Origin of the sequence: Saccharothrix sp. S26 (assembly GCF_021390395.1) — a bacterium.
Classification (GTDB): domain Bacteria; phylum Actinomycetota; class Actinomycetes; order Mycobacteriales; family Pseudonocardiaceae; genus Actinosynnema.
The window spans coordinates 1-95,711 of sequence record NZ_JAJUWT010000031.1 but is presented as its reverse complement, the minus strand read 5'-3'; the positions used below and the strand labels follow the sequence as shown (position 1 = coordinate 95,711).

Genomic DNA, 95,711 nt, shown 5'->3' with positions numbered 1-95,711 from the left:
GCCACCCGGTGCCGGGAACCAGGCACCCCCGCCCCCGCCACCCCCGCCCGGCTTCGGCAACCAGGCACCGCCGCCCCCGCCGGGATTCGGCGCCCCGCCGCCACCCCCACCGCCCGGGTTCAGCGCCCCTCCGCCGCCCCCGCCGGGGTTCGTCGGGCTGGCGCCACCGCCGCCCGGGATGCCCCCGGCCCAGGCGTCCGCGCCCTCCGCACCGGCAGGCCCGTTCTCGGCCGGGCGCGACAACGCCCTGAAGAACGGCATCAAGCACCGCCTCCCGGCCCAGATCACGCCCGTGACGATGGACATCGCGGACGTCCAGGTCGACATCGGCCAGGTCCAGGCGGGCTTCGACGCGCTCTTCGACACGTTGAACGCCAACCACGGCGTCACCAAGAAGCCCATCGTGACGCCCGACCTGATCGTGCAGTTCGACCAGCACTCCTTCGCCAAGCACTTCGCCGTCCAGCAGGAACTCGACGGGGTGCTCAAGGGCCAGTCCGACGTCACCGCCGACCAGCTCGGCCAACAGGGCATCGACAACCCGCAACGGGTCCGCGACGAGATCCTCTCGCCCGACTTCATGCACCGCCTCGCCGGCCACGACCCGGCCACCGTCGCGCGCCTGGAAGCCCTGCTCGACCAGGTCGTCCGGGCCAAGGTCGGCCCGAACGGCAACGTCGGCCCGGCACGCGAGGCGCTGGTGGAGAGCACCCTCACCAACCCGGCCCGCTCCATCAACGGCCACGTGCTGCTCAACAACGACCACCTCGGCGGCCTCACCACCGACCCGTCGCGCAAGTCCGACGCCATCAGGCACCTGCTCGTCCACGAGTTCATGCACCTGAACTCCGTGGGCAGCGACGTCACGTTCGCCCACCGGGACGGGCAGGGAGGTGTCTACAAGAAGGACGTCAACCCCGACGAGGCCATGACCGAGATGTTGGCCCGCAACATCACCGACGTCCTGGCCGAGCGCGACGGCAGGCCACCGCAGTACAACCAGTTCCCGGACGGCAACAACCGCTACGAGGGCAACGTCGTCGACCTGAACAAGGAGTTCGACAAGACCAGCAAGTGGGTGAAGTTCGACGCCGAGGGCACGTTCCAGACCATGCTGGACGAGTACTTCGGCGGCGCGCGGCCCGACAGCTCGGGAGGGACGCGGTCCGCGCCACCCGACGGCACGATCACCACGCCGAGCGCCGACGTCGTCCCGCCGCCGAGCCCGAGCACCACCAGGAGCGTCGCGGCCGACGAGTCCTGGCGCCACAGCACCGCGACGACGGCGGACTGGTCCGCGCCCAAGGACCCGCGACCGGCGGCGCAGTGGGATTCCGTGCGGGACAAGGCACCCGTGCGCACGGTCGACACCGAGGTCGCCGACGTGCAGCGGTCCAGCACGCCGGGCAAGGTCGACTCCCTGACCGGTCTGATCCGCCACGACGTGCGCCGCATGGAGGTCGCGCCGGGCGTCTGGGTCAAGGAGTACACGCTCAAGGTCCACCTCAACCCCGGCGACGGCGTCACGCAGTCCGATGTGGACGCCGTGCAGCGCAAGACCACCGAGGGCGTCGACCGGTTGTTGAACCAGGGCTACCGGCTGCCCTCCGGCGACCAGTTCCACGCCAGGGTGGAGTTCGTCACCGACCCCGCGCAGGCGCACACCACGGTCGACGTCACGTCGGCCAAGGACGCCGACCAGCTCAACTGGGGCACGCAGACCTCGTCCAACGTGCTCGCCCACGAGGTGGCGCACTACTTCGGCCTGCCCGACGAGTACAAGGACGCACCCGGTCCGAGCGCCCGCATCTTCAACAGCGACGGCAAACCGCTGCCGCCCGGACACACCCAGTCCAACCTCGTGGTGAACGACGACGGCCTGATGGGGGCCGGTGTGCACGCCGACCCGTCGATCAAGCCGCGGCACCTGTGGCAGATCGAGCGCACCACCGACAGCCAGGTCGTGGTGCCCGACGCCGACCACGCCACCCTGCACGACCCGGACTCGCCCACCCAGACCCCGCCGCCCAGGCCGCCCGAGTTCGGCACCCAGCCCGACACCCAGCCCAGCGCGCAGCCCGACACCCGGGCCGACGCACGCCCCGACGTCCGCCCGGTGGGCCCGCCCGCACCACCACCCCCGCCCCCGCCACCGGGGGCGACCTTCACGCAGCAGACCCCCGCGCCACCGCCGCCGCCCCCACCCCCGGGCACGACGACCGCACCCGCGACACCGGGCACCACGACCGGACCGGCCGCACCCCCGCCGCCACCCGGCGCGCCCCCGGTGCAGACGACCGCGCCCGCCGCGCCGGCGGGCCGGTTCTCCGACGTCCGGGACAACGCCCTGAAGGACGGCGTCCTCGACCGACTGCCGGCCGAGATCCCGTCCGCGCCGCTGACGATCGCGGGCGTCCAGGTCGACATCGGCCAGGTCCGGGCGGGCTTCGACGCGCTGTTCGGCACGCTGAACGCCGACCACGGCGTCACCACCACGCCGAACGTGAACCCCGACCTGGTCGTCCAACTCGACCAGCAGACGTTCGCCAAGCACTTCGCGCTCCAACAGGAGCTGGACACGGCACTGGAGTCAGCACCCGACGCGCAGAGCGCCGACCTGCGCGGCACCCGCGACGAAATCCTCGCCGGCGACTTCCTGCGCCGCCTCGACAACAACGACGCCGACACCATCGCGCGCCTGGACGCCCTCCTGGACCAGGCCGTCCGCGCGAAGGTCGGCCCCAACGGCGACGTCAACGCGGCCCGCGACGCGCTGATCGAAAGCACCCTCACCAACCCGGCACGCGCCATCAACGGGCACGTCCTGCTCAACACCGACCACCTCGACGGCCTCACCACCGACCCCGCACGCAAGTCCGACGCCATCCGCCACCTGCTCACCCACGAGTTCATGCACGTGCACTCGGTGGGCAGCCACCAGACCTTCGCCCACCGGGACGGGCAGGGCGGCGTCTACAGCCGCAACGTCAACCCCGACGAGGCCGTGACCGAGCTGCTGGCCCGCCGGATCACCGACGCGCTGGCCGAACGCGACGGCCGGCCCCCGCAGTACAACCAGTTCCCCGACGGCCGCGTCCGCTACCAGACCAACATCGACTCGCTCAACCGCGAGTTCAACCGGACGCCGACCAAGTGGAACAACTTCGACCCGGCGAGCTCGTTCCAGACCATGCTGGACGACTACTTCACCGGCCCGCCCCCGTCGACCAGCCCGTCCACGCGCCCCGCGCCGCCGCAGCCGACCGGCACCGCGCCGATCCCGATGGTCGACCTGCCCACCCCGGCGACCACCGACGCGACGACCGACCCGAACGCCACCGACGCGACCACCGACGCCCCCACGACGACCACCGACACGACGACGAACCCGGGCCCGAACACCACCACCCCCGCACCCGCACCCGCCCCGGCACCGGCACCGGCACCGAACCCCGCACCCGCGCCCGGTCCGAGGCCCGTGCTGGCGTCGCGGAACCTGCCGGACTTCTTCCAGCAGGGCAAGGCGCTCGGCACGATCGCGCCCACCGACGTGCGCGGCGCGCAGCACGTCACGAGCGTCATGACCGGCATCACGCCGGACGACGCCGCCGTCATCGAAAGCGCGCTGGAGAACGACTTCGAGTCGTTCCTCGGCCACGGCCGCGACTTCCAGGTCAAGATCGACGGCACCTGGTACGAGGCCAACGTCCGCGCCACGATGCTGCCCCCGGCCGACGCCGCCGCGGTCACCAGCACGCCGTCCACCACGACCAAAGTGGACATGACGGCCCAGTCCGGCACGACCACGGGCACCGCCACCACCCTCGCCACCGCCAACGACGTCGGCCTCGCGGCGGCGGCGAGCGCGGGCGTCGGGCCGTACGGTTCGCTGGCCGGCAAGGCGCAGCTGGCCACGCCCGCCACCACGCTGAACACGTCCTCCGGCACGGTGGACCAGCGGATCATCCGCGGCGGCGAGAGCTCGACCACCGTCGACGTCCCTGTCTCCTTCGAGGTCCGGCTGACCGCCGCCAACGGCACCGCCCGCCCGCCCCAGGCGGTCAACGGCGGCGTCACCCTCGCCGTGCCGAACGACCTGGGCACGATCGCCGACTCCGGCAACGCCCGACCGGCCGTGCCGCTGCCCGCGGGTTGGGGCGACAAGCTGGAGCACCCGACGCCCGAAGCGGTCACCGACTTCGACGCGCAGGCGGCGTTCACCGCCGTGGCCGCGAAGATGCACCCGTCGATCACCAAGATCGGCGCGCCCGGCCGCACCGCCTTGCGCGACTTCCTCAACCCCACCACGGTCCGCGACAACCTGGGCGCGATGCTCGGCGGCTGGGTGACCTCGCCGGACCTGATCAGCCCGCACGGCAGCAAGGCCAACGCCGTGCAGATGAAGGCGACCCTGCTGACCGCCGAACTCGTCGGCACCACCGACGCCGCCCAGCTGCGGCTGCACGAGTCCCAGGCCACCGGCAGCTCGGTCACCGCCACCACCAAGACCGGCTTCGACGCCACCGCCGGCGTCGGCGGCGGTGCGGGCCTGCCGAACGTGATCGGCGGCGGTGCGGGCGTCACCGGCGGCTACTCGACCCGCACCGCGGAGTCTTCGAACGCGGGCACCACTTCCAGCACCCGCACCGGCATCCAGCTCAAGGGCGACACCGGCCTCTACAAGGTGACCGCGAACGTGCACATCCGCACGCCCAACGGCGCGGACGTCGTCATGCCGGTCACCACCTACCTGCGGGTCGGCCTGCCCGAGGCCGCGTCGGTGAACCTGCCCGTGCCGCCGGGCGGTCCGGCCGGGTTGACCAGGCCCACCACCACCCCCAAGTTCCTGCCCCCCTACCTGGCCGCGGACTTGGCGGCGGGCAACGTCAAGGTCGGCGAGTTCGGCCCGGGCGCGCAGGTGCAGTCGCAGGTCCAGGCCACGTTGCGGGACCTGCCCGGCTTCAAGAAGTTCCTGCCGGGCTGGAACGACGCCACCACGGGCCCGCGCAAGGGCCAGTCCCTGGCCGACGTCGCGGAGGCCATGGCCAACCAGCGCAAGCTCGACGCGGAGCTGTCGCCGACCGCGCTGAAGACCAAGATGGACAGCCTGCTCGGCCCCGGCGTGCAGGTGCAGCTCAAGAAGCGCGGCCTGAGCACCAACGACTACGTCAACATCACCGTGCGCGCCCGACCGGTCGGCACGACCCACCTCGGCCAGGCCGACGCGCGCAACGTGCGCGGCTCGGCGAACACCGCGCCGAAGCTGGACAGCACCACCGCCACGCAGAAGTCGGTCAACATCGGCATCGAGGGCAAGGCGGTGTTCCCGGTCAAGACGGGTGCCGCCTCGCTCACCCCGACGCCGCAGTTCGGCGCGAAGTACACCTACGCGTGGGGCGCGAAGAACACCGGCGGGCCCACGGTGACCAGCACCGGGCTCAACGTCGGCAGCCCGGACGCCCAGGTGTTCCAGCAGGACCTGGAGTTCTACGTCGAGGTCACCACGTTCAGCCGCAACCGGGCGTGGGTCAAGCGGGTGACGCCGGGCTCGCCGTTCCTGGAGGTGCCCGAGCCGAAGGTCGTCGCCCGGACCGGCGGCCCCAACCCGCCCGGCGTGGTGAGCCTGGACCGGATCGCGGGCCCGGTGCACCTGTGGGTCGCGGACAGCTCCTCGCTGGACCACGACCCGTCCGGCTTCCGACCCGGTGACCCGGTCGCGACCAGGCTGGACACCCCGCCGACGATCAAGGACCTGCTCAACCCGCCCGTGCCGCGGCCCGCCGCGCCGAACTTCCTGCACGTCGAGGCGGTGGTCAACACCGAGGCGGTGCGCGACCAGGCCATCGAGGCGCTCAACCGGGCCGCGAAGGGCGACTCGTCGCTGACCGTGCCCGGCACCGAGGCGCGCAACCAGATCGACAAGCTGTTCAGCCCGGAGAGCATCAAGGCCAACCTGCGCAAGCTGACCGAGACCGGCATGCAGGAGACCGGCCTCAAGTACGGCCGACGGGTCACCGACCGCTCCGGCGCGATCGGCATGGCGATCGAGCTGGGCAACCCGAAGCTGGTGTCGATCTCCGACAACACCGGCACCGAGAACGCGAGCACCGGCGGCTACAAGGCCGGTGACGCGAAGACCAGCAGCCACACCGTCGACTTCACCGCCGGCGTGAACGTGCCGGTCAAGCCGAACGTGACACCGCCGCCCGCGGGCCAGCCCAAGCCCGCGTCCGGCTCGGGCGGTGTGGCCGTGGCGGGCAAGTACACGCCGTACTCGTCGTCGAAGACCAGCGCGACCGAGGTCAGCGGCAGCGTCGACCGCAACTTCGTCACCCCCAACAACGCGCGGACCGTGCTGATCCAGCTCGACGCGGACGTCACCGTGGTCGGCGAGAGCCGGTCGGGCAACGCCGTGTACGGCGGCACGCCCCGCGTGGAGGGCGCGAAGGTCACCCTGCCCGGCGGCGTGTTCGTGCGGGTCAGCGAGGACGTGGCGCGCGAGCTGGGCGTGCTGCCCAAGGTGCAGCCGAAGACGCCGCCGCCCGCGTTCGGCACGATGGCCCCGCCCGCCACCCTCACCCCGGACCACCCCAGTTCGCTCGGCCTGAGCACGCTGGACACCGCGCCGGACCTGTCCGGCCTGGTCTCGGGCCTGATCAAGGACGTCAACGCGGAGACGGGCGGCCGGTTCAAGAGCGACCTGGTGCCGGACTCGGTGCTCAAGGACTCGATGAACAACTTCCAGCGGCTGGTCGACTTCACCTCGCCGACGAGCGCCAAGGCGATGATCGACAGCGCGCTGGACGGCGGCGTGCCGTTGCTGCTGCACCACCCCGGCACGTTCGGCAAGGACACCTACCAGGTCACGCTCAAGGCGCGGATCACGGACACGCCGCGGTTCGAGGGCGTCGTGAACGACGGCGTCGACATGGAGCACACCATCGCCGGGGCCCGGAAGGTGACCGGCGGGCAGGGCAGGGCCACCGGCTGGGGCGTCGGCCTGAAGTCGCCGGGCCTGGCCCAGCCGGGCAGCGCGAACCCCAACGTCAGCGGCGGCGTGGGCGTCATCGCCGCGGCCAACGTCGGGCAGCAGCACAGCAGCACGATCACCAAGGCGACGACGGAGCAGTTCGGCCACCTGCGCGCGGGTGGCGGCCCGGCGGCGAAGTACACCGTGCCCATCGAGTTCGAGCTGGTGGTGGAGAAGGGCGACCAGGTCGTCGCCCGGGCCACCGGCCGACCGCAGGACATCGGCGTGCGGCTGCACGGTGACAACCAGAAGGTGTCCACGCCGTCCGCCACCCCGCCGGCGGGCTACTCGGCGACCACGACCGCGCGGCCCGCCGCGCAGGGCACGCCGGAGGCCGCGGCGGCCTGGCAGCGCGCCGGGTCGCCGGCGACGCTGCCCGCGAAGGCGTCGGTGGAGAACCTGCGCGGCGCGCGCGACCTGCGTGCCGCGGCGGTCCAGGCGCTGACCGCGGCGGGCGCGAACAAGGGCATCACCGGCAAGGGCACCGGCCCGCTGAACACGCTGCTGGCCACGCTCAGCTCGGAGAACCTCCAGCCGAGCCTGCCGGGGATGCTCGACGGCCCGCTGGACGTGCCGGGCCTGCACGAGGCGGCTCTCGCGTTCGGGCAGCACGCCGACGTGAAGGTGTACGCGAAGCTGGTCAACCCGCGGCTGGGCGGGCTGAGCGACGGCGTGAACCTGGAGAACCCGAAGTCGTCGGTCACCACGACCTCCGGGGAGGCCAAGCACAGCGAGACCGGCGACGTGTCGGCGGGCTGGGCGACCGGCAGCGCCTCGGTCGAGCGCGGCCAGGATCCCAAGGACACGGCCGGTTTCACCACGGGCGGCGTCGAGACCCGGCACGCCGCCGAGGACGCCGAGGCGCTGTCCGGCGGCGCGACGAACAACAAGGTCAACAACCTCAAGCCGCAGGGCCGCACCGGGCTGGTCGACTTCGACGTGGAGTACCGCGTGGTCGCCACGATCGGCGGCAAGACCGGTGTGGTGGACCTGCGGGTGCCGGGCTCGGCGTCGGTGCGGATGCCGTCGCCGGAGGCCGAGGTGGTGCTGGGCCGTGACCTGGGCGTCGAGCTGCACGACGCGCAGACCGCGGTCAAGGACACCGCGAAGGCGTGGCGCGACGCGGAGCTGGAGGTGGACCGCGCCCGGCACGACGCGCAGGCCGTGATCAACCGGGTGGCCGCCGAGGTCGCCCTGCTCCAGCGGGACCTGACCGAGTCGCAGACGCGGCACAACACGGCCATCGGCGACCAGCTCGCGCAGGCGGGCCGGGTGCCCGACCTGGAGCGGGCCGTCCGGGACGCGCGGACCGCGCGGGACGACGCGAGCACCGAGGTGGGGACGCTGCGGGCGCGGGTCGCGACCCTGGATGCCGCCCACCAGGCCGCACGGGACGCCCTGGGCGACGCCGACGCCGACGTGCGGGCGACCGCGCGTGACCTGGCGACGGCGAACGCGCAGGTCGAGGCGGCCCAGGCCAGGCTGGACGAGGCGCAGGCCGCGCTGGACCTGGCCCAGCACGACCTCGACCAGCACCTCGACGCGCTGCCCGGGAACACCTCGATCGCCGACGACCCGACGGCCAAGGGCCTGGTCGGCGCGGTGGACGACGCCCGCGCCACGCGTGACGCCCGTGAGGCCGAGGTCGACACGGCGGTCGGCGTCGCGAACGACGCGCGGGCCGCGAACGCCGAGGCCGTCGGGAAGCAGGCCGACGCGCGGGGGAAGGCGGACGAGGCCGGGCGCGCCGCCGGTCAGGCTCGCAGCGACCTCGGCGTGGCCGAGGGCCACCTCGACACCGCCCAGGGCGACCTGGAGACCGCCGACACCGCGCTGGGCGGCGGCCGTGAAGCCGCTCGACGCGCGGAGGACGCCCGCCAGGCCGCGCAGCAGGAGCACCAGCGGGTCGAGCAGGCCATCGCGGACCTGGAAGCCCAGATCACCGCCGCCGAGGTCGAGCTGGAGAACCGCCGCGCCACGGCCGACGAGCGCCAACGCGCCTGGTGGAACGCCCGCACGGTGGTCGACCAGCGGATCGCCGACTTCAACCGCCCGACGCCGCCCCCACCCGGCGACCACCCACCGACCGACCCCGGCACCACCACCTCGACGGCCGACGCTTCCACCTCGAACGGCACCCAACCCGGCCCAAGCACGCGACCGGCACCACCACTCCCACCACCGGCCGACACCGACACCACCCCGGCACCCGCACCGCCCACCGTGCCGGCACCCGCGTCCCCGCTGCCGACGGCACCGGCCACCACGCCGACCGCCGCACCCACCCCGCCGACGCCCGACCCGCGCGCGACGGTCGGCGCACCGTCCACTCCGAACACTCACCTCGCGTCGCCACCCCCGACCCCCGTGCCCGCGCCGGTGCCTCCCCACCTCGTCAACGAGGCCCTGAAGCACCTCCACTTCACCGCGAACGACCTGCTGCCCTCCGCGCCACCACCCGCGCCCGGCGGCCTGTACGCGGCGGTCGCACAGGTCGTCAACGTCCCACCGGCGCACCTGCGACACGAAGTGGTGAACTCCGCCACCGCCATCCCCGAGCAGGTGGCCGACTTCACCGCGTCCCACCCGATGCGCAAGACCCACCTGTACGGCGCGCTGGTGGAGAACCTGAACTGGTCGCTCCAGGACCCGGCGGAGAACGCCCGGGCGGGCAACGCCCGCGACCTCGCCGGACGGCTCATCGCCACCCGCCTGGGGGTGAACCTGGTCATCCACCTGCCCGGCGTGCCCCAACCGCTGCGGCTGCCGCCGTTCACCGGTCCGGTCCAGCCGGAGGTGCACGTCGACCTGGCCGTGGTGCGCGGGGTGGCCACCTACCGGGCGCGCTGACCTGCGGCGTGGTCCCCAGTGGACGGTGCCGATCACCTGTCGGGGTGATCGGCACCGCACAGCCGGAGATCCCCGACGGTGAGGGGAATCGATCCAGTGACCAGGTGGTGTCTCGTCGCTCACAGACGGGTCGGGCTGTTGGGTCGGGTGGCTCGAGCGGGTCTAGCATCCGAGGGTCAAGGTCCGCGTACGCACGTACCGGAGACCAGTCCACCACTGACGCTGGAGGCCGTTGCGCATGGCCGGCACCACCGCACCCGAGCGGGCGGGCACCTCTAAAGGGGGCGGAACGCTCTACCGCGGCGACCTGGGGATGTGGTCCTGGGTCGCCCACCGCATCACCGGTGTGTTGACGTTCTTCTTCCTGTTCGCGCACGTCCTGGACACCGCGCTGGTGCGGGTGTCGCCGGACGCGTACGACAAGGTCATCGAGACCTACAAGAACCCGGTCGTCAACCTGTTCGAGGTCGGCCTGGTCGGCGCGGTCCTCTACCACGCGCTCAACGGCATCCGCGTGATGCTCGTCGACTTCTGGGAGAAGGGCGCGCGCTACCAGAAGCAGATGCTGTGGGCGGTGCTCGTCGTCTGGGTGCTGGTGATGATCCCCGGCACCTACTACATGCTGGTCCGCACGGTTACCGACCTGCTCGGTGGGGGTCACTGATCATGAGCGAATCCCTGACCCTGGACAAGCCGCGCTCCCCGCGCCGCCCCGCCGCCCGCCGCAGCAACTTCGAGCTCTACAGCTGGCTGTTCATGCGCATCTCGGGCGTCGCGCTGGTCGTGCTGGTGCTCGGGCACCTGTTCATCATGAACATCCTCGACGGCGGCGTGCACCGCATCAACTTCGGTTTCGTCGCGGGCCGGTGGGCCTCGCCGTTCTGGCAGTTCTGGGACCTGGCGATGCTGTGGCTGGCCCAGATCCACGGCGGCAACGGCCTGCGCACCGTGATCAACGACTACGCCCGCAAGGACGCGACCCGGTTCTGGCTCAAGGTGCTGCTGTACGTCTCGATGGTGCTGATCATCGCCCTCGGCACGTACGTGATCTTCACCTTCGACCCGAACATCACCGACTGACCCGCTGCGGGGAGTGCTCACAGCCATGCAGTTCCACAAGTACGACGTCGTCATCATCGGCGCGGGTGGCGCCGGGATGCGCGCGGCGATCGAGTCCGGCCAGCGCGCGCGCACGGCGGTGCTCACCAAGCTCTACCCCACGCGTTCCCACACGGGCGCGGCCCAGGGCGGCATGTGCGCCGCGCTGGCGAACGTGGAGGAGGACAACTGGGAGTGGCACACCTTCGACACGATCAAGGGCGGTGACTACCTGGTCGACCAGGACGCCGCCGAGATCATGGCGAAGGAGGCCATCGACGCGGTCCTCGACCTGGAGAAGATGGGCCTGCCGTTCAACCGCACGCCCGAGGGCAAGATCGACCAGCGGCGGTTCGGCGGCCACACCCGCAACCACGGCGAGGCGGCCGTGCGCCGGGCGTGCTACGCGGCCGACCGCACCGGCCACATGATCCTGCAGACGCTGTACCAGAACTGCGTCAAGCACGGCATCGAGTTCTTCAACGAGTTCTACGTGCTCGACATCTGCCTGACCGAGACCGCCGACGGCCCGGTGTGCACCGGCGCGGTGGCCTACGAGCTGGCGACCGGCGAGATCCACGTGTTCCAGGCCAAGTCCGTGGTGTTCGCCACCGGCGGCTTCGGCAAGGTCTTCAAGACCACGTCCAACGCGCACACGCTGACCGGCGACGGCATGGGCATCGTGTTCCGCAAGGGCCTGCCGCTGGAGGACATGGAGTTCTACCAGTTCCACCCGACCGGTCTCGCGGGCCTGGGCATCCTGCTCACCGAGGGCGCGCGCGGCGAGGGCGCGATCCTGCGCAACGCCTCCGGCGAGCGGTTCATGGAGCGCTACGCGCCCACCATCAAGGACCTCGCGCCGCGTGACATCGTCGCCCGGTCCATGGCGCTGGAGGTGCTGGAAGGCCGCGGCGCGGGCCCGAACAAGGACTACGTGCTCCTCGACTGCACCCACCTGGGCGCGGAGGTGCTGGAGACCAAGCTGCCCGACATCACCGAGTTCGCCCGCACCTACCTCGCGGTCGACCCGGTGAAGGAGCCGGTGCCGGTCTACCCGACCGCGCACTACGCGATGGGTGGCATCCCGACCAACGTGCACGGTGAGGTGCTGCGGGACAACGACAACGTCGTGCCCGGCCTGTACGCCGCCGGCGAGTGCGCGTGCGTGTCCGTCCACGGTGCGAACCGGCTCGGCACGAACTCGTTGCTGGACATCAACGTCTTCGGCCGCCGCGCGGGCATCGCCGCCGCCGAGTACGCGTTGTCGCACGACCACGTCGACCTGCCGGAGAACCCCGCCGCGGCCGTCGAGGCGCAGGTGGCGCTGGTGCTGTCCGAGCACGGCCAGGAGCGCGTGGCCGACATCCGCACCGAGCTGCAGGCCACGATGGACGCCAACGCGTCGGTGTACCGCACCGAGGACACGCTCAAGCAGGCGCTGCACGACGTGCAGGCGTTGAAGGAGCGGTACTCGCGGATCACCGTGCAGGACAAGGGGAAGCGGTTCAACACCGACCTCCTAGAGGCGGTCGAGCTGGGCTTCCTCCTGGAGCTGGCCGAGGTTCTCGTCGTGGGCGCGTTGGCGCGCAAGGAGTCCCGCGGCGGTCACGCGCGCGAGGACTACCCCAACCGCGACGACACGAACTTCATGCGCCACAGCATGTACTACAAGCAGGGCGACGGCTTGCTGGCCGACATCCGGCTCGACTACAAGCCCGTGACGTTCACCCGGTACCAGCCGATGGAGCGCAAGTACTGATGACCGCTACCGCTGAAGTGTCCACCGGCTCGCGCGGGAACCAGCCCCCCGTGCCGGACGGCGCGATCACCGTCACCCTGAAGGTGCGCCGGTTCAACCCGGAGTTCGACGACGAGCCGCGCTGGGACTCGTTCGAGATCCCGGCCCTGCCGTCGGACCGGGTGCTGAACCTGCTGCACTACGTGAAGTGGTACATCGACGGGACGCTGACGTTCCGCCGGTCGTGCGCCCACGGCATCTGCGGCTCGGACGCCATGCGCATCAACGGCGTGAACCGGCTGGCGTGCAAGGTGCTGCTGAAGGACCTGCTGGCGTCCGGTGGCAAGCCGACCACGATCACCATCGAGCCCATCAAGGGCCTGCCGGTCCACAAGGACCTGCTGGTCGACATGGAGCCGTTCTTCGAGGCGTTCAAGGCGGTCAAGCCGTACCTCATCACGTACGGCAACGAGCCGACGCGCGAGCGGATCCAGTCCATCGCCGACCGCGAGCGGTTCGACGACACCACCAAGTGCATCCTGTGCGCCGCGTGCACCACGTCGTGCCCGGTGTACTGGACCGAGGGCTCCTACTTCGGCCCGGCGGCGATCGTGAACGCCCACCGGTTCATCTTCGACAGCCGTGACGAGGGTGCCGAGGAGCGGCTGGACATCCTGAACGACGTGGACGGCGTGTGGCGCTGCCGCACGACCTTCAACTGCACCGACGCCTGCCCGCGCGGCATCCAGGTGACCAAGGCGATCCAGGAAGTCAAGCGCGCCCTCCTCTTCAAGCGCGTCTAACCCCCCGCGAGAGTCCTACGTTCAAGACGCGAGAGTCCTACGTTCAGAACCCCCGAGTTCAACGCTCAGAGCAGTGCCGTTCGTCGTGAGCGTTGAATTCGGGGGTCTTGAACGTAGGACTCTCGCGGTGTGAGCGTAGGACTCTCGCGGGGTCAGGGTTGTTGGCGGGCGGCGCGGGCGGCTTTGGCGCGGCGGTTGCGCAGGTACATCAGCAGGCCCAGGACCAGGCCCAGGCCGGCCACGGCGGTGATCGGGCCGCCCACGTTGCCGAACGCCGTCTGCATGGCCGACGGCTCGGAGGCCTGCGGCGTGGTGTTGGCGACCTCGCCCACACCCGCGCTGGTCGGCGTCGGCTTCGGCTCGGTGGTCTTCTTCTTCGCCTGCGGCGCGCCCTCGACCAGCCGGCCGACCGGGTTGCTCGCCGCGGCCGGTTCCAGGGCGAAGCCGTAGTCGAGCAGGCGGGCGGCCTGGTCGGTCATCCGGGTCGGCTGCTGCTGGCCCCTCAGCAGCACGACGACGAGCCGCTTGCCGTTGCGCTCGGCCGCGCCGACGTAGGTGTGCTGCGCGTCGTCGGTGAACCCCGACTTGCCGCCCAACGCCCCCTCGTACGTGGCCAGCAGCCGGTTGTCGTTGACCACCGGCACGGTCCCGTTGCCGTTGGCCGCCGGGAAGTCGATCCGCTGCTTCATCACGGCCTTGACGAAGTCCGGGTACTTCATCGCCTCACGGAAGATCAACGCCACGTCGTAGGCCGACGTCGACGTGCCCGGCGCGTCCAGCCCGGACGGCGTCACGGCCCGCGTGTCCAGCGCGCCCAGCTCGGCGGCCAGCGCGTTCATCTTCCGGATCGCGGACGGCACGCCGCCCAGCCGGCGCGCCAGCGCGTGCGCCACGTCGTTGCCCGACGCCATCACCAGCGCCTGGAGCATCTGCTCGACGGTGTACTCGCCCCCGTTGCGCAGCCCGACGCACGTGCACTCCTGCGCCAGGTCTTCGGGCGTCGCCACCACCGTGGCGTTGGGCGGGAGCTCCTTGGCCACGACCATCGCCAGCAGCACCTTGATCACCGACGCGGGCCGCTGCCTGCCGTGCGGGTCGAGGGCCGCGAGCACCGCGCCGCTGCCCAGGTCGGCCAGCAGCCAGCTCTGGGCGGTGATGCCGTCCGGCGGCACGGGCGCGTTCGGCGGCAGCACGAGGCCGCACTCACCGAGGCGCTGTCCCCCGATCGGGCTCTCGGGTACTTCGATCGGCGGAGGGGGCTTCTCACCCGGCGCCACCTGTTCGGACGTGTCGACCGGCGGGGGCGGCGACACCTTGTTCTCGCAGGCCGGCTGGGCCGCCGCGAGCGGTGCGGCCACGATCGACGCGCCGGCCATCAGCGCGCAAGCAGCCAGGACCAGGGCAACGGGCCGTCGGAACGCGGAGGAACGCACCCGACCAGGCTAGCCACCCCGGATGAGTGACCTGCACCCGCCACGTCCGATACTGCTCTGGTGAAGCTCTCCCGCGGCATGTCCGTCTTCCTGCTTGCCTTCGGGGTGTGGTCCTGGGTGATCTGGCCGACCTTCCTGCGCAACATCTGGAAGGACCCCCGCTCGTGGGACGGCGGCCCGACCGCGTTCTTCACCGTCCACCTGCTGCTCGTGGTCGTGTCGCTCACGTTCGGCACGATCATCGGCGTGTTGGGCGTGCGCGGGCTGCGTGCGGCCGGGCGCGCCGAGTCCGACTGACAACCCACCACACCTGGAGGCTCCGCCGTGGAGTTCGTGCGCCTACTGCTGGTGTTCCTGCACCTGCTCGGCATGGGCATGCTGATCGCGATGTTCTTCGTCCAGCGCCGGGCGGGCTCGGACGCCCCGCTGAACAAGGGCTGGCTGCACGGTGCCGCGTTGCAGCTGCTCACCGGTGTGGCGCTGATGGGCCTCGCACCGCTGACCGACCAGGACTACAACGACATCAAGATCGGCGTGAAGCTGCTGGTCCTGGTCGTGATCGCGGCCCTGGTGGCGGTCAACCTGAAGAAGAGGCCCGCCGCCTGGCTCGCGCCGGTCCTGGGCGGCCTGGTCGTGCTGAACGTCGGCATCGCCGTCTTCTGGACCTGAGCCGTCACCGACGTCGGAACAGCGCGCCCAGCAGCAGTCCCGCGCCGACCAGGCCCACGGCGGCGCGGGGGCTGGGGCCCTGGCGCACCTCCACCACCGGCCGGATCACGGCGGGTGGCGGCGGGGTGGGTGGGTCGCGCAGCAGGTTCTCCCGCGCGGTGGCCGTCCAGGCGGTGATGAACAGCAGCGACTGGGCCACCAGGTTGGCGAAGAACAGCACACCGATGATCGGGCCGAACGCCGCGCCGGCCGGTGACGACGTGACGGTGCTCAGGTAGAGCGTCCCGCCCTGCTTGAGCACCTCGAACACGATCGCCGCGGCGGCCGCGCCCTTGGCCGCGCTGCGCAGGCTGAACGGCTTGCGCGGCAGCTTGGCCAGCACCCACAGGAACACCAGCCAGTTCGCCACCAGGCCCAGCACGATCGTGCCGATCTTGAGCATCGCCTCGGCCCAGCCGACGCCGTCCAGCCCGACCCACCGCAGCACCAGCTCCGCCAGCCCGCTGCCCGCCGCGGTCAGGCCGAACGACACCACCAGCGCCGCACCCAGGCTGACCAGCGCCAGGAAGTCCTTCAACACCGTCTTGAAGAACGGCAGGTCCTGCTTGGCGTGGCCCCACTGCGCGGTCAACGCGTCACGCAGGTTGCTCATCCACCCCAGGCCGGAGTAGGCGGCGGTGAGCAGGCCGAGCACGCCGACCGTGCCCTTGGACTTGATGGCCTCCTGCACCACCTCGTTGATGGTGTCGCCCAACGCGCCCGGCACGGCCTCGGTGATGGACGTCCGCAGCTCGCCCAGCAGCTCGGGCTGCGAGGCCAGCACGAAACCGGCCACGGCGAAGCCGATCATCAACATGGGCACCAGCGACAGCACGCTGAAGTACGTCACCGCCGCCGCGTAGTGCGCCCCGTACTGCTCGCTGTACCGCTGGGCCGCGCGGAACAGGTGATCCAGCCACGGCCGTTCCCGGCGCACCCGATCGAGCTTCGACTCGGCCCCAGCGTCTTCCGCCACACGGAAAAGCTAGTCCGTGCGCCGATCACCCGCCAATCGGCAGGAAACCGATCCGGTCGTAGGTCCGCGCCAACGTCTTCGCCGCCACCTCGCGCGCCCGTTCCGCGCCCCGCGCCAGCACCTTGTCCAGCTCGGCGGAGTCGTCGAGGTACTCGGCCACCCGCGCCCGCACCGGGGTCACGAACTCGGTGAACACCTCGCCGAGGTCCTTCTTGAGGTCGCCGTAGCCCTTGCCGTCGTAGTCGGCGACCAGAGAGTCGACCGAACGCCCGGTCAACGCCGAGTAGATCACCAGCAGGTTGCTCACGCCGGCCTTGTGCTCCGGGTCGTACACGATCTCGCGGCCGGTGTCGGTGACCGCCGAGCGGATCTTCTTGGCCGACCGCTTCGGGTCCTCCAGCAGCTCCACCACGCCCGCCGGCACGGACTTCGACATCTTCGACGTCGGGTCCTGCAGGTCGTAGATCTTCGCGGTGTCCTTGACGATGTAGGGCTCGGGCAGCCGGAACGTCTTGCCGTAGCGGGTGTTGAACCGCTGCGCCAGGTCGCGGGTCAGCTCCAGGTGCTGCCGCTGGTCCTCGCCGACGGGCACGTAGTGCGCCTGGTACAGCAGGATGTCCGCGGCCTGCAGGATCGGGTAGGTGAACAGGCCGACGCCGACACCCGCCTCCTGCCGCGCCGACTTGTCCTTGAACTGGGTCATCCGGCTGGCCTCGCCGAAACCGGTCAGGCACTGGAGGACCCAGCCGAGCTGGGCGTGCTCGGGCACGTGCGACTGCACGAACAGCGTGGACCGGTCGGGGTCGACGCCCAGCGCCAGCAGCTGCGCGGCGGAGACCCGGGTGTTGTGCCGCAGCACCTTGGGGTCCTGCTCGACGGTGATCGCGTGCAGGTCGGCGATGAAGTAGAACGCGTCGTGCGCGTCCTGCAACGCGACCCACTGCCGCAGCGCGCCCAGGTAGTTGCCCAGGTGGAAGGAACCGGCGGTCGACTGGATGCCCGACAGCACGCGGGGGCGGCTCACCGGAGCCGGGTTCTCGGCAGACGGGGCCGCGGCCTGGCCTGCGGCGTTCCCCGTGGAGTTTTCGACGACCACGCCGACGATTCTCCCAGGCCGGTCAGACCCCGGTGGTGGCGGGCCGCACCTCGGCCGCGCCGTCGCCGCCCGCGCTCACCTGGGGGACGACGAGCTGGTTGGCCGCCGTGCGCACCACCGCGGTCCGGCGGCGGCGGACCAGGCCGAACACCAGGCCGATCGCGCCGAGTGCCACCGCGACGATGCCGACCGGCGCCTCCAAGGAGACCGGGGCCGCCACCGCACCGTCGGCAGCCTCCGCCACACCCGCGACGACCAGGGAAGACGTCGCGCCCAGCACCAGACCCAGGACCGCACCGCGACCGCGCACCGCCCAGCCTCCTCACCAACACCGTGCCACTCCACGGAGGAGTGAACCTTGTTGACGGCCGGCCGCGAACCTACCGAAGCTGTTGGGCTGCGATGTTCGGTTCGGGTAAACACGGCCGGCGGCAGACTAACCACAGCCGCCCTCACCCCTGCCCGCAGGGGGCTACCTCACCGCGCCCACTGGGCCATATGTCGTAGTGCGCTGCCGGGCCGGGCGACCCGCCAGCGCGGCCGTGGCGCGCAGCTGCTCGGCCGTGCGGGCGGAGCCGTGCTCGGAGCCCGCCATGCGGCTGATCGTCTCCTCCATCAGGGTGCCGCCAAGGTCGTTGGCGCCGCCGCGGAGCACCTCGGCGGTGCCCTCGTCGCCCAGCTTGACCCACGAGCACTGGATGTTGTCCACGCGGCCGTGCAGGGCGAGCCGGGCGAACGCGTGCACGGCCCGGTTGTCGCGCCGCGTGGGGCCGGGACGCGCCACGCCGGCCAGGTAGATGGGCGCGTTGCGGTGCACGAACGGCAGGCCGACGAACTCGGTGAGCCCGCCCGTGCGGTCCTGCAACGCCGCCAGCGCCCGGAAGTGGCCGAGCCAGTGGCCGGGGTGGTCCACGTGGCCGTACATCATCGTGGACGACGAGCGGATGCCCACCTCGTGCGCGGTGGCGACCACGTCCAGCCAGGTCGCGGCGGGCAGCTTGCCCTTGGTCAGCACCCAGCGCACGTCGTCGTCGAGGATCTCGGCGGCGGTTCCCGGGATGGTGTCCAGGCCCGCGTCGCGCAGCTCGGTCAGCCACTCGCGCACGCTCACGCCCGCCTTGGCCGCCGCGCTGACGACCTCCATCGGGCTGAACGCGTGCACGTGCATCCCCGGCACCCTGGCCTTGATCGCGCGCACGACGTCGGCGTAGTAGGTGACCGGCAGCTTCGGGTCGATGCCGCCCTGCATGCAGACCTCGGTGGCCCCCGCGTCCCACGCCTCCTGGGCGCGGTCGGCGACCTCGGCCACGGACAGCCGGAACGCGTCGGCGTCGCGCTCGCGCTGGGCGAACGCGCAGAACCGGCAGCCGACGTAGCAGACGTTCGAGAAGTTGATGTTGCGGTTGACCACGTAGGTGACGTCGTCGCCGACCACCTCGGCGCGCAGCTCGTCGGCGAGCCGCGCCATGGTCTCCAGCGCCGCGCCGTCGGCCGTCAGCAGCGCCATGGCCGCGTCCGTGTCGTCCAGGAGCTTCTCGGGGCTGTCGGCGGCCAACCTCAGGGCCCGCGCGGTGTCCTCGGGCAGCCGTTCGAGGGCCTTGGGGACGCTCAACGACGCCCAGTCGCCGTAGACGCTGTCGAAGTCGCCCCGGCGGTCCTCGGTGCGACCCTCGGTGTCGATGGCGGTGTTCAGGTCGGCACGGCCGTAGGTGTCGAGGCCGCCGTCGGGCTCCTGCCACTCGCGGCCGACGACCGGGGCGTCCGGCTCGGCCAGCCCGTCCGGGCGCGCCAGCGCGGTCACGTGCGCGGTGAGGCGGGTGTCGATCCACTGCCCGGCGGGCGCGGTCACGTACCGCGGGTACACGGCGAGGCGCTCGGCCAGCTCGAACCCGGCCGCGCGGGTGTGCTCGGCCAGCACGTCGACCTGCGGCCACGGCCGCTCGGGGTTGACGTGGTCCGGCGTCACGGGTGACACGCCGCCCCAGTCGTCGATGCCGGCGCGCAGCATCAGCCCGAACTCGCCGCCGACCAGGTTCGGCGGGGCCTGCACGCTCGTGGACGACGGCATGACCAGCCGCGCCACCGCGATCGTGGCGGCCAGCTCGTGCAGGTCGGCGTCGGGCATGCCGCGCATCGCGGTGTCCGGCTTGGCCCGGAAGTTCTGGATGATCACTTCCTGGACGTGCCCGTACTGGCGCGCGACGCCGCGCATGGTCAGCAGGGACTCGGCGCGCTCGGTGATCGTCTCGCCGATGCCGATCAGCACGCCGGTGGTGAACGGCACGTTCACCCGGCCCGCGTCGGTGAGCACCCGCAGCCGGACCGCGGGCTCCTTGTCCGGGCTGCCGTAGTGCGGCCCGCCCTTCTCGCTCCACAACCGCTCGGCCGTGGTCTCCAGCATCATCCCCATGCTGGCCGCGACCGGCCGCAGCCGCTGCAGCTCCTCCCAGCTCAGCACGCCGGGGTTGAGGTGCGGCAGCAGGCCGGTCTCCTCCAGCACGGCGATCGCGCTGGCCCGCACGTAGTCCAGCGTGGACGAGTAGCCGCGCGCCTCCAGCCACTCGCGCGCCTGCGGCCACCGCTCCTCGGGCCGGTCGCCGAGCGTGAAGAGCGCTTCCTTGCAGCCCTGGGCGGCGGCCCGGCGGGCGATGTCGAGCACCTCGTCGCGCTCCAGGAACGCGGCGGGCAGCTTGTGCGGGACCGTGGCGAACGTGCAGTAGTGGCAGCGGTCCCGGCACAGGCGGGTCAGCGGGATGAAGGCGTTGCGGCTGTAGGTGACGACACCCGGCCGCCCCTCCGCCAGCAGGTGGGCGTCGCGGACCCGGCCGGCGGCGTCCAGCAGCGCGTCGAGGTCGTCACCGCGGGCGTGCAGCAGCACGGCCGCCTCGGTGAGGTCGAGCACCGCGCCGTCGGCGGCACGGCGCAACGCGCGGCGCATCGCCGACGCGCTGGGCGTCGGTTCCGGCGGGGTGATCGAGATGTCCACGGGCACGACAACGACATTAGGTGTGGAAAATTCCTGATCACGCGCAGTGTGACGTCCGACACGAAGCGCAGCCGGATGCCGGTGGGCGTCAGCGGACCGGCGCCCTCCCGGCGACGAGCAGCTCGGTGTTGCGGTCGGTCGGCGCGCCGACGGCGTCCGGGTTCGCGTGCGGGTCGTTGAACGCGAACTCGCGGGCCAGCGACGCCAGGCCGCGCGGGGAGGAGTCGTCGTAGTCGACCTGGTACGGCGCGTCGCCCTCGACCAGGGTCGTGAACAACGACAACGTGCCGTCGCCGTTGTCGGCGAGCTCGATGATCCTGGCGTGCTGCGGGTGGTCGACGTGCGCGGCCGTGTTGATCTCCCAGAACGCCCGTTCGCCCGTGCCGTGCGGCACGATCCGGTTCTCGTGGGTGTGGCCGTTGACCCAGGCCACCACGTTGGGGAACCGGCCGAGCAGGTCCACCAGCGCCTTGCCGTCCAGCCGCGGGTCGAGCGGGCGGCGGCGGTCGGGCAGGACGTTGCCCATCGTCCAGCTCGTGTGGTGGCTGAACAGGATGAACAGCTCGTCGGTGACGTCCTGGCGGTGCGGGAAGCCGAACGCGTCGTAGTAGCGGGAGCTGCCTCGCCGCAGCGTGCGCTCCAGCCACAGGTACTGGTGCAGGCCGATCGAGCCGTCGGCGAAGCCCGCGGTGGTCGTGGTGTCGAGGCTGACGCCGGTGACGCCGGGCGCGATCGGGAACGTGTAGAAGACGTCCACGCCGTCGGCGTTGTCCTCGGTGAAGCCGTGGCCGTGCGGGCCGGGCCCGGTGTGGCGCGGGTCGAGGTGGGCCTGGACGAACTCGGCCGTGGTGAACGGGCGGCGGCGGGCGTCCGGGGTGACCGTGCGGACCAGCCCGCCCTCGGCGACGACGGCCGCCGCGTCCAGCACGTGCGCGGGGTCGGTCATGGCGCGGGCGAGGCGGGCGGCTTGCGCGTCCGAGAAGCCCATGACCTTGCGGTTCGAGGTGTAGAGGCCGTCGATCAGCTGCAGGCCGTCGGGCAGGGAGCCGACCACGCTGTCGTCGTGGTTGCCGAACGTGCAGTACCAGGGGATGGCCAGGCCGGGGCTGTCGAACGGGCGGATGGCGGCGTCGAGCAGGCCGGGCAGGTGCGGGAAGCCCTTGGCCTTGTAGTCGTCCAGGAGGGTGGAGCCGGGGTTCCAGTAGGTCTTCACGCCGGAGTCCTGCACGCCCTCGTAGCGGGTGGGGTCGCCGGTGTTGGCCGTGATCCGGCCGCCGTTGAGGACGGTGAGGAACCAGTCCAGCTCGACGAGCTCGTGGTTGTCGGTGTTGTCGCCCGTGGTGACCATGAAGTCGACCGGGCGGTTGGTGAACGGCCCGGTGCGGATGGCGTTGACCTTGCGGACCAGCGCGGTGGACGTGTGCTGGGCCAGCGTCTCGTGCGCGCGGAACGCGCCGGCGCCGAGCAGCGGGTGGGTGTACTCGAAGCGGGCCGGGCTCTGCGCGTCGACCATGTGCATGTCGGTGAACTGGACGAAGCAGGCGAGCGGCGTGCGCCGATCCGCCCGTCCCGCGCCGGGCGGGGCGAGGTCGGACCGCACCACCAGCGGCCACCCCGGCCCGGCCTGCAACCTCCGGTAGCCCGTGCCGACCGCCGTCGCCGCCTCGTCCAACGTCGTGCCCGTGGTGGCCGCCCAGGCGGGCCCGCCCCACAACAGCCCGACGCCCGCCGCACCCGTCGCCTGGAAGAAACGCCGCCGGCTGATCCCCATCGAACGCCCCCTGTCTCGGTTAGTGAAAACTTCTCACGAACCGTGGAGCGGGTCACGAACCCGGGACGAAGTGCGGCCGAACGAGCGAAGTCGATCGTCGGGTGGATCGGTTCCGTTGCGGCGCAGAGCTTTCAGCCGCCGCGGACGACCGTGACCGGCGCGTGGCCGGACCAACCCCGAAGTCAGGCCCTCGGCCAGTCGAAGCTCACGGTCACCGGCGCGTGGTCGGACCAGCGCTCGGCATAGGTGGCCGCGCGCTCGACCACAGCGGACGTGGCCGCAGCCGCGATGCCCTCCGTGGCGACGTGCAGGTCGATGCGCCAGCCGGAGTCGTTGTCGAACGCCTTGCCGCGGTAGGACCACCAGGTGTACGGGCCCGTCACGTCCGGGTGCAGGGAGCGGACCACGTCGACGTAGCCCGCCTCGCCGAAGACGCGGTCCAGCCAGGCGCGCTCCTCCGGCAGGAAGCCCGACGACTTCTGGTTGGTCTTCCACGCCTTGAGGTCTTCCGGCCGGTGGGCGATGTTCCAGTCGCCGCAGACCAGGACCTCGCGCCCGTCGGCGGCGGCCTTCTCGCGCAGCTCCACCAGGTACGGCAGGAACGCGGCCATGAACCGGTCCTTCTCGTCCTGCCTCGGCGTGCCGACGTCACCGCTGGGCAGGTACAGCGACGCCACGACCACGTCGGCCAGCTCCACCTCGACGTAACGCCCCGAGTGCTCGAACTCGGCCACCCCGAACCCGATCCGCACGGCCCGCGGCGCCTCGCGCGTCAGCACCGCGACCCCGTTGCGCCCCTTGACCTCCGAGTACGCGTGGGCCACGTGCCAACCTCGCGGCGAACGCACCTCGTCCGGCAGCTGACCCGGCTCGGCCCGCACCTCCTGCAGGCACACGACATCGGCCGACGTGGCGGCCAGCCACTCCAGGTAGCCCTTCTTCGCGGCGGCGCGCAACCCGTTGACGTTGATCGTGGAGACAGTCAGCACCGCGGCAGCCTAACGGCGATCCGCCACGGCCCAGCCGTACGGGTACTCGGCCCCGCAGCCCGTGCACGACGCCGACAACCCCAGCATCAGCACCAGCGGGCTGCTGCCGCCCGGCGACGGCACCCCCGCCACCTCGTGCCCGTCCACCACCGCGCGCAGACCCGGCCACTCCGGCTCGCACGCGCAGGTCACCACGTCACGCCGGAACGACCGCCACTTGAAGAACACCCGTCCATCACATCACGTGCAGCCGCTGTCCGAGGTGGGTGCCACGAACTCGTTCTTCACCCAACGCCCGTCGGTCAGCAGCCGGAAGCCGTTCTCGACCCTCGGCTCCGCCCGCACCACCGCGTCACGCGGCATGGTCGCCACGATCGGCTGGGTGTCGGCGGGCCCGGAGCGCACGTTGAGGATGTCCGCGATCACCGTCACCTTGCACTCGCGGGCGGCGACCTCCTCCACCCCGAGCTTCTTGCCGTCGTTGGCGACGTACATCAACCCGGCCGCCGCGAGCACACCCACGACGACCATGCCGCGCACCGGAATCCCGAACATCACGCCTCCCGACACCTCTGCCGAAGTGCAGATATAGCGCGTGCGGGGTGGCCGTGGACCGGCCGCGGGCACTTTCCACCCCACCGGGGAACCGGACGGGTGACACCACTACGGAAACGGATCAGGGGACCGCCCGGAGGCAGTCCCCTGATCGCGCGAGCCGAAGGGCAGGCGTCAGCCGGCCATCTTCTTCTGCAGGTTCTCGTCCAGCGTGCCGAGGAAGTCCTCGGTGGTCAGCCACTCCTGGTCCTTGCTCACCAGCACGGCCAGGTCCTTGGTCATCCGACCGCTCTCGACGGTCTCCACGATGACCTGCTCCAGCGTCTCCGCGAAGCCGGTCACCTCCGGCGTGCCGTCCAGCTTGCCGCGGTGCTTCAGGCCACCGGTCCACGCGAAGATCGACGCGATCGGGTTGGTGGACGTCGGCTTGCCCGCCTGGTGCTGGCGGTAGTGCCGGGTCACGGTGCCGTGCGCGGCCTCGGCCTCGACGGTCTTGCCGTCCGGCGTCATCAGCACCGAGGTCATCAGGCCCAACGAGCCGAAGCCCTGCGCGACCGTGTCGGACTGCACGTCACCGTCGTAGTTCTTGCACGCCCAGACGTAGCCGCCCTCCCACTTCATCGCGGCGGCCACCATGTCGTCGATCAGGCGGTGCTCGTAGGTCAGGCCCGCCGCGTCGAACTGCGCCTTGAACTCCTCCTCGAACACCCGCTGGAAGATGTCCTTGAACGCACCGTCGTACGCCTTGAGGATGGTGTTCTTGGTCGACATGTACACCGGGTAGTTCCGCTGCAAGCCGTACGAGAACGAGGCCCGCGCGAAGTCCTCGATGGACTTGTTGAAGTTGTACATGCCCATGGCGACGCCGCCGTCGGGGCCGTAGTTGGCCACCACGTGCTGGATCGGCTCGGAGCCGTCCTCGGGCGTGAACGTGATGGTCAGCTCACCCGCGCCGGGGACCTTGAAGTTGGTCGCCTTGTACTGGTCGCCGTGGGCGTGGCGGCCGATGATGATCGGCTTGGTCCAGCCCGGCACCAGCCGCGGGATGTTGGAGATGATGATCGGCTCGCGGAACACCACGCCGCCGAGGATGTTGCGGATCGTGCCGTTGGGCGAGACCCACATCTTCTTCAGGCCGAACTCCTCCACCCGCGCCTCGTCGGGCGTGATGGTGGCGCACTTGACGCCGACGCCGTGCTTCTTGATGGCGTGCGCGGCGTCGATCGTGACCTGGTCGTCGGTCGCGTCCCGGTACTCGATCCCCAGGTCGTAGTACTCGAGGTTGACGTCCAGGTACGGGTGGATCAGCTTGTCCTTGATGAACTGCCAGATGATCCGCGTCATCTCGTCGCCGTCGAGTTCGACGACGGTCCCCTGAACCTTGATCTTGCCCATACTCCGGGCGCTCCTCTCGCGACAATGCAAGCAAGACAAGCGTACTGCTATGTCGGGTCGCTTGCCTCCACCAGGGCGGAAAAAGGGAACGGCGTCACATCCGCGCCGACACCGCGGGCCGCCGGTGGCACATGGGTTCTCGGGTCCAATACAACCAGCACCGCCGTCGGCCCGCCGCACCGGGAGGCACACCGCGACACTCGAACACGCGTTCGCGGATTGCGCCCTGCTCCCCCACCCGTCCGGCTAACCTCGGACCCGTACGAGTGATCAAGGGGGCAGCGTTGTCGACGGGTCCGACCCACGCCATGAGCGGTCTGCTGGCCTGGGCGGCGGTGACCGCGATAGCCGAGAACCACCCCATCGGCCAGCTCACGCCGCAGAGCTGGGCGGTCGGCGCGGTGCTCGCCACCGGCGCCGCGCTGCTGCCCGACCTCGACCACCCGTCCTCGACGATCTCGCGCACGTTCGGCCCGGTCAGCGCGGGTGCGTCGGCCCTGATCAACACGGTGAGCTCGTTCGTCTACCGCACCACGCGCACCCGCAAGGACTCCAACCGCGACGGCGGGCACCGCGGCCTGACGCACACGCTGGCGTTCGCGCTGGCCGCCGCCGTCGGCACGACCGCGGTGGTGCAGCAGTCGCAGAAGTGGGCGCTGCCCGCGCTGATGTTCGTGTTCGCGGGCCTGGCCGTGCGCGGGATCATGAACGACTGGTGCCCGCAGAAGGACGCCCTGCTCATCACCGGCGCCTCGGCCGCCATCACGGTCGCGTGCGTGGCCTGGACGGCGCAGACGCCGGCCAGCGCGGCGGCGTGCGGGGTGGCCGTGGGGGTGGGCTGCGTGGCCCACTACCTGGGTGACGCGATCACCGAGCAGGGCTGCCCGATCCTGTGGCCGATCCCGTTGATGGGCAAGACGTGGTTCCCGGTCGCGCCGCCGAAGATCATGCGGATGAAGACCGGCGGCACGGTCGAGATGGCGATCGTCGGCCCGCTGATCACGATCCTGAGCATCTGGCTGTCCGCCGCCGCGCTGCAACGGGCGGGCGCGCTGCCGTTCCTCGAGAGCTTCGACCTGCTGCCGATCTAGATTTCGGATGACGGCCATTCGGCGGCTACACAACATCACCCGATCGGACTAGCCTCCTCCGAAATCCCGTCCCGCGCCGATCGCGCCGAGGAGGAGTTCGTGCCCCACCCCACGCACGACAACGTTGTCGAGGCCGCCGGATGACCACCTGGCTCGGGCTCAACGCCGGTCACCGGGACCGGGCGACCGCGGACCGGATCGCGGTGTCGTTGTACGAGACCCTGCTGTTCCACGCCCAGCTCGTGTGCGTGCACGAGGTGGAGGACCGGCACGCGATGTCGTTCCGGCTCGCCGACCAGCCGTCGGAGAACACCGTGTCGACGCTGATCGAGCGGGGTTACGGCGTGGCCGTGCACGACGGCTCGCTGCGGCTGCTGGCCGGGCCCGAGGAGCTGACCAGGGGCGCGCTGCGGGCGGCGTTGGCGCACCGCGACCGGCGGGAGGGCCGGGCGCTGCGGTTCCCCGGCCAGCGCACGCTGCGCGGCCGTTACGGCGTCTCGGACATCATCGCGTTCAGCGCGATCGAGGAGGTCCTGCCGCACGGCACGAAGAGCGTGGACGCGCGCGGCGACCTGCAACCGACGTTCGTCAACGGCCGGTTGGTGCTGCACTGCGGCTAGGGGCGCTCAGCCCGGGTGCGCGCCGACGGTGTCCCTGATCTCGGCGCCGAGGCTGTCCGCGCAGTGGGCGCAGCAGAAGAACCGGCCCTGCACCTCGACGCCGTGGCCGAGGATGCGGCAGTCGCAGTGCTCGCAGCGCGGGGCGAGGCGTTGGATCGCGCACTCGAAGCTGTCGAAGGTGTGCACGCCACCGCCGACCGTGCGGACCTCGAAGGCCATCCAGTAGTCGTTGCCGCAGACGTCGCAAGTCGCCATGGCCGAAGACTGCGCCGGTCGGCGGACACCGGCAACTCGGACCCCGTGCGGGGCACGGTGGTCGACCGAGCGGACCAGGCCGGACTCGAACCGGCGTCCTCCCTCCCGGGGGAGGGCGCGTCAACCACTGCGCTACATGGTCCCGAGCCGGGCCGGATTCGAACCGGCGTCCTCCCTCCGCGCAGGAGGGCGCGACAACCACTGCGCTACCGGGCTCCCGCCCAACACTAACCATGACCGCGGCCCCGGAGACAGGGCCGCTAAGGTCTGCCCTCGTGCGCGGAGTCGACTACTACGAACTCCTCGGGGTCGGCCGCTACGCGTCCGAGGCGGAGATCAAGTCCGCTTACCGCTCCCTGGCCAAGGTGATGCACCCCGACGCGGGCGGGTCCTCCGGCACGTTCCGGATGCTGCAAGAGGCATATGACACCCTGCGGGATCCCGCGCGCCGGCGTGACTACGACCGCGGTTGGACGTTCACCCGTCCGGGGGCACGACCGACGTCGCCGACCCGCCCGCCGCGCTCCGGCCGGACCGGTCGGTTGCGCAACTTCGGCGAGGATCCCGACTTCGTACCCCCGAAGCCCGCGGTGGACCTCGGCGGCCTCGCGTGGTGGCACCTGGTGGACGTCGGGCAGCGCGTGCGGTACGTACCGGCCGCCGGTCCCGGGCACGCGCCCGCGTTGGCGGCCGTGTGCGGCTGGTTCTTCCTGCTGCTGCCGGTGGTGGTGATCGACTTCTCGCCGTTGGCGCTGGGCGTGTGGCTGCTGCTGGTGGCCGCCGCGGCGACGGCGGCGTTCCGGTTGGTGCGGCGGTACCTGGCGGCGGTGCGGGCCGACCGGGCGTTCACCGCGGACCACGACACCGGCGTGGTGCACGGGACCACGGACGACCGGGTCTGCGAACGGCTCACCGCCGACCTGCTCAGCCAGTACCTGACCCGGCTGCCCGGCGCGCGGATCTTCCACGGCCTGGCCTGGCCGGGCTCGGTGTTCGCCGACGTCGACCACGCCGTGCTGTGCGGGCGCAGGCTCGTGCTGATCGAGTCCAAGTCGTGGCTGCCGGGGCACTACGAGGCCGAGGACGACGGCACGGTGTGGCGCAACGGCCACCCGTTCCGGGGCGGCGGCATGCGGATGCCGCGCAGCCTCGCGGTGTACCGGAAGCTGTTGCCGTGGCTGGACATCCGCACCGCGCTGCTGATCTACCCGAGCCGTGACGGCGTGGTGACCACCGAGGAGCCGGCCGACGCCGTCGTGCCGCCGATGACGCCCGCCCAGTTCGTCGAGGAGATCGGCGACTGGCTGGCCGAGGACCCGGCCACGGTGGACCGGGAGGCGTTGCGCCTGCTGATCGCGCAGGTCGTGCCGATCTCGCGGGGCTAGGTCGCGGGTCCGCGCCGGAGGACCGGTCAGCCGAATGGCGCATGTGGCGGCGGGCGATCGCGGGCCACTTTCGGCGGACCCACGGGAAGAGTCGCGGATGAGGCTGGGCCACGCCGCCGTGCTCGCGCCCGCGCGGTTCAACCACCCGATCAGGGCAGCCGAACGTGCCGCGATGCCGGACCACCTCAGCGGCGGCCGGCTGGAGTTCGGGCTGACCGCTCCACCGCGCCGGAGTGGCGGCTGTTCGGCGTCGACCCGGCGGACGTGCGGCGGCAGACCCAGCAGGTCGTGATCGGGCAGGTGTTGCAGGGCGACGACGTCGCGCCTGAGGAGATCTTCGAGGCGTTGAACGAACAGGACTCGCTGATCGTCGGCAGTCCCGAAACGTGCCGCAAGAAGCTGCGCGTCCACGCCGACCTGGGCATCGACCGCCTGATGGCCTTCCACCAGGTGGGCAGCCTGAAGCACGAGGACGTGGTGCGGAGCCTGCGCCTGATCGGCGACCTGATCCCCGAGTTCGACGGGTGGGCGTGCGGGGTTCGGTGCGAGGATGGGGCCCATGCCGAAGAAGCTGCGCCTGACCGGTGACCCGGCGGCGGACAAGCTGCTAAGCGAGGACCCGTTCGCGCTGCTCACAGGCCTGTTGCTGGACCAGCACACTGTCTGATGTATGACTAGCCCATGGAGCAGTCAGACCGGGTCCGCAGGGCTCACTGGGGCGACCTGAAGGGCCTCCACCTGGCGGGCCTGGTCCGCCTCTCGTTCGAGCTGGGTCACGACGACCCACACCCCAACGTCCGCCGCCTTCCCCTGTCCGGCAAGGACATCAGAGGCCGGGACGAGCAAGAGAAGGACTGCCGGACCTACGTCGAGTCGCGCGGCGGCACCTACATCCACACGTACGTCGAGCCGGACACCTCAGCGTGGAAGCGCCGCCGCGTCTACATGCCGGACGGCTCCTACGCCTACCGCGTGGTCCGTCCGATCTTCGAAGGTGCCCTGGAAGACCTGAAGCGCGGCACCACCCCATCCGGTGACCGCCTCGACGGCTTGGTCGTCTACGACATCGACCGCCTGACTCGGGACAACCGCCACCTGGAAGACGCCATCGAGGTGGTCGAGCACTTCGGCCGCCCGATCGTGGACATCACCGGCACGCTCGATCTCCTCACCGACAACGGCCGCACAGTGGCCCGCATCGTCGTGGCGACGAACAACAAGCAGTCCGCCGACACAGCCCGCCGAGTCCGCCGCAAGCACCGGGCGTTGGAACTGGCGGGCATCCCGACCGGTGGCCGCCGCCCGTTCGGCTGGAACGACGACAAGCGCACCGTCAACGAGGCCGAAGCCGACCTGATCAGGAAGTCGGCCGAACGCATCCGGAAGGGCGCGCCCCTGGCCGCGATCGTTAACGACTGGAACGACCAAGGCGTGACGACCCCGCTGGGCAACAAGTGGACCAACCAGACGGTCAAAGTCGTCTTCCGCAACCCAAGGCTCTGCGGCTACCGCTCCCGCAACGTACGTGAGATCAACCCGGAGACCGGCCGGGAGGCGCACCGGGTAGAGATCGTCAGCAATGAGGCGGGCGAACCGGTCATCGGCCAGTTCAACCCGATCCTGACCGTGGACGAGTGGAACGCCGTAACGGCCGTCATCGGTAGCCACGCCATCGCAGGCCGAGGCAAGAACACCAGGACCTACCTCCTGACCGGCACCCTCCGCTGCGGCAAGGAGAACTGCGGCGCGAAGTTGCGATCACTCAAGGCTCATGGCTCACGCGTCAAAGACCCGAACCGCTTCTACTACACCTGCGAGTCGAAGAACAAAGGCGGCTGCGGTGGAGGCGTGAGCATCCCCGGCAACGAACTGGACGAGTGGGTGACTGCCGCCGTCATCCGCAAGTACGAACTGGAAGCAGAACGCCGCTCCGCCCAGACCACCCCCGAAACCTGGCCGAACGAGTCCGAACTAGCCGAAGTCCGAGCCGACCTCTCAGAACTGGCCAAGGCCCGCAAAGCCCGCCAAATCTCCGCCGCCCGCTACTTCGCCATGCTCCCCGATCTGGAGCAGCAGGAGCGCGCCCTCCTAGCCGACCAAGAACGCTGGCGAGCCAAGACCGCCATCACCCAAACCACCAACGCCACCATCCGAGCCGACTGGGACACTTACCCCCTGGCCCAGCGGCGTGCCTACATCGAGGAGACTCTAGCCGCAGTCATCGTCTACCCAGCCAACGGCCGCCGAGGCTTCCACCCCGACCGCATCGAACTAGTCTGGCGAACCTGATCAGTTCAACTGCGAGTAACGATCACCTTTCTTAAATGGAACACCGAGACAGTAGACCAGTCCGGTCTGCAAGATCCAAGGACCACTCCTATTAAATTTAGTGGTGTGCCTACGATGATAGAAATGTACATATCCAGCGTCGGGGTTCCAATTCCCTATCGCACCCTGCAGGAAGAGGTACTCGGCAAAGTGTCCGGTAGTGATAGTTTCACTCACTCCAGCCTTCTCAAGAGACTTTTCCAGCTCCCCATAAGTAAAGACATGCGCCGGCAGTGAACCTAAAATCTGCTCTAGGGCATCAATAACCGCATCGTCAAGCAATCCAGTCGACTCGGAAATAATTTCCAATAGCAAGTTCTCGGAAGCAAATTTATCGGCAGCGTCGCGCACCTGACCCGAATCCAACTTGACCCCGCGTATCGCATGATTCTTGATTTGCTCAAACAGCAAGGTCATATCACGGGGAGTGTACCTGGTAAATTGGAGAAGGTACCCGGGAGACTTGAAGGTTCGCTTACCTCCAGCAACCTTCACCACTGGTGGCAACATCGACAACAGTGCCATTTTGGACACTTCCGCTTTTTGGGCCAAGTAGTCCCAAAGAAGAACTTCAGTAGGATTGTTAGACTCGGCACCCCAATCCATATAGATGCCACCGTCGGCAGCAATTTTTGCGGAATCCGAAAAGCGAACTCGCCTAAATACGTCACTCCGACACATCACTAGCAAGAAGATATGCTTGCTACCAGAACCTCGCAGACGCCTCCTAACACCGTCGACGACTCGAACCAACGCCGCCACAGTTTGCCAGTATGCTGGATTGTCCGCAATGGCCTTGTCCAATCCGTCAATAGCCAGTAAATGACGATTTGGAGTAATAGCCGAGATCACAAGATCCAATACCGCGTCTGCGACTTGACCTGGACTCAGGGTTTCCGCCTCAGTTGACTTTGATTCGATAGAAGCGATACGAGGAACGGACACACCCCCTTTGCGTTCCCGAACACGCCGCAGGACCTGCGGATAGTCGTCAGAGGCCAGTCCGGCTTGCCGTAGCTCTTTAATGAATTTTTGAACTTGTGGGTCATTATGGAGACTACAGGCCGGGTCTTCAACTAAAGAATCCAGGAGACGCACACCAAGAAAGAGTCGCCAAGCCATGTCCGTTGGCGAGTTAACTTCTTTTGACACCAAACCGCTATCAAGCCCGGTCAAAGGACTTTGAGTACGATTCAGTTCGTCAAAATCGACAAATGTGTCGAATACGGCGTGATCGCCCAGCTCTTTTTTCCATCTAAGCGAAACATACAGCGCGGCCGCACTCTTGCCCGCCCCCTTCGGGCCAAGGATCAGAAACTTCTTATGATCCAGGATCAAGCTTGGAAGATCCCATCGATCAAGATACGTCCGCATGAACCGGTCCGGGTCAGAGTCGACGTCATTGACAGCGTCAGCAGCACCAAAGTACAGATTATCAATGTAAACCATCGACTCCCACCTCCGCTTGACCTGTTTCGTGCTATCTATGCTTGCATAGTACCGTCATGCATGCGCAACATGCAGAGTGGACCGACCACTTCAGTGTCCAATTCGAAGTACTGTCAGGTACTGTCCAACTGTGTGACCTCCGGAAGGCCGTTGTCCGAGCAGACGCGCTGGACTATCCACGGCGAACGCCTAGTAGATGACACCCGCAAGCTCAACGTCAGCATCGCCCACGTAGAGCTACCCGACGGCGTGCACTTCGAGCAGTGGGTCCTGCGGATGCCCAAGGCCGTGATGACGCTTGTCCTGGACGACGCCCGCGAACACGTCCTCATGATCTACCGCCACCGCTGGATCATGGACCGCTGGACCTGGGAACTACCCGGCGGCTACCTCGACCCGGACGAAGACCCCGCCGACTGCGCCATGCGCGAGGCCATCGAGGAAACCGGTTGGAAGCCCCGCAGCGTCGAGCTGCTGACCACCTTCCAGCCGCTCACCGGCACCGCCGACTTCGAGAACCTGATCTACGTGGGCCACGGAGCCGAGGACACCGGCCAACAGGCCGACATCAACGAGGCCGAGCGCGTCGCCTGGATTCCCCTCGCCGACATCAAGGACATGCTCGCCAACGGCGAGATCATCGGAGCCGCCGCGCAGATCGGCCTGCTACACGTTCTGGCCTTCCGCTGACCCGACGATCCCCATAGCCCGCATCTCCACCAGCAACTCCTCAACCGCCGGCTCCCGTCTAAAGGGCGCCAGCCGAGCAGCCACGTCCGCGAGGTATCTCACCGTCCGCACCGAGTTCAGGTTGCCCGCCATCCTCAGCGCCGAGAACCCGACCTCAACCGCTTCCTCGACCCGCCGCTGATCGACCAGGATCGAGGCGAGCAGCGCCGTGTTGAACAGCCGCCCCCGCTCGTACCCCTCGGTCATCTCCAACGACCGACGAGCGAACCCCTCGGCCTCATCCGGCCGCCCGAGATCCCGGAAGGTGTGCGCGAACTTCGCCGCCAAGTACGCCGCGTCGAAGTAGCTCAGCCACTCCGGCACCACCGAGCCCTCAGCTCCGGAGAACAACGCCTCAGCGTCGCGCAGCGCCGCCACCGCTCCCTTGGAGTCGTGCTGCAACGCGAGCCCATGCGCCTCCATCACCGCGGCTTCCGCCTGGAGCACCCCGAGCCCGGTCCGCGAAGCGTTGTCCCGAGCCCCACGCGCCAGGTCGACCGCCACCAACGGCGACCGGAAGAACGCCGCGTGATGACTCATCCCGGCCAGCATCTCCGCAGCTAGAGCGTCGTCACCCACGTCCTTGCACAACTGCAACGCCAATCGCAGGTGCTTGCGCCCGGCCTCGACGTCCCCCATGTCGTACGCCATCCACCCGGCGAGCTGGTTCATCTCCGCAACAGCCCCGGACAGCTCCCGCCGCACGCCATCCCGAAACCGCCCGGCCCGCAGCAGCGGCACGCCCTCAGCCACCAGGTACTGACTCACCGTAGACCGCGCGTGCCCACCACCGAACCGGTTGTCGAGCAGTCGGAACGTCCGCGTCATCGCCCGCAACGTCTCCACGTCCGGCGGCCCCACGACCCGATCCGTAGCAGGCTCGGACGCACCCACCGTGAACCATCCGAACGACCGGCCCCGCCGCTCGCCCGACGCCACGATCGGCGACGAGGTGAACCGGAACCACAACAGTGCCTCAGGCACCCTCAGCGCCCGTGCCCACCGTTCGAGCCGCACCAGGTCGCTCGGTGCGGGCGTGCGTTCGCCTTCCAGATGCGACACCTGCGGCTGCGACATGTAGAGCCAGCGCGCGAGCCGAGCCTGAGTCAGCGGCGGGTTGTGGGCGTACCGGTAAGCCTTCAGAACCCGTCCGAAATGGCGAGAAGCGAACGCCGCCCGGAACTGCGGCGTCGCCCAGAACTCGACCGGTTTCTCTGGCGCGTGAACGACCTGCGCCTCTCGCCGCGCGCAGGCCGAGCAGTGCGACGTGCTGTTGTCAGCCGCCAGCCGAGCCCCGCACCCCCGGCAGTCCCGGCGGTTCTGCCTTGCGCCCATCACCACCCCTGACCTGCTCCTCAACCCGAGTGTAGCCACGCCGACACGCACCGACCTGCGGATATCGGTGATGCCGATATCCCATCCACGAACGTGGTGCACCGAGCACGAGAAGTCCCGCATCGTCGTGATCAGGACAACGACGGAGGGAGTCTGGGAATGGCCTTCTACGTACTGGCGCACCCGGAACAGCACGCGTCGGCCCCACTGGTCGAGCAGACGTCGGGACAGCCGAACCTGATCGCGGAAGTGGGTGATTCGCAGATCGCCGTGCAGGTGGCGAACCACCCGGACGGCTTGAAGATGGCCGCCGCGTTCGCCTGGAACCTAGCCAAGGCCGCCACCGAGTTCGCCACCCGGTGCCAAGAGCTGGCGATGAGCCAGGGCACCGACGCCTACGGCAAGCACGCCGAGTTCACCGGCTGACGCTATGACCCCGGAGGACGTGAAGGGCCTGCTCACCTACGGCATGTACGTAGCCGCGTGCGCCGTCTGGTCATGCGTGGCCCTTTACGCCCTCACCTGCGGCATCCACGCCCTGTGGCGACGGCACCGAGCCCGAGCACAGGCCCGCCGGATAGCCGCAGAGATCGCCGACACGGTGGCCGCCATCCAGGCCCGCCACCACGAGCAGCATCCGCAACCCGGAGCCTCGACAGACGACCGCAGCACGAGCACTCACCAGCGCTGAACACAACACCAGGCCACGGCCAGCGATGCGGCACATGATCCCTGAAACCAGCACGAGGGCCTGCCCTCACGGGGTGCCGCAGAGAACCCGCTTGAACACTTCCTTTCACACACATCAGGGGTAGATCCCCACACCTCGTGCCGCCCTGTCACGGCTCCCCACCGTGAAGGGAAGTGTTCCCGTGGGGTCAACGTCCGACGAGATGTGGGAGTGGGCAGAGCAGCAAGCCGCCTCCACCCCCGCCTGGACCGACGAACGCTGGCAGCGCGTCAACGCCATCTTCGGCGTCCGACTGGCCGACGAACCACGGCCTCAGCGCCACCAAGAGGCCGCGTGATGACCGGCCAGGAGTTCGACACCGACGACATCCCTGCCTACCTCCGCCTCTTGGCGCAGGGTGCCGCGAACAAGAACGACTTCCACCGCTGGAAGGACATGGTCGCGAGCACGCGCGGCTGCACGTCCCCGATCCGCCTGGTCGGCACTTCGTCCACAGTGGACGCGACAACCGGCGAGGTCCTCTCGACCTACTCGACGTGGGACGAGCCCAACGAGTACCTGCTGACCGCGTGCGGCAACCGCCGGGCAAGCAGGTGCGAGGCGTGCGCGCGGGTATACGCCGATGACACGTTCCACCTGATCAAGTCGGGCCTTGCCGGTGGCCGAGACGTGCTGGGTTCAGTGGCCACCCACCCACGCGTATTCGCGACATTCACCGCGCCGTCGTTCGGCCCGGTCCACAACCGCACCGTGGACGCCACTGGTCAGGCACGTCCCTGCCACCCTCGCCGCGAAGACCCGTCCTGTCGAGCCAGGCACCACGAGGATGATCCACTACTGGGTCAGGCCATCGACCCGGACACGTACGACTACGCCGGAGCGGTGCTGTGGAACAACCGGGCCGGAGAGCTGTGGCACACGTTCGCCGTCTACCTGCGCCGCCACCTGGCCGAAGCACTCGGCGTCTCCCGCGCACGCCTGTCCAAAGTGCTGCGCGTGGAGTACGCCAAGGTCGCCGAATACCAGTCGCGCGGACTGGTCCACTTCCACGCCGTGATCCGCCTCGACGGCCCGAGCGGACCAGCCGAGCCACCCCCGGCCAGCACCGACATGGACATGCTTTGCGAAGCAATCACCAGCGCGGCCCGGACTGCGCGCGTCCACTCCCACGCCATCCGTTGGGGAACCCAGCTAGACCTGCGCCCAATCAACTACGAGGGTGACGACGGCTGGACCGATGCCAAGGTCGCTCGCTACATCGCGAAGTACGCCACGAAGGGAGCCGAGACAGCCGGAACGGTGGATCGACCGTTCCGCACCATCTCCCACCTGGACCGCATCCGAAGTCTGACCGACCACGCCCGCCACATGATCAGAACATGCTGGGACCTCCACGAGACCCACCCGCACCTGAAGCTCCGCGAGTGGGCTCACATGCTCGGCTACGGCGGTCACTTCTCGACCAAGAGCCGCCGCTACTCGACCACCCTGGGCACGATGCGCACCGACCGAGCCCGCTTCCGAGCCGATCAAGCCCGAGAGCTTGCCGGACTGGACCCACTTCCACCCAACCACTCAACCGTGCGCATCGGTGACTGGGCAGTCTCAGGCACCGGCTACATCAACGCCGGTGAAGAGGCGTGGGCTGAGGTGATCCGCGAGCAGCACAGATTCAAGCCGATCCCCCGCCCGACCAACAACGACCCGGCAGCCTGACTAGGGGCGTGGTTCAAACTTCCTTCTCCTCAGTCAAGGCGCTGGCTGCGCCAGCGCGGGCACCCGCATGAGCACCAAGAGGAAGTGCATGGCCGAACAGAAGGTCAAGGCCGTGACGATCGCATGGTCACTCGGCTTGATCAAGCTGGGCACGGCGATCGACGCCACGCCATCGCTCCGCGCTGTCGTGCCAACGAATACAGCACCACGAGAGCCGTCATGAGATGATTCCCGGCATGACCCCGAAGCTGTGCCTCGCCCAGGACCCGGAAGCGGACGAACTGCTCTCCACCAGCCCGCTCGCCTTGCTATTTGGAATGCTACTAGATCAGCAAATTCCAATGGAAAAGGCGTTCAAGGGACCGAAGGTCATCGCAGACCGCATGGGTGAACTGAGCGTCCACAGGATTGCAGAGGCAGGTGAAGAGGAGTTCGCCACCGTCATGTCTGAGGTTCCAGCCGTCCATAGGTTCCCCGGCTCAATGGGCAAGCGGCTCCAGACGCTCGCTCAGTACCTCATCGAGCACTACGACGGCGATCCTGCTGGAATCTGGACGCGGGATGAGCCTGACGGTAAGACGGTATTGAAGCGCCTCAAAGAGTTGCCTGGGTACGGCGACCAGAAGGCGCGGATCTTTCTCGCCCTGCTCGGCAAGCAGCTCGACATTCAGCCCGAAGGATGGCGTGAAGCAGCCGGGACCTACGGTGAGGTCGACTCTCGGCGCAGTGTCGCGGATGTCCGGGACAGGGCGTCGTTGAGCGAGGTGCGCGATTTCAAGAAGTCGGCGAAGGCCGCAGTCAAAGCCAGCAAAGATCTATAAGCGACCCTTCGATACTCCATACGGGTGACGTCCGTACGGGCTAGCTAGTGCGGCGTAACGCCAGAGCGCCCTCGCCGATGCCTTGACACAGGCAGCGACTCAACGAGGAGGACGCCGTGCAGACCTTTGATGAAGCCATGGCCTGGCTTGATGGCGCGAGGCAACCGAGACTACTTCTCGGCAACGGGTTCAGCATGGCATTCGACCCGCACAGATTCAGCTATGGAGCGCTCGCCGAAAAAGCTAAGACGGATTCGCTGCTCTCCGACGACGTTGCCAAGGTAATGAACACTACCGGACTGACGGACTTCGAGGCGCTTATGCGGTCGTTCCTAGCGAGTGCCAGAGTCCTACGCGCGCTTGACGATAACGTCGATCCGGCGCTGCTTGCACGCCTCGATAGAGCGTCGGTAGAACTTCGCGAGGTACTTGCCAAGTCCATTGCCGGGCTGCACCCAGATCGCCCATACGACATCTCCGAAACTCAGTACCGATCTACAAGGCGATTCCTTGATCGCTTCCAAGCGATCTACACAGTGAGCTACGACTTGCTTCTCTATTGGAGCTTGATGCAAGATCTTCCACCAGACTTCCCCAGCAAGGGCAGAGACGACGGATTCCGTGATAGCGGAATCGACGGGGATGACACGGTCCTGTGGAATATGTATAACCCACACACCCAGACTGTTCACTACTTGCATGGGGCACTACATCTGTACGTAGGCACTGATGGCCTTCGCAAGGTTACGTGGATACGCACCGCCGACGCGTTGATTGACCAAGCGCGGCGGCAGTTGACTCAGAATCGATTCCCCTTGTACGTGGCCGAAGGAACATCGCCGCAGAAGGTCGATAAGATTAACCGCAGTGCCTACCTATCCAAAGCGCTGAGGTCACTGAGCAGCTGCGGCGGAACAATGGCAATCTACGGTCACTCGCTTGACGACAACGACGACCACATACTCCGCGCGATCACAAAGTCGAAGCTCAGCAAGCTCGCGATCTCGATCTACGGAGATGAGGACTCCGCTACCAACAGCGCAATCATCCGCAAAGGCGAGGGGTTGTGCGAACACCGCAGGGAGGAACATCCAGGCGGAACGGCCCTTGAGGTGCAGTTCTACGACGCAAGTTCCGTCCATCTATGGAACGACGGACGTGCTTAGGTGGGTCATACATTTAGCAGTGTGTTGCGACCAGCAGTTCCCCATGGAGCACGCGTTCGCCGGGCCGCGGAAGATCGCGGATCGGATGGAGGGGTTCAGCATCGAGAAGATCGCGCGGACCGAGGTGGACCGGTTCGTGGAGCTGTGCGTGCAGCCGCCGGCGATCCACCGGTACGGGGCGTCGATGGCGCGGCGGGTGCACGCGTTGGCCCTGCACGTGATCGAGCACTACAACGGCAAGGCGGCGAACATCTGGAAGGCCGGCAAGCCGGACGGCGAGGAAGTGCTCCGGCGGGTGAAGGCGTTGCCCGGGTTCGGCGACCAGAAGGCGCGCATCTTCGTCGCGTTGCTCGGCAAGCAGCTCGGCGTGACACCGGAGGGCTGGCGCGAGGCGGCCGGCGCGTACGGGGAGGAAGGGTCACGGCGGTCGATCGCCGACGTGACGAGCGCGGAGACGTTGGCCGAGGTCCGCGCGTTCAAGAAGGCGGCGAAGGCGGCGGGGAAGGAAGCGGTCGGGGGTTAGAGTCCCCGCGTGCAGCTGCCGGGTCTCGCCGATCTCACGCCGCCGGGCCGGGGTGGTTTCGCCACCGTCTACCGCGCCCGCCGGGTCGAGCTCGATCGCGAGGTCGCGGTGAAGGTCGATGACCGGGTGTTGCGCACCGACCGGGACCGGCGGCGGTTCCTGCGTGAGGCGCACGCGGCGGCGCGGTTGTCCGGGCACCCGCACGTGGTGGCGACTTCACCCCGCAGGGCACGCCCTACCTCGTCATGGAGCTGTGCACGGGCGGATCGCCGGCCGACGTGGTCCGGCGAGGTCTGGTGAGGAGGCGAGGCGCTGGCCGTAGGTGATCGGTGCGGCGGTGTTGGCCATGGTCGTCGCGGCGGGCACGTGGTGGTGGGCGGTGCGTGACTCCGGCGCGGTCGGCGGCCCCGGGTCGGTCGAGATCGGCGGCGGGGTCAGGGTGAAGCCTCCCCGCCCCGCCGCCGTGGCGTTCGCGGACGGCGACCGGAACTACTCTCACTGCCTGGCGGCCGAACCCGGTGCGGGAGAGGTGACCACGAGCGCGTTCGGTGGCTCGTGAGGCGGTTCGGGCTTGAGGGCGAAGACCAGCATCACGAGGGCCACGAGGGCGAGGAGCGCGGCGATCGGCGCGAGCGGGAGCAGGCCGAACGAGCTGATCACCAAGCCGCCCAGGACGCCGGACAGGCCCACGCCGAGGTAGATCGCGGACGCGTTGAGCGACAGCAGCAGGCCGCTGTTGGCGGGCGCGAGCTCGATCAGCCAGCTCTGGATCGGCGGGTTGGCCGACCAGGTGAGCGCACCCCACACGAACAGCGCGACCGCGGCTGAGACGGGCGTGGTCGTGGTGAGGGGCAACGTGGCCAGCACGACGGTGAAGCAGCTGAACAGCACGACCAGCAGCTTGCGCGTGTCGAAGCGGTCCGTGAGGCGGCCGGCGGCCCAGTTGCCCAGCACCGAGCCCAGGCCGTAGGCGACGAGCAGGACGCCGATGGTCGCGCCTTCGACGTGCGCGGTCTCGGTCAGCAGCGGTGCGATGTAGTTGAAGACGCTGAACACGGCCAGGCACGCGAGCACGGTCAGGCCGAGGACCATCAGCACGCGCCGGTCGGCGGCGGGGGCGAAGCGCCGGCGCAGGCTGACGACCGGCGGGGCGTCGACGCGGGGCAGCCACAGCCGGACCGCGACGGCGGCGAGGGTGCAGACCGCGGCGATCAGCGCGAACACGCCCTGGTAGCCCAGGGGTTCGCCGAGCACGTTGCCCGCGGGCACGCCCAGGACCAGCGAGAACGTCAACCCGCCGAAGACGAGGGCGACGGCGCGGCCGCGGTGCTCCGGCGGGGTCAGGACGGTGGCGACGAGGGTCGCGGCAGGTGTGTAGACGGCCGCGCCCAAGGCGCTGATCACGCGGGCGACCAGGAGGAGCGGGTAGTTCGGGGCGACGGCGGCCAGCAGGTTGCCGAGGGCGGCGACGGCGAGGGCGACCACGAGGAGGGTGCGGCGTTCCCAGCGGCCGGTGAGGGCGGCGAGGAGCGGGGACGAGATCGCGTAGGCGATGGCGAACGCGGTGAGCAGTTGGCCGGCGGTGGCGTGCGAGACGTGCAGTTCCTCGCTCACGGCGGGCAGCACGCCCGAGACGATGTACCCGCTCGTGCCGATGGCGAACGCACCGGCGGCGAGGAGGTAGGTGCGGGCGGAACGGTGTGCTGTGAGTGGTGCTCGTGGTTCCGGCATGGCTGCCCCCCGATCGAGTGGTGGTTCGACAGGGATCGTACTACGGCAGTCATCGAAGTTTGATGCGTCTCGTAGTATGGGCGTTATGACCACCTTGCTCGCACACCCGGAGCGGGACGAGATCCGGATCGCGTCGGTGCTCCAGGCACTGGCCGACCCGGTGCGGCTCCAGATCGTGCGGGCGTTGGCGGAGCACGAGGAGGGGATCTCGTGCGGGGTGCTGCCGTTGGGGGTGACGGCGTCGACCCTCACGCACCACTTGCGGACGTTGCGGGAGGCGGGGGTGGTTCGCGTTCGGCCGCAGGGGACGTCGCGGATCAGTTCGCTGCGCAGGGATGACTTGGATGCGTTGTTCCCGGGGTTGCTGGATGGGGTGTTGGCGGCGAAGCGGTGAGGGCCCGGGGGTGAGTACGGCGACTCGGTGGTTGGGCCGGCTCGATTCGACGTGGGGCCTCGGCGGGTGCGCTGCGGGTCCGTTGTGGATGGCGGGGGTGGGGGTTGGGTGGGGTTAATTGGTTGCGGTGGTTCGTAGGGTGAACAGACGTGCGCGCTTACGTGGTGCTGGCGCTGGCGGGGTTTCGCAGGTATTCCACTTATCGGCGAGCGATGGTCGCCGGGATGGCGACGAACGTCGCGTTCGGGCTGCTCAGGTTGGCCGTGTTGATGGCCGCTGTCGGGCAGGGTGACATCGCCGGTTATGACGTGGCGGCGGCGGCTACGTATGTGTGGCTCGGGCAAGGGCTCATGGCGGTGGTGGTGCTGTGGGGGGACGGGCAGTTGGCCGAGCGGGTGCGCAGTGGTGATGTGGTGGTCGACCTGTACCGGCCTTGGCACTTGCAGATGGCGCTGTTCGCGGAGGACGTGGGGCGCGCCGGGTTCGCGGTGCTGGTGAGGTTTGGGCCGCCGGTCGTGTTCGGGGCGCTGTTCTTTCCCTTCCGGTGGCCTTCGGTCGGTGTGCTGCCCGTGTTCGCGGTCAGCGTGGGGTTGGCGTTGGCGGTCAGCTTCGGGATGCGCTTCCTGCTCAACGCGACCACGTTCTGGCTGCTGGACAACCGGGGTGTCCAAGCGCTCTACACGGCACTGACGTGGTTGTTGTGCGGGTTGGCGGTGCCGCTCGCGTTCTTCCCCGACTGGGCGCTGCCGATCGTCTGGTCGACGCCGTTCGCGGCGATGTTGCAGGCGCCCGTGGACGTTTTCTTGGAGCGCGGGTCGCCTTGGCCGTTCTTGTCGAGGCAGGCGTTCTGGGCTGCCGTGGTGCTTGCCTTGGGGCACTTGGTGTTGAACCGCGCGGTGCGCAAGGTGGTGGTGCAGGGTGGCTGAGGGTGTCTACCTGAAGCTCGTCGGGGCGCGGTTGCGGGGGCAGATGTCCTACCGGACGTCGTTCGCCCTGCAGTGCGTCGCGCAGGCCATCAACCAGTTGGCCGAGTTGGCGATCATCCTGGTGCTGTTCAACCGGGTCAGCGCGTTGGGCGGGTTCTCGGTCGCGGAAGTCGTGTTGATGTACGCGATCGCGGGCACGGCGTTCGGGATCGCGGACATGGTGGCCGGGCAGTTGGACGAGTTGCCGACTTACATCCGCACCGGGACGTTCGACGTGCTGTTGTTGCGGCCACTCGGGACGTTGGCCCAGATGATGGCGTCCGACCTGCACCTGAGGAAGGTGGGGCGCATCGTCGCCGGGGTCGGTTCGATGGTCTACGCCTTGAGCCACAACGACATCCAGTGGTCGGGGTGGGCCGTGTGGTTGGTGGTCGCGGCACCGGTCAGCGGGGCGGTGATCTTCTCGTCGATCTGGGTGGCGGCCAACGCGGTGTGCTTCTGGGTCGTGGACGGCCAGGAGTTGGCCAACACGGTGACCTACGGCAGCAACGCCTTCACGTCCTACCCCGCCACGGTCTACGGCCCCTGGTTGCGACGGTTCTTCGCGTTCGTCGTGCCCGGCGCGTTCGTCGCCTACTACCCCAGCCTGGCGTTGCTGGGCCGGGCGGACCCGTTGGGTGGTCCGGGGTTCCTGGGGTGGGTTTCGCCAGTGGTCGCGGTGGTCGCGGCCGTCGTCGCCGGGGTGGTCTGGCGCACCGCCGTCCGGCACTACCGAGGGACCGGGTCATGATCGAGGTGCGCGAGCTGTGCCGTGAGTTCACCGTGACGACGAAGGTCGGCCGGTTCCGGCGGGAACGGCGGGTGGTGCGGGCGGTCGAGGACGTCGGGTTCGACGTGGCGGCGGGCGAGGCCGTCGGGTACGTCGGGCCCAACGGGGCGGGCAAGTCGACCACCATCAAGATGCTGACCGGGATCCTGGTGCCGACGTCCGGGCACGTGCGGGTGTGCGGGGTGGACCCGTCGCGGGGCAGGCGGGAGTTGGCGCGGCGCATCGGCGTGGTGTTCGGGCAGCGCAGCCAGCTGTGGTGGGACCTGCCGTTGCGGGACAGCTTCGAGTTGTTGCGGGCGATCTACCGGGTGCCGCGCGGGGATCACGCGAGCCGGTTGCGGGAGTGCGTCGAGCTGTTGGAGCTCGGCCCGTTCCTGGACACGCCGGTGCGGCAGTTGTCGTTGGGGCAGCGGATGCGGGGCGAGGTCACGGCGTCGCTGTTGCACGGGCCGGAGTTGTTGGTGCTGGACGAGCCGACGATCGGGCTCGACCTGGAGTCCAAGGAACGGCTGCGGGAGTTCCTGTCCGACCTCAACGCGCGGCGCGGCACGACGCTGTTGCTCACCACGCACGACCTGGACGACATCGAGCGGTTGTGCCCGAGGCTCGTGGTGATCGACCGCGGCACGGTGCTCGCGGACGGGCCGCTGGACGCGTTGCGCGCCGAGGTCGCGCCCGAACGGGTGCTGGTGATCGACCTGGAACGGCCGGCGGACCTCGACGGGCTGCCCGGCGTGACGGCGACGAAGGTGGAACTCAACGGTTTGCGACAGCACCTCACGTTCCGCCGGGCCGAGACCACGGCGGCGGCGTTGATCTCCGCCGTGGCCGCCCGGGCCGAGGTCCACGACCTGGTGGTGGTCGAGCCGGAAATCGATGACGTGGTGCGTCGGCTCTACGCGCGTCGGTAGAGTCGGACGAAACGGTCAACGAAGAACGGGAGCACCTCATGCGCGCAGGTCGTCCGCTAGCCACTCTCCTGCTGGCGATGGGACTCGCGGCCGCGGTGTCCGGTTGCGAGGCCGTGCAGCAGGCCTCGGACACGGCCAACCAGGTCGGCCAGGCGGCGGACAAGGCGCAGCTGTGCGTCGAAGCGCTCAAGCTGGCCGGCTTCACGCCCGACGCCACCGACCCGCAGAAGGCGCTGGAGGAGACCCAGAAGAAGGCCGAGGAGCTGAACGCGCTGGCCGCGAAGGCGGGCGACACCACGCTCCAGGACGCCATCACCGGCGTCTCGGACACCATGAGCCAGGTGACGCTGGAGGACCTGAACCCGGCCAACATCGCGGCCTGGTCGCAGGAGAAGCTGGACCGGGTGGCCAAGCTGTCCAACGCCTGCGCCTGAGCGGAAATGCCAGGCTGTCGGTACCTTCGGAACAGTCCTACGCTGTGACGCACCGGAGGTGTTGCAGATGCACGCGACAGTAGGCGACCGGTTGCACATCCACAGCCGCGCGGTGGGCCTCGACGAGACGGTCGGCGAGATCCTCGAAGTGCGCGGCCCGGAAGGTGCGCCCCCGTATCGGGTCCGCTTCTCCGACGGCCACGAAGGGCTGGTCTACCCCGGCCCCGACAGCCTGGTCGAGCCGCGGGCCTCCGAATCACCCAGGATCAAGGACTCGACCTCGGCGCGGTAGAGCAGCGCCGGGTCGATCCCCATGGGCCCGAACTGGCCGGAGACCTCCAGGCTGAGCACGCCGTGCAGCCTGGTGAACGCACGCATGGCGGTGAGCAGCACGGCGGGGGGCACGTCCCCCTCGCCGCGCGAGCCGGCCCAGGCCACGAGCTGGTCGTCCAACGTGGACGGTCCGGCCGCGGCCCCGCCCTCGCGCGGCAGGACGCCGAGCAACGCGCTCATCGTGCGGTGCGCCAAGAGGACCGTGTCCTCCGGCGCGTGGTAGCCCGGCAGCGGCGTGCCGAACAGCAGCAGGTAGCGGTGCGGCTGGGTGACGGCCCACGTCCGGAACGCCTCACCGAACGCACGCACCCGATCAGGTGAAGACTCGCCCGCGGAGGCCGCGACCGCCGCCTCCGCGGCCTCCGCGAGGTCGCGCCACGCGTCGCGGATCAGCTCGTTGAGCAGGTCGTCGCGCCCCTTGAAGTACCGGTAGAGCGCCGGACCCGTCACGCCCATGCGCTTGGCGATGGCGTTGACCGAGATCCCGGCCACCCCGAGTTCGGCCAACTGCTCCAGCGCGATGCGCTTGGCCTCGGCTTTCGTGTCCTCGCGGTACCGCTCCCGGCGGACGTTGACCACTGCTGCCCTCCTTGACAAACCCACTCTAACTTCTGTTAGAACCTCTAACAACAGTGAGAGCTTCACACGAGGGGGCGTCATGACGGTAGTCGTGCTGGGTGCGGGGCGGGGTATCGGGCGGGAGATCACCCGGCAGTTGGTGGCGGAGGGCCGGGAGGTTCGCGCCGTCACACGTTCAGGTGGAGTTCCGGAGGGCGCGCAGGACGTTCGGGCCGACCTGATGGACCGGGCGTCGACGCTCGATGCCGTCGAGGGCGCGTCGGTGATCCACCTGGCGGCCAACGTGCCGTACCCCGACTGGGCCGCGAGGCTGCCGACGATGGTGGAGAACGCGATCGCGGCGGCGGAGGCCGTGGGCGCGAAGATCGTCTACGCGGACAACCTGTACGCGTACGGGCCGGTGTCGGGCCCGTTGCGGGAGGACGCGCCGGAACGGCCGGCGGGTGCGAAGGAGCGCCTGCGCAGCGAGCTGGGCAAGCGCTTGCGGTCGGCGGAGGTGCCCGTGGCCACGGGCCGGTCGTCGGACTACTACGGGCCGGGCGGCACGGGCTCGCTGCCCGGCGAGCTGGTGCTCAAGCCGATGGCAGCGGGCCGGTCGGCGATGTGGTTCTGGCCGCTGGACCAGCCGCACACATTCGCCTACCTGGGTGACACGGCACGGGCTCAGATCCTGCTGGGCGACGACGAGCGCGCCGACGGCGGGGTGTGGCATACGCCCGCCGCCGAGACGGTGACCGTGCGGGAGTTCGTGGCGCTGGCCGGCCGGGTGCTCGGCAACGACCGCGAGCCCCTGCGGCTGCCCGCGTTCGCCGTCGCGGTGGCCGCGCTGTTCGACAAGCGGTTGCGCGGCTCGGGCGAGATGGACCACCAGCGGACCGCGCCGTGGGTGGTGGACCACTCCGCGTTCGAGGCCGCGTTCGGGCCGTTCACCGTGACGCCGCACGAGCAGGCGATCGAGCGGACCGCCCGGTGGTACCGCGGCTGAGCGAAACGGCCACCTGGGAGCGGTGTCAGCCCAGGATGGTGGTGATCAGGTCGTCGGCCAGGGCGGGCGTGGCCGCGGCGATGCCGGACCAGCGGCGGGACAGGTCGAGGTCGAAGGTGAGCGGCCGGCCGCGCAGGTCGAGCAGCGCTCCCCCGGCGGCGGGCACCGTGACGAGGGCGGCGATGAGGTCCATCAGGCGGTGGGTGTCCGAGCCGGGGTCGGCGAACGCGTCCACCGCGCCCTCGGCGACCAGGACCGCCTCCAGACACGTGGTGGCGAGGATGCGGACGCGTTCGGCCTCGTTCGCCACGCGCGTCCAAGCCGCCTCGTGGCCGCGCTTGGGCCGCATCAGGCAGACCGAAGCCCTCTTGAGGGCGGTGCGGCCGGTGGTGCGGTAGGGCGTGGGCCTGCCCGCGTGGGCCGACCAGGCCCGGCCGGTGTCGAACCACACGGTGAGCGCCTCGACCGGCTGGTCGTCGATCACCAGCGCACCCGCGAAGCACGACAGCGGCACGCCCATGGCGGCGTTCGCGGAGCCGTCCACCGGGTCGATCACGAGCGTCGCGGCCGAACCGTGGTCGAGGAAGCCGGCCTCCTCGGACAGCAGGTTCGCGCCCGCCGCCGCCGCGGCCTCGGCGATCGCGGCCTCCACGATCGCGTCCACCCGCATGGTCGGCGTGCCGTCCGCGCCGTCGGCGATCTCCTCCCGCAGCTGCGCGCGGGTGAACTCCCGCCTGGCCCGGCCGTAGGCGGCCGACGCGGCGAGCGCGGTGGCGGCGAGCGCCGGGTGCACGTCGGAGGGCAGGTTCGGGGTCGGCACGGGCCAGGAGTCCATGCACCCAACATGCCACGGGAGGGCCACCGGCGGCGGCCCTCCCGCGGTGTGCGGCTCAGATCAGGCCGAGGGCCTTGACCGCGTCGCGCTCCTCGACCAGCTCGGCCACGGAGGCGTCGATGCGGGCGCGGGAGAACTCGTCGATCTCCAGGCCCTGCACGATCGAGTACTTGCCGTCGGTCACCGTGACGGGGAACGACGAGATCAGGCCCTCAGGCACGCCGTAGGAGCCGTCCGACGGGACCGCCATCGACACCCAGTCGCCCTCGGCGGTGCCGTTGACCCAGTCGTGCACGTGGTCGATGGCCGCGTTCGCCGCCGACGCCGCCGAGGACGCGCCGCGCGCCTCGATGATCGCCGCGCCGCGCTTGGCGACGGTCGGGATGAACTCGTTCTCCAGCCACGTCTGGTCGTTCACGGCCTGCGCCGCGTTCTGGCCCTTGACCTCGGCGTGGAACAGGTCGGGGTACTGGGTGGCCGAGTGGTTGCCCCAGATGGTCAGCTTCTTGATGTCGGTGACCGACACCCCGAGCTTCTTGGCCAGCTGCGACAGCGCCCGGTTGTGGTCCAGCCGGGTCATCGCGGTGAACCGCTCGGCGGGCACGTCGGGCGCGTGCCGCTGGGCGATGAGGGCGTTGGTGTTGGCCGGGTTGCCGACGACCAGCACGCGCACGTCGTCCGCCGCGCCCGCGTTGATCGCCTCGCCCTGCGGCTTGAAGATGCCGCCGTTGGCCTCCAACAGGTCGCCGCGCTCCATGCCCTTCGTGCGCGGGCGGGCGCCGACCAGCAGCGCCACGTTGACGCCGTCGAAGGCGGTCTTGGCGTCGTCGGTGATGTCGATGCCGGACAGCAGCGGGAACGCGCAGTCGTCCAGCTCCATCGCGGTGCCCTCGGCGGCCTTGACGGCCTGCGGGATCTCCAGCAGGCGCAGGCGCACCGGCACGTCGGGGCCCAGCAGGTGGCCGGAGGCGATGCGGAACAGCAGTGCGTAGCCGATCTGGCCGGCCGCACCGGTGACGGTGACGTTCACGGGCGTGCGGGTCATGTGCCTTCCCGAATGTTGTGGCTTCAGTCCTCGGGCACGACCACTAGGCAGGCTGACGACCTGTCAGCGGCGGTCTCTACTCCGGGACCGCGCACCGGGCGGGTTGCCCGGCAGGTCGGAGGTTACCAACTGGGCGACGATGACAAGGTGTGACAGTGGACATCATCGGCGAGGACTACACCGACGCGGTCTTGTACGGGCAGCAGTGGGAGGGTCGCTCGTTCGTCGGGTGCGACTTCACCGAAGCCGACCTGCGCGGGGCGACCACGGCCAACTGCACGTTCACCGACTGCACGTTCGACCGCGCCGACCTGGGCGAGTCCGCGCACAAGGCGACCGCGTTCCGCTCCTGCCGGTTCACCGGGGCGGTGCTGGCGTCGGCGCGGTTCACGTCGTGCTCGTGGCTGGGGTCGGTGTTCGCGGACTGCGTGCTGCGGCCGATCACGTTGACCGAGACCGATCTCACGCTCGCCGGGCTGTCCGGCGCGGTGCTGCGCGAGGCGTCGCTGCGCGGGCTGCGGCTGCGCGAGGCGAACCTCGCCGACGCCGACCTGCGCGACGCGGACCTGCGTGACGCCGACCTGACCGGCGCGCGGCTGCGCGGCTGCCGGTTGGAGGGCGCGGACCTGCGCGGGGCGCGGCTGGACGCCGACAGGCTCGTCCAGGCCACCCTGCGCGGGGCACGGGTGGACCTGGACACCGCCGTCGCGTTCGCCGCGGCGCACGGGCTGCGCGTGGGCTAGTGGCCCGGGGGCTCCTGGCCCGCGACCTCGACCAGCACGCCGTCGGCGATCATGTCGTCGATCGTCTTCGGCATCAGGTAGGCCGTGCCGCCGCCGGGCTGCTCGAACCACGGCACGGCCACGCCGGTCAGCGCCTCGACCGGTCGGCGCAGCCGGTACACGTGGTACGGGCGGTTGATCCACGACGGCACCAGCGAGCGCTGCGCGAACGGCGTGCCCGCCGCGTAGACGAGGTTGCCCTCGCCCTCGCCGAAGCGGTCCACCTCCATGCCGGCGGGCAGCTCGACCATCTTCTTGTGCCGGAACAGGGTCAGCGGCGGTTCGCCGTTCATCGGGTTGATCGGCCACGACCGCTGCGGCTTGGGCTCCTGCGCGGACGTCGTGACGCCACCGGGCTGCGGCTGCGGTTGCGGCCCGACCGGCGCGGGCGGCTCGACCGGGGGTCGCTGCGGCGGCGCGGGACGGCGCGGCGGCTCCTCGCGGAAGCCGTTGGTCATCGGCGGGCGGGGTCGCTGCGGTGGCGGCGGGGGCATCGGTGCCGGCCGCGGCACGCGGCGGTTGGTCAGCACCAGCTTGCCGACCAGGTACGCGGCGGCGTCGTCCAGCCGGTCGAAGCGGATCGGGTTGGTGGGGCCGTGGTCGAACCACGACACCTCCCAGTCCGGGCCCTCGGTGCGCAGCAGCCAGGCGCGGTCGGCGGGCTCGCCGAACCGGTAGGCGGCGGGCGGCACGTCCAGCTCGTCCAGCGCGCGGCGGATGCCGGACAGCTCGCGCTCCTCCTCCGGCGTGACCTGGCGCGGCTCGACCGGCCGCGGCGGCTGGGCGGGCGGCGGCGGGGCCAGCGGCGGCGCCGGCGGCACGGCCGGGCTCACGTCGTCGAACGGCTGCACGGCCTCGGCGAACTGGGTCGCCTGGTCCGCGAACGGCGGCGGCACCTGCTCGGCGAACTGCGGCCGGCCGGCGGGCTCGTCGTGGTGCTCCTCGCGGGCGTGCTCTTCGCGGACGTGGTCGTCGTGGTCGTGCGGCTCCTGCTCGTCGTGGTCGTGCCGGGCGTGCTCGTGCTGCTCGTGGTCGTGCTGCTCGTGCTCGTGGTCGTGCCGGTCGTGGTCGGTGAACCGGGGCTCCGGCTCGTCGTCACGGGACTGCTCGGCGAACAGCGGCTCGTCCGGCTCGGTGAACGCCTGGCTCTCGTGGTCGTCGAACCGGGTGTCCTCGTGCGCGTCGAACGGCTCGTCGTCGCGTTCCGGCGCGTAGAGCCGGGCCTGGTCGACCTCGAACTCGGCGGTGACCTCCGCCTCGGCGGCGGAGTGGCGCGACTCGGGTTCGAGCGCCTGCTCCGGCGCGGGCCGCGGCTCCGGCTCGTCCCGCCGCTCGTGCTCGTCGTGCTCGTGCTGGTCGTGCGGGCGCTCGTCGAGCGGCTCGTGCTGGTGCTGCTCGTGCGACGGCTCCGCGGGCCGCTCGACGGCCTCGGGTTCCGGTTCCTCGTCGGTGAACGGGTTCCAGGTCTGGGTGTCGTTCAGCTCGCGCTCGTACGCGGCCGGCGCGAACAGGTCCATGCCGTCGGCGTAGGACTCGCGCCGGTACCGCTCGTCGATCACCGGACCGTCCTCTTCGAACCGCACCCGGTACGGCGGGCCCTCCTGGGCGTACTCGATGACGTCCGGCTTCAGCTCGGTGAGGTTCGCGGTCTCCTCGACGTCCGCCGGCGCGACCGGTTCCGCCGCGGGCCGCGGCTCGTCGTGCGGTTCGGGCAGCGGCACGGCCACGGTCGCGCCCACCTCGGCGGGCGGCTCGACCGGCGCGGGCGGGACCGGGGCGACCGGCAGCTCGGTGCCCTGCGGCGCGGCGGGCGCGCCCAGGTTCGCCGCGGCGGCGACCCGCGACTCCTCGGTCACCTCGGGCAGCACGAAGTCCAGCGCCTTGGCCCGCTCCACCAGCTCCGGCTCCGGCGGCACGCCGTAGGCGCGCAGGTAGTAGCCGACCGCGGCGGGCCAGATCCACAGGCCGTCGGTCTGGAACGCCACCGGCACCACCGCCGGCGCGTCCGGGTTGAGCACGTCGGCGTCGAACCCGCGCCCGATCACCGCGACCGGCGCGCGGTCGAGGTAGCTCAGCAGCAGGTCGAGGTCGGCTTCGGCGACCGGCGGCCGGTTCACCGACGGCCGACCGCCGGGACCGGCCCCGTCGAACACGCGAGCCGTGCGGAACGCGCGCGGAGGTTGCGGCGGGTCGACGGGCGGCGGCGGTGGCGGCGCCTGCTGGAGGCGACGGCGCAGCCAGTCCGGCACGTTCTCGTCCGTGCGCGGGAAGAACCGCATCTCGTCCAGGTACGCCTGCGGCGGCGGTGGCGTCGTCCAGGACGGTTCGGCGCGGTCGAAGTCCAGGTTGTAGCTGGACGGGTGGTCCAGCTGGTACCGGGCGTTGGACCAGCTGCCCCGGCCCTCCCGGTACATGCCCGCGCGCAACCGCGAGAACAGGCCGGCCACCTCCTGGGGCGGCGACCAGGCGCGCAGCGCGCCGTCAGCCGTGCGCACCTCGGCGGCCAGCTCGAAGTACCGGCCGGTCGCGCGGTACTCCGCGGTCACGTGCCGCCACTCCTCCGGCGCGGCCCGCATCAGCGTCAGGCCGATCTGCTTGACCAGCGCATCCTGCTCGGTCGGGTTCAGCGGCTTCAGCTCGGACACGTGCAACATCTTCCCCCGCGACTCCCCGTGCCCGCACGGCACCCCGCTGAGCCGAACGGAGTAATGACGCCACGCGACCGTGCCTAGACGCCCGGTTGCGGTTGCCGAGCGTCCCCGGCGGGCACCTCGACCAGGCTGCCGTCGGCGAGCAGGTCGCGCACCGAACGGGCGAGGAAGTAGCCCGTGCCACCGCCGGGCTGCCCGAACCACGGCACCGCGACGCCCTTAAGCGCCGGCACCGGCTTCTGCACCCGGTACACGTGGTAGCGGCGGTTCAGCCAATCCGGTGGCAGCGACCGCTGACCGAACGGGGTGCCCGAGGCGTAGACGAGGTTGCCCACCTCGGCCCCGAACCGGTCCAGCTCGACGCCGACCGGCACGACCGCGTTCTCGCGGTCGCGGAACAACGACAGCGGCGGCTCGTCGGGCAGCGGCTGGATGTCCGCGACCGGCAGCACCAGCGCGCCCGTGTCCGCCGCCGCGCGCGTCCGGTCCAGGTCCGCCCGCCACAGCAGCTCGGCCAGCAGCACCTTCGCCGCGTCCACCGCGTGCTCGTACACGCGCGGCCGGCCGTGCGGGCCGCGGTCGGCGTCCCAGAACTGGACCTGCCAGCCGGACGGTCCCGGCGCGGGCTCGATCACGAACGCGTCGGCCTTCGGCTCCACGATCCCGTACTCGGACTCGGCCACGCCGAAGTGGTCCAGCCGCTCCTTGAGGTGGTCGAGCGCGCGCTGGTCGGCCTCGGTGATCACGCGCGGCCGGTGCTCGGGCAGCGGCGCGCCCTCGGCCTGCCCGGTGGCCACGGCGGCGGCCGCCCGCTCGGCCTCGGGGTCGACCGGCGGCACGGCGTAGCCGTTGTCCCGGATGTGCTGGACCAGCTGCGGCACGGGCGGCAGGTGGTGGTTGCGCAGGTAGTACGCCACCCCGCCGGGCCACACCCAGGTGCCGTCGGTGTGGAAGGACAGCGGCACGGACGGCGTGGCGCCCGGCTCGAGCGCGTCCGGGCCGTAGGACCGCGCGGCCAGCACGACCGGCGCGTTCTCCAGGTAGGCCAGCACGTCGTCCAGCTCCTGCGGGTGCACGGCGGGCCGGGCGTGCACCGCCGGGTCCGGCCCGTCGAACAGCGGCGCGGCGATCACCGCGCCCCGCGCCGGGCCCAGGCCCGCGCGCTCGCGCAGCCACGCCGGGACCGCGTCGTCGTCGCGCGGGTAGATCTCCAGCTCTTCGGCGTAGTGCTGGGGCGCGGGCGGCTGCGTCCAGTCCGGCTCGCCGTCCCGGTCGAACTCCGCCGAGTACGTGTCGGGGTGCACGAGGTGGAACTTCAGCGTGAACCACGTGCCGTGACCCGGCCGCGCCATGCCGTCGCGCAACTGCACGAAGAACGGCAGCGCCTCCGGCGGCAGCTCCCAGTCGAACGACGAGCCGTACATGGTCAGCCCCGACACCTGCGTCTCCAGGTAGCGGCCCACCATGCGGAAGTCGACGAACAACTGCTCCCAGTCACCGGGCAGGCGCTGCACCAGCAGGGTGGTGACGGAGCCGAGGATCGCGTTCTGGTCCTCGACGTCCAGCTGCGGCGCGGTCATGCGTTCTGCTCCTCGGTCGTCTCGCTCGCCTCGACCAGCTTGGCGCGCAGCCAGTCGGGGATGAAGGCCTCGTCGCGGGGGAAGACCTGGAGGTCACGGGCGAAGTCGGCGGCCGGCACGGGCGGGGTGAACTGGGGGTCGTGGTCGAAGTTGTAGGTGATGTCGATGCTGACCGGCGCGTTGACCACGCACCGCGCGGAGAACCACGTGCCGCGACCCGGCTGGTAGAGCACCTGGCGCATCTCCTGGAACGCGGCGTTGAGCCCTTCCGGCGGCATCACCTCGGGCGTGCCGCGGTCGGGCATGTACACCGTCAGCGCCGCGTCCTGCACCGCCACGGTCATCCGCACCAGCAGGTCGATCCGCCGGAAACCCTCCGGAGCAGCGTCCAGCAGCATGCCCCCGATGTGCTGGAGCAGCTCGTCGTGGCGCTGCTCAGAAGTCGGCCGGCCAGAGGGCTGCGTTGTGCTCATTCGGGTAGCTCCTGACGTAGATCTCGGTCGTGCCGTCGGCGAGCGTCACACGCCACCGCGTCTGGTAGGTGTGAGGGTGGCGCTGGAGCGGGTCGCGCAGGGCGAACGTGTCGATCATCTCGACCGTACCGCCGGACCTCAGGAACTTCGCGCGGTCCCGCTCCATGCGGTGCCACGTCTCGGCGGTCACGAACGCCGGGCGCCCGTTGCCCTGGTTCTGGTCGCGCTGCTGGCTCGACTGGTTCGCCGCCTCGCCGGGCCCGCCGGTCTCGTTGCCCTGGTGGTGGCCGCCGTCGGAGAGCTTCTTGCCGTCCGCGTCGACCTCGCCGTGGTTGCCCACCTCCAACTGCGCGCCGCCGTCGCGCCGGATCGCGCCGCCGGACCTCAGGTCCGGCCGACCGGTCGTGGCGACCGTGTCGCCGTCGCCGTTCGTGCGACCGCGCCACGCGTCGTTGTCGGCGACCAGCACCGCGTTGGGCAGCGGGTTGTTCAGGTCCGGGCTGAACGGCCGGAACGTGTGCACGTGCGAGGTCGTGCCGTCCGGCCCGGTCTGGAACGTGCCGTAGCCCTGCTTCTTGTGGTCGTCCAGCACGAACCGGGTGTTCGGCGGCAGGTCGGGGCGGGCGGCGAACGGGTCGGCGTTGCTGAACGGGCGGGTGGCCGCGGCGCGCTGCTCCGGCGTCCAGCCGCTGGTGTCGCCGCTGACGACCTTCACCGAGTACGCGTACCCGTCGTCGGTCTTCGTCCGCTGCACGGCCAGCTTCACCTCGCCGTTGGCGGGCGTCGGCCAGGTCTGGGTCGGGTTGAGGGCCTTGCCGAGGCCGTAGAAGCCGTCGGAGGTGACCTGGGCGGTCGGCGGGGCGTGGGTGATCTCGGCGTTGACCCGGCTGCGCTGGCCCGAGTGGGTGTCCTCGAAGACCACGTGGCCCGACTCGTCGGTGAGGAACCGGCCGCGGCGCTGGCCGTGCTCGTCGGTGACCAGGTACTCGGTGCTCGGGTCGTGCACCTGGCCGGGACGGCTGAACGGCTCGCCCTGCCCCACGCCGGTGACCGGGTGCTGCCTGGTGGTGGGCGGCTCGGTGCGCTCGACGGCGTGCTGCGGGTGGCCGTGGGCGTCGGTGGTGAACTCCTGGTGCAGCGGGCCGCGGTCGATGTTGTAGTTCGTGCCCTGCGAGGTGTGCTGGACCTCCGGGTTGCGCACGTCGGTGGACAGGTAGTCCGGTGCGGCCACCCACCTCGGCTTGCCGTCGGCGTCGGTCTGGACCGTGCCGCGGTAGGTGCCGTCGGTGTCGTGGACCTCCATCCGCGTGTTCGGCGGGAGGTCGGTGCGCGCGGTGAACGCCTCGTCCGGGCGCGGGGCCAGCGGGTGGTCCCGGTCGACGGTCAGGCGGCCGTTGGCGGGCTCGGGGATCGGCTCGATGATCACCGCGCGGTCGATCGCGACGACCCGGTCGCCGATCTTGATGGTGTCCTGGGTGGTCTGGCGGGTGCCGTCGGCGTTGGCGACGAAGACGTCGTGCCGGTGGCCGAGCTCGACGCGGTAGTGGGCGTTCGGCGCGGGGTGGCGGACCTCGGGGTTGTCGCCGTGGCGGGTGTTGGGCGCGATGGCGTCGACGTGGACCTTGCCGTCGGCGTCCACGTGCACGACCGTGCGGACCTGGCCGTCCTCGCCGCGGATCGTGATCCGGGTGTCGGCGGGCAGGTCCTGGCCGCCGCGGAAGAACGACTGGTCGTCGCGCAGCCGGACGTGCTGCTCGTGCGTGGTCTCGGGAGCCGTCCACGGCTGCTGGACCTGCGGCTCGATGTCGAGCCGGCCGCGGTGCTCCTGGCCGTCGGTCGCCAGGTCGCCCTTGGGCTCGTGGCCGGGCGGCATGCCGTGCTCGCCGACGGGCGCGTGCGTGCCGTCGGGCTCGAACGCGTGCCAGCCGCCGTCCGGCGGGAGCTTCGGCCCACCGGACGGGTCGGGTGAGCTGCTGTAGAGGTTGCCGTCGCGGTCGGACCAGGCCAGGTTGTCCGGCGCGATGACCCGCTGGCCGGTCTCCCGGGCGACGTGCGCGGCCAGGCTGTTCTCACCGCCCGCGCCCGCGTCGCAGCCGACGAGCACGATCGTGCGGTCGGCGAGGTCGGGGTGGTTGCCGATCAGCTCGACCAGCTCGGCGCGGGTGTAGTGGGTGTCGCCGATGCGGACGCCGTCGCCGTCGGTGTGGATGTCCAGCACGGCGTGGCCGTCGGTGGCCGGGATGCGGCTCGACAGGTCGCGCAGGCGGTCCTCGGTGTGCAGCGCGACGCCCGCGTCGGTGACCTGGCTGTTGCGGATCGCCTGGTCGACGCGCTGGGACACCTCGCCGATCGGGATCGGTCCCTGGTGCGCGACCGGGCCGAGGTCGGGGTTGGGCGTCAGGCTCGCGGGCGGGTCGGCCGGGGTGTAGTCGTCGAACGCGCCGTTGCGCGCCTCGGCCACGGTGACCGGGTCCGGGGTGCGGACGTTGCCGTCGCGGTCGAACGTGCCGAAGTCGGGCGGCAGCACGCGGCCGTCGGCCGGTGGCACGTCCACCTCGTGCAGCACGCCCAGGTCGATCAGGCGCTGGACGCTCATCTGGCCCGTGTTCGGGTCCGCGAGGGCCGCGTCGAGGACCGGCTGGAGCTGGCGCGCGCCACCGTTCTGGTCGAACGCGGGCGCGACCGGGGCCAGCTCGACGGTCAGCGGGGCGTCCAGGACGTAGACGTGGTAGCCCTTGCCGAGGCTGTCCGGCATGATCGCGCGCTCGCCGAACCCGTACGCCTGGCCGTCCGGGCGCAACGGGGACAGGAAGTCGCCGTTGGGGCTGCCGAACCGGTCCAGCACGGTGCCGGCGGGCAGCTCCACCACCACCCGCGGGCCGTCCGCGCCCTGGTTCGGCGGCCAGGCGATGCTGCCGTCGGGCTTGGAGTGGGCGTCGCGGAACGACTGGTAGTCGCCGTACGGGCCGTAGGGCTGGTAGGTCGGCTCGATGAGGGCGGCGGCGCGCTGGTCGTACGTGCCGACGGACTGGTCGGTGGGGCCGGTGCTCTCGTGGACGGAGACGTAGTCGCCGTCGTGGGAGAAGCCGGGCACGACGCCCGCGGGCTGGTTCCAGACGTTCTTGTGGGGGAACGGGTCGGTGTCGGCGGTCGTGCCGGTGTCGGCGGTCGCGTCGGTGGGGGTCTCGGCGGGCCACTCGTGGCTGGACGCCGGTGAGTGCTCGTCACCCGGCTCGCCGACCAGGTCCGACGGGGTCTCCGGGCGGTCCGGCGTGTCCGGGCCGTCGGTGCCGTCAGGGCCGTCCACTGGCGGCGTGCTGTCGGTCGGCGTGCTGTCGGTCGGCGTGCCGTCGGTCGGCGTGCCGTCCGGCTTGGGCCCGTCGGCCGCGGGGCTGTCGACGGACGGCGTCGGGCTGTCACCGCCCCGGGCCGCCGGTGCGGGCCCGTCGGTGCGGATCGGGGCCGTGGGCGGCGCTGCGACGGGGCGTGCGGCGGGTTCCGGCGCACGTGCCGGTGCCGCAGCGTCGGGCCGGACCGGCGCGGAACTGCCCGGCTGCGGTCCGAACCCGCCGGGCTGAGGCCCGAAGGAGCCCGGCTGGGGCATCGGGGTGTGCGGCGCCGCGGGGCCGCGTTGTTCAGGCATCGTGACGGGACCGGTCGCCGGCAACGACTCGACCGGCATCCCGGTCAGGGAACTGGCCGCCACGGCGTCGTTCCGAGCGGGCGGAGAGGCAGACGCCTCGGGCGCGAACCCGTTGGCCGCAGGCGCGACCGGCCCGCGTCCACCCGGCGCACCACCACCGGCCGGCGCACCACCAGCCGCGCCGGCGATCGGAGCCCCGGCCGCCGGAGTCCCAGCCGCCGGTGCCGGACCGTTCCCGCCGGCAGCCGGGTGCGCGGCTCCCGGCGTCGAACCGCTCACCGGTGCGGAACCGGCCGCCGGCCCGCCCGGAGCCGCGCCACCGACCGGCATCCCACCGGGGATCACACCGCCCGCCACCGGCCCACCGGCAGTCCCGCCCACGGGCGCACCACCCGGCACCGGCCCGCCAACGGGCGCACCACCGGGAACCCCACCGCCAGGCACAGCCCCACCGGACACCGGTCCGCCGGGCACACCGGTTCCCGGCACCGCACCACCGGGCGTCGGGCCACCAAGCGGCGAAGCACCAGGCACCGAACCACCAGGCGTGGCACCGCTGCCCGGCACACCTGTGCCAGGCGTAGGCCCACCGGGCGTCAGTCCACCAGGCGTCGACCCGCCCGGCGTCGACCCACCGGGCAGCGACCCACCGGGCGTCGGTCCGCCAGGCGTCGACCCACCGGGCGTCGACCCACCGTGAGCGGATCCACCGGGCAGCGACCCGCCAGGGGTCGATCCGCCGGGCGTCGGCCCACCGGTCACCGTTCCGCCGTGCGTGGGGCCACCGGGCAGCGACCCGCCAGGCGTCGGCCCACCGGCCGCCGTTCCGCCGTGGGCGGGGCCGGCGGTGCTGCCACCGAACGAGGCTCCGCCCGGGACAGCCCCACCCGCAGCCGCTCCACCGGGCATCGAAGTCGGCATCCCGCCGCCCGGCCGGAGACCAGGCCCACCCTGGGGCGTCGCGCCGGCGGCGGGGGAGGCAGTGCCGGCCCCGGTCGGCGAACCGGCCGGACCAGGGATGAACGACGCCCCGCCCGGCACCGGCCCGCCGGCCGGCATCCCGCCGGGCGGCCGCGCGGCGGAACCGCCCGGAGTCGCGGCAGGTGCCGCGCCACCGGGAGCGGCGGCCGGGGTCGGAGCGCTGGGAGCCGTGCCCAACCGGCTGCCGATGGACGGCCCGGCCCCACCACCGACCGGCGACGTCGGCACCGAAGCACCGCCGCGCCCACCGGTCGTGCCACCAGGTGCCCCGCCGAAGGTCGAAGGAGCCGCGGGGGACGACGACCCGCCCGGCGAAGAGTCCCCGCCGACCGAAGGCGGCGCGCTGACCCTGGGCCCCGGCGCGGGCGGCGCGGCCACCGACGACGCCGCCGTCGTGCCCGCGGGCGGGCGGTTCAAGCCGTCACGGCTCACCGGCGGACCGGCGGGCGTCGCGCCACCGGGCACCCCGCCCGGCGCACCACCGGGAACGCCGCCCGGCGCAGGTCCGAGGTTGGGCGGTCCGCCGTCCGGGCCGCCGGGGTTGATCCGCGGCGGCTCGACGGAGATGCCGTCCTTCGCCCCGCCGATCCCGCCGGACACCGCGCCCGCCGACGCGCCCATCAGCACGTCGCGCGCCGAGATGTCCTGCCCCATCACCGCCGCCGTGCCCACCGTGGACACCGCGCCCTCGACCGCACCCCGCGTCGCGCCGGCGGCCACCTGCCCGGCCAGCCCGCCGCCCTCGAACTTCAGCCCGCCCGACACGCCGCCGACCAGACCGGACACCGCGCCGGAGACCGCCGCCTCGGTCGTCTTGCCCCAGTCCCACGACTCGCGGTCGCCGCGCGCCACCTGCACCGCCTGGATGGCCGCGTCGATGCCGACCGAGATCGCGACCTCCTTGAGGATCGCGATGATCAACTGCCGGAACGTGAACTGCACGATCAGCCGCGTCGCCTGCTGCGCGATCGGGATGCCCGCCGTCGACGCGCCGAACGTGCCGAACGCCGCGGCGATCAGCGCGGCGATCTCGATCGCCAGCGCGATCAGCGACGCGATGATCGACAGCTTGGTGTACTCCACCTCCAACGCGGTGTTGTCGCAGCTCTCGGCCAGCTGCTCGCAGATCTTCTGCAGCTTCGGCAGGTACGAGTCGTCGCCGTCGGCGAACTTCTTCCAGTACTCCTCGAACGCCTTGACGGCCTCGCCGGTCTGGCTCGCGTACACGGTCGACGCCGCGCCGTTGCCGTCGTCGATGACCGACTTCACGCCCTGCGCGGCCGTGCGGTAGGCGTCGGCCATCCGCCGCAGCGCCGTCTCGTCACCCTCCGGCCAGCTCTGCCCGACCACGATCGGGAAGAGCCACGTGACCTCGCTCGGGATCTCGATGCCCACCGCAGTGCCCCTCAGTAAGTCCGGGAGATCCCGGTCGCGTTGCCCTGGTCGGAACCCTCGTAGGCATCGGCGGTCTGCTCCACGCCGGTGCGGATGTCGGCCAAGGCCCGGGCGAGGTTGCCGAAGGCCTCCAACGTCGCCTGCGAGTTCGGCACGTACTGCTTGGCGAACGCCTGCCCGGACTCGTCGCCGCCCCAGCACTGCCCCTCGGCCTGCAACGCCGAGTTCAACGCCTGCAACACGCCGTCCAGCGCGTCACCGGCCGCGCCGAACTGGCCCGCGCCCCTGCGCAGGCCCGACACGCTGACGTCGAAGCCGCTCACCAGCCACTCCTGTCCATGATGCTGTCGCCGTCGTCATCGTCGGAGGGCGGCGCGGGCCGGCGCGGACGCGTCGACGGCTCCGGCACCGCGGGCGGTTGGGGGATGAGGTCGGCCAACGACGGCACGCCGGGCAGCATCTCCGACAGGTCGATGCTCGGCCCCTGCTGAGCGGGCGCGAGGACCTCGTTCAGCCGGGTCCGCGCCTGCGCCACGGCCTGCCGCACGGTCTCGGTGGCCAGTCGCGCCAGCTTGTCCGGGGTGGTGCGCTCGAAGGCGTTCGCGGAGAACTCCAGCGACGTCAGCGCGCCCGCCGAGTCGACGGTGGCGCGGACCGCGCCGTCCTTGGACACCGCGGTCGCCGTGATCGCCATGGCCTGCGCCTGGGTCTCGCGCAGCTGCGCGGTCTTGTCCTTCAGCTCGGCCAAGAGGGAGTCGACCTGCTCGCGCATGGCCGCGTTCCGCGCCTCCAGCTCGGCCCGTCGTCCTGTCGGATCGGTCACAGCGGTCCCCTCGTGAGCGCTCTCCAGAGGTGCTGACGCTAACGGAGCCCCGCGGGTTCCCACCGAAATTCGGCATCGGTTCGCCGGTGCGCCCAGGCAGAGTGTCAGCGTGCTCCGTCCGTACCGGGAACTCGCCGCGATACCGCACCTGCCCTGGCTGCTGCTGTGGTCGATGATCGGCCGCATCCACCTGCCGGCCACACCGCTGGCGGTGTCGTTCCTGATAGCCGGGTGGACCGGGTCGTACGCGCTCGCGGGCGTGGTCGGCGGCGCGTTGACGCTGGGCATGGGCGTGGCGGGGCCGTTGCGGGGACGTGCGGCGGACCGCAGCCCGGCGGGCCGGTTGCTGCTGGTCACGTCGGCGGGTTACGGCGTGGGCATCGCCGTCCTCGGCCTGCTGCCCGCCGTCCTGCCCGGTGGGGCGTGGCCGGTGGCGGTGGTGGTGGGGTTCCTGACCGGGCTGTCCACGCCGCCGGTGACGGCGATGAGCCGGGCGAGCTTCCCCCGGTTGGCGACGGGGCCCGCGCAGTCGGCGGTGTTCACCGTCGAGGCGTCGATGCAGGAGGTCATGTACGTCGTCGGGCCGGCGCTGGCGGCGACCGTGGTGGCGGTGTGGAACGCGCAGGTCGCGCTGTGGCTGTGCGGTGCGCTGGCCGTGCTGGGCGCGGTGGGGTTCGGCGGTGCGTTGCGCCGGGCGGGGGTGGACCGGCCGCAGGAGCGGGAGGTCGCGCCCGGCGGGCGGACGCTGCTGCGGGACGGTTCGCTGGTCCTGGCGTTGCTGACGGCGCTGTTCCTGGTGGCGTCGCTGGTGTCGATCGACATGGTGATCATCGCGTGGGCGCGCGACCTGGGCACACCCGCGATGGCCGGTGTGCTGACGGCCGTGTGGGGCATCGGGTCCGTGGTCGGCGGGCTGATCGCGGGCGGGCTCGCCGGGCAGGCCAGGTTCACCCGGCGGATGCTGTTGATGGCCCTGGGCGTCGCACCCCTGGTGCTGGTGCTGCCGCCGGTGACGGACCCGTCGTCGGCGTGGTTGATCGGCTCGGTGCTGGGGGTGGGCGGCATGGCGATCGCGCCCGCCATCGCGGCCAACAACCAGCGGATCAGCGGGCTCGCGCCGCAGGACCGCAAGGCCGAGGCGTTCGGCTGGATGGGGACGTTCACCACCGCGGGTTCGGCGTTGGCGCTGCCCGTGGCAGGGTCGCTGCTGGACCACTTCGGGCCGGCCGCGGCGGCCGGGGCCAGCACGGCGGCGGCGCTGCTCGGCGCGCTGCTGGCGAGCCGGGTGCGTGACCGGGAGGCAGCGCGCGTTGGGTGATCGGGTTCGGCTGGTCGGTGGGTTGCTCGCGTTCGTCGGTGGGACGTTCCTTGCGGTTCAGGGGCGGTTGAACGGCGGGTTGGGGCACGCGTTCGGCGACGGGTTCCTGGCCGCGCTGGTGTCGTTCGGCGGCGGGTTCCTGCTGTTGGCGCTCGGCGTGCCGACGACGGCCGCGGGGCGGGCCGGGCTGGGTCGGCTGTGGTCGTCGTTGCGCGCGGGGCGGATCCGCTGGTGGCAGTGCCTGGGCGGGGCCTGCGGCGCGCTCTTCGTGTCCACGCAGGGGTTGACGATCGCGGCGCTGGGCGTGGCGGTGTTCACCGTGGCGGCGGTGGGCGCGCAGGCGGTGAGCAGCCTGCTGGTGGACCGGGCCGGGGTCGGGCCGGCCGGGCGGGTGCCGTTGACCTGGACGCGGGTGGCCGGTGCGGCGTTGGCCGTGGTGGCGGTCGCGGTGGCGGTGTCGGACGAGGCGGGCGACTCGTCGGCGTTGTGGCTCGCGCTGCTGCCCGCGGTGGCCGGGATCGGGCTGGGCTGGCAGCAGGCGGTGAACGGGCTGGTGCGCGAGGCGGCGCGGAGCACGCGCGTCACCACGCTGATCAACTTCGGCACCGGGACGGTGGTGCTGCTCGTCGTGTGCGCGATCGACGTGGCGGCGCGCGGGCTGCCCTCGACCGCGCCGAGCGAGCCGTGGTTCTACGCGGGCGGCGCGCTCGGGATCTGCACCATCGGCTCGGCTGTGCTGGCGGTGCGGTGGCTGGGCGTGCTGCTGGTCGGGCTGTGCCAGGTGGCCGGGCAGCTCGTCGGCGCGCTCGCGGTGGACGTCGTCGCTCCCGCCGCAGGTGGGCAGGTGTCCGTGCTCGCGTTGGTCGGCACGGCGTTGACGCTGCTCGCGGTGGTGGTCGCCGCGCTGCCCGGTCGGCGGTGATGAGAGGATGAGGCACGTGACTGCGACGATCCTCAACGGCAGGGCCACCCGGGACGCGATCTTCGAAGACCTGCGGGCGCGGGTCGGCGCGTTGCGCGAGCGGGGGGTGACGCCGGGGCTGGCGACCGTGCTGGTCGGCGACGACCCGGGCTCGCACTCGTACGTGCGGGGCAAGCACCTGGCGTGCGAGAAGGTCGGCATCACGTCGATCCGCCGCGACCTGCCCGCCGACACCACGCAGGCGCAGCTCGAAGAGGTCATCGACGAGCTCAACGCCGACCCCGCGTGCACCGCTTACATCGTGCAGTTGCCGCTGCCCAAGCACCTCGACCCGAACCCGATCCTGGAGCGCATCGACCCGCGCAAGGACGGTGACGGCCTGCACCCGGTCAACCTGGGCAAGCTGGTGCTCGGCGACGAGGCCCCGCTGCCCGCCACGCCCCGCGGCGTGGTCGAGCTGCTGCGCCGTTACGACGTGCCGCTGTCGGGCGCGAACGTCACCGTGGTGGGTCGCGGCGTGACGGTCGGCCGGCCGATCGGGCTGCTGCTGACCCGGCGCTCGGAGAACGCCACCGTGACGTTGTGCCACACCGGCACCAAGGACCTGGCGGCCGAGGTGCGGCGGGCGGACATCGTCGTCGCGGGCGCCGGCAGCCCCGGCCTGATCACCGCCGACATGGTCAAGCCCGGTGCCGCCGTGGTCGACGTCGGCATCACGCGCACCGAGGCCGGCCTGGTGGGCGACGTTCACCCGGACGTGGCCGAGGTGGCGGGTTTCCTCGCGCCGATCCCGGGTGGCGCGGGCCCGATGACCATTGCGATGCTGCTGACCAACACGGTCGAGGCAGCCGAGCGAACGGCCTGAGGCGGAAGCGGTGGAGTTGTTGCCGGAACAGCGCTGGCGGTCCGCGGCGGGCAAGCACCTGCCGTTCGTGCTGGTGCTCGCGGTGGTCGGCCTGGGCCTGCTCCGGATCGTGCAGTACCACTGGCGGCAGGGCGCGGTCCTGATCGGGCTCGCCCTGCTCATCGCCGCGCTGCTGCGCGTGCTGGTGACCGATGAGCAGGCGGGCCTGATCGCCATCCGGGGCCGCAGCGTGGACGCCCTGCTCTACTCGGGCCTGGGCGTCGCCGTGATCTTCGTGGCGATGACCATCATCGGCGGTCCGCTGGACCGCTGACCTGCGCCCGGTCGACCAGTGCCGTGATCACCTCCGCCATCTGGTCCTCGGGCAGCACTTCGGGCAACGTCAACCGCTCCACCATCAGGCCGCTCATCGCCAGGTAGAGCGACACCACCGTGGTGCGGTCACCGGGCAGCCCCGCGTCCAGGTGGAAGCGGACGTTCTGCTCCAGGTTCTCGCTGATCGTCTTCGTCAGCGCAGCCTGGAGTTCGGGGCGCCTGGTCGCCTCCAACCTCAGCTCCAGCAGCGCCAGGTAACCCGTGCGGTCGACCTGGAGGCGCTCCAGCAGCTCTTGCAGCAACCGGACCACGAGGCTCTTGTCGGGCGGTCCGGACATCGTCTCCGCCAACTGCTGCGCGTCGGGTGAGAGCCGCACGTGGATGTGCTCCCCGACCTGTCGCAACAAGTCGTCCCGGTTGGCGAAGTAGTTCGACGCCGTCCCGTTGGGCACCCCCGCCTCCTGGTCGACGGCGCGAAACGTCAACCCCCGCGCACCCTCTCGCGCCAACACCTCGATGGCCGCGTTGACCAACGCAATACGCCTGTTCGGGTTACGCACCAAGATCCCTCCTTGACAACCACTCCAACCATAGTACTACAGTCAGAGTGGTACTGAACCCCAAAGGAGCCTCACCATGCGAACCCTGACCTACTTCACCGCCACCTCGCTCGACGGCTTCATCGCCGACCCGAAGGGCGGCTTCGGCGACTTCCTCTTCGAAGGCGACCACATGACCGCCCTGTACGAGGAGTACCCCGACACCCTGCCCGCCCAGGCCCGCGAGGCCATGGGCATCGACGCCGAGAACAAGACCTTCGACACGATCCTCATGGGCCGCGCCACCTACCAAGTCCCCGGCGGCCTACCGAGCCCTTATCCACATCTGCGCCAATACGTCGTCTCCACCAGGCTCACCACCACACCGGACGACGTCGAGGTGATCGCCGACCCCCTGCCGAAGGTTCGCGACCTGAAACAAGAACCGGGCCTGGGCATCTGGCTGTGCGGCGGAGGCCGCCTCGCCGCCACCTTGCTACCGGAAATCGACGAACTGATCCTGAAAATCCACCCGATCGTGCTAGGCAAGGGGATCCCCCTCTTCGCCGGCGACTTCCCCACCACCCGCTTCACCAAAGCCACCACGAGAACCTTCGACACGGGCGTCATCTTCACCACCTACACCAAAACCGACGCCTAACCCCACCCACCGACTCGCCCCACCGGACCCGGAACCAGCCAACCAAGGCCCGATTTGACCTGGGTTCGGGTGCTTCAGAGCGTGTTCGTGGACGAGTTGGCTTCACGTCTGGTGCCCGATGAGTTGTGGGAGCTGGTCGCGCCGTTGATCCCGCCGTTCACGCCGCGTCGTCAGGGCGGCGGGATGACTCCGGTGAACGACCGGGCGGTGTTCACCGCGATCGTGTTCGTGTTGACCAGCGGCTGCGCCTGGCGGCACCTACCGCCCTCGTTCGGGTGAGCGTGCCTACTCGCGCACCGCCGGTGTCTGGCCTGGACCGAGGCGGGGTTGTGCGGCGGCTGCACCGCGCCGTGCCGGACGAACTGGACGGCAGGGGTCTGGTGGACTGGTCCCGCACGGCGGTCGACACGGCCACCGTGCGGGCCGGAAAAAGAGGGCGACTTCGTCGCCGCAACCCGGTCGACCGGGGCAAACCCAGTTCCAAGCACCACATCCTGACCGACCACAGCGGCCTCCCGCTCGCCGTGGCGGTGCCGGGCGCGACCATCAACGACTGCCACGGCCTCAAACCCTCGTTCGCACCATCCCGGCGATCCGGTCCCGAGGGGGCCCCGCCGCCGCACCCCTCACAAACTGCACGCCGACAATGCCCACGACCACCCGTCCTCACGAAGCTGGGTCGTTGAACGCACCCTGCCCTGGCTCACCGCCTCCCCACAAACCTTCCCACCAACCCACCCACCAACCCGCCCGCCCCCAACTCGCCCAACCCGCCCTCAACGGACCCGCCACCACCCACCGAGGCCCGATTTGACATGGGTTCGGGTGCTTTAGGCTGGTCGAAGCCGGGCAGGCTTGGCGGGCGCTTTATCCGCCAGGCCTGCCCGGCTTTGGCCTGCCTGGAGTGCCCGTAAGGGCCCCATGTCAAATCGAGCCCGACCAAACCGGGCAGCGGCGAGCCGCAACGGGTTGGCCGAGCGCAAAAAGTTGGCGACTTCTCAACAATCGCCAGAAAGGAGACCCCAGCACACCTGACAGACGGCGCGAACGAAAAACGGACGGCACGCAACCATAAGGCGGGGAGCCGCAGCCCAAGTCGACGAGGAGGCGCGAGGCGCGAGGCGGCAAACGGCGAGCAGCAGACAGCAGACGAGCAGCAGACAGCCGGTGAGCAGACGCGGCAGGTGAGCAGGCGGCAACGAGCACGTGCTCCGCAAGCTCAACGAAAGTCCCGCGATCGGGACGGGATGCGCAAGTCCAACTGCTGCAACCGTTCGGCCCGAATGCTGATCACGCCTTCCGCCGACTCCACCACACCCCGCACCAACAACGCGGGGCTGGTGCGGGCGACCTTCCGGTAGCGGGCCCACAAGCCCGTGGTGCACACGACGTTGACCATCCCGGTCTCGTCCTCGATGTTGAGGAACGTGACCCCGCCCGCCGTGCCGGGGCGTTGTCGGTGGGTCACCGCGCCGCCGATCAACACCCTGGTGCCGTCGGGCACCGCGGCCAGGTCCGCGGTGGCCAGGGCACCCAGGGCCGTCAGCCGGTCACGCACGAACTCGGTCGGGAAGCTGTCCGGGGACAACCCCATCGCCCACACGTCCGCCACGGCCAGCTCGACCTCGTCCATGCCGGGCAGGGCGGGTGCCTCGGTGCCGACCGCGGTGCCGGGGAGGCGGTCCGGGCGGATCCTCGCCACGGCACCCGCCGACCACAGGGCGGCGCGCCGGTCCAGGCCGAAGCAGCCGAACGCGCCGGCCGTGGCCAACGCCTCGACCTGCGCGGTGGTCAGGCGGACCCGGCTGCCGAAGTCCGCCATGTCCCGGAACGGTCCACCGCCCGACTCCCGTTGTGCCACGACCTCTTCCGCGACCCCTTGCCCAATGGTCCGGATGCCGCCCAGGCCGATGCGCACGGCCTGCTCGCCGTCCACCAGCTCGAGCGTGGCGTGGGCGAGGCTGGCGTTCACGTCGGGCCCCAGCACGCGCACGCCGTGCCGCCGGGCGTCGGCGACCAACGACTGAGGGGAGTAGAAGCCCATGGGCTGAGCACGCAGCAACGCCGCGCAGAACGCGGCCGGGTGGTAGAGCTTGAACCAGGCGCTGACGAACACGAGGTGCGCGAAGCTGAGCGCGTGGCTCTCCGGGAAGCCGAAGTTGGCGAACGCCAACAGCTTCGCGTAGATCTTCTCGGCCAGCTCGTCGTCGATGCCGTTGGCCTTGGCCCCTTCGTAGAAGCGCTCGCGGAGGCGTTCCATGCGGTGCGTCGAGCGTTTCGCGCCCATGGCGCGCCGCAGCTCGTCGGCCTCGGCGGGGCTGAAGTCGGCCACGTCGACGGCGATCTGCATGAGCTGCTCCTGGAACAGCGGCACGCCGAGGGTCTTCTTGAGCGCGCCCTCCAGCAGGGGGTGGTCGTAGTCCCACTGCTCCTTGCCGTTGCGGCGGCGGATGTAGGGGTGCACCGAGCCGCCCTGGATCGGGCCGGGGCGGATCAGCGCGACCTCCACCACCAGGTCGTAGAACGTCCGCGGCTTGAGCCGGGGCAGGGTCGCCATCTGGGCCCGGCTCTCCACCTGGAACACGCCCACCGAATCGGCGCGCTGGAGCATCTCGTAGACGCGCTGGTCGTTCAGGTCGAGGTCGCCGATGTCGACCTCGACGCCCTCGTGCTCGCGCACCAGGTCGATCGCGTAGTGCAACGCCGACAGCATGCCCAGGCCGAGCAGGTCGAACTTCACCAACCCGATGGAGGCGCAGTCGTCCTTGTCCCACTGCAACACCGTGCGGTCGGTCATCCGGCCCTTCTCGACCGGACACACCTCGCTGACCGGCCGGTCGCAGATGACCATGCCGCCGGAGTGGATGCCCAGGTGCCGCGGGAAGTTCTCCAGCTCGGCGGCCAGTTCCAGCACCGGGCCGGGGATGCCGCCCTCCTCCACCGCGGAGCGCAACGGTCCCCAGCGGTCGATCTGCTTGCTCCACGCGTCCTGCTGGCCGACCGAGTAGCCGAGTGCCCGCGCCACGTCCCGGATCGCCGACCGGCCGCGGTAGCTGATGACGTTGGCGACCTGAGCGGCGTGCCGACGCCCGTACTTGCGGTAGACGTACTGGATGACCTCCTCGCGGCGGTCGGACTCGATGTCGAGGTCGATGTCGGGCGGGCCGTCGCGGGCCGGGGCCAGGAACCGCTCGAAGAGCAGGTCGAAGCGGACCGCGTCGACGTTGGTGATGCCCAGGGCGTAGCAGACCGCGGAGTTCGCGGCCGAGCCGCGGCCCTGGCAGAGGATGTCGTTGCGCCGGCAGAACGAGACGATGTCGTGCACGACGAGGAAGTAGCCGGGGAAGTTCAGCTTCTCGATGACCTTCAGCTCGTGCTCGATCTGCCGGTACGCCCTGGGGTTCTCGCCGATCGAGCGGTACCGGCGGGCCGCGCCCTCGTAGGTCAGCTCACGCAGGTAGCTGTTCTCGTCGTGCCCCGGCGGCACGTCGAACGGCGGCAGTTGCGGCGCGATCAGCCTGAGGTCGAACTGGCACTGCAGGCCGAGCACGGCCGAGCGGTGCACCGCGCCGGGGAACCGGGCGAACCGGCGGGCCATCTCCTCCCCCGACCGCAGGCACGCCGTGCGGCCGGGCGGCAGCCAGCCCGCCATCTCGTCCAGGCTGCGCCTCGCCCGCACCGCCGCCATCGCCGCCGCCAGCCGGCCGCGCGCGGGCACCGCGTAGTGCACGGCGTTCGTCGCCACGGTCGGCAACCCCAGGTCGTGCGCCATGCCCCAGAGCAGGTCGTTGCGCGGGCCGTCCTCGGGGTAGCCGTGGTCGGTCAGCTCCACGAACACCCGGTCGGCCCCGTACAGGTCGACCAGCCTGCGCAGTTGCGCGAACGCCGCCTCCGGCCCCTCCCGCGCCAACGCCCGCCGCACCGCGCCCTTGCGGCAGCCGGTGAGCACGACGCAGTCGTCGCGGGTGTCCGCGACGACCTCCTCCAGCCGGTACACCGGCCGCCCCTTCTCGCTGCCGTCCGCGAGCTGGCCGGTGGTGATCGTGCGGCACAACGCGTGGTAGCCGTCGCGGTTGGTCGCCAGCAGGAGCAGGTGCTCGCCCTCCGGGTCGGGCACACCGTTCTGCGGCGCGCCCAGCCCGAGGCTCAGCTCCGTGCCGAACACCGTGCGCACGCCGAGCTCCTTGGCGGCCTCGGCGAACCGGACCACGCCGTACATGCCGTCATGGTCGGTCAACGCCAGCCCGTCGAGCCCGAGCTGCTGCGCCGCCTCCACCAGCTCCTCCGGGTGGCTCGCGCCGTCGAGGAAGCTGAAGTTGGAGTGGCAGTGCAGCTCGACGTACGGCACGCGGGCACGCGTCGAGCCGAGCTCGTCCACCTTGACCGCGAAGTCGGACGGGGCCTCGTAGCGCTCGCGGCGGTGCGTCCACGCCGGGCTGTCGCCACCGTCGGGTGGCGCGGGCTTGCCCGACAGCGCGCTCTCCAGCTCCGACCACCGGACCGGCGGGTTGTTCCAGCCCATCAGCGCGGGTCGTCCGGTGCTCGGCGGGGCGTCGGGATCGACAGTTCCGGCGCGGGTGGCGGCAGTCGCGCCGGGAGCCGGCCGGAGCTCACCACGTAGGCCGGTCCACCGCGCTGCTCCGGCACGTCACGCCGGTCGGACGCGGCGCGGTCGTGCAGCCACTCGGCCAGACCACGCCGGTCCGGCTCGGGAAAGTCACCGCTCATCAGTCGTACACCCCTTCCACGGCCCACTTGCCACCCGCGCGGATCAGCAGGAACGCTTGTTCCTCGCCGTCCGCCGCGGCTCCCAGCACCTGCAACCGGGCTCCGCGCATCGCGTTCTCCGCGTCCCACCAGCGCTCGTCCACCGGCCACGGCCCCGACCACGCCACGACCTGCCGCGTCCGGCCGCCGTGCACGATCCGGTGCGGCCGCACGACCAGCTCGGCGTAGCCGGTGACCACGACGTCCGCGCCGGAGGAGTCCAGCAGCGCGACCGGTCCGGGCTCGGCGAACACCGTGGCGGGCGACGGCGCGGGCAACTGCCCCGGCCACGGCTGGTCGGGGTCGGCCGCCGGGACGCGCTCGTCGCCCCACGGCACCAGCCGCACCCGTTCGACCGGGCCACGCCCGCCGCCGAGCACGGGGGTGAGCACGGCGTCCGGCCCGAGCAGGCCCTGGACGTGCACCATCGCGCGCGCCGCGCGTTCGGCCGCCTCGCCCTGGTCCCGGCCCGCGCCCGGCCACAGGCCCAGTTGCAGCGCGGTGGCGTCGACCACCTCTTCGGGGTCCAGGCGCAGCAGGTGGATGGCGGCGGTGGGCCCGGTCCGGTCGAGGCGGCCGCGGGTGAGCCAGCCGTCGAGCTGCCAGCGGACGCGGTCCGCGATGCCCTGCGGGGTGAGCGGCTCGGCGCAGCGCCACACCCGGTGCAGCTCCTCGCCGTTCTCGGTGGTGGCCCGGATGCCGAGGCGGGTGCAGGCCAGGCCGCGGTCGGCGAGGTGCGCGTGCAGGCGTTCGGCGAGGGCCTTGGCCGCGAACGCCGCCGCGTCGACCCGGTCGACCGGCGGGTCGAGCTCCCGGGTGACCGACAGCTCAGGTGGCGGTTGTCGGCGTGACCGGGGACGTTCCTCCAGCCCGGCGGCCAGCCGGTGGGCCAGCACGGCGGCGCGGCCGAAGCGGGTGGCGACGTCGCGCTCGGGCACGGCGGCGAACGCGCCCAGGGTGCGCAGGCCGAGGCGGCGCAGCAGGTCGACCAGCGCGGCCCGGTCCTCCCGGCGCTCGGCGGGCTGGTCGAGTTCGTGGATGCCCAGCGGCGCGAGGAAGTCGCGGGTCCGGCCGGGCGGCACGACCACCCCGCGGTGCGCGGCCAGGGTGGACGCGAACAGCCCGTCGGCGAACCCGACCTGCGCCTCGACCCCGGTGTGGACCGCGATGTGGTCGACCAGGCGCTCGGCGGCCGACTCGGCGGACCCGAAGTACCCGACGGGCCCCTTGGCCGCGACGACCACGAGCCCCGGCCGGACCACCTCGATGCCGGGCGCGAGCTCCTCCACCGCCGTCGCGACGGGCTCGAAGAGCCGGGCGTCACGCACCTCGTCGTACTCGAAGACGGCCAGCTCGGGGCACTGCCCCTGCGCCGCGCGCCGCCTCATCCCGCGCCGCACCCCTTCGGCACGGGCGACCGCCGAGCAGGTGACGACCTCGCCCGCCCCGACGACGGCAGCGGGCAGTTGTGGGGGGAGCGAGGCTTCGGCGGCGGCTGCCACCACCGGCCAGTCGGGGCACCAGACGGCGAGCGTGTACAGGGGGTTCACCTCTTCGGCGGAATGGGGAACGGTCACGCCTCACACCGCCCGGGGGGTGGCGGACGACGACGGGCCGGCGACGGGGAGCGGTGAGTTGCCGGGCGGCGATGGGGTGGTGGATGGCAGGGACACCAGGCCCGGACGTGGGGTTTCGTTATCGCCTGGCAGGACCAGGGTGGTTCGGCGGGGGCGGGTGGCCGCGCCTCGGCCGGTCGCTTCGACGGTCACGGTGCGGGAGGTCAGCAGGCCGTGGCCGGTGTGCAGGCCCGTCCACCGGGTGGAGGTCGCCGTCAGCTCCACGTCGGAGCCGGGCCACGGGACGGCGAACGGCAGCAGGACCGCCTTGCGGTGCCGGGCCCTGGCGGAGAGCTTGCGCGAGGTCGCCGCGGTGACCGGGGTGGCCAGCGCCACCAGGTCGAAGCCGTCCAGCAGGGCGGCCACGGTCTTCTCGACCTCGCCCTGGTCCCGGCCAGGTTCGGGGACCAGGGCGAGTCGATGGACGGCCACGCCCAACTCGGCCGCCGCCAGTGCCCCGCACCGCGGCAGGCCGACCACGGCCGCCCAGCACCCTTCGCCTGTCGCCGCGGCCATCAGCGCGAGCAGCAACGATGTCGACCCGCGCACCGACACCGTGCTGCCCCGCCGCAGGCCGCCCCACGGGAGGAGCCCTGCCAGTTCCCCGCGAACCGGCAGGGCCTGAGCCGGTGCCGTGGTCAGCTCGCCCGCCGCGCCTACCCCGAGCGCGGTCAGCGTCGCCGTTGCCGACCTGGACACCCGCCCTCCTCCCACTGATCCGCGCGCACCCCTGTGCGCGGATCGCCGTGGGAAGTTCGGCGACCTGTCTGTCGAACACCTGTTCGAACGACACGGTGATCTTATCGCGAAGCAACCACCCGCTGTCAATGCCGGCGGTGTCCCCGATCGGGTGGCCGGCAGACTGCTCCGCGCGCACCGATCGCACCACGGGGGGAACCGTGAACGCACCTCAGCACCCGCAGAACCCGCAGCAGTGGCCCCACCAGCCACAACCCCAGCCCGGCCACGGCCCACCGCCACCCGGCTTCCCGCCGCAGGGCTACCAGCAGCCACCCGCCGGGTACGGCCCGCCGCCGCGCAAGAAGCGGACCGGGCTGGTCGTCGGCATCGTGATCGGCGTCGTCGTGCTCGTCCTCGCCGGCGTGGTCGGCACGATGTACCTCGACTACCTCGACGAACCCGGCGGCGGCCCCGGCGCGGAGCCCATCGCCCAGTGCGCGCTCAGCGACGAGGTGAAGGCGCAGGCGCACGTCAGCAGCTTCCGCCTCGTCCAGGCACCGACCGACGCCAAGAAAGGCATGAAGCAGACCCACTGCGCCTGGGAGCAGACCAAGGGCAAGGACGGCCGGAACACGCGCCGCCTCAGCTTCCTCGTCTACGACTTCACCACGTTCTCCGACAAGCAGGACCGCAACGTCGACCAGGCGCACGACAACTACGCGAGCTTCACCTCCTACGCCACCGGCGAGCAGGCCAAGCCCCTCGGCATCGGCGACGAGTCGATGATCCTCATCCCGGCCTCGCCCGCCGACCTCACCGAGGTCAACCTGCTGGTCCGCAAGGGCACGGTGGTGTGGAACATCCGCTACCAGGGCCACGACAAGGGCTTCTTCACCGACTCGGGCTTCCCCCTCGAGGACGCCGAGGCCGTGGCCGTCAAAGCGGCTGAGGAGCTGACCTCCGAGTAACGCGAGGGGGGCTCCTCGCACTCGGCGAAGAGCCCCCCTCGAAGTGTGGAACCTAGTGCGCGAAGTGCCGCGTGCCGGTCAGGTACACGGTCGCGCCGGCCGCCTCCGCCGCCGCGATCACCTCCGCGTCACGCACCGAGCCACCGGGCTGCACGATCGCCCGCACACCGGCCTGCACCAGCACCTCCAGCCCGTCCGGGAACGGGAAGAACGCGTCCGACGCGGCCACCGAACCCCGTGCCCGGTCACCGGCGCGCGCCACCGCCAGCCGGGCCGCGTCGACCCGGTTGACCTGACCCATGCCCGCGCCGACGGTCGCGCCGCCGGAGGCGAGCAGGATCGCGTTCGACTTCACCGCCCGGCACGCCCGCCACACGAACGCCAGGTCGGCCATGCCCTCCTCGTCCAACGGCGTGCCGCACGCCAACGTCCACTTGGCCGGGTCGTCGCCCTCGGCCTCGATGGTGTCCGACGTCTGCACCAACAGCCCGCCCGACACCGCGCGCAGCTCCACGCCGCCGCGCTCGGGCGCCGGCGCGACCAGGATGCGGATGTTCTTCTTGCGCGTGAGCACGTCCACCGCGCCGTCGGCGTAGGACGGGGCGATGATCACCTCGGTGAAGATCTCCGCGACCTGCTCGGCCATCTCCACGGTCACCTCGCGGTTGACCGCGATCACGCCGCCGAACGCGCTCACCGGGTCGCACGCGTGCGCGTTGCGGTGCGCCTCGGCGATCGCGCCCGGACCGTCCACCCGGGACACCGCGATGCCGCACGGGTTGGCGTGCTTGATGATCGCCACGCACGGCAGCTCGTGGTCCCACGCCGCGCGCCACGCCGCGTCGGCGTCCACGAAGTTGTTGTAGGACATCTCCTTGCCGTGCAGCTGCTCGGCGGTCGCCAGCCCGGAGCGCCCGTCGCCCTGCGTGTACAACGCGGCCCGCTGGTGCGGGTTCTCGCCGTAGCGCAGCACCTGCTTGCGGTTCCACGTCGCGCCGACCCAGCCGGGGAAGCCGGAGCCCTCGTCGTCCGGCGCGACCACGTTGCCCAGCCACGACGCCACGGCCACGTCGTAGGACGCGGTGTGCCGGAACGCGTCCACGGCCAGCCCTTGCCGGTCGGCCAGGGTGAAGCCACCGGCCTTGACCTGCTCCAACACCCACGAGTACCGCGACGGGTCCACGACGACGGCCACGCTGGCGTGGTTCTTGGCCGACGCGCGCACCATGGCCGGCCCGCCGATGTCGATCTGCTCCACGCACTCGTCCGGCGACGCGCCCGACGCCACGGTCTGCGTGAACGGGTACAGGTTCACCACGAGCAGGTCGAACGGCTCGATGCCCAGCTCTCGCAGCTTCTCCACGTGCGCGGGGCGGCGCGTGTCGGCGAGCAGGCCCGCGTGCACGCCGGGGTGCAGCGTCTTCACCCGGCCGTCCAGCGCCTCCGGGAACCCGGTGACCTGCTCGACCGGCGTGACGGGCACGCCCGCGTCGGCCAGCGCGCGCGCCGTGCCGCCGGTGGAGACGATCTCGACTCCGGCCGCGTGCAGGCCGGTGGCCAGTTCCAGCAGCCCCGACTTGTCGGAAACCCCGATCAGGGCCCGGCGAACCGGTCGCCTCTCGGCAGGAGTGGTCACGGGATGCTCACCTTTCGTCCGTTCACGGTGCAGCCCTCGCGGGCCAGGCGGGCGACCACGTCGACCAGCAGTCGCCGCTCCACCACCTTGATGCGCTCGTGCAGGCTTTCGACGTCGTCGTCATCGGCGACGACGACCGCTTCCTGGGCCAGGATCGGCCCGGTGTCCACCCCGCCGTCCACCAGGTGCACGGTCGCGCCGCTCACCTTCACGCCGTAGTCGACGGCGTCGCGGACGCCGTGCGCGCCGGGGAAGGCGGGCAGCAGCGCGGGGTGGGTGTTGACCATCCGGCCGCCGAAGCGGGCCAGGAAGGCGGGTCCGAGGATCTTCATGAACCCGGCGGAGACCACCAGGTCGGGCCGGTGCGCCTCGACGGCGTCGGCCAGCGCGGCGTCCCAGGCGTCGCGGTCGGCGTGGTCGCGCAGCTTCACCGCGAAGGCGGGGACACCGGCGCGCTCGGCGCGGCTCAGGCCCTCGATGCCGTCGCGGTCCGCGCCGACGGCCACCACCTCGACCGGGTATCCGGGGTCGGCCGCCGCGTCCAGCAACGCCTGCAACAGGGTGCCGGAACCGGAGACGAGGACGACGACCCTGGCGGGGACGGGAAGCCGGAGTGTGGTCGCGGCGCTCAGCGTGCTCTCCTTGCTGGGGACTGTCACAGCAGCTCAAGAGCAGCCTAGGCGTTGCCTAGCGGGGCTTGTCGGCCAGGTCCGGGTCCGGCTCCGGGTCCACGTCGTCGGAGTCGCCGGAGTCGTCCGAGTCGTCACCCGGCTCGTCGGGCTCGGGCTCGGAGTCGTCCTCGAACTCCTCCGGATCTTCGAGCTCGTCGAGGTCGTCGTACTCGTCCAGCTCGTGGTCGAACTCGTCGTCCTCGTCGTCCTCTTCTTCTTCGACCTCGTCCTCGTACTCTTCCGCTTCCTCGTCGTACTCGACTTCGTCATCGGAGACGCCGGAGTCGTCGGAGTCGCCCTCGTCGGGCTCTTCCGCGGCAACGGGCTCGGGCGTCACCACGCGCGGCGGCCTCGGCCCGGCGAACCAGGCCACCACCGCGCCCGGCACGGTCGTCCACCCGAACGTGAGCACGGCCAGCAGCCCGGCCGGGATCGTGACCGGGTTGAACACCCCGCCGCCCAGCGCGCCACCGGCCACCGCCGCCAGCACCAGCGTGCCGACGCCCGCGGTCACCGCCGCGACCAGCACCGCGCGCACCCTCGCCCGGGGCGTCGCGGCCGCGTCGCGCAACGAGAACCCGACCAGCACGCCGATCACGCCCGGCAGCACGAGCACCAGCGGCAGGTAGCCCGCCTGCTCCTGCGGCAACGCGGCCAGCAGCGGCACGGCGGGCACCGGGCCGGCGGCGAACTCCAGCGGCCCCACCACCACCGAGCCGATCGAGAACCCCGCGCCCACCACGTACGACAGCGCGCCGACCACGGCGTTCGGCAGGTACGCCAGGCACAGCAGCCAGATGCCCAGGCCGGTGCCGACGGTGCCGCCGCTCTGGTCGAACAGCACCGCGGTCGTGGACCACGAGAACGCCAACCCCAGCGCCAGCACCGAAGCGCCCGCCGCCGCCAGCGCGAACAACGCCATCGCGCCCGCGCGCAACCCTCGCCGCGCCACCGGGTCGACCCGCTCGAACACGACCTCCACCAGGCCGCAGCGCTGCGCGACGCCCGCGACCGCGGCCACCCCGGACACCACCGCGCACCCGAAGAACGCCACCGCGGGCGTGGCCCGGACCGGGCCCTCGTCACCCATCAGGAACGCGATCAGGCCGCCCACCGCGGCGTGCGCCCCGGCGATGCTGAACACCACCGACCGCGCCTGCAACGGCTCGAACAGCCCCAGCCGGTCCGCCGCGCCCGCCGCCGCCCGGTACACCAGCAGCATCACCAGCGCGGTCGGCAGCAGCGGCAGCAGGCCGAGCTGCCCGCCGTCGAAGCGCAGCGGCACGTGGTGGGCGACCAGCCAGCCCGGCGCGGCGGCGGTGAGCACGCCGGTGGTGGAGAACGAGGCGTGCGCGGCCGTCGAGGAGATCAGCGCGAGCAGCGCCGCCACCCCGGCGTAGCCGATGACCACCGACCCGGCGGCGGTCATCGTGAGCACGCGCACCCGTTCGGCGCGGGAGAACTCGGGTGGGCGGACGGAGTCCGCCACGACGCCGTGCGAGGTCGTTTGCTGCACCGACATCCTCCCACTGTCCCAGTAGCGGTGAGCCGTTCGGGCGAGACGCGCCGGACACGCGAAGAGGGGTGGCGCCGTCAGCGCGGCGCCACCCCTCCCCCGACGTGCTCAGCCCTGCTGCGGTCCGCCGAACCCGCCGGGCGGCGTGCCCTGGCCGGGCTGCTGGCCGGGCTGGCCCGGCTGGCCGAACTGGCCGGGCTGCGGCATGTAGGACGTCGGCTGCGGCTGGTTCGGCTGCTGGGCCTGCGGCGGCGGGGCCTGCTGGCCGAACTGGCCGGACGGCGGGCCGAACTGCTGCGGCTGCTGGCCCTGCTGCGGGAACGCGCCGGAGTGCGGGTTCCACCCGCCCGGCTGGCCGTAGACGTTGGCGGTCTTCGGCTGGAGCTTCACGACGCCGGTCTCCAGCAGCAGGGTCAGCACGACGGCCGCGGTCAGCAGCAGCGACACGATCAGCAGCACGATCTGCATGCCCTGGACGTCGGCCTCGGTGGTGATCAGGCCCTGGAGCAGCCCCAGCGTGGGGATCAGCGCGAACGGCACGGCCGCGTACAGCAGGCCCTTCGGCGCCTTCGGCAGCACGGACAGGCCGGCGAGCGCGCCCGCCGCGTACAGGTACTCCGAGGACGGCACGTCGTCGGCGAACGCGAGCAGGTACGCGATGAGCGCCAGACCGGCGGCGACCAGCGGAAGGATGAGGTTCAGGTTCACACCCACCGCCGGCTGCGCCGGACCCGGCGGCTGCTGAGGGGCGCCGTACGGCTGGGACATGATGCGGTCTCCTCCACCTGCGGAACTGATTTCGGGTCGACAGAACGCTAGCCGATGCACACTCTCCGACGACGACCGGACTCCCGTGGTTCCCCCCAATGTGCGCATTGACTCGTCCGCATGCGCACCGAGGGCCACCTCCCGGAGGAGGTGGCCCTCGGCTCAGTGCCCGAACGGATCGGCGTCAGCCGATCGAACCCATGATCTCCCGCATGATGGCGGCCGTCTCGCTCGGCGTCTTGCCGACCTTGACGCCCGCCGCCTCCAGGGCTTCCTTCTTGGCCTGGGCGGTGCCGGCCGAGCCGGACACGATGGCGCCCGCGTGGCCCATCGTCTTGCCCTCGGGCGCGGTGAAGCCCGCCACGTAGCCGACGACCGGCTTGGTGACGTTCTCCTTGATGTAGGCGGCGGCCCGCTCCTCGGCGTCGCCGCCGATCTCGCCGATCATCACGATCGCCGCGGTCTCCGGGTCGGCCTCGAAGGCCGCCAGCGCGTCGATGTGGGTGGTGCCGATGATCGGGTCGCCGCCGATGCCGATGGCGGTGGAGAAGCCGAAGTCGCGCAGCTCGTACATCATCTGGTAGGTCAGCGTGCCCGACTTCGAGACCAGGCCGATCTTGCCCGGGCCGGAGATGTTGGCCGGGATGATGCCCGCGTTGGACTGCCCGGGGCTGATCAGGCCCGGGCAGTTCGGGCCGATGATCCGGGTCTTGTTGCCGGTCGCCACGGCGTGCGCCCAGAACGCGGCGGTGTCGTGCACCGGGATGCCCTCGGTGATCACGACGGCCAGGCCGATGCCCGCGTCGATCGCCTCGATCACGGCCGCCTTGGCGAACGCCGGCGGCACGAAGATCACGGTGACGTCGGCGCCGGTGGCCTCCATGGCCTCGGCCACGGTGCCGAACACCGGCAGGACGTTGCCGTCGAAGTCGACCTTCTCGCCGGCCTTGCGCGGGTTCACGCCGCCGACGATGTTCGTGCCGGAGGCCAGCATCCGCTTGGTGTGCTTGGTGCCCTCGGCGCCGGTCATGCCCTGGACGATGACCTTGCTGTCCTTGGTGATGAAGATAGCCATCGTCAGACCCCCGCAGCCGCGAGCTCGGCGGCCTTGTCGGCCGCGTTGTCCATTGTGTCCACCACGGTGACCAGCGGGTGGTTGGCCTCGGCGAGGATCCGGCGGCCCTCCTCCACGTTGTTGCCGTCCAGGCGGACCACGAGCGGCTTCTTGGCCTCGTCGCCCAGGATGCCCAGCGCGGCCACGATGCCGTTGGCGACCGCGTCGCACGCGGTGATGCCGCCGAAGACGTTCACGAAGACCGAACGCACGTCGGGGTCGTGCAGGATGATGTCCAGGCCGTTGGCCATGACCTCGGCCGACGCGCCGCCGCCGATGTCGAGGAAGTTCGCGGGCTTGACGCCGTTGTGCTTCTCACCGGCGTACGCCACGACGTCCAACGTGGACATGACGAGCCCGGCGCCGTTGCCGATGATGCCGACCTGGCCGTCGAGCTTGACGTAGTTGAGGCCCTTGGCCTTGGCCTTGGCCTCCAGCGGGTCCTCGGCCTGCTTGTCCACCAGCGCCTCGTGGCCGGGGTGGCGGAACGAGGCGTTCTCGTCGAGGGTGACCTTGCCGTCGAGCGCGACGATCTTGCCCTCGGGGTCGCGGACCAGCGGGTTGACCTCGACCAGCGTGGCGTCCTCGGAGACGAAGGTCTCCCAGAGCTTCACGATGACGTCGGCGACCTGGTCGGCCACCTCGGCGGGGAACTTCGCGGCGGCCACGATCTCGTCGGCCTTGGCGCGGTCGACGCCCTTGATCGCGTCCACCGGCACCTTGGCCAGGGCCTCGGGCTTGGTGGCGGCGACCTCTTCGATGTCCATGCCGCCCTCGACGCTGGCCATGGCCAGGAAGGTGCGGTTGGCGCGGTCGAGGAGGAAGGAGAAGTAGTACTCCTCGGCGATGTCGGACGCGGGGGTCACCAGCACGCGGTGAACGACGTGCCCCTTGATGTCCAGCCCGAGGATCGCCTCGGCCTTGGCCTCGGTCTCGTCCGGGGTCTCGGCGAGCTTCACGCCGCCCGCCTTGCCCCGGCCACCCGTCTTGACCTGGGCCTTGACCACGACGGTCTGGCCGAAGCGCTCGGCGATGGCCTTGGCCTCGGCGGGGGTGCTCGCCACGTCGCCCGGAAGTACCGGGACGTCGTGGGCGGCGAAGAGGTCCTTCGCCTGGTACTCGTACAGGTCCACTCGGGTCTCCTGCGACGTCGGTGTCGGACACCGCGTCATGTCGTGCGGTCCACTCCAGGTCCGGCGCTCCAGGCTGGAGCCTGGTGCCCACACGTACCAGGCATCACCTGGAACGCCGGCACAGCCGTGGGGGACCGGCTCGACGCGGCTTCGCAAGACACTATCGACCAGCCCGGACTCCACCGCACCCCACGCCCGTGAACTCCGTCATAGAGGTGGTGAGGTCGATCACCACGCCCCGGCGGGCCGGGTTTTGGATGACCGATTCAGCGCGCGGTCCGCAGCGCGCCCGCCACGATGAACGCGGCGGTCGCGGCGGCGGCGAGCCAGAGCCCCGGTCCGGGCGCGGCCTCGGCGGCGCGGGCCGCGGTGAGCGGGTACTCCCAGGCGCGGACCGCCGTCACGACCGCCGCACCGAGCAGCAGCGCCGCGCCGCGGCCCGGCCGGGCCTTGAGCGCGACGACCCCGGCGACCACGACCGCGAGCAGCGCCACGAGGAGGCCGAACGAGCCGACGCGCAGCCCGAACGCCCCGATCGGCACGTAGTCCGGCGCCTGCAGCACGGGCAGCGCGAACGCGCCGAGCGCGAGCAGCACCGCGATCAGGGTGGCGGCGACCAGGGGCAGCGGCGGTTCGGTCGTGGCCGTGCCCACCTCGTCCCGCTCGACCGCGCCGGCCAGGGCGGCGGTGACGGCGGCGGCCGCCGCGGCGACGAGCGAGCCCGCGGTGAACCAGACGCCGACGCCCGGCTGCACGACGTCGACCTTGGTCGCGGCGAAGACGGCGTCGAGCGCGACCGCCGCGCCCAGCGGGACGGTGGCCGTGACGACGGTGAACGCCGGTCGCACGGCGGCCTTGGCCAACAGCGCGGCGGCGAGCGCGCCGGTGGCGACGGCGGCGGGCCAGAGCAGGCGCGCCGCGTAGTCGGCGGGCGGCGAGGAACCGTCGGGCAGCACCAGCAGGTCGGTCGACGCGCCCACGGCGGCGGCCGCGGCGGCGACCAGGCCCAGCACGGCGGCGATGACGTGCAGGCGGCGTCGGCCCGGCAGTTCGACGTCGTGCGGCCCGGTGTCCTCGCGGTTCTCCACGGCCCGCTGGGGCCGGGCGAGCGCGACGGCGGCGGCCAGGACCAGGAACGGCCCGACGGCCGGGCCCGCGGCGTCGACCGCGAAGGCGGTGACGACCGGCGGCAGCGCGACGGACAGCAGCACGGCGGCGAGGCCGAGCAGCCCGCCCTGGCGCGCCTCCCGGGTGGTGGCGCTGGCGGCGAGGACGGCCAGCGCGGGCGCGGCCAGCGTGAGCACGAGGCCGCCGAGCATCGGCAGCGTGGGTGAGTCGACCGCGCCGCGGGCCGGGATCAGGGCGTCGGACGAGGTGAACGGCGCGGTGAACAGGCCGAGGCCCGCGACCGCGCCCGCCGTGGCGGGCAGGGCGAAGCTCGCCCGCTCGCTGCGCACGTCCGGTTCCGCGCCGAGGGTCGCCAGCGCGCCCGCCGCGACGAGCAGGACGTGCCCGGCCAGCAGCAGCCACAGGCCCGTCGCGGGGGCGGGCGGGTGCAGGCTCGTCAGGCGCAGCAGCTCGGGGCGTGCCGCGTCGACGGGGTCGACGAGCAGCTGGAGGTCGCCGAGCAACCGGCCGACGGCGAACACGGCGGGCGCGACGAGGGCCGCGGCGGCGGTGAGCACCTGACCGCGGACCAGGAACAGCGCGGCCAGGGCCGTGGGCAGCAGGGCGAGCGGCGCCAGCAACGGCCAGGAGGTGAACGCGGGCGGCGCGGAGCCGTCGACCACACCGACGGCCGGGGCCACCGCGGTGAGCAGCGCGCCCGCCGCGGCCACCCCCACCGCCGTCCGCAGTCTCGTGGGGGCCGTTGAGACCGGTTCAGCGGTTCGGGTCACCGGTCGGACGCTAGCAAAGCGGGGCCGGTGGCGACGGTCGGCCGGTCGCGGTTGTGAACATCCGGCATCGGGTACTGCTGCCCGGTGGGGGCATCACTTACCTTCGGCCCTGTGGGCGACGCGGCGCGGCGGCTCGTGCGGACCTGGGCCGACCGGGTCGGCTCCGGCGTGGACGCCGGGCTGGGTGTCGCCGAGGAGGCCGTGGGCCTCGCGGGCGGCCTGCTCCGGGCGGCCGCTTCGCCCGGCGGGGTGCGCGGCGTCGCCGTGGAGGCCGCCTGGCTCGCCGCGCGCACCGTGCTCTACCCGTGGGGCGTGGTGGAGGAGCGGGTGAAGCCGGACGGGCACCTGCGCGCCTACCGCACCGACCACCTGTCGCCCCGCCAGCGGGGCCTCGTGGTTTCGTCGATGGAGACCGCGGGCACCCCCATCGTGCTGGTGCACGGCATCGGGGACAACCGGTCCGCCTTCGCAGTGCTGTCGGGGGCGCTGCGGAGGCGTGGCTTCGGCCTGGTGCACGCGGTGAACTACAGCGTGCTGACCGCGGTGGCGGGGGACGTCCGGCGGTCGGCGGCGCTGCTCGGGGAGCACGTCGAGCGGATCTGCGCGGAGACCGGGTCCGACCACGTGCACGTGGTCGGGCACTCGTTGGGTGGTCTCATCGCCCGTTATTACGTGCAGCGGCTCGGCGGGGACGCGCGGGTGCGCACGCTGGTCACCCTGGGCACCCCGCACCAGGGCACGCTGACCGCTTACCTGGCGCCCACGTCGCTGACCAGGCAGTTGAGGCCGGGGTCGGACCTGTTGTCCGAATTGGCCGGACCGTCCCGACCGTGCCGCACGCGGTTCGTCGTGGTGTGGAGCGAGATGGACCAGGTGGTCGTGCCGCAGCGGAACGCCCGGTTGGAGCACCCCGCGTTGGTCGTCGAGGAGCACCGGATACGTGATTCAGGTCACCTTTCGCTACCGATTGATTCACGCGCACTTCGCCTCATCGTGACCGCCATCACACGTTCAGATGACAACCCGGTACACCCCATCGTGCCTGTACCCGAGGGGTTTTCCGCGCCGGATCATGACCGTGAGTCACCGGTCATACGCGAGGGTGTCCCACTGACCGCTAAACGGTAGTCATCGCCCTCGGGGATTGCCCTTAAGGGCTCCGCGCCGTTATCTTCCCCCGGTCCGTTGTCACGGTCTGGTCACAAGCAGGACGCCGAGCCGGTACCCCGACCGGCTCAACCGGGATCCCCCGCCCGGTAGTCCGACCGGACTCCCCGAAGACGGAAGGCCAGGTTTTGTCTCAACACCGCTCCCCCGGCGGCCATACGAGTTCTGCTGTGCTCGAAGAAGCGGTAGACCGCGCTTCGACGCGCACGGTGAGCACGCACCGGCTCCCGCCCCCGCCCTCGGCGCTGCGCGGACGGATCGTGGTCGCCGCGGTCGCCGTCGGCGCGTTCGCCGCCGCAGGCGCAGGGCAGACGCTGCACGCGCTGGGCTCCGAGTCGCCGTCGCAGGCCGACGAGGTCACCCCGCTCGCGAACGCCGCCGCCGACGGCGCCGCCGCGTTCGGCGTCGGTGGCACCGGCCCCGCCTCCCCGCAGGTCCTGCCCGTCGCCAAGACGGTCGACCCCGCCGCCGAGGCGCAGAAGCTCGTCAAGAGCCAGCACATCACCGAGACCCGCGAGGCCGAAGAGGCCGAGGCGCGTCGACCCAAGTTCGCCCGTCCCGCCGCGGGCCAGTTCACCTCCGGGTGGGGTGGCCGCTGGGGCGAGATGCACTACGGCATCGACATCGCGGGCCCCATCGGCACGCCGATCCTGTCCGCCGCGGATGGTGTCGTGGTCGAGGCCGGTCCGGCAAGTGGTTTTGGCCTCTGGGTCAAGGTCCAGCACGCCGACGGCTCCACCACCGTCTACGGCCACGTGGACACCTACTCCGTCGAGAAGGGCCAGCGGGTCCTGGCGGGCGAGCAGATCGCCCGCATGGGCAACCGCGGCTTCTCCACCGGCCCGCACCTGCACTTCGAGGTCTGGAACCCGGACGGCAAGAAGATCAACCCGCTGAGCTGGCTGAACTCCAAGGGCATCAGCGTCTGAGCCGATCGGGCTCGTCGACAGCGCAAAAGAAGGGCCGGGCTGCTGAGCAGCCCGGCCCTTCCACTGTGTGGAACCGCCCCCCGAAGGTGATCCCCTCGCACGGTCGCCGCCCCGACACGGCTCCCGCGTCCTGCCTACCCCCGTAGGCCCCCCTGCTGCCGTCAAGCGGCTCCCTCCGGCCGGTTCACCCCGAATGACCCGGCCTTCCCGCTTGTGACACCTCTAGAGACGCACGGACCCGATTCGGGTTGCGCGGGAATTCGGCCACGTTCGGGTGAACACCGGTCGACCTCCAGGGGTCGACCGGTCACCTCTACACGCGCAAGACGACGAACGGCGGCTGAGCGCGCCTCAGAGCTTCACGAGGGGCACGCCGCCGATGAGCATCAGCCGCACCGTCCCCGCGCCGCCGAAGTCGATCGTGGCCGTCGCCCGGGGCCCCGAGCCGTCCACGGCCACCACGCGGCCGAGCCCGTACTTGTCGTGGCTCACCCGGTCGCCCACGTCCAGCTTGAGCGCGGGCGTGTCCTTCCACGCCGCGTTCGTCGGCGCCGGCCGCGACGGACCCGAACCGCGGCTCCACGACGTCGGCGCGGACGGCGCGGTGCGCTTGGGCTCCACCCGCCGCCAGTCGAGCAGGTCGGCCGGGATCTCGTCCAGGAACCGCGACGCCGGGTTCGCCGACGGCTGGCCCCACGCCGAGCGCACCAGCGCCCGCGACAGGTACAGCCGCTGCTGGGCGCGCGTGATGCCCACGTAGGCCAGGCGGCGTTCCTCGGCCAGCTCCGTCGGGTCGCCCAGGGCCCGCAGGTGCGGGAAGACGCCGTCCTCCCAGCCGGTGCAGAACACCACCGGGTACTCCAGGCCTTTGGCGGTGTGCAGCGTCATCAGCGTGACCACGCCGTCGGACTCCGCGTCGGGCACCGAGTCGGCGTCCGCGACCAGCGACACCCGCTCCAGGAACGCGGCCAGCGAACCCTCGGCGGGCAGCCCCTCGTCCTCATCGGGCACGGGGACCGCCGTGCCGAGGTCGGTGAACTCGCGGGCCACGGTGACCAGCTCGTTCAGGTTCTCGACCCGGGTGTGGTCCTGCGGGTCCTCGCTGGCCTCCAGCTCGGCCCGGTAGGCGGTCTTCTCCAGCACCGCTTCCAGGATGTCGGCCACGTCGTCGCCGCGCTCGACCAGCTCGCCCAGCTCGTCCATCATCTCGACGAAGCCGGCGATCGCGTTGCGCGACCGCGGGTTGAGCAGCGCCACCTTGCCCGCCACCGCGTCGCGCAACGCCGCCGCGAAGCCGATCCGCTCGCGCTCGGCGTGCAGCGACACGCACGCCTCCGCGCGTTCGCCGATGCCCCGCTTGGGCACGTTGAGGATGCGCCGCAGCGACACCGTGTCGTCGGGGTTGGACAACGCCCGCAGGTAGGCCAGCGCGTCGCGCACCTCGCGCCGCTCGTAGAACCGGACGCCGCCGACCACCTTGTAGGGCAGGCCGAGGCGGATGAAGATCTCCTCGAACACGCGCGACTGGTTGTTGGTGCGGTAGAACACGGCGATCTCGCCGTTGTTCGCCTCGCCGCTGTCGACCAGCCGGTCGATCTCGTTCGCGACGAACTGCGCCTCGTCGTGCTCGTTGTCGGCGACGTAGCCGACGATCTTCTCGCCGTCGCCCAGGTCGCTCCACAGCCGCTTGTCCCGGCGGTTGGGGTTGCGCGAGATGACCGCGTTCGCCGCGCTCAGGATCGTCTGCGTGGACCGGTAGTTCTGCTCCAGCAGGATCGTGGTGGCCTGCGGGTAGTCCCGCTCGAACTCCACGATGTTGCGGATCGTGGCGCCGCGGAAGGCGTAGATGGACTGGTCGGCGTCGCCCACCACGCACAGCTCGCCCGGCGGCACGCCGTCGGCGCCCGTGCCGATCAGCTCCCGGACCAGGGTGTACTGGGCGTGGTTGGTGTCCTGGTACTCGTCGACCAGCACGTGCCGGAACCGGCGGTGGTAGTGCTCGGCCACGTCCGGGTGGTTCTGCAGCAGCTCGACGGTCCGCATGATCAGGTCGTCGAAGTCGAGCGAGTTCGAGTCGCCGAGCCTGCGCTGGTAGCCCTCGTAGACCTCGGCGACGCGGCGCTCCAGGTCGTTGGCCGCGCGCTCCTTGGCGGTGGCGGCGTCGACCAGCTCGTTCTTCAGGTTCGAGATGTGGATCGCCAGCGTGCGCGCCGGGTAGCGCTTGGGGTCCAGGTCGAGGTCGCGCGCCACCAGCGTGATGAGCCGGCGGGTGTCGTCGGAGTCGTAGATCGAGAAGTTGGACGACATGCCGAGGGTCTTGGCCTCGCGGCGCATCACCCGCACGCACATCGAGTGGAACGTGGACACCCACATCGAGCGGGCCCGCGCGCCGACCAGGTCGGCGACGCGTTCCTTCATCTCGGCGGCGGCCTTGTTGGTGAAGGTGATCGCCATGACCTCGCCGGGGTGCACGTCGCGCTCGGCGAGCAGGTAGGCGATGCGTCGGGTGAGCACGCGGGTCTTGCCCGAGCCCGCACCCGCGACGACCAGCAGCGGGGCGCCCGAGTGCTCGACGGCCCGGCGCTGGGACGGGTTCAGGTCTTCGAGCAGCCGCGCCGAGCGGGAACCGCTCGGCCGGGAGGCGGGGGGACTTGAGGGCAAGTCGAACAAGGCGCTCATCGCCTGTCCACGTTACCGGGTGGCACCGACAGCCCGGGGCTGTGGCATGATGAGGCGGTGCGCATGGCCCACTTCGAGTTTTTTTACGGGAACCGGACTCCGGCTCCCGTGGACCGCTAGCGCCGACAAGCCACCACGAAGCCCCGGAGTCCTCGGACCCCGGGGCTTCGCTGCTGCCAGGGCTGGGACTCCAACCAGAGTCGAGAGGTCGTCACGATGAACAGCACCGAAACCGCCCCGGAGACCGACACCAACCCGGACATCGACGCGCTGCGCCAGGAGATCGACCACCTGGACGCGGAGCTGCTGCGGCTGGTCAAGCGGCGGGTCGAGGTCTCCAAGATCATCGGCGCGGCGCGGATGGCCGCCGGCGGCACCCGGATCGTGCACAACCGGGAGATCGACGTGATCAACCGGTACAAGGAGCTCGGCCCGGACGGCCGCGACCTGGCGATGATCCTGCTCAAGCTGGGCCGCGGCCACCTCGGCCGGTAGGGGTGCCCCGGACCCGGTCGGTCAGCGGGCGAACGCCCAGCCGGTGAGCGCGGCCCTGGCCTCGGCCAGGTCGGCGGCCACCAGCTGGGTGTCGTCCGGCACGTAGGCCAGCGGGTCCTCCAGCAGGTCCAGGTCGAGCAGGCCCTCCACCAGCGCGTGCAGGCACAGGGCCGCGTAGCCGCGCAGGTAGCCGCCCTCCTGCGTGAGCACGGTCGGCAGGCCCAGCCCCGACACCGCCCGGCCGATCCACCGGTAGCCGGCGGCGGTGAGGTTGTGCCTGCCGTTCGGGTCGAACGCCGACCCGTCGAAGCCGGACGCGCAGACCAGGAAGTCCGCGCCGAACTCGGCCAGCGCCGGGAACGCGATCTCCGCCAGCGCCCGCCGGTAGGCCTCGTCGCCCGCGCCCAGGGACAGCTCGACGTTGATGTTCGAGGGGCTCGACTCGGCCGGCGCGCCGGTCTGGGCGTGGTTGGCGCCCCACGGGCCGTGCCGCATGTGCACCGACACCGTGAGCACGTCGTCGGTGTCGCGGAACACCTCCTGCGTGCCGTTGCCGTGGTGCACGTCCCAGTCCAGGACGGCGACCCGACGGCCCGCGCGCCGGGCCGTCTCGGCGACCAGCGCGGCGTTGTTGACCAGGCAGTACCCGTCGGCCAGGTCCGGCTGGGCGTGGTGGCCGGGCGGGCGGACCAGGGCGTAGGCCAGGCGCGTGCGGCCGGTGGCGACCGCGTCGTGCGCCGCCAGCGCCGTGCCCGCGGCGGCGCGGATCGCGTCCCACGAGCCGGGGCCGACGACGGTGTTGACCTCGACGGCGGTGCGGCGCTCGCACGCGGCGCGCAGTCCGGCCAGGTAGGACGGGGTGTGCACGCGGGCGAGCTCCTCGTCGTCGGCGAACCGGCCCGTCGACCACGACAGGTGCGGCGCGACCGGGCCGTGCCGCAGCGCGTGCCGGAACGTGCGCAGCCGGGCCGCGTTCTCCGGGTGCGGTTCGGGCGCGTCGAGCCAGTCCCACCGGCCGGGCAGCTCCCACAGCCCCGTGCCGGTGTCGTGCTCCAGGCAGGCGTCGTGCCAGAAGACCTCCATCCCGGGGAGATATCAGGGCGATCACGGATGGTCCAGCGGGTTTGCGCGCGGGCACACTGTTGTCATGGTCATCGGTCTCATCACGGGCCTCATCGCGATCCTGGGTGTGCTCGCCGCGCTGGCGCACGACGGGTACCTCGCGATGCTGGGTTCCGCCGCCAAGTCCAAGCGCGCCGCGGGCGCGCCCATCGCCCAGTACGTGCGCAGCCGGTGGACCCTCGCCGGGGTGACGACGATCATCGCGCTCGTCGGCCTGCTGATCACCTCGGGCGACGGCGTCTCGGGCGACATCATCGGCGCGCTGATCGCGGGCGGCGCCGGCCTGGCCGCCACCAACGCCCTCCAGGGCACCAGGAAGAAGCTGAACAGCGGCAGCTGAAAGGTTCACTCTTACGTGTGTCGATCAGCCCCACAAGGCTGATCTGCGCAGCTCTACGTGCACCCTGCACCTACGCTGAGGCAGCGGCGGGGTCCTCGACGTCCCACCCCCACTTCCCCGCGCCACTGGAACCCACCCGGTGAGTTCGACCCAGCAGGGTGAGAAACCGCGAGGGCCGTCAGGTCGGGGGGCGGGAGGGGTCTGCACAGCATGGACATCGGGGAACCGGAGCGGTCGGGCCGGCATCGGCTTGAGGACGGGGCGGCGATCTGGCTGCCCATGGGCGGGGAGCTGGAGCACACACCGCTCGGCGGCGCGCCGGTGCCGCTGGTGCCCGCACCACCGCCCGCGCCACCTCCACCGCCGGACCCGTTCGTCGACACCGACGCCATGGGGTTGCGCAAGTTCAACATCGGGCTCGTGCCCGCGTCCGTGACACCGCCCCGGACGTGGAAGCTGGCCGCCTGGTTCGCCGTGCTGTCGTCGGCGGGCGTGCTGGTCGGCCTGGCGGTCGCGGCGTCCAGCCTGGTCGGCACCAACGGCCCGACCGAGCGCATCGGCCTGCCCGGTTACCCGACCGACGTGCCGCTGCTCAGCGGCTTCCCCACCCCCACCCCGGCCGCGCCGCCGCCGACGACGCCGCACCGCCAGCCCGCCGAGGCCCTGGCGAACGGCATCGTGGCCGCCACCGGCGGTGAGCGGGCCACGCCGGATCGCGGCTCCGCGATCGACCGCCCCGCGGGCACGCCGGGGCCCCAGGCGCCCGTGCTGGTCACCGCGGTGCCCCCGGGCGCGCAGCCGATCGTGGACGCGGAGACCATCGCGGAGCACACCGAGCTGTTCTACGAAGGCGTCGCGACCAACTCCGATAGCGCGATGTCGCTGGTGTCGGACACGTTCCGGCTGGCGGGCGAGGTGCTGGTCTCGCACGAGTTCGCCGACGTGTCGCTGATCGAGGTGCGCGAGATCACCGTCGACGCGACGCGCGGCATCACGGTCAGCACGCTGGAGGTGACCCGCGAGGACGGGTCGCGGACGCTGGAGAGGCGCGAGCTGGTGTTCACCACCCGCGGCGTGCCGCTGATCGATGCCGAACGGCCGGCCGCCGGCGCCTGAACCCGCACCCCGGGTGGGCGTCGTTCCGTAGCCCTTCGTCCGATCGAGCGACGGGTTTCGACCACTGGCCGCCACGAACGAGTGAACTCCCACGCTGAGCTGGCTTCTCGCTGGTCCACCACGGTACGAGTGCTGGCGACGAGACGACCGAGGGAGTCGCCAGTGCAGCGCCCTACGACGAGCGGTCGCAGGCACAACCGCGCGGGTTCGGTCACGGTGGCGGAGCTGATCAGGAAGCAGCCGTCGCCGGCGCGGGTCCGGACCCGCGAGCAGGCCACCACCCACGGCCCGGCCGGCGATCCGCCGCGCGAGGAGCACGACCCGGTGCCGTCCGGCAGGCGCCCCACCCGCACGGCGAAGCTCGCCGGTGTGACCACCGGGGCGATCGTGCTGCTCGCCTCGATCGCGGCCGCCTCGGTGCTGGCGGGCAACCGCCCCGGTGGACCCGACCAGCCGCTGGTCGAGCCGCCCGGCTCGATCACCGGGTCGTCCGCGCTGCGCCCGGACCTGCTGTCGGCGGAACTGGCCGGAGAGCGGCCCGAGCAGGTGCCCGCCGCGGCCCGGCAGGCCGCGCCGCCGGTCGTCGACGTGCCGCTGGAGTCGCCGGTGATGGTGCCGCCGCGCCAGGTCGACGTCGGCCCGCAACCGCAGGTGGACATCGTGCGGCGGTTCTTCGAGCTGCTGCCTGCCCGGCCCGCCGAGGCGTCCCGGATGCTGTCGCCCGAGCTGCTCGGCGGCAGCGCGCGGGACTTCGTCGCGTCGTGGGGCCACGTGCAGGCGATCACGATCGAGTCGACCTCACTGCGGCCGGACGGCGCGGTGGTCGCGGTGGTGTCGATGCAGGAGCGGACCGGTCGGTGGCTGCGCGTCGAGCAGCTTTTCCGGTTGACCGACACGAGCGTCCCGCGCATCGTGGCGACCGAGGTTCTATCGGCCCAGCGTCGTTGACTCTGAGTAGCGATCAAGCGGGAACTGTTCACCCTGTGTTCAAGTAACCCCTGATCTCGTAGGAAACTTCACTCAAAGGGGTTACGAAGACGGTCACGATTCGGTATCCATGGTCCCGGTCAGTAGCGCAACGCCACTCCGGGAAAGGTGTCCATCGGTGTCGAACGACGACAAACGCCGTCGGCAGGATGGCTCGACAGTCAAGCTGTCGGTGGCCGACCTGCTCGCCAGGCGCGAGGCGGAGACGCAGCCGATCCCCCGGATCACCACCGGCGAAGCAGGCGACCGGACCACCGGCTCCCGCGGCGCGCTCGGCGCGACCGGCGCCCGGGCCGGGCGGCACCCCGGGCACACCGACGACGAGGAGACCGTGCGCTTCCCGGCGGCCGTCCTCGCGGCCGGCGCGGCGAACCTCTCGGGCCGCGAGCTGCACGTCACCGAGCTGCTGCGCCGCGAGGGGCGCGCCGGTGAGGAGGAGCGCGGCGGCGGGTTCTCCGTGCCGAAGCTCGTGGCGATGGCCAGTGGCGGCGTGGTGCTCGCGGGCACCGTCGCGTTCACCGCGACCAACCTGATGTCGTCCCCGGACGAGCGCCCGCTGGCGGAGGTGCGCTTCGACGCCCGCCCCGCGGCCCGCGCCACCAACACGCTCACCAAGGACCTCGCCGCCGCGGCCGCCCAGCAGCAGGCGCAGCAGACGCAGGCCGAGACCACCACCACGACGCCCGAGCAGACGCCGGAGACGACGACCCAGCGCGCGCCGCGCCCCGCCACGCAGCAGACGACGACCACGACGCAGCCGCAGGCCCAGCAGCAGGCGCCGACGAGCACGACCACGCAGCCGCCGAGCTCCAGCAGCCCGCAGACGACGACCCCCGCGCCCACGACGAGCACCACGACGCCTCCGCCGCCGAGCAGCAGCTCGCAGCCGCCGTCGTCTTCCACGCCGTCGTCCTCCACGCCGCCGTCCTCGTCCACCCCGAGCACCACGCCGTCCCCCGGTGAGGGCTCCGGCATCGACCTGGACCTCGACCTGGGCAAGATCCTGAACCCCCTCGGCGGGTTCGACTTCTTCGCTCCGGCCAACTGACCTCCGCACCGCCGTCCCGCCACACCGCCGCTCGGCGCGACCGAGCGGCGGGTCCGCCCTGTCCGTGCGGGCGGGGCGCACCGATCGGATCACCCGAACGGGTGCCGCACCGGGCAGTTAGCCCGTTCGGCCCCAATCCTGGCGATCTTCGTGCAAACGGGTGTCCTTACGGGCCGGTATCCGGTATCCCTTCCCGGTCACCCCTCGGCTCACGTGACCTGCGCAACGGCTCGAAAGGCGTCGTCACGGCCGAGGTAGGCTCTGCGGGCGAGCGGTGGCCTAGCCTGTTCCGCGCACCGATCCGCACGACGAGGAGCCCGAGCGTGAGACCTGCTGCCCTTGCCGCGGTCACGCAGCGCCCCAGCGAGGTGGTCCGGTGAGCAACGACGGTCGCGTCATCGCCGAGCGCTACCGGTTCCTGGACCGGATCGGCAGCGGTGCGATGGGCATCGTGTGGCGTGCCCAGGACGAGCGCCTGGGCCGGATCGTGGCGATCAAGCAGCTGCTGCTGGCGCCGAGCCTGGACGAGCGCGAGCAGGACGAGGCGATCCAGCGCGCCATGCGCGAGGGCCGCATCGCCGCCAAGCTGCACCACCCCAACGCCATCGCCGTCTACGACGTCGTGGAGGAGAACGGCGCTCCGTGCCTGGTCATGGAGTACCTGCCGTCCTACAGCCTGGCCGACACGATGGCCGAGCACGGTCCGCTCGACCCGGTCGAGGTGGCCCAGATCGGCATGCAGGCCGCCGCCGCGCTGGCCGCCGCGCACGCCGCCGGGATCGTGCACCGCGACGTCAAGCCCGGCAACGTGCTGCTGGCCGACAACGGCCTGGTGAAGATCACCGACTTCGGCATCTCCCGGGCCAGCGACGACGTCACGGTCACCAAGACCGGCCTGATCGCGGGCACCCCCGCCTACCTGGCCCCGGAGATCGCGCGCGGCCAGGACCCGACGCCCGCCTCGGACGTGTTCTCGCTCGGCTCGACGCTGTACGCGGCGGTCGAGGGCGAGCCGCCGTTCGGGCTGTCGGAGAACACCCTGGGCGTGCTGCACGCCGTCGCGGCGGGTCGGATCAACCCGCCGACGGTCGACCACCCGTTGACCGACGTGCTGCTGCGGCTGCTCAACTACGACCCAGCCGACCGGCCGACCATGGCGCAGGCCCGCGACATGCTCAGCGCGGTCGCGCACGGGCGCAACCCCAGCCTCACCGGCCTGCTGCCGGCCGCGGGCGCGCCGGGGTTGGCGCCGGCCCCCGCGGGCGCCACGACCGTCCTGGACGCCGACCGCACCCGCGTGGTGCGGCCCGGTCCGCGTTCCACGGGTGGCGCGACGCCGGTCGCACCGCCCCCGCAGCGGTCGAACAACCGGCCGCTGGTGATCGCCGCCGTGGTGCTGGGCGCCGTGCTGCTGCTCGGCTTCCTGGCCGTGGCGCTGGACTGGTTCGGCGGGAAGGAGCCGGTCACGCCGCCGGCGGGCGGGTCGAGCTCGGCCTCGGCCACGCCGACCACCACGACCACGACCCAGGCCCCGACGACGACCGTGGAGACGCAGACCGTCACGGTCGACCCGACCACGACGACCGTGCCGACGACCACCACGACGACCACGACGACCACGCCGCCGCCCACCACCACGACGACGACCACGACGACCACCACCACGACCACCACGACCACCACGCCGCCCTCACAACCCCCCACGGTGAAGCCGGGCGGTTAGTGGACCTCGTAAGGTGGTGCCGAACCCGTTCGGGTGACGCAACGTTCTTGTCCTAGTGGCGTCTTGTCGTTCGCCACTGAATGAAGCCCTAGCAGCTACTGGGAGCACGCCGTGAGCGACGATGGCCGCCTGGTTGCCGGCCGCTACCGACTTGGCCGGCGGATCGGCAGCGGTGCGATGGGCATCGTCTGGCAGGCGCACGACGAGCGACTGCACCGCACGGTCGCGGTCAAGCAGCTGCTGCTCCAGCCCGGCTTGGCCGAGTCCGACACGGACGAGGCCAAGCGCCGCGCCATGCGCGAGGGCCGGATCGCCGCCCGCCTGCAACACCCGCACGCGATCGCGGTCTACGACGTGGCGGAGGACGACGGCCAGCCGTGGCTGGTGATGGAGTACCTGCCGTCCAAGAGCCTGTCCACGGCCCTGTCGGAGCGCGGCACGCTGCCGCCCCGCGACGTGGCCTCGATCGGCTCGCAGGTCGCCTCCGCGCTGGCCGCCGCGCACAACGCGGGGATCGTGCACCGCGACATCAAGCCGGGCAACATCCTGCTCGGCAACGACGGCACGGTGAAGATCACCGACTTCGGCATCTCGCGGGCCACCGGCGACGTCACGGTCACCGCGACCGGGATGCTCGCGGGCACGCCCGCCTACCTCGCGCCCGAGGTGGCCAAGGGGTACGACCCGGGCCCGCCGTCGGACGTGTTCTCGCTGGGCTCGACGCTGTACGCGGCGATCGAGGGCGCGCCGCCGTTCGGCCTGAACGAGAACACCATCGCCCTGCTGCACCAGGTCGCGTCGGGCAAGGTGGTGCCGCCGAAGCAGGCCGGTCCGCTGACCGCGCTGCTGATGCGCCTGCTGCGCGCCGAGCCCGAGGACCGGCCGACGATGGCCGAGGCCCGCGAGGCGCTGGCCGCGGTGGCCGCCGGGCGGGCCGCACCGGAGTTCCCGGTGGCGCTGCCGCAGACCCACCCGCCGTCGTGGCAGGGCGCGCCCGTGCAGACCCCGCCGACCCGGGCGTTGGCCCCGGCGGCCCAGAACAGCCCGCCCGCCACGCCGAACACCCCGCCGCACTCCGCGACGAGGGTGGCGCCCGCCCCGACCCCGCCACCGGTGGCCCACGGGCAGGCCGGCCACAACCCCCCGCCCGCCCGTCCGGTCGGCGCGTCCAGACCGTCCGGCGGTCCGATCAGGAGCAAGCGGTCGGCGGCGATCACCGCGCTGGCCATCGCGGCCGCGGCCGTCGTGGGCATCCTGTTGGCGAGCATCCTCTCCAACGGTGAGGGCACGCCGAACAACCAGGCGGGCCCCTCCACGACGAGCACGGCGCAGGAAGCGGGCGGCGAGGCGTCGGTGACGCCGTCGAAGAAGCCGGTCGGCCCACCGGTCAAGGTCACCACCTCGCCCACGGTCGCGCAGCAGCAGCAGGCGATCCGCGACTACTTCGCCGTGATGCCGGAGGACGTGGACGGCGGTTTCAGCCGGCTGAGCGCGAAGATGAAGGGCAGCAGCGGCGGGCTCGACGGCTTCCGGGCCTGGTGGGACCGGGTCAAGTCGGTCAGCCTCGACGAGATGAAGGAGAACTCGTCGTACGCCTACGAGGTCGTGCTGACCTACACCATGAAGGACGGCACGGTCAGCCGGGAGCGCAAGCTGGTCGCCCTGGAGTGGCAGGGCGAGTACCTGCTCATCGACAAGGAAGACCCGATGGGCAAGGCGTGACCTAGCTGTAGTGACTAATCAGGTTGTTGACGGCGTGTCGGGTTGAACATGGGAGGACCTCCGGGCGGAGTGGATGTGTCTGACGCATCCCATCGGCACACGGAGGTCCTCCCGTGCACAGTAACGCC

At 71.3% G+C, this 95,711-nt stretch carries 81 protein-coding genes, 2 tRNA genes and 4 pseudogenes; 47 read left to right on the top strand and 40 right to left on the bottom strand.

Features of this window, described 5'->3' with window-relative positions; genetic code table 11:
* The first annotated feature begins 178 nt into the window (after positions 1-178).
* The 5 genes from LZG04_RS38000 (at position 179) to LZG04_RS37980 (ending at position 13,519) form a co-directional block, all read left to right on the top strand.
* The gene (locus tag LZG04_RS38000) at positions 179-9,880 is read left to right on the top strand and encodes a hypothetical protein (RefSeq protein WP_233826507.1); all 9,702 of its coding nucleotides are present in this window, start codon (positions 179-181) and stop codon (positions 9,878-9,880) included.
* Positions 9,881-10,118: 238 nt separating this feature from the next.
* Positions 10,119-10,544 carry a succinate dehydrogenase, cytochrome b556 subunit gene (gene sdhC / locus LZG04_RS37995; protein ID WP_233826497.1) on the top strand — a complete coding sequence of 142 codons (426 nt, stop codon included), beginning with the start codon at positions 10,119-10,121 and terminating at the stop codon, positions 10,542-10,544.
* 2 nt (positions 10,545-10,546) lie between these two features.
* Positions 10,547-10,960: a succinate dehydrogenase hydrophobic membrane anchor subunit gene (locus LZG04_RS37990; RefSeq protein WP_073885781.1), complete on the top strand. Its 414-nt coding sequence runs from the start codon at positions 10,547-10,549 to the stop codon at positions 10,958-10,960.
* Between the two features lie 25 nt (positions 10,961-10,985).
* Positions 10,986-12,737: a succinate dehydrogenase flavoprotein subunit gene (sdhA, locus tag LZG04_RS37985; protein WP_233826495.1), complete on the top strand. Its 1,752-nt coding sequence runs from the start codon at positions 10,986-10,988 to the stop codon at positions 12,735-12,737.
* The gene (locus tag LZG04_RS37980) at positions 12,737-13,519 is read left to right on the top strand and encodes a succinate dehydrogenase iron-sulfur subunit (RefSeq protein WP_233826493.1); all 783 of its coding nucleotides are present in this window, start codon (positions 12,737-12,739) and stop codon (positions 13,517-13,519) included. The genes sdhA and LZG04_RS37980 overlap by 1 nt, the downstream gene beginning before the upstream one ends.
* A 152-nt stretch (positions 13,520-13,671) precedes the next feature.
* Here the strand turns inward: LZG04_RS37980 and LZG04_RS37975 are convergent, their stop codons facing one another.
* Positions 13,672-14,952, bottom strand: coding sequence for a D-alanyl-D-alanine carboxypeptidase family protein (locus LZG04_RS37975; protein ID WP_308199657.1), 1,281 nt, complete (start codon positions 14,950-14,952; stop codon positions 13,672-13,674).
* 60 nt (positions 14,953-15,012) lie between these two features.
* Between LZG04_RS37975 and LZG04_RS37970 the strand changes: the two genes are divergently transcribed.
* Together LZG04_RS37970 and LZG04_RS37965 are read left to right on the top strand one after the other, a co-directional pair.
* Positions 15,013-15,249: an SCO4848 family membrane protein gene (locus LZG04_RS37970; RefSeq protein ID WP_233826491.1), complete on the top strand. Its 237-nt coding sequence runs from the start codon at positions 15,013-15,015 to the stop codon at positions 15,247-15,249.
* A 27-nt stretch (positions 15,250-15,276) separates the two neighbouring features.
* A complete protein-coding gene (locus LZG04_RS37965) occupies positions 15,277-15,621 on the top strand; it encodes a hypothetical protein (RefSeq protein ID WP_233826489.1) in 345 nt (114 codons plus the stop codon).
* 4 nt (positions 15,622-15,625) lie between these two features.
* On the opposite strand, the gene yhjD is transcribed toward LZG04_RS37965, so the two are convergent.
* The 9 genes from yhjD to LZG04_RS37920 form a co-directional block, all read right to left on the bottom strand.
* Positions 15,626-16,636, bottom strand: coding sequence for an inner membrane protein YhjD (yhjD, locus tag LZG04_RS37960; protein WP_233826487.1), 1,011 nt, complete (start codon positions 16,634-16,636; stop codon positions 15,626-15,628).
* 25 nt (positions 16,637-16,661) lie between these two features.
* Positions 16,662-17,660: a tryptophan--tRNA ligase gene (gene trpS / locus LZG04_RS37955; protein WP_233826485.1), complete on the bottom strand. Its 999-nt coding sequence runs from the start codon at positions 17,658-17,660 to the stop codon at positions 16,662-16,664.
* A gap of 94 nt (positions 17,661-17,754) precedes the next feature.
* Positions 17,755-18,042: a hypothetical protein gene (locus LZG04_RS37950; protein ID WP_233826483.1), complete on the bottom strand. Its 288-nt coding sequence runs from the start codon at positions 18,040-18,042 to the stop codon at positions 17,755-17,757.
* Positions 18,043-18,204: 162 nt separating this feature from the next.
* Positions 18,205-20,724 carry a bifunctional FO biosynthesis protein CofGH gene (locus LZG04_RS37945; protein WP_233826481.1) on the bottom strand — a complete coding sequence of 840 codons (2,520 nt, stop codon included), beginning with the start codon at positions 20,722-20,724 and terminating at the stop codon, positions 18,205-18,207.
* Between the two features lie 82 nt (positions 20,725-20,806).
* Positions 20,807-22,489 (bottom strand): TIGR03767 family metallophosphoesterase, encoded by a 1,683-nt coding sequence (locus LZG04_RS37940; RefSeq protein WP_233826479.1) that lies wholly within the window; start codon positions 22,487-22,489, stop codon positions 20,807-20,809.
* Positions 22,490-22,671: 182 nt separating this feature from the next.
* Positions 22,672-23,478: an exodeoxyribonuclease III gene (locus LZG04_RS37935; protein ID WP_233826476.1), complete on the bottom strand. Its 807-nt coding sequence runs from the start codon at positions 23,476-23,478 to the stop codon at positions 22,672-22,674.
* Positions 23,479-23,487: 9 nt separating this feature from the next.
* Positions 23,488-23,706: a hypothetical protein gene (locus tag LZG04_RS37930; protein ID WP_233826474.1), complete on the bottom strand. Its 219-nt coding sequence runs from the start codon at positions 23,704-23,706 to the stop codon at positions 23,488-23,490.
* Positions 23,707-23,718: 12 nt separating this feature from the next.
* Entirely contained in the window at positions 23,719-24,033 is a 315-nt protein-coding gene (locus LZG04_RS37925) for a hypothetical protein (RefSeq protein WP_233826472.1), read from the bottom strand.
* Positions 24,034-24,207: 174 nt separating this feature from the next.
* Positions 24,208-25,428, bottom strand: a complete 1,221-nt coding sequence (locus LZG04_RS37920) for an NADP-dependent isocitrate dehydrogenase (protein ID WP_233826470.1) — start codon at positions 25,426-25,428, stop codon at positions 24,208-24,210.
* 284 nt (positions 25,429-25,712) lie between these two features.
* Here LZG04_RS37920 and LZG04_RS37915 point away from each other — a divergent pair, with 284 nt between their 5' ends.
* Both LZG04_RS37915 and LZG04_RS37910 read left to right on the top strand, forming a co-directional pair.
* Positions 25,713-26,519 carry a metal-dependent hydrolase gene (locus LZG04_RS37915; RefSeq protein WP_233826468.1) on the top strand — a complete coding sequence of 269 codons (807 nt, stop codon included), beginning with the start codon at positions 25,713-25,715 and terminating at the stop codon, positions 26,517-26,519.
* Between the two features lie 140 nt (positions 26,520-26,659).
* Entirely contained in the window at positions 26,660-27,139 is a 480-nt protein-coding gene (locus LZG04_RS37910) for a hypothetical protein (RefSeq protein ID WP_233826466.1), read from the top strand.
* A 6-nt stretch (positions 27,140-27,145) separates the two neighbouring features.
* Here the strand turns inward: LZG04_RS37910 and LZG04_RS37905 are convergent, their stop codons facing one another.
* The 3 genes from LZG04_RS37905 to LZG04_RS37895 form a co-directional block, all read right to left on the bottom strand.
* Positions 27,146-27,394 (bottom strand): Prokaryotic metallothionein, encoded by a 249-nt coding sequence (locus LZG04_RS37905; RefSeq protein WP_233826464.1) that lies wholly within the window; start codon positions 27,392-27,394, stop codon positions 27,146-27,148.
* A gap of 70 nt (positions 27,395-27,464) precedes the next feature.
* Positions 27,465-27,537: transfer RNA gene (locus LZG04_RS37900), tRNA-OTHER, on the bottom strand.
* Positions 27,538-27,611 (bottom strand) — tRNA-Arg (locus LZG04_RS37895). It abuts the tRNA gene before it with no gap.
* 58 nt (positions 27,612-27,669) lie between these two features.
* Between LZG04_RS37895 and LZG04_RS37890 the strand changes: the two genes are divergently transcribed.
* From LZG04_RS37890 to LZG04_RS37870, 5 genes and pseudogenes are all read left to right on the top strand, one after another.
* Complete coding sequence (locus tag LZG04_RS37890; protein ID WP_233826456.1) at positions 27,670-28,779, top strand: DnaJ domain-containing protein; 1,110 nt, start codon at positions 27,670-27,672, stop codon at positions 28,777-28,779.
* A 97-nt stretch (positions 28,780-28,876) separates the two neighbouring features.
* Positions 28,877-29,071, top strand: coding sequence for an LLM class flavin-dependent oxidoreductase (locus LZG04_RS37885; protein WP_233826454.1), 195 nt, complete (start codon positions 28,877-28,879; stop codon positions 29,069-29,071).
* Positions 29,068-29,367 (top strand): hypothetical protein, encoded by a 300-nt coding sequence (locus LZG04_RS37880; protein WP_233826452.1) that lies wholly within the window; start codon positions 29,068-29,070, stop codon positions 29,365-29,367. The genes LZG04_RS37885 and LZG04_RS37880 overlap by 4 nt, the downstream gene beginning before the upstream one ends.
* Positions 29,339-29,434, top strand: a pseudogene (locus LZG04_RS37875) (Fe-S cluster assembly protein HesB); the annotation flags it as partial. The gene LZG04_RS37880 and the pseudogene LZG04_RS37875, both read left to right, overlap by 29 nt.
* A 26-nt stretch (positions 29,435-29,460) precedes the next feature.
* Positions 29,461-31,068, top strand: coding sequence for a recombinase family protein (locus LZG04_RS37870; RefSeq protein ID WP_233826450.1), 1,608 nt, complete (start codon positions 29,461-29,463; stop codon positions 31,066-31,068).
* On the opposite strand, the gene LZG04_RS37865 is transcribed toward LZG04_RS37870, so the two are convergent.
* Positions 31,069-32,556 carry a P-loop ATPase, Sll1717 family gene (locus tag LZG04_RS37865; protein ID WP_233826448.1) on the bottom strand — a complete coding sequence of 496 codons (1,488 nt, stop codon included), beginning with the start codon at positions 32,554-32,556 and terminating at the stop codon, positions 31,069-31,071.
* Positions 32,557-32,706: 150 nt separating this feature from the next.
* Here LZG04_RS37865 and LZG04_RS37860 point away from each other — a divergent pair, with 150 nt between their 5' ends.
* A complete protein-coding gene (locus tag LZG04_RS37860; RefSeq protein WP_233826446.1) occupies positions 32,707-33,246 on the top strand; it encodes an NUDIX hydrolase in 540 nt (179 codons plus the stop codon).
* On the opposite strand, the gene LZG04_RS37855 is transcribed toward LZG04_RS37860, so the two are convergent.
* Positions 33,223-34,743, bottom strand: a complete 1,521-nt coding sequence (locus tag LZG04_RS37855) for a helix-turn-helix transcriptional regulator (RefSeq protein WP_233826444.1) — start codon at positions 34,741-34,743, stop codon at positions 33,223-33,225. The genes LZG04_RS37860 and LZG04_RS37855 overlap by 24 nt on opposite strands.
* Positions 34,744-34,779: 36 nt before the next feature.
* Between LZG04_RS37855 and LZG04_RS37850 the strand changes: the two genes are divergently transcribed.
* From LZG04_RS37850 to LZG04_RS37835, 4 genes are all read left to right on the top strand, one after another.
* Entirely contained in the window at positions 34,780-35,046 is a 267-nt protein-coding gene (locus LZG04_RS37850; RefSeq protein ID WP_233826442.1) for a hypothetical protein, read from the top strand.
* Positions 35,047-35,050: 4 nt separating this feature from the next.
* On the top strand, positions 35,051-35,311 hold the full coding sequence (locus LZG04_RS37845; protein ID WP_233826440.1) for a hypothetical protein: 261 nt from the start codon (positions 35,051-35,053) through the stop codon (positions 35,309-35,311).
* Positions 35,312-35,492: 181 nt separating this feature from the next.
* Entirely contained in the window at positions 35,493-35,648 is a 156-nt protein-coding gene (locus LZG04_RS37840; RefSeq protein WP_233826438.1) for a hypothetical protein, read from the top strand.
* Positions 35,648-37,027, top strand: a complete 1,380-nt coding sequence (locus tag LZG04_RS37835) for a replication initiator (RefSeq protein WP_233826436.1) — start codon at positions 35,648-35,650, stop codon at positions 37,025-37,027. Before LZG04_RS37840 ends, LZG04_RS37835 begins: the two co-directional genes overlap by 1 nt.
* A gap of 33 nt (positions 37,028-37,060) precedes the next feature.
* Here the strand turns inward: LZG04_RS37835 and LZG04_RS42205 are convergent, their stop codons facing one another.
* Positions 37,061-37,195: a hypothetical protein gene (locus LZG04_RS42205; RefSeq protein WP_267938868.1), complete on the bottom strand. Its 135-nt coding sequence runs from the start codon at positions 37,193-37,195 to the stop codon at positions 37,061-37,063.
* Between the two features lie 68 nt (positions 37,196-37,263).
* Between LZG04_RS42205 and LZG04_RS37830 the strand changes: the two genes are divergently transcribed.
* The 4 genes and pseudogenes from LZG04_RS37830 (at position 37,264) to LZG04_RS42850 (ending at position 39,837) form a co-directional block, all read left to right on the top strand.
* Positions 37,264-37,848, top strand: coding sequence for an HhH-GPD-type base excision DNA repair protein (locus LZG04_RS37830; RefSeq protein WP_233826434.1), 585 nt, complete (start codon positions 37,264-37,266; stop codon positions 37,846-37,848).
* Positions 37,849-37,964: 116 nt separating this feature from the next.
* Positions 37,965-39,014, top strand: coding sequence for a DUF4917 family protein (locus LZG04_RS37825; protein ID WP_233826432.1), 1,050 nt, complete (start codon positions 37,965-37,967; stop codon positions 39,012-39,014).
* A gap of 28 nt (positions 39,015-39,042) precedes the next feature.
* A pseudogene (locus LZG04_RS37820) lies at positions 39,043-39,537 on the top strand (HhH-GPD-type base excision DNA repair protein); the annotation flags it as partial.
* A 9-nt stretch (positions 39,538-39,546) separates the two neighbouring features.
* Positions 39,547-39,837 (top strand): hypothetical protein, encoded by a 291-nt coding sequence (locus LZG04_RS42850; protein ID WP_308199655.1) that lies wholly within the window; start codon positions 39,547-39,549, stop codon positions 39,835-39,837.
* 195 nt (positions 39,838-40,032) lie between these two features.
* On the opposite strand, the gene LZG04_RS37810 is transcribed toward LZG04_RS42850, so the two are convergent.
* Positions 40,033-41,268, bottom strand: coding sequence for an MFS transporter (locus tag LZG04_RS37810; RefSeq protein WP_233826428.1), 1,236 nt, complete (start codon positions 41,266-41,268; stop codon positions 40,033-40,035).
* A gap of 76 nt (positions 41,269-41,344) precedes the next feature.
* Here LZG04_RS37810 and LZG04_RS37805 point away from each other — a divergent pair, with 76 nt between their 5' ends.
* The 6 genes from LZG04_RS37805 (at position 41,345) to LZG04_RS37780 (ending at position 45,054) form a co-directional block, all read left to right on the top strand.
* Entirely contained in the window at positions 41,345-41,662 is a 318-nt protein-coding gene (locus tag LZG04_RS37805; protein WP_374202974.1) for an ArsR/SmtB family transcription factor, read from the top strand.
* Positions 41,663-41,811: 149 nt separating this feature from the next.
* Entirely contained in the window at positions 41,812-42,588 is a 777-nt protein-coding gene (locus LZG04_RS37800) for an ABC-2 family transporter protein (protein WP_233826424.1), read from the top strand.
* On the top strand, positions 42,581-43,378 hold the full coding sequence (locus LZG04_RS37795; RefSeq protein ID WP_233826422.1) for an ABC transporter permease: 798 nt from the start codon (positions 42,581-42,583) through the stop codon (positions 43,376-43,378). Before LZG04_RS37800 ends, LZG04_RS37795 begins: the two co-directional genes overlap by 8 nt.
* The gene (locus tag LZG04_RS37790; RefSeq protein WP_233826420.1) at positions 43,375-44,328 is read left to right on the top strand and encodes an ATP-binding cassette domain-containing protein; all 954 of its coding nucleotides are present in this window, start codon (positions 43,375-43,377) and stop codon (positions 44,326-44,328) included. Before LZG04_RS37795 ends, LZG04_RS37790 begins: the two co-directional genes overlap by 4 nt.
* 38 nt (positions 44,329-44,366) lie before the next feature.
* Positions 44,367-44,762: a bacteriophage spanin2 family protein gene (locus tag LZG04_RS37785; RefSeq protein ID WP_267938867.1), complete on the top strand. Its 396-nt coding sequence runs from the start codon at positions 44,367-44,369 to the stop codon at positions 44,760-44,762.
* 67 nt (positions 44,763-44,829) lie between these two features.
* A complete protein-coding gene (locus LZG04_RS37780; protein ID WP_141980418.1) occupies positions 44,830-45,054 on the top strand; it encodes a DUF1918 domain-containing protein in 225 nt (74 codons plus the stop codon).
* Here the strand turns inward: LZG04_RS37780 and LZG04_RS37775 are convergent.
* Positions 44,976-45,674, bottom strand: a complete 699-nt coding sequence (locus LZG04_RS37775) for a TetR/AcrR family transcriptional regulator (RefSeq protein WP_233826416.1) — start codon at positions 45,672-45,674, stop codon at positions 44,976-44,978. The genes LZG04_RS37780 and LZG04_RS37775 overlap by 79 nt on opposite strands.
* Before the next feature lie 79 nt (positions 45,675-45,753).
* On the opposite strand from LZG04_RS37775, the gene LZG04_RS37770 reads away from it, so the two are divergent.
* Positions 45,754-46,659, top strand: a complete 906-nt coding sequence (locus LZG04_RS37770; RefSeq protein ID WP_233826414.1) for an NAD-dependent epimerase/dehydratase family protein — start codon at positions 45,754-45,756, stop codon at positions 46,657-46,659.
* Positions 46,660-46,684: 25 nt separating this feature from the next.
* On the opposite strand, the gene LZG04_RS37765 is transcribed toward LZG04_RS37770, so the two are convergent.
* Together LZG04_RS37765 and LZG04_RS37760 are read right to left on the bottom strand one after the other, a co-directional pair.
* Positions 46,685-47,494, bottom strand: a complete 810-nt coding sequence (locus LZG04_RS37765) for an inositol monophosphatase family protein (RefSeq protein ID WP_233826412.1) — start codon at positions 47,492-47,494, stop codon at positions 46,685-46,687.
* A gap of 55 nt (positions 47,495-47,549) precedes the next feature.
* Positions 47,550-48,539: a malate dehydrogenase gene (locus LZG04_RS37760; protein ID WP_233826410.1), complete on the bottom strand. Its 990-nt coding sequence runs from the start codon at positions 48,537-48,539 to the stop codon at positions 47,550-47,552.
* Between the two features lie 155 nt (positions 48,540-48,694).
* Between LZG04_RS37760 and LZG04_RS37755 the strand changes: the two genes are divergently transcribed.
* Positions 48,695-49,282, top strand: coding sequence for a pentapeptide repeat-containing protein (locus LZG04_RS37755; protein ID WP_233826408.1), 588 nt, complete (start codon positions 48,695-48,697; stop codon positions 49,280-49,282).
* Here the strand turns inward: LZG04_RS37755 and LZG04_RS42200 are convergent.
* The 6 genes from LZG04_RS42200 to LZG04_RS37720 form a co-directional block, all read right to left on the bottom strand.
* Positions 49,279-51,966, bottom strand: a complete 2,688-nt coding sequence (locus LZG04_RS42200; protein WP_308199653.1) for a TNT domain-containing protein — start codon at positions 51,964-51,966, stop codon at positions 49,279-49,281. The two genes, LZG04_RS37755 and LZG04_RS42200, sit on opposite strands and share 4 nt — an antisense overlap.
* 83 nt (positions 51,967-52,049) lie before the next feature.
* Positions 52,050-53,552: a TNT domain-containing protein gene (locus tag LZG04_RS37745; RefSeq protein ID WP_233826406.1), complete on the bottom strand. Its 1,503-nt coding sequence runs from the start codon at positions 53,550-53,552 to the stop codon at positions 52,050-52,052.
* The gene (locus LZG04_RS37740; protein ID WP_233826404.1) at positions 53,549-54,025 is read right to left on the bottom strand and encodes a hypothetical protein; all 477 of its coding nucleotides are present in this window, start codon (positions 54,023-54,025) and stop codon (positions 53,549-53,551) included. The genes LZG04_RS37745 and LZG04_RS37740 overlap by 4 nt, the downstream gene beginning before the upstream one ends.
* Positions 53,988-60,044 (bottom strand): glycohydrolase toxin TNT-related protein, encoded by a 6,057-nt coding sequence (locus LZG04_RS42845; RefSeq protein WP_308199651.1) that lies wholly within the window; start codon positions 60,042-60,044, stop codon positions 53,988-53,990. The genes LZG04_RS37740 and LZG04_RS42845 overlap by 38 nt, the downstream gene beginning before the upstream one ends.
* Before the next feature lie 11 nt (positions 60,045-60,055).
* Positions 60,056-60,367, bottom strand: a complete 312-nt coding sequence (locus LZG04_RS37725) for a WXG100 family type VII secretion target (RefSeq protein ID WP_233826402.1) — start codon at positions 60,365-60,367, stop codon at positions 60,056-60,058.
* Positions 60,364-60,867, bottom strand: a complete 504-nt coding sequence (locus LZG04_RS37720) for a YbaB/EbfC family nucleoid-associated protein (RefSeq protein ID WP_233826399.1) — start codon at positions 60,865-60,867, stop codon at positions 60,364-60,366. Before LZG04_RS37720 ends, LZG04_RS37725 begins: the two co-directional genes overlap by 4 nt.
* A 109-nt stretch (positions 60,868-60,976) precedes the next feature.
* Between LZG04_RS37720 and LZG04_RS37715 the strand changes: the two genes are divergently transcribed.
* The 4 genes from LZG04_RS37715 to LZG04_RS37700 are packed head-to-tail and all read left to right on the top strand — an operon-like array spanning position 60,977 to position 64,285.
* Positions 60,977-62,185 (top strand): MFS transporter, encoded by a 1,209-nt coding sequence (locus tag LZG04_RS37715; RefSeq protein WP_233826397.1) that lies wholly within the window; start codon positions 60,977-60,979, stop codon positions 62,183-62,185.
* Positions 62,178-63,107 carry a DMT family transporter gene (locus LZG04_RS37710; RefSeq protein WP_233826396.1) on the top strand — a complete coding sequence of 310 codons (930 nt, stop codon included), beginning with the start codon at positions 62,178-62,180 and terminating at the stop codon, positions 63,105-63,107. Before LZG04_RS37715 ends, LZG04_RS37710 begins: the two co-directional genes overlap by 8 nt.
* A 16-nt stretch (positions 63,108-63,123) precedes the next feature.
* Positions 63,124-63,972 carry a bifunctional methylenetetrahydrofolate dehydrogenase/methenyltetrahydrofolate cyclohydrolase gene (locus tag LZG04_RS37705; protein WP_198932546.1) on the top strand — a complete coding sequence of 283 codons (849 nt, stop codon included), beginning with the start codon at positions 63,124-63,126 and terminating at the stop codon, positions 63,970-63,972.
* A gap of 19 nt (positions 63,973-63,991) precedes the next feature.
* The gene (locus LZG04_RS37700; RefSeq protein WP_233826499.1) at positions 63,992-64,285 is read left to right on the top strand and encodes a DUF3017 domain-containing protein; all 294 of its coding nucleotides are present in this window, start codon (positions 63,992-63,994) and stop codon (positions 64,283-64,285) included.
* Here LZG04_RS37700 and LZG04_RS37695 read toward each other — a convergent pair.
* Positions 64,260-64,850 (bottom strand): TetR/AcrR family transcriptional regulator, encoded by a 591-nt coding sequence (locus LZG04_RS37695; RefSeq protein ID WP_233826394.1) that lies wholly within the window; start codon positions 64,848-64,850, stop codon positions 64,260-64,262. The two genes, LZG04_RS37700 and LZG04_RS37695, sit on opposite strands and share 26 nt — an antisense overlap.
* 73 nt (positions 64,851-64,923) lie before the next feature.
* On the opposite strand from LZG04_RS37695, the gene LZG04_RS37690 reads away from it, so the two are divergent.
* Positions 64,924-65,487 carry a dihydrofolate reductase family protein gene (locus LZG04_RS37690; RefSeq protein WP_233826392.1) on the top strand — a complete coding sequence of 188 codons (564 nt, stop codon included), beginning with the start codon at positions 64,924-64,926 and terminating at the stop codon, positions 65,485-65,487.
* Positions 65,488-65,574: 87 nt separating this feature from the next.
* Positions 65,575-66,168: pseudogene (locus tag LZG04_RS37685) on the top strand (IS5 family transposase); the annotation flags it as partial.
* Positions 66,169-66,706: 538 nt separating this feature from the next.
* Here LZG04_RS37685 and LZG04_RS37680 read toward each other — a convergent pair.
* The 4 genes from LZG04_RS37680 to LZG04_RS37665 are packed head-to-tail and all read right to left on the bottom strand — an operon-like array spanning position 66,707 to position 72,569.
* Positions 66,707-70,009: an error-prone DNA polymerase gene (locus tag LZG04_RS37680; RefSeq protein WP_233826390.1), complete on the bottom strand. Its 3,303-nt coding sequence runs from the start codon at positions 70,007-70,009 to the stop codon at positions 66,707-66,709.
* Positions 70,009-70,215 (bottom strand): hypothetical protein, encoded by a 207-nt coding sequence (locus tag LZG04_RS37675; RefSeq protein ID WP_233826388.1) that lies wholly within the window; start codon positions 70,213-70,215, stop codon positions 70,009-70,011. Before LZG04_RS37675 ends, LZG04_RS37680 begins: the two co-directional genes overlap by 1 nt.
* The gene (locus LZG04_RS37670) at positions 70,215-71,831 is read right to left on the bottom strand and encodes a DNA polymerase Y family protein (RefSeq protein WP_233826386.1); all 1,617 of its coding nucleotides are present in this window, start codon (positions 71,829-71,831) and stop codon (positions 70,215-70,217) included. The genes LZG04_RS37675 and LZG04_RS37670 overlap by 1 nt, the downstream gene beginning before the upstream one ends.
* A 3-nt stretch (positions 71,832-71,834) precedes the next feature.
* Entirely contained in the window at positions 71,835-72,569 is a 735-nt protein-coding gene (locus LZG04_RS37665; RefSeq protein WP_233826384.1) for a hypothetical protein, read from the bottom strand.
* Between the two features lie 200 nt (positions 72,570-72,769).
* On the opposite strand from LZG04_RS37665, the gene LZG04_RS37660 reads away from it, so the two are divergent.
* Positions 72,770-73,519, top strand: coding sequence for a hypothetical protein (locus LZG04_RS37660; RefSeq protein ID WP_233826382.1), 750 nt, complete (start codon positions 72,770-72,772; stop codon positions 73,517-73,519).
* A gap of 52 nt (positions 73,520-73,571) precedes the next feature.
* Here the strand turns inward: LZG04_RS37660 and purH are convergent, their stop codons facing one another.
* The 7 genes from purH to LZG04_RS37625 form a co-directional block, all read right to left on the bottom strand.
* Positions 73,572-75,155 (bottom strand): bifunctional phosphoribosylaminoimidazolecarboxamide formyltransferase/IMP cyclohydrolase, encoded by a 1,584-nt coding sequence (purH, locus tag LZG04_RS37655; protein WP_233826380.1) that lies wholly within the window; start codon positions 75,153-75,155, stop codon positions 73,572-73,574.
* Positions 75,152-75,787 carry a phosphoribosylglycinamide formyltransferase gene (gene purN, locus LZG04_RS37650; RefSeq protein ID WP_267938873.1) on the bottom strand — a complete coding sequence of 212 codons (636 nt, stop codon included), beginning with the start codon at positions 75,785-75,787 and terminating at the stop codon, positions 75,152-75,154. The genes purH and purN overlap by 4 nt, the downstream gene beginning before the upstream one ends.
* A gap of 55 nt (positions 75,788-75,842) precedes the next feature.
* The gene (locus LZG04_RS37645; RefSeq protein WP_233826376.1) at positions 75,843-77,348 is read right to left on the bottom strand and encodes a DUF6350 family protein; all 1,506 of its coding nucleotides are present in this window, start codon (positions 77,346-77,348) and stop codon (positions 75,843-75,845) included.
* A gap of 102 nt (positions 77,349-77,450) precedes the next feature.
* Complete coding sequence (locus tag LZG04_RS37640; RefSeq protein ID WP_233826374.1) at positions 77,451-78,110, bottom strand: DUF5336 domain-containing protein; 660 nt, start codon at positions 78,108-78,110, stop codon at positions 77,451-77,453.
* Positions 78,111-78,294: 184 nt separating this feature from the next.
* Positions 78,295-79,185 (bottom strand): succinate--CoA ligase subunit alpha, encoded by an 891-nt coding sequence (gene sucD / locus LZG04_RS37635; protein WP_233826372.1) that lies wholly within the window; start codon positions 79,183-79,185, stop codon positions 78,295-78,297.
* A 2-nt stretch (positions 79,186-79,187) separates the two neighbouring features.
* Positions 79,188-80,357, bottom strand: coding sequence for an ADP-forming succinate--CoA ligase subunit beta (sucC, locus tag LZG04_RS37630; RefSeq protein WP_233826370.1), 1,170 nt, complete (start codon positions 80,355-80,357; stop codon positions 79,188-79,190).
* 266 nt (positions 80,358-80,623) lie between these two features.
* Complete coding sequence (locus LZG04_RS37625; protein ID WP_233826368.1) at positions 80,624-82,255, bottom strand: hypothetical protein; 1,632 nt, start codon at positions 82,253-82,255, stop codon at positions 80,624-80,626.
* 111 nt (positions 82,256-82,366) lie between these two features.
* On the opposite strand from LZG04_RS37625, the gene LZG04_RS37620 reads away from it, so the two are divergent.
* Positions 82,367-83,383: an alpha/beta fold hydrolase gene (locus LZG04_RS37620; RefSeq protein ID WP_233826366.1), complete on the top strand. Its 1,017-nt coding sequence runs from the start codon at positions 82,367-82,369 to the stop codon at positions 83,381-83,383.
* A gap of 248 nt (positions 83,384-83,631) precedes the next feature.
* A complete protein-coding gene (locus LZG04_RS37615) occupies positions 83,632-84,351 on the top strand; it encodes a M23 family metallopeptidase (RefSeq protein WP_233826364.1) in 720 nt (239 codons plus the stop codon).
* A gap of 351 nt (positions 84,352-84,702) precedes the next feature.
* On the opposite strand, the gene pcrA is transcribed toward LZG04_RS37615, so the two are convergent.
* On the bottom strand, positions 84,703-87,030 hold the full coding sequence (pcrA, locus tag LZG04_RS37610; protein ID WP_233826362.1) for a DNA helicase PcrA: 2,328 nt from the start codon (positions 87,028-87,030) through the stop codon (positions 84,703-84,705).
* Between the two features lie 210 nt (positions 87,031-87,240).
* On the opposite strand from pcrA, the pseudogene LZG04_RS37605 reads away from it, so the two are divergent.
* Positions 87,241-87,525: pseudogene (locus tag LZG04_RS37605) on the top strand (chorismate mutase); the annotation flags it as partial.
* Positions 87,526-87,546: 21 nt separating this feature from the next.
* On the opposite strand, the gene LZG04_RS37600 reads toward LZG04_RS37605, so the two are convergent.
* A complete protein-coding gene (locus tag LZG04_RS37600) occupies positions 87,547-88,608 on the bottom strand; it encodes a histone deacetylase (protein ID WP_233826358.1) in 1,062 nt (353 codons plus the stop codon).
* Between the two features lie 64 nt (positions 88,609-88,672).
* Between LZG04_RS37600 and LZG04_RS37595 the strand changes: the two genes are divergently transcribed.
* From LZG04_RS37595 to LZG04_RS37570, 6 genes are all read left to right on the top strand, one after another.
* The gene (locus tag LZG04_RS37595; RefSeq protein ID WP_233826356.1) at positions 88,673-88,987 is read left to right on the top strand and encodes a hypothetical protein; all 315 of its coding nucleotides are present in this window, start codon (positions 88,673-88,675) and stop codon (positions 88,985-88,987) included.
* Positions 88,988-89,197: 210 nt separating this feature from the next.
* A complete protein-coding gene (locus LZG04_RS37590) occupies positions 89,198-90,103 on the top strand; it encodes a hypothetical protein (RefSeq protein WP_233826354.1) in 906 nt (301 codons plus the stop codon).
* 162 nt (positions 90,104-90,265) lie between these two features.
* Positions 90,266-91,051: a hypothetical protein gene (locus LZG04_RS37585; protein ID WP_233826352.1), complete on the top strand. Its 786-nt coding sequence runs from the start codon at positions 90,266-90,268 to the stop codon at positions 91,049-91,051.
* A 157-nt stretch (positions 91,052-91,208) separates the two neighbouring features.
* Positions 91,209-92,138 (top strand): hypothetical protein, encoded by a 930-nt coding sequence (locus LZG04_RS37580; protein ID WP_233826350.1) that lies wholly within the window; start codon positions 91,209-91,211, stop codon positions 92,136-92,138.
* A 376-nt stretch (positions 92,139-92,514) separates the two neighbouring features.
* Entirely contained in the window at positions 92,515-93,861 is a 1,347-nt protein-coding gene (locus tag LZG04_RS37575) for a serine/threonine-protein kinase (RefSeq protein ID WP_233826348.1), read from the top strand.
* 111 nt (positions 93,862-93,972) lie between these two features.
* On the top strand, positions 93,973-95,583 hold the full coding sequence (locus LZG04_RS37570; RefSeq protein ID WP_233826346.1) for a serine/threonine-protein kinase: 1,611 nt from the start codon (positions 93,973-93,975) through the stop codon (positions 95,581-95,583).
* Positions 95,584-95,711 lie beyond the last annotated feature (128 nt).

What these genes read in the sequence shown, in the direction of transcription:
- LZG04_RS38000 (WP_233826507.1), top strand. Translation starts at nt 179, where the DNA reads ATGCCCCCGGCCCAGGCGTCCGCGCCCTCCGCACCGGCAGGCCCGTTC.
- sdhC (WP_233826497.1), top strand. Translation starts at nt 10,119, where the DNA reads ATGGCCGGCACCACCGCACCCGAGCGGGCGGGCACCTCTAAAGGGGGC.
- LZG04_RS37990 (WP_073885781.1), top strand. Translation starts at nt 10,547, where the DNA reads ATGAGCGAATCCCTGACCCTGGACAAGCCGCGCTCCCCGCGCCGCCCC.
- sdhA (WP_233826495.1), top strand. Translation starts at nt 10,986, where the DNA reads ATGCAGTTCCACAAGTACGACGTCGTCATCATCGGCGCGGGTGGCGCC.
- LZG04_RS37980 (WP_233826493.1), top strand. Translation starts at nt 12,737, where the DNA reads ATGACCGCTACCGCTGAAGTGTCCACCGGCTCGCGCGGGAACCAGCCC.
- LZG04_RS37940 (WP_233826479.1), bottom strand. Translation starts at nt 22,489, where the DNA reads ATGGGGATCAGCCGGCGGCGTTTCTTCCAGGCGACGGGTGCGGCGGGC.
- LZG04_RS37925 (WP_233826472.1), bottom strand. Translation starts at nt 24,033, where the DNA reads ATGTTCGGGATTCCGGTGCGCGGCATGGTCGTCGTGGGTGTGCTCGCG.
- LZG04_RS37920 (WP_233826470.1), bottom strand. Translation starts at nt 25,428, where the DNA reads ATGGGCAAGATCAAGGTTCAGGGGACCGTCGTCGAACTCGACGGCGAC.
- LZG04_RS37910 (WP_233826466.1), top strand. Translation starts at nt 26,660, where the DNA reads ATGACCACCTGGCTCGGGCTCAACGCCGGTCACCGGGACCGGGCGACC.
- LZG04_RS37905 (WP_233826464.1), bottom strand. Translation starts at nt 27,394, where the DNA reads ATGGCGACTTGCGACGTCTGCGGCAACGACTACTGGATGGCCTTCGAG.
- LZG04_RS37885 (WP_233826454.1), top strand. Translation starts at nt 28,877, where the DNA reads ATGAGGCTGGGCCACGCCGCCGTGCTCGCGCCCGCGCGGTTCAACCAC.
- LZG04_RS37870 (WP_233826450.1), top strand. Translation starts at nt 29,461, where the DNA reads ATGGAGCAGTCAGACCGGGTCCGCAGGGCTCACTGGGGCGACCTGAAG.
- LZG04_RS37865 (WP_233826448.1), bottom strand. Translation starts at nt 32,556, where the DNA reads ATGGTTTACATTGATAATCTGTACTTTGGTGCTGCTGACGCTGTCAAT.
- LZG04_RS37855 (WP_233826444.1), bottom strand. Translation starts at nt 34,743, where the DNA reads ATGCGGGACTTCTCGTGCTCGGTGCACCACGTTCGTGGATGGGATATC.
- LZG04_RS37850 (WP_233826442.1), top strand. Translation starts at nt 34,780, where the DNA reads ATGGCCTTCTACGTACTGGCGCACCCGGAACAGCACGCGTCGGCCCCA.
- LZG04_RS37845 (WP_233826440.1), top strand. Translation starts at nt 35,051, where the DNA reads ATGACCCCGGAGGACGTGAAGGGCCTGCTCACCTACGGCATGTACGTA.
- LZG04_RS37835 (WP_233826436.1), top strand. Translation starts at nt 35,648, where the DNA reads ATGACCGGCCAGGAGTTCGACACCGACGACATCCCTGCCTACCTCCGC.
- LZG04_RS37830 (WP_233826434.1), top strand. Translation starts at nt 37,264, where the DNA reads ATGACCCCGAAGCTGTGCCTCGCCCAGGACCCGGAAGCGGACGAACTG.
- LZG04_RS37810 (WP_233826428.1), bottom strand. Translation starts at nt 41,268, where the DNA reads ATGCCGGAACCACGAGCACCACTCACAGCACACCGTTCCGCCCGCACC.
- LZG04_RS37805 (WP_374202974.1), top strand. Translation starts at nt 41,345, where the DNA reads ATGGGCGTTATGACCACCTTGCTCGCACACCCGGAGCGGGACGAGATC.
- LZG04_RS37790 (WP_233826420.1), top strand. Translation starts at nt 43,375, where the DNA reads ATGATCGAGGTGCGCGAGCTGTGCCGTGAGTTCACCGTGACGACGAAG.
- LZG04_RS37785 (WP_267938867.1), top strand. Translation starts at nt 44,367, where the DNA reads ATGCGCGCAGGTCGTCCGCTAGCCACTCTCCTGCTGGCGATGGGACTC.
- LZG04_RS37780 (WP_141980418.1), top strand. Translation starts at nt 44,830, where the DNA reads ATGCACGCGACAGTAGGCGACCGGTTGCACATCCACAGCCGCGCGGTG.
- LZG04_RS37770 (WP_233826414.1), top strand. Translation starts at nt 45,754, where the DNA reads ATGACGGTAGTCGTGCTGGGTGCGGGGCGGGGTATCGGGCGGGAGATC.
- LZG04_RS37765 (WP_233826412.1), bottom strand. Translation starts at nt 47,494, where the DNA reads ATGGACTCCTGGCCCGTGCCGACCCCGAACCTGCCCTCCGACGTGCAC.
- LZG04_RS37760 (WP_233826410.1), bottom strand. Translation starts at nt 48,539, where the DNA reads ATGACCCGCACGCCCGTGAACGTCACCGTCACCGGTGCGGCCGGCCAG.
- LZG04_RS37745 (WP_233826406.1), bottom strand. Translation starts at nt 53,552, where the DNA reads ATGACCGCGCCGCAGCTGGACGTCGAGGACCAGAACGCGATCCTCGGC.
- LZG04_RS37740 (WP_233826404.1), bottom strand. Translation starts at nt 54,025, where the DNA reads ATGAGCACAACGCAGCCCTCTGGCCGGCCGACTTCTGAGCAGCGCCAC.
- LZG04_RS37690 (WP_233826392.1), top strand. Translation starts at nt 64,924, where the DNA reads ATGCGAACCCTGACCTACTTCACCGCCACCTCGCTCGACGGCTTCATC.
- LZG04_RS37680 (WP_233826390.1), bottom strand. Translation starts at nt 70,009, where the DNA reads ATGGGCTGGAACAACCCGCCGGTCCGGTGGTCGGAGCTGGAGAGCGCG.
- LZG04_RS37675 (WP_233826388.1), bottom strand. Translation starts at nt 70,215, where the DNA reads ATGAGCGGTGACTTTCCCGAGCCGGACCGGCGTGGTCTGGCCGAGTGG.
- LZG04_RS37645 (WP_233826376.1), bottom strand. Translation starts at nt 77,348, where the DNA reads ATGTCGGTGCAGCAAACGACCTCGCACGGCGTCGTGGCGGACTCCGTC.
- LZG04_RS37640 (WP_233826374.1), bottom strand. Translation starts at nt 78,110, where the DNA reads ATGTCCCAGCCGTACGGCGCCCCTCAGCAGCCGCCGGGTCCGGCGCAG.
- sucD (WP_233826372.1), bottom strand. Translation starts at nt 79,185, where the DNA reads ATGGCTATCTTCATCACCAAGGACAGCAAGGTCATCGTCCAGGGCATG.
- pcrA (WP_233826362.1), bottom strand. Translation starts at nt 87,030, where the DNA reads ATGAGCGCCTTGTTCGACTTGCCCTCAAGTCCCCCCGCCTCCCGGCCG.
- LZG04_RS37600 (WP_233826358.1), bottom strand. Translation starts at nt 88,608, where the DNA reads ATGGAGGTCTTCTGGCACGACGCCTGCCTGGAGCACGACACCGGCACG.
- LZG04_RS37595 (WP_233826356.1), top strand. Translation starts at nt 88,673, where the DNA reads ATGGTCATCGGTCTCATCACGGGCCTCATCGCGATCCTGGGTGTGCTC.
- LZG04_RS37590 (WP_233826354.1), top strand. Translation starts at nt 89,198, where the DNA reads ATGGACATCGGGGAACCGGAGCGGTCGGGCCGGCATCGGCTTGAGGAC.